Annotated in this window: 110 protein-coding genes (1 of these 110 only partly in view); 62 read left to right on the plus strand and 48 right to left on the minus strand. The window is 71.1% G+C overall.

Going from position 1 to position 111,450, the window contains the following annotated elements; genetic code table 11:
* Positions 1–92: biotin carboxylase N-terminal domain-containing protein (locus ACFYM2_RS28135; RefSeq protein ID WP_308427085.1), on the minus strand; the 92-nt coding region annotated here is incomplete at its 3' end.
* 423 nt (positions 93–515) lie between these two features.
* Between ACFYM2_RS28135 and ACFYM2_RS28140 the strand changes: the two genes are divergently transcribed.
* Positions 516–983, plus strand: coding sequence for a hypothetical protein (locus tag ACFYM2_RS28140; RefSeq protein WP_388840105.1), 468 nt, complete (start codon positions 516–518; stop codon positions 981–983).
* Positions 984–990: 7 nt separating this feature from the next.
* On the opposite strand, the gene ACFYM2_RS28145 is transcribed toward ACFYM2_RS28140, so the two are convergent.
* From ACFYM2_RS28145 to ACFYM2_RS28160, 4 genes are all read right to left on the minus strand, one after another.
* The gene (locus tag ACFYM2_RS28145; protein ID WP_388456708.1) at positions 991–1,602 is read right to left on the minus strand and encodes a Maf family protein; all 612 of its coding nucleotides are present in this window, start codon (positions 1,600–1,602) and stop codon (positions 991–993) included.
* A 64-nt stretch (positions 1,603–1,666) separates the two neighbouring features.
* A complete protein-coding gene (gene mmpB, locus ACFYM2_RS28150; protein WP_350232319.1) occupies positions 1,667–1,795 on the minus strand; it encodes a morphogenic membrane protein MmpB in 129 nt (42 codons plus the stop codon).
* A 545-nt stretch (positions 1,796–2,340) separates the two neighbouring features.
* Positions 2,341–2,547, minus strand: coding sequence for an acyl-CoA carboxylase epsilon subunit (locus tag ACFYM2_RS28155; protein WP_359003685.1), 207 nt, complete (start codon positions 2,545–2,547; stop codon positions 2,341–2,343).
* A gap of 64 nt (positions 2,548–2,611) precedes the next feature.
* Positions 2,612–4,219 carry an acyl-CoA carboxylase subunit beta gene (locus tag ACFYM2_RS28160; RefSeq protein ID WP_388840108.1) on the minus strand — a complete coding sequence of 536 codons (1,608 nt, stop codon included), beginning with the start codon at positions 4,217–4,219 and terminating at the stop codon, positions 2,612–2,614.
* 146 nt (positions 4,220–4,365) lie between these two features.
* On the opposite strand from ACFYM2_RS28160, the gene ACFYM2_RS28165 reads away from it, so the two are divergent.
* The 5 genes from ACFYM2_RS28165 (at position 4,366) to hutH (ending at position 10,593) form a co-directional block, all read left to right on the plus strand.
* A complete protein-coding gene (locus ACFYM2_RS28165) occupies positions 4,366–5,226 on the plus strand; it encodes a biotin--[acetyl-CoA-carboxylase] ligase (RefSeq protein WP_388456705.1) in 861 nt (286 codons plus the stop codon).
* A gap of 115 nt (positions 5,227–5,341) precedes the next feature.
* A complete protein-coding gene (locus ACFYM2_RS28170; RefSeq protein ID WP_359003693.1) occupies positions 5,342–6,565 on the plus strand; it encodes an adenylate/guanylate cyclase domain-containing protein in 1,224 nt (407 codons plus the stop codon).
* Positions 6,566–6,640: 75 nt separating this feature from the next.
* The gene (locus ACFYM2_RS28175; protein ID WP_388456701.1) at positions 6,641–7,429 is read left to right on the plus strand and encodes an enoyl-CoA hydratase/isomerase family protein; all 789 of its coding nucleotides are present in this window, start codon (positions 6,641–6,643) and stop codon (positions 7,427–7,429) included.
* 70 nt (positions 7,430–7,499) lie between these two features.
* A complete protein-coding gene (locus tag ACFYM2_RS28180) occupies positions 7,500–8,660 on the plus strand; it encodes a diguanylate cyclase domain-containing protein (RefSeq protein ID WP_388840112.1) in 1,161 nt (386 codons plus the stop codon).
* Positions 8,661–9,051: 391 nt separating this feature from the next.
* Positions 9,052–10,593, plus strand: coding sequence for a histidine ammonia-lyase (gene hutH, locus ACFYM2_RS28185; RefSeq protein ID WP_388456735.1), 1,542 nt, complete (start codon positions 9,052–9,054; stop codon positions 10,591–10,593).
* Between the two features lie 66 nt (positions 10,594–10,659).
* Here hutH and ACFYM2_RS28190 read toward each other — a convergent pair whose 3' ends face one another.
* Positions 10,660–10,977 carry an LPXTG cell wall anchor domain-containing protein gene (locus tag ACFYM2_RS28190; protein ID WP_359003702.1) on the minus strand — a complete coding sequence of 106 codons (318 nt, stop codon included), beginning with the start codon at positions 10,975–10,977 and terminating at the stop codon, positions 10,660–10,662.
* A gap of 108 nt (positions 10,978–11,085) precedes the next feature.
* Here ACFYM2_RS28190 and ACFYM2_RS28195 point away from each other — a divergent pair, with 108 nt between their 5' ends.
* Together ACFYM2_RS28195 and ACFYM2_RS28200 are read left to right on the plus strand one after the other, a co-directional pair.
* Positions 11,086–11,409: a hypothetical protein gene (locus tag ACFYM2_RS28195; RefSeq protein ID WP_359003705.1), complete on the plus strand. Its 324-nt coding sequence runs from the start codon at positions 11,086–11,088 to the stop codon at positions 11,407–11,409.
* A gap of 358 nt (positions 11,410–11,767) precedes the next feature.
* Complete coding sequence (locus ACFYM2_RS28200) at positions 11,768–13,036, plus strand: Ig-like domain-containing protein (RefSeq protein WP_359003891.1); 1,269 nt, start codon at positions 11,768–11,770, stop codon at positions 13,034–13,036.
* 102 nt (positions 13,037–13,138) lie between these two features.
* Here the strand turns inward: ACFYM2_RS28200 and ACFYM2_RS28205 are convergent, their stop codons facing one another.
* Positions 13,139–13,996: a helix-turn-helix domain-containing protein gene (locus ACFYM2_RS28205; protein ID WP_388840116.1), complete on the minus strand. Its 858-nt coding sequence runs from the start codon at positions 13,994–13,996 to the stop codon at positions 13,139–13,141.
* Between the two features lie 160 nt (positions 13,997–14,156).
* Between ACFYM2_RS28205 and ACFYM2_RS28210 the strand changes: the two genes are divergently transcribed.
* The gene (locus tag ACFYM2_RS28210; RefSeq protein ID WP_359003711.1) at positions 14,157–15,194 is read left to right on the plus strand and encodes an NAD(P)-dependent alcohol dehydrogenase; all 1,038 of its coding nucleotides are present in this window, start codon (positions 14,157–14,159) and stop codon (positions 15,192–15,194) included.
* 441 nt (positions 15,195–15,635) lie between these two features.
* Here the strand turns inward: ACFYM2_RS28210 and msrA are convergent, their stop codons facing one another.
* The gene (gene msrA / locus ACFYM2_RS28215) at positions 15,636–16,346 is read right to left on the minus strand and encodes a peptide-methionine (S)-S-oxide reductase MsrA (protein WP_359003714.1); all 711 of its coding nucleotides are present in this window, start codon (positions 16,344–16,346) and stop codon (positions 15,636–15,638) included.
* Positions 16,347–16,428: 82 nt separating this feature from the next.
* A complete protein-coding gene (locus ACFYM2_RS28220; RefSeq protein WP_388456694.1) occupies positions 16,429–17,541 on the minus strand; it encodes a hypothetical protein in 1,113 nt (370 codons plus the stop codon).
* 70 nt (positions 17,542–17,611) lie between these two features.
* Here ACFYM2_RS28220 and ACFYM2_RS28225 point away from each other — a divergent pair, with 70 nt between their 5' ends.
* Positions 17,612–18,766 carry a cystathionine gamma-synthase gene (locus ACFYM2_RS28225; protein ID WP_350232340.1) on the plus strand — a complete coding sequence of 385 codons (1,155 nt, stop codon included), beginning with the start codon at positions 17,612–17,614 and terminating at the stop codon, positions 18,764–18,766.
* A gap of 57 nt (positions 18,767–18,823) precedes the next feature.
* On the opposite strand, the gene ACFYM2_RS28230 is transcribed toward ACFYM2_RS28225, so the two are convergent.
* The 3 genes from ACFYM2_RS28230 to ACFYM2_RS28240 are packed head-to-tail and all read right to left on the minus strand — an operon-like array spanning position 18,824 to position 20,135.
* The gene (locus ACFYM2_RS28230; RefSeq protein ID WP_359003720.1) at positions 18,824–19,075 is read right to left on the minus strand and encodes a hypothetical protein; all 252 of its coding nucleotides are present in this window, start codon (positions 19,073–19,075) and stop codon (positions 18,824–18,826) included.
* A 34-nt stretch (positions 19,076–19,109) separates the two neighbouring features.
* Positions 19,110–19,598 carry a sigma factor-like helix-turn-helix DNA-binding protein gene (locus ACFYM2_RS28235; RefSeq protein WP_388456692.1) on the minus strand — a complete coding sequence of 163 codons (489 nt, stop codon included), beginning with the start codon at positions 19,596–19,598 and terminating at the stop codon, positions 19,110–19,112.
* Between the two features lie 33 nt (positions 19,599–19,631).
* Positions 19,632–20,135, minus strand: coding sequence for a MarR family transcriptional regulator (locus tag ACFYM2_RS28240; protein WP_350232344.1), 504 nt, complete (start codon positions 20,133–20,135; stop codon positions 19,632–19,634).
* Positions 20,136–20,289: 154 nt separating this feature from the next.
* Between ACFYM2_RS28240 and ilvA the strand changes: the two genes are divergently transcribed.
* From ilvA to ACFYM2_RS28255, 3 genes are all read left to right on the plus strand, one after another.
* The gene (gene ilvA, locus ACFYM2_RS28245; protein WP_388840119.1) at positions 20,290–21,519 is read left to right on the plus strand and encodes a threonine ammonia-lyase; all 1,230 of its coding nucleotides are present in this window, start codon (positions 20,290–20,292) and stop codon (positions 21,517–21,519) included.
* 375 nt (positions 21,520–21,894) lie between these two features.
* Complete coding sequence (locus ACFYM2_RS28250) at positions 21,895–22,935, plus strand: ATP-binding cassette domain-containing protein (RefSeq protein ID WP_359003729.1); 1,041 nt, start codon at positions 21,895–21,897, stop codon at positions 22,933–22,935.
* Complete coding sequence (locus ACFYM2_RS28255) at positions 22,932–23,795, plus strand: ABC transporter permease (protein ID WP_359003732.1); 864 nt, start codon at positions 22,932–22,934, stop codon at positions 23,793–23,795. Before ACFYM2_RS28250 ends, ACFYM2_RS28255 begins: the two co-directional genes overlap by 4 nt.
* A gap of 117 nt (positions 23,796–23,912) precedes the next feature.
* Here ACFYM2_RS28255 and ACFYM2_RS28260 read toward each other — a convergent pair whose 3' ends face one another.
* Complete coding sequence (locus ACFYM2_RS28260) at positions 23,913–24,206, minus strand: DUF6087 family protein (protein WP_388840122.1); 294 nt, start codon at positions 24,204–24,206, stop codon at positions 23,913–23,915.
* 1,131 nt (positions 24,207–25,337) lie between these two features.
* On the opposite strand from ACFYM2_RS28260, the gene ACFYM2_RS28265 reads away from it, so the two are divergent.
* Entirely contained in the window at positions 25,338–26,033 is a 696-nt protein-coding gene (locus ACFYM2_RS28265; RefSeq protein ID WP_388840125.1) for a hypothetical protein, read from the plus strand.
* On the opposite strand, the gene ACFYM2_RS28270 is transcribed toward ACFYM2_RS28265, so the two are convergent.
* Positions 26,030–27,043, minus strand: coding sequence for an NAD-dependent epimerase/dehydratase family protein (locus ACFYM2_RS28270; RefSeq protein ID WP_388840128.1), 1,014 nt, complete (start codon positions 27,041–27,043; stop codon positions 26,030–26,032). The two genes, ACFYM2_RS28265 and ACFYM2_RS28270, sit on opposite strands and share 4 nt — an antisense overlap.
* Positions 27,044–27,219: 176 nt before the next feature.
* Between ACFYM2_RS28270 and ACFYM2_RS28275 the strand changes: the two genes are divergently transcribed.
* The 3 genes from ACFYM2_RS28275 to ACFYM2_RS28285 are packed head-to-tail and all read left to right on the plus strand — an operon-like array spanning position 27,220 to position 28,349.
* On the plus strand, positions 27,220–27,546 hold the full coding sequence (locus tag ACFYM2_RS28275) for a hypothetical protein (protein ID WP_359003747.1): 327 nt from the start codon (positions 27,220–27,222) through the stop codon (positions 27,544–27,546).
* Positions 27,506–28,027, plus strand: a complete 522-nt coding sequence (locus ACFYM2_RS28280; protein WP_388840132.1) for a DUF6879 family protein — start codon at positions 27,506–27,508, stop codon at positions 28,025–28,027. Before ACFYM2_RS28275 ends, ACFYM2_RS28280 begins: the two co-directional genes overlap by 41 nt.
* 7 nt (positions 28,028–28,034) lie before the next feature.
* Positions 28,035–28,349, plus strand: coding sequence for a helix-turn-helix domain-containing protein (locus ACFYM2_RS28285; protein ID WP_388840135.1), 315 nt, complete (start codon positions 28,035–28,037; stop codon positions 28,347–28,349).
* 84 nt (positions 28,350–28,433) lie between these two features.
* Here the strand turns inward: ACFYM2_RS28285 and ACFYM2_RS28290 are convergent, their stop codons facing one another.
* A complete protein-coding gene (locus ACFYM2_RS28290) occupies positions 28,434–28,622 on the minus strand; it encodes a DUF397 domain-containing protein (protein ID WP_359003755.1) in 189 nt (62 codons plus the stop codon).
* Entirely contained in the window at positions 28,619–29,452 is an 834-nt protein-coding gene (locus ACFYM2_RS28295; RefSeq protein WP_359003758.1) for a helix-turn-helix transcriptional regulator, read from the minus strand. Before ACFYM2_RS28295 ends, ACFYM2_RS28290 begins: the two co-directional genes overlap by 4 nt.
* Positions 29,453–29,560: 108 nt before the next feature.
* On the opposite strand from ACFYM2_RS28295, the gene ACFYM2_RS28300 reads away from it, so the two are divergent.
* The 3 genes from ACFYM2_RS28300 to ACFYM2_RS28310 all read left to right on the plus strand — a co-directional run bounded on the left by ACFYM2_RS28300 (position 29,561) and on the right by ACFYM2_RS28310 (position 30,468).
* Positions 29,561–29,836: a hypothetical protein gene (locus tag ACFYM2_RS28300; RefSeq protein ID WP_388840138.1), complete on the plus strand. Its 276-nt coding sequence runs from the start codon at positions 29,561–29,563 to the stop codon at positions 29,834–29,836.
* Positions 29,833–30,054 (plus strand): hypothetical protein, encoded by a 222-nt coding sequence (locus ACFYM2_RS28305; RefSeq protein ID WP_388840141.1) that lies wholly within the window; start codon positions 29,833–29,835, stop codon positions 30,052–30,054. The genes ACFYM2_RS28300 and ACFYM2_RS28305 overlap by 4 nt, the downstream gene beginning before the upstream one ends.
* Before the next feature lie 75 nt (positions 30,055–30,129).
* Complete coding sequence (locus ACFYM2_RS28310; RefSeq protein ID WP_359003767.1) at positions 30,130–30,468, plus strand: Lsr2 family protein; 339 nt, start codon at positions 30,130–30,132, stop codon at positions 30,466–30,468.
* Positions 30,469–30,735: 267 nt separating this feature from the next.
* Here ACFYM2_RS28310 and greA read toward each other — a convergent pair whose 3' ends face one another.
* Positions 30,736–31,233, minus strand: a complete 498-nt coding sequence (gene greA / locus ACFYM2_RS28315) for a transcription elongation factor GreA (RefSeq protein WP_100574820.1) — start codon at positions 31,231–31,233, stop codon at positions 30,736–30,738.
* Between the two features lie 203 nt (positions 31,234–31,436).
* Positions 31,437–31,838 carry a DUF4307 domain-containing protein gene (locus ACFYM2_RS28320; protein WP_359003771.1) on the minus strand — a complete coding sequence of 134 codons (402 nt, stop codon included), beginning with the start codon at positions 31,836–31,838 and terminating at the stop codon, positions 31,437–31,439.
* 126 nt (positions 31,839–31,964) lie between these two features.
* Here ACFYM2_RS28320 and mca point away from each other — a divergent pair, with 126 nt between their 5' ends.
* Both mca and ACFYM2_RS28330 read left to right on the plus strand, forming a co-directional pair.
* Positions 31,965–32,846, plus strand: a complete 882-nt coding sequence (gene mca / locus ACFYM2_RS28325; RefSeq protein ID WP_359003774.1) for a mycothiol conjugate amidase Mca — start codon at positions 31,965–31,967, stop codon at positions 32,844–32,846.
* The gene (locus tag ACFYM2_RS28330; RefSeq protein WP_388840144.1) at positions 32,839–33,099 is read left to right on the plus strand and encodes a hypothetical protein; all 261 of its coding nucleotides are present in this window, start codon (positions 32,839–32,841) and stop codon (positions 33,097–33,099) included. Before mca ends, ACFYM2_RS28330 begins: the two co-directional genes overlap by 8 nt.
* 236 nt (positions 33,100–33,335) lie before the next feature.
* On the opposite strand, the gene ACFYM2_RS28335 is transcribed toward ACFYM2_RS28330, so the two are convergent.
* The 4 genes from ACFYM2_RS28335 to ACFYM2_RS28350 form a co-directional block, all read right to left on the minus strand.
* Positions 33,336–36,614: a tetratricopeptide repeat protein gene (locus tag ACFYM2_RS28335; RefSeq protein ID WP_388840147.1), complete on the minus strand. Its 3,279-nt coding sequence runs from the start codon at positions 36,612–36,614 to the stop codon at positions 33,336–33,338.
* Between the two features lie 124 nt (positions 36,615–36,738).
* Positions 36,739–37,212 carry a redoxin domain-containing protein gene (locus tag ACFYM2_RS28340; protein ID WP_388840150.1) on the minus strand — a complete coding sequence of 158 codons (474 nt, stop codon included), beginning with the start codon at positions 37,210–37,212 and terminating at the stop codon, positions 36,739–36,741.
* A 292-nt stretch (positions 37,213–37,504) separates the two neighbouring features.
* Positions 37,505–37,912, minus strand: coding sequence for a PIN domain-containing protein (locus tag ACFYM2_RS28345; RefSeq protein WP_388840153.1), 408 nt, complete (start codon positions 37,910–37,912; stop codon positions 37,505–37,507).
* On the minus strand, positions 37,909–38,181 hold the full coding sequence (locus ACFYM2_RS28350) for a hypothetical protein (RefSeq protein ID WP_388840156.1): 273 nt from the start codon (positions 38,179–38,181) through the stop codon (positions 37,909–37,911). The genes ACFYM2_RS28345 and ACFYM2_RS28350 overlap by 4 nt, the downstream gene beginning before the upstream one ends.
* A 96-nt stretch (positions 38,182–38,277) precedes the next feature.
* On the opposite strand from ACFYM2_RS28350, the gene ACFYM2_RS28355 reads away from it, so the two are divergent.
* Positions 38,278–40,299 carry a thioredoxin domain-containing protein gene (locus tag ACFYM2_RS28355; protein ID WP_388840159.1) on the plus strand — a complete coding sequence of 674 codons (2,022 nt, stop codon included), beginning with the start codon at positions 38,278–38,280 and terminating at the stop codon, positions 40,297–40,299.
* A gap of 83 nt (positions 40,300–40,382) precedes the next feature.
* On the opposite strand, the gene ACFYM2_RS28360 is transcribed toward ACFYM2_RS28355, so the two are convergent.
* The 3 genes from ACFYM2_RS28360 to ACFYM2_RS28370 all read right to left on the minus strand — a co-directional run bounded on the left by ACFYM2_RS28360 (position 40,383) and on the right by ACFYM2_RS28370 (position 43,144).
* A complete protein-coding gene (locus tag ACFYM2_RS28360; protein WP_388840161.1) occupies positions 40,383–41,060 on the minus strand; it encodes a TetR/AcrR family transcriptional regulator in 678 nt (225 codons plus the stop codon).
* Complete coding sequence (locus ACFYM2_RS28365) at positions 41,057–42,259, minus strand: enoyl-[acyl-carrier-protein] reductase FabV (protein WP_359003797.1); 1,203 nt, start codon at positions 42,257–42,259, stop codon at positions 41,057–41,059. Before ACFYM2_RS28365 ends, ACFYM2_RS28360 begins: the two co-directional genes overlap by 4 nt.
* 204 nt (positions 42,260–42,463) lie before the next feature.
* Positions 42,464–43,144: a hemolysin III family protein gene (locus ACFYM2_RS28370; RefSeq protein ID WP_388456652.1), complete on the minus strand. Its 681-nt coding sequence runs from the start codon at positions 43,142–43,144 to the stop codon at positions 42,464–42,466.
* 298 nt (positions 43,145–43,442) lie between these two features.
* Here ACFYM2_RS28370 and ACFYM2_RS28375 point away from each other — a divergent pair, with 298 nt between their 5' ends.
* Complete coding sequence (locus tag ACFYM2_RS28375) at positions 43,443–45,266, plus strand: phosphoenolpyruvate carboxykinase (GTP) (RefSeq protein ID WP_388840165.1); 1,824 nt, start codon at positions 43,443–43,445, stop codon at positions 45,264–45,266.
* A 339-nt stretch (positions 45,267–45,605) separates the two neighbouring features.
* Here ACFYM2_RS28375 and ACFYM2_RS28380 read toward each other — a convergent pair whose 3' ends face one another.
* The 3 genes from ACFYM2_RS28380 to ACFYM2_RS28390 form a co-directional block, all read right to left on the minus strand.
* A complete protein-coding gene (locus ACFYM2_RS28380; protein ID WP_388456650.1) occupies positions 45,606–45,992 on the minus strand; it encodes a hypothetical protein in 387 nt (128 codons plus the stop codon).
* An 88-nt stretch (positions 45,993–46,080) separates the two neighbouring features.
* Entirely contained in the window at positions 46,081–47,292 is a 1,212-nt protein-coding gene (locus ACFYM2_RS28385; RefSeq protein ID WP_350232370.1) for a pyridoxal phosphate-dependent aminotransferase, read from the minus strand.
* A 659-nt stretch (positions 47,293–47,951) separates the two neighbouring features.
* Positions 47,952–48,515 carry a hypothetical protein gene (locus ACFYM2_RS28390; protein WP_388840169.1) on the minus strand — a complete coding sequence of 188 codons (564 nt, stop codon included), beginning with the start codon at positions 48,513–48,515 and terminating at the stop codon, positions 47,952–47,954.
* Positions 48,516–48,623: 108 nt separating this feature from the next.
* On the opposite strand from ACFYM2_RS28390, the gene ACFYM2_RS28395 reads away from it, so the two are divergent.
* The gene (locus ACFYM2_RS28395; protein WP_388840172.1) at positions 48,624–50,072 is read left to right on the plus strand and encodes a cellulase family glycosylhydrolase; all 1,449 of its coding nucleotides are present in this window, start codon (positions 48,624–48,626) and stop codon (positions 50,070–50,072) included.
* Positions 50,073–50,207: 135 nt separating this feature from the next.
* Positions 50,208–50,549, plus strand: a complete 342-nt coding sequence (locus ACFYM2_RS28400; protein WP_350232373.1) for an alkyl sulfatase dimerization domain-containing protein — start codon at positions 50,208–50,210, stop codon at positions 50,547–50,549.
* On the opposite strand, the gene ACFYM2_RS28405 is transcribed toward ACFYM2_RS28400, so the two are convergent.
* Positions 50,482–52,083: an amidohydrolase family protein gene (locus tag ACFYM2_RS28405; RefSeq protein ID WP_388840175.1), complete on the minus strand. Its 1,602-nt coding sequence runs from the start codon at positions 52,081–52,083 to the stop codon at positions 50,482–50,484. The genes ACFYM2_RS28400 and ACFYM2_RS28405 overlap by 68 nt on opposite strands.
* 375 nt (positions 52,084–52,458) lie before the next feature.
* Positions 52,459–53,778, minus strand: a complete 1,320-nt coding sequence (locus ACFYM2_RS28410) for an amino acid deaminase (RefSeq protein WP_388840283.1) — start codon at positions 53,776–53,778, stop codon at positions 52,459–52,461.
* A gap of 144 nt (positions 53,779–53,922) precedes the next feature.
* Here ACFYM2_RS28410 and ACFYM2_RS28415 point away from each other — a divergent pair, with 144 nt between their 5' ends.
* The 5 genes from ACFYM2_RS28415 to ACFYM2_RS28435 all read left to right on the plus strand — a co-directional run bounded on the left by ACFYM2_RS28415 (position 53,923) and on the right by ACFYM2_RS28435 (position 59,151).
* Positions 53,923–55,017: a sugar kinase gene (locus ACFYM2_RS28415; protein ID WP_359003821.1), complete on the plus strand. Its 1,095-nt coding sequence runs from the start codon at positions 53,923–53,925 to the stop codon at positions 55,015–55,017.
* A complete protein-coding gene (locus tag ACFYM2_RS28420) occupies positions 55,014–55,817 on the plus strand; it encodes an IclR family transcriptional regulator (protein ID WP_388840178.1) in 804 nt (267 codons plus the stop codon). Before ACFYM2_RS28415 ends, ACFYM2_RS28420 begins: the two co-directional genes overlap by 4 nt.
* A gap of 9 nt (positions 55,818–55,826) precedes the next feature.
* Complete coding sequence (locus tag ACFYM2_RS28425; RefSeq protein WP_388456638.1) at positions 55,827–56,240, plus strand: RidA family protein; 414 nt, start codon at positions 55,827–55,829, stop codon at positions 56,238–56,240.
* Positions 56,241–57,076: 836 nt separating this feature from the next.
* Complete coding sequence (locus ACFYM2_RS28430; protein ID WP_388840181.1) at positions 57,077–58,000, plus strand: hypothetical protein; 924 nt, start codon at positions 57,077–57,079, stop codon at positions 57,998–58,000.
* A gap of 296 nt (positions 58,001–58,296) precedes the next feature.
* Positions 58,297–59,151: a serine protease gene (locus ACFYM2_RS28435; protein WP_388840184.1), complete on the plus strand. Its 855-nt coding sequence runs from the start codon at positions 58,297–58,299 to the stop codon at positions 59,149–59,151.
* A gap of 83 nt (positions 59,152–59,234) precedes the next feature.
* Here ACFYM2_RS28435 and ACFYM2_RS28440 read toward each other — a convergent pair whose 3' ends face one another.
* Positions 59,235–60,872 carry a chitinase gene (locus ACFYM2_RS28440; RefSeq protein ID WP_388840286.1) on the minus strand — a complete coding sequence of 546 codons (1,638 nt, stop codon included), beginning with the start codon at positions 60,870–60,872 and terminating at the stop codon, positions 59,235–59,237.
* 493 nt (positions 60,873–61,365) lie between these two features.
* On the opposite strand from ACFYM2_RS28440, the gene ACFYM2_RS28445 reads away from it, so the two are divergent.
* The 16 genes from ACFYM2_RS28445 to ACFYM2_RS28520 all read left to right on the plus strand — a co-directional run bounded on the left by ACFYM2_RS28445 (position 61,366) and on the right by ACFYM2_RS28520 (position 74,530).
* A complete protein-coding gene (locus tag ACFYM2_RS28445) occupies positions 61,366–62,292 on the plus strand; it encodes a hypothetical protein (protein WP_388456633.1) in 927 nt (308 codons plus the stop codon).
* Between the two features lie 72 nt (positions 62,293–62,364).
* Positions 62,365–63,072: a Flp pilus assembly protein CpaB gene (gene cpaB / locus ACFYM2_RS28450; RefSeq protein ID WP_359003838.1), complete on the plus strand. Its 708-nt coding sequence runs from the start codon at positions 62,365–62,367 to the stop codon at positions 63,070–63,072.
* Positions 63,073–63,079: 7 nt separating this feature from the next.
* A complete protein-coding gene (locus ACFYM2_RS28455; RefSeq protein ID WP_388840186.1) occupies positions 63,080–64,318 on the plus strand; it encodes a CpaE family protein in 1,239 nt (412 codons plus the stop codon).
* Positions 64,318–64,734 carry a TadE/TadG family type IV pilus assembly protein gene (locus tag ACFYM2_RS28460; RefSeq protein ID WP_388840189.1) on the plus strand — a complete coding sequence of 139 codons (417 nt, stop codon included), beginning with the start codon at positions 64,318–64,320 and terminating at the stop codon, positions 64,732–64,734. The genes ACFYM2_RS28455 and ACFYM2_RS28460 overlap by 1 nt, the downstream gene beginning before the upstream one ends.
* A gap of 3 nt (positions 64,735–64,737) precedes the next feature.
* Positions 64,738–65,133, plus strand: a complete 396-nt coding sequence (locus ACFYM2_RS28465) for a hypothetical protein (RefSeq protein ID WP_359003847.1) — start codon at positions 64,738–64,740, stop codon at positions 65,131–65,133.
* A 25-nt stretch (positions 65,134–65,158) separates the two neighbouring features.
* Positions 65,159–66,496, plus strand: a complete 1,338-nt coding sequence (locus tag ACFYM2_RS28470; protein ID WP_350232387.1) for a CpaF family protein — start codon at positions 65,159–65,161, stop codon at positions 66,494–66,496.
* Between the two features lie 60 nt (positions 66,497–66,556).
* On the plus strand, positions 66,557–67,492 hold the full coding sequence (locus tag ACFYM2_RS28475; protein WP_359003850.1) for a type II secretion system F family protein: 936 nt from the start codon (positions 66,557–66,559) through the stop codon (positions 67,490–67,492).
* 76 nt (positions 67,493–67,568) lie between these two features.
* Positions 67,569–68,462 (plus strand): DUF5936 domain-containing protein, encoded by an 894-nt coding sequence (locus ACFYM2_RS28480; RefSeq protein WP_359003853.1) that lies wholly within the window; start codon positions 67,569–67,571, stop codon positions 68,460–68,462.
* Between the two features lie 35 nt (positions 68,463–68,497).
* Complete coding sequence (locus ACFYM2_RS28485) at positions 68,498–69,793, plus strand: sensor histidine kinase (protein ID WP_388840192.1); 1,296 nt, start codon at positions 68,498–68,500, stop codon at positions 69,791–69,793.
* Positions 69,794–69,897: 104 nt separating this feature from the next.
* A complete protein-coding gene (locus ACFYM2_RS28490; RefSeq protein ID WP_388840290.1) occupies positions 69,898–70,692 on the plus strand; it encodes a response regulator in 795 nt (264 codons plus the stop codon).
* A 71-nt stretch (positions 70,693–70,763) separates the two neighbouring features.
* On the plus strand, positions 70,764–71,063 hold the full coding sequence (locus ACFYM2_RS28495; protein WP_359003859.1) for a hypothetical protein: 300 nt from the start codon (positions 70,764–70,766) through the stop codon (positions 71,061–71,063).
* An 8-nt stretch (positions 71,064–71,071) separates the two neighbouring features.
* Positions 71,072–71,722, plus strand: coding sequence for a pilus assembly protein TadG-related protein (locus ACFYM2_RS28500; protein ID WP_359003899.1), 651 nt, complete (start codon positions 71,072–71,074; stop codon positions 71,720–71,722).
* A gap of 30 nt (positions 71,723–71,752) precedes the next feature.
* Positions 71,753–72,346: a hypothetical protein gene (locus ACFYM2_RS28505; RefSeq protein ID WP_359003862.1), complete on the plus strand. Its 594-nt coding sequence runs from the start codon at positions 71,753–71,755 to the stop codon at positions 72,344–72,346.
* Positions 72,347–72,353: 7 nt separating this feature from the next.
* Entirely contained in the window at positions 72,354–72,974 is a 621-nt protein-coding gene (locus tag ACFYM2_RS28510) for an OmpA family protein (protein WP_359003864.1), read from the plus strand.
* A gap of 235 nt (positions 72,975–73,209) precedes the next feature.
* The gene (locus ACFYM2_RS28515) at positions 73,210–73,332 is read left to right on the plus strand and encodes a hypothetical protein (RefSeq protein ID WP_359003867.1); all 123 of its coding nucleotides are present in this window, start codon (positions 73,210–73,212) and stop codon (positions 73,330–73,332) included.
* 442 nt (positions 73,333–73,774) lie between these two features.
* Positions 73,775–74,530 carry a hypothetical protein gene (locus tag ACFYM2_RS28520; RefSeq protein ID WP_388840197.1) on the plus strand — a complete coding sequence of 252 codons (756 nt, stop codon included), beginning with the start codon at positions 73,775–73,777 and terminating at the stop codon, positions 74,528–74,530.
* On the opposite strand, the gene ACFYM2_RS28525 is transcribed toward ACFYM2_RS28520, so the two are convergent.
* A complete protein-coding gene (locus ACFYM2_RS28525; RefSeq protein WP_359003873.1) occupies positions 74,520–74,912 on the minus strand; it encodes a DUF192 domain-containing protein in 393 nt (130 codons plus the stop codon). The genes ACFYM2_RS28520 and ACFYM2_RS28525 overlap by 11 nt on opposite strands.
* A gap of 46 nt (positions 74,913–74,958) precedes the next feature.
* Between ACFYM2_RS28525 and ACFYM2_RS28530 the strand changes: the two genes are divergently transcribed.
* On the plus strand, positions 74,959–75,762 hold the full coding sequence (locus ACFYM2_RS28530) for a class I SAM-dependent methyltransferase (RefSeq protein WP_350232399.1): 804 nt from the start codon (positions 74,959–74,961) through the stop codon (positions 75,760–75,762).
* Positions 75,763–75,773: 11 nt separating this feature from the next.
* On the plus strand, positions 75,774–77,303 hold the full coding sequence (locus tag ACFYM2_RS28535; RefSeq protein WP_388840200.1) for a DUF2079 domain-containing protein: 1,530 nt from the start codon (positions 75,774–75,776) through the stop codon (positions 77,301–77,303).
* A 367-nt stretch (positions 77,304–77,670) separates the two neighbouring features.
* On the opposite strand, the gene mgrA is transcribed toward ACFYM2_RS28535, so the two are convergent.
* Positions 77,671–78,708, minus strand: a complete 1,038-nt coding sequence (gene mgrA / locus ACFYM2_RS28540) for an L-glyceraldehyde 3-phosphate reductase (RefSeq protein ID WP_388456615.1) — start codon at positions 78,706–78,708, stop codon at positions 77,671–77,673.
* A gap of 136 nt (positions 78,709–78,844) precedes the next feature.
* Between mgrA and ACFYM2_RS28545 the strand changes: the two genes are divergently transcribed.
* From ACFYM2_RS28545 to ACFYM2_RS28570, 6 genes are all read left to right on the plus strand, one after another.
* On the plus strand, positions 78,845–79,606 hold the full coding sequence (locus tag ACFYM2_RS28545; RefSeq protein WP_350232402.1) for an isoprenyl transferase: 762 nt from the start codon (positions 78,845–78,847) through the stop codon (positions 79,604–79,606).
* 628 nt (positions 79,607–80,234) lie between these two features.
* Entirely contained in the window at positions 80,235–81,557 is a 1,323-nt protein-coding gene (locus ACFYM2_RS28550) for a PhoH family protein (protein WP_359003882.1), read from the plus strand.
* A 385-nt stretch (positions 81,558–81,942) separates the two neighbouring features.
* Positions 81,943–82,653: a transglycosylase SLT domain-containing protein gene (locus ACFYM2_RS28555; RefSeq protein ID WP_388456611.1), complete on the plus strand. Its 711-nt coding sequence runs from the start codon at positions 81,943–81,945 to the stop codon at positions 82,651–82,653.
* A gap of 354 nt (positions 82,654–83,007) precedes the next feature.
* On the plus strand, positions 83,008–84,531 hold the full coding sequence (locus tag ACFYM2_RS28560) for an AI-2E family transporter (protein ID WP_388840204.1): 1,524 nt from the start codon (positions 83,008–83,010) through the stop codon (positions 84,529–84,531).
* Positions 84,532–85,015: 484 nt separating this feature from the next.
* Positions 85,016–85,405: a hypothetical protein gene (locus ACFYM2_RS28565; RefSeq protein ID WP_388456609.1), complete on the plus strand. Its 390-nt coding sequence runs from the start codon at positions 85,016–85,018 to the stop codon at positions 85,403–85,405.
* 300 nt (positions 85,406–85,705) lie between these two features.
* Positions 85,706–85,927 (plus strand): hypothetical protein, encoded by a 222-nt coding sequence (locus tag ACFYM2_RS28570; protein WP_359004978.1) that lies wholly within the window; start codon positions 85,706–85,708, stop codon positions 85,925–85,927.
* 309 nt (positions 85,928–86,236) lie between these two features.
* Here the strand turns inward: ACFYM2_RS28570 and ACFYM2_RS28575 are convergent, their stop codons facing one another.
* Positions 86,237–86,770, minus strand: a complete 534-nt coding sequence (locus ACFYM2_RS28575) for an alkyl hydroperoxide reductase (RefSeq protein WP_350232406.1) — start codon at positions 86,768–86,770, stop codon at positions 86,237–86,239.
* 3 nt (positions 86,771–86,773) lie between these two features.
* The gene (locus ACFYM2_RS28580; protein ID WP_261712501.1) at positions 86,774–87,328 is read right to left on the minus strand and encodes a peroxiredoxin; all 555 of its coding nucleotides are present in this window, start codon (positions 87,326–87,328) and stop codon (positions 86,774–86,776) included.
* 174 nt (positions 87,329–87,502) lie between these two features.
* Between ACFYM2_RS28580 and ACFYM2_RS28585 the strand changes: the two genes are divergently transcribed.
* Positions 87,503–88,447, plus strand: coding sequence for a LysR substrate-binding domain-containing protein (locus ACFYM2_RS28585; protein ID WP_359004972.1), 945 nt, complete (start codon positions 87,503–87,505; stop codon positions 88,445–88,447).
* A gap of 52 nt (positions 88,448–88,499) precedes the next feature.
* Here ACFYM2_RS28585 and ACFYM2_RS28590 read toward each other — a convergent pair whose 3' ends face one another.
* Genes ACFYM2_RS28590 through ACFYM2_RS28600 form a run of 3 tightly spaced genes read right to left on the minus strand, consistent with a single transcriptional unit; the run spans position 88,500 to position 92,040 of the window.
* Positions 88,500–90,830: an FtsX-like permease family protein gene (locus ACFYM2_RS28590; protein WP_388840207.1), complete on the minus strand. Its 2,331-nt coding sequence runs from the start codon at positions 90,828–90,830 to the stop codon at positions 88,500–88,502.
* Positions 90,827–91,519 (minus strand): ABC transporter ATP-binding protein, encoded by a 693-nt coding sequence (locus tag ACFYM2_RS28595; RefSeq protein WP_388840210.1) that lies wholly within the window; start codon positions 91,517–91,519, stop codon positions 90,827–90,829. Before ACFYM2_RS28595 ends, ACFYM2_RS28590 begins: the two co-directional genes overlap by 4 nt.
* A complete protein-coding gene (locus ACFYM2_RS28600; protein WP_350232410.1) occupies positions 91,516–92,040 on the minus strand; it encodes a PadR family transcriptional regulator in 525 nt (174 codons plus the stop codon). The genes ACFYM2_RS28595 and ACFYM2_RS28600 overlap by 4 nt, the downstream gene beginning before the upstream one ends.
* Before the next feature lie 343 nt (positions 92,041–92,383).
* On the opposite strand from ACFYM2_RS28600, the gene ACFYM2_RS28605 reads away from it, so the two are divergent.
* Positions 92,384–94,666: a transglycosylase domain-containing protein gene (locus ACFYM2_RS28605; RefSeq protein WP_388456603.1), complete on the plus strand. Its 2,283-nt coding sequence runs from the start codon at positions 92,384–92,386 to the stop codon at positions 94,664–94,666.
* Positions 94,667–94,750: 84 nt separating this feature from the next.
* Here ACFYM2_RS28605 and ACFYM2_RS28610 read toward each other — a convergent pair whose 3' ends face one another.
* The 3 genes from ACFYM2_RS28610 to ACFYM2_RS28620 form a co-directional block, all read right to left on the minus strand.
* Positions 94,751–96,862 (minus strand): SpoIIE family protein phosphatase, encoded by a 2,112-nt coding sequence (locus ACFYM2_RS28610; RefSeq protein WP_388840213.1) that lies wholly within the window; start codon positions 96,860–96,862, stop codon positions 94,751–94,753.
* 291 nt (positions 96,863–97,153) lie between these two features.
* Positions 97,154–97,831 (minus strand): DUF402 domain-containing protein, encoded by a 678-nt coding sequence (locus tag ACFYM2_RS28615; RefSeq protein ID WP_388840216.1) that lies wholly within the window; start codon positions 97,829–97,831, stop codon positions 97,154–97,156.
* Between the two features lie 98 nt (positions 97,832–97,929).
* Positions 97,930–99,321: a class II fumarate hydratase gene (locus ACFYM2_RS28620; RefSeq protein ID WP_388456599.1), complete on the minus strand. Its 1,392-nt coding sequence runs from the start codon at positions 99,319–99,321 to the stop codon at positions 97,930–97,932.
* Positions 99,322–99,459: 138 nt separating this feature from the next.
* Here ACFYM2_RS28620 and ACFYM2_RS28625 point away from each other — a divergent pair, with 138 nt between their 5' ends.
* Positions 99,460–100,983 carry a ricin-type beta-trefoil lectin domain protein gene (locus tag ACFYM2_RS28625; protein ID WP_388840219.1) on the plus strand — a complete coding sequence of 508 codons (1,524 nt, stop codon included), beginning with the start codon at positions 99,460–99,462 and terminating at the stop codon, positions 100,981–100,983.
* 22 nt (positions 100,984–101,005) lie between these two features.
* Here ACFYM2_RS28625 and ACFYM2_RS28630 read toward each other — a convergent pair whose 3' ends face one another.
* Positions 101,006–101,317, minus strand: a complete 312-nt coding sequence (locus tag ACFYM2_RS28630) for a hypothetical protein (protein WP_388456597.1) — start codon at positions 101,315–101,317, stop codon at positions 101,006–101,008.
* A 185-nt stretch (positions 101,318–101,502) separates the two neighbouring features.
* Positions 101,503–103,173, minus strand: a complete 1,671-nt coding sequence (locus ACFYM2_RS28635) for a fumarate hydratase (protein ID WP_359004948.1) — start codon at positions 103,171–103,173, stop codon at positions 101,503–101,505.
* Between the two features lie 168 nt (positions 103,174–103,341).
* Here ACFYM2_RS28635 and ACFYM2_RS28640 point away from each other — a divergent pair, with 168 nt between their 5' ends.
* Both ACFYM2_RS28640 and ACFYM2_RS28645 read left to right on the plus strand, forming a co-directional pair.
* Entirely contained in the window at positions 103,342–104,040 is a 699-nt protein-coding gene (locus tag ACFYM2_RS28640) for a DUF1707 domain-containing protein (RefSeq protein ID WP_388456595.1), read from the plus strand.
* A gap of 150 nt (positions 104,041–104,190) precedes the next feature.
* Entirely contained in the window at positions 104,191–104,544 is a 354-nt protein-coding gene (locus ACFYM2_RS28645; RefSeq protein ID WP_350232417.1) for a WhiB family transcriptional regulator, read from the plus strand.
* A gap of 120 nt (positions 104,545–104,664) precedes the next feature.
* Here the strand turns inward: ACFYM2_RS28645 and glpX are convergent, their stop codons facing one another.
* Positions 104,665–105,696, minus strand: a complete 1,032-nt coding sequence (gene glpX, locus ACFYM2_RS28650; RefSeq protein ID WP_350232418.1) for a class II fructose-bisphosphatase — start codon at positions 105,694–105,696, stop codon at positions 104,665–104,667.
* Positions 105,697–105,822: 126 nt separating this feature from the next.
* On the opposite strand from glpX, the gene ACFYM2_RS28655 reads away from it, so the two are divergent.
* Positions 105,823–106,362, plus strand: coding sequence for a DUF4245 domain-containing protein (locus ACFYM2_RS28655; protein ID WP_388840222.1), 540 nt, complete (start codon positions 105,823–105,825; stop codon positions 106,360–106,362).
* A 109-nt stretch (positions 106,363–106,471) separates the two neighbouring features.
* Here ACFYM2_RS28655 and ACFYM2_RS28660 read toward each other — a convergent pair whose 3' ends face one another.
* The 4 genes from ACFYM2_RS28660 to ACFYM2_RS28675 all read right to left on the minus strand — a co-directional run bounded on the left by ACFYM2_RS28660 (position 106,472) and on the right by ACFYM2_RS28675 (position 110,457).
* Positions 106,472–107,062, minus strand: a complete 591-nt coding sequence (locus ACFYM2_RS28660; protein WP_359004990.1) for a malonic semialdehyde reductase — start codon at positions 107,060–107,062, stop codon at positions 106,472–106,474.
* Positions 107,063–107,489: 427 nt separating this feature from the next.
* Positions 107,490–107,723 (minus strand): exodeoxyribonuclease VII small subunit, encoded by a 234-nt coding sequence (locus ACFYM2_RS28665; protein WP_350232421.1) that lies wholly within the window; start codon positions 107,721–107,723, stop codon positions 107,490–107,492.
* Positions 107,724–107,733: 10 nt separating this feature from the next.
* Positions 107,734–108,948, minus strand: coding sequence for an exodeoxyribonuclease VII large subunit (xseA, locus tag ACFYM2_RS28670; RefSeq protein WP_388840225.1), 1,215 nt, complete (start codon positions 108,946–108,948; stop codon positions 107,734–107,736).
* Between the two features lie 9 nt (positions 108,949–108,957).
* Positions 108,958–110,457: an APC family permease gene (locus ACFYM2_RS28675; protein ID WP_388840228.1), complete on the minus strand. Its 1,500-nt coding sequence runs from the start codon at positions 110,455–110,457 to the stop codon at positions 108,958–108,960.
* Between the two features lie 126 nt (positions 110,458–110,583).
* On the opposite strand from ACFYM2_RS28675, the gene ACFYM2_RS28680 reads away from it, so the two are divergent.
* Positions 110,584–111,450: the 5' portion of a 4-hydroxy-3-methylbut-2-enyl diphosphate reductase gene (locus tag ACFYM2_RS28680; protein ID WP_388456590.1), read on the plus strand. Its footprint extends 162 nt past the window's final position; 867 of the gene's 1,029 nt are visible here — the first part of the coding sequence; it begins with the start codon at positions 110,584–110,586; its stop codon lies off the right edge, out of view.

Below are 111,450 nucleotides of genomic sequence, written 5' to 3' on the forward strand. Positions count from 1 at the left end.
TAAACGGCAACGCTCGCGATCCCGGCATCCCGGCAGGCCCGGGCAACACGGACAGCGATTTCGCCTCGGTTGGCGATGAGCACCTTGCGCACGATGGCTCCCTCCTTGAAACAAGCTGAGTTTAGGGAAGCCGCACACTGGCATACGACCCGTCCCCAATGGTGAGCTTGCCCACACGGAGTGTGATCCGAGGCGCGCTCAAGTCGCGAAATCCCTTGTCGCACCACGGTACGCCGGGCTCCCGTACCGCACAGTAGCGGTGAGGTGTGGTCAAGGTCTCTGTCTCGGGCCCCAGCAGGTCCGTGCGTTTCTTTGTCGAGTCCCTACGAACGACCGCGTACGCCCACCAAGATTCTTTCCGGCCGGAACGCCGCGTCGTGAGGCGCTTTCCCCCGCGTCCGGCCGGATTCCGGTACCGGCGTCGTCCCTTGATCCATCCAGGACCCTTGTACGAACCGTTACTCGTTAGTAGCGTGCGCGCCACAGCCGTACTACGGGTAACAGGGGGTCGTGCCATGCTGCGACGACTGATCGCCATCGTGGCCGCGCTCGTCCTCGTCGCCGAGGCCGCCGCCGTCGTGCTCGTGAACTACGTGCTGGGCAGGGTGGCGGCCAACCAGCACATGTCCCTCGCCGGCCTCGATCCCCACGCGATCGCCACCGGGGCGTGGGGCGCGGGCGCCGTGCTCGGGGTGTTCCTCGTGGTGTGCGCGGTCCTTCTGCTGGTCGTCGCCGTCCGCGACCGCGCGCCCGGCCGGGTCGCGCGCATCACCCTGATCGGCTGCGCGGTGGTGCACGCGGTGCTCGGGGCGTTCCTGGTGGGCCTGGTCGGGTGGGCGGCGTTCGCGGTCCTCATGGTCGTGCTCGCGCTGCTCGTCTTCGTACTCCTCGCGTACGTGACGGAGCGGCCCGCGCCCGGTCCGCAGGACGAGGCCCCGGACGAGCCCGGCGCGCCCGGCCACGGGGCCCCGGCGGCCGCCTGAGCCGGGGTCACGCCCAGAGGTCGGTGACTGAGAGCCCGAGTTCGGCCAGGAGCTTCCGCAGCAGGGGCAGCGAGAGCCCGATGACGTTCCCGTGGTCGCCCTCGATGGAGTCGACGAACGGCGCCGAGCGGCCGTCGAGCGTGAACGCGCCTGCCACGTACAGGGGTTCACCGCTCGCCACGTACGCCGCGATCTCCGCGTCGGTGGGCTCGCCGAACCGTACGACCGTCGATGCGGTGCGGGCGGTGCGCTCGCCCGTCGCGGTGTCGATCACGCAGTGGCCGGTCTGGAGGATGCCCGCGCGGCCGCGCATCGACTTCCAGCGGGCCGTGGCGTCCTCGGCGTCGGCGGGCTTGCCGAGGGCGCGGCCGTCCAGTTCGAGCACCGAGTCGCAGCCGATGACCAGGGCGCCGGCGGCCTCGGGGCGGCCGGCCACGGCGTCGGCCTTCGCCTCGGCGAGTACGAGGGCGAGCTCGGCGGGGCTCGGGGCGGTCAGGGCGTCCTCGTCGACGCCGCTGACGATCACCTCGGGCGCGAAGCCGGCCTGGCGGAGCAGGCCGAGCCGGGCGGGGGATTGGGAGGCGAGGACGAGCCGGCGCTGAGCAGTCATGCGTGCCATCGTAGGCGCCCGCCCCTGGCCCCCTCCCTGCCCGGGCCCGGCCCGGACCGCTGGCGCGGGGTCGTCAGCGCAGGCCGACCGCGAGCATCGCCACGATCATGGCGAGGGCGAGGAAGAGCCCCGCCCGGCGCATCATGGCCTGGGCGTCGCGCAGTTCCTTGGGGGGCTCGTCCTTGGGGTCTGACCACAGCATGGGTTCGATAGTGCGGCGGGCGTCGGCGCGGCGCCTGAGTACGCATACTCACCCAACCCCGGCCGGGCTAGGTACGCCTGGCTGGGCCCCTCGTCCTCAAACGCCGGACGGGCTGAGGATGCCCATACAGGCCCGCACCAGATGCCCAGCGGCACGGGCTGAGGTTGCCCATGCGGGCCAGCACCGACCCTGCCAGGGGCGCGGGGAACTGCGCGAGAAGCGACCACGGCCCGCAGCCAAGCTCCCTGGGGCTCCGCCCCAGACCCCGTTCGCGCCTGAAGGGCGCTCGTCCTCAATCTCCCCCAAGGCCTTAAGGGCCAGGGGGGACCCCCATGACGGGCTGAGGATGCCCATGCAGGCCCGCACCAGATGCTCAACGGCACGGGGCCAGGCTGAAGTTGCCGGTCCGGGCCAGGGCCGAGTAGTCAGGGGCGCGGGGAACTGCGCGAGAAGCGGCCACGGCCCGCACCTGAAAGCCGGCCGGGAAGGCGCCCGTGGGCAACCCCGCCCGCATTCGACGCGGCCGGGGTCGCAAGGGGGCACCCCTAGCCGGGCCAGTACGTGCGGGCCCACGTTCGGGTGCCCGGCCTTGGCAGAGCCCCGCGGGCGATGCGCGCGGGATCGGACCAGCCCGCACGCGGGCGGGGCGCGCCGGTACCGGCCGACGCCGTCGCCGCGGCGCGCGCCTGAACCACCGCCAGCGCGGCGGCCAGCTCCTCCGGGGTCGGGTTGCCCCGAACTACCTTGATCACAGCGGCTCCTGGATCGACGACCGACTCGTGGACTAGAGGACTCGTGGACTAGAGGGCTAGAGGGCTAGAGAGGGATGTTGCCGTGCTTCTTCGGCGGCAACGACTCCCGCTTCGTACGCAGCTGCCGCAACCCCTTCACCACGTGCGCCCGCGTCTCCGACGGCATGATCACCGCGTCCACGTACCCCCGCTCCGCCGCGATATAGGGGTTGAGGAGCGTGTCCTCGTAGTCGGAGATCAGTCCGGCCCGCACCCCCTCCTGCTCCTCGGCGGCCGCCGCCGCGATCGTGCGCCGGTGCAGGATGTTGACGGCGCCCTGCGCGCCCATCACCGCGATCTGCGCCGTCGGCCACGCCAGGTTGAGGTCCGCGCCCAGGTGCTTGGAGCCCATGACGTCGTACGCCCCGCCGAACGCCTTGCGCGTGATGACGGTGATCAGCGGAACCGTCGCCTCGGCGTACGCGTAGATCAGCTTGGCGCCGCGCCGGATGATGCCGCCGTACTCCTGGTCGACACCGGGAAGGAAGCCCGGCACGTCCACGAAGGTCAGCACCGGGACGTTGAACGCGTCGCAGGTCCGCACGAACCGCGCCGCCTTCTCCGACGCGTCGATGTCGAGGCAACCGGCGAACTGCATCGGCTGGTTGGCCACGATGCCGACCGGGTAACCCTCCACGCGGCCGAAGCCCGTGATGATGTTCGGCGCGAACAGGGTCTGGGTCTCCAGGAATTCACCGTCGTCCAGGACGTGCTCGATCGCCGTGTGCATGTCGTACGGCTGGTTCGCGGAGTCCGGGATGAGGGTGTCGAGCTCGCGGTCCTCGTCCGAGGTCTCCAGGTCGGCCTCCTCGGGGAAGGCCGGCGGCTCGCTCAGGTTGTTCGACGGCAGGTACGACAACAGGGACTTGACGTATTCGATCGCGTCCTTCTCGTCGCCCGCCATGTGGTGCGCCACGCCCGACGTGGTGTTGTGGGTGCGGGCGCCGCCCAGCTCCTCGAAACCCACGTCCTCACCGGTGACGGTCTTGATGACGTCGGGCCCGGTGATGAACATGTGCGAGGTCTGGTCGACCATCACCGTGAAGTCGGTGATCGCGGGCGAGTACACCGCGCCGCCCGCGCAGGGGCCCACGATCAGGGAGATCTGCGGGACGACGCCCGACGCGTGGACATTGCGGCGGAAGATCTCGGCGAACAGGCCGAGCGCGACCACGCCCTCCTGGATGCGGGCGCCACCGCCGTCGTTGATGCCGATGACCGGACAGCCGGTCTTCAGGGCGAAGTCCATGACCTTGACGATCTTCTCGCCGTACACCTCGCCGAGCGAGCCGCCGAAGATCGTGAAGTCCTGCGAGTAGACGCACACCGGGCGGCCGTCGACGGTCCCGTAACCCGTGACCACACCGTCTCCGTACGGGCGGTTCTTCTCGATCCCGAAGTTGGTCGAGCGGTGCCGGGCGAACTCGTCCAGTTCGACGAACGAGCCCTCGTCCAGGAGGAGTTCGACCCGCTCACGAGCCGTCAGCTTGCCCTTGGCGTGCTGCTTCTCGATCGCCCGCGCGGAGCCGGCGTGGGTCGCCTCGTCGATCCGGCGCTGAAGATCCGCGAGCTTTCCCGCGGTGGTGTGGAGGTCGACGGTGGCGTCGCTCTGGGCGTTTTCCGGCTCGGACATCGGGATGCGGCTCCCTGCCTGGTCACGGGGTGGCTACGGACTCGTAGGCTGGCTACTGACTCGTAGGGTAGTGGTGCGGATACGGTTCGGCAGTGCGGCGTTGGCCACACCCGAAGACCCTTGCCATCGCGGCCTAACCTGGCTGCATGACACCCCAGGACGCCCCCGACAGCCGCTGGTCCGACCTCGACCGGCCGCCCCTGAACGCCACCGCGCTGCGCCGCGCCCTGCTGCGGCCGGACGCCCTGTGGACCGCCCTGGACGTGGTCACCGCCACCGGCTCCACCAACTCCGACCTCGCCGCGAAGGCGGACGCGCTCGGCGAGGGGGCCGTCCTGATCGCCGAGGAGCAGACCGCGGGACGCGGGCGCCTGGACCGGCGCTGGTCGGCGCCCGCCCGCTCGGGCCTGTTCTTCTCCGTCCTGCTCAAGCCGGGCGAGACGGTGCCCATGGAACGGTGGGGCTGGCTGCCGCTGCTCACCGGCGTCGCCGTGGCGACCGGGCTCGCCCGGGCCGCGGGCGTCGACACCGCCCTGAAGTGGCCCAATGACCTCCTGGTCACGGTGGAGGGCCAGGAGCGCAAGGCCGGCGGCATCCTCGCCGAGCGGGCCGGCGCGGACGGGGTCGTCGTCGGCATCGGCCTCAATGTGACGCTGCGCGCCGATGAGCTGCCCGTGCCGGGTGCGGGCTCCCTCGCGCTGGCCGGCGCCGTCTCCACCGACCGCGACACCCTGCTGCGGGCGGTGCTGCGCTCCCTGGAGCAGTGGTACGGAACCTGGCGCGCGGCGGCGGGCGACCCGGCGGACTCCGGGCTCCAGGAGGCGTACGCGGCGGGCTGCGCGACCCTGGGGCGCTCCGTGCGCGCGGAGCTGCCCGGAGGGCGGGCGCTGACGGGCGAGGCGGTCGCGGTGGACGGGGACGGGCGTCTGGTGCTGGCCACGGCGGAGGGCGTCCAGCGGCCCGTGGCGGCCGGCGACATCGTCCACCTGCGGCCGGCCGCGCCGTAGGCAGCGCCGGGACACGCTCCCGCGACGTGAGCTACGGCACACCTGCCGTATCGTGGAGCCCGATCCAGCGACAGATCGGCAGGGCAGTGCGCAGGCAACGGGCAGGAGGCGGCCGGTGACCGTCGACGAGACACGGTCCGGTGCGGAGTCCGGTGACGGCACCGGCGGCGGCCCCGGCGCCGGTGCGGGCGGCTCCGGCGCCCACGGCCAGGCGCCCGTCTCCGCGTATCCGACGCCGCACCACGCCGTCGACCACACCGCCGAGCCCACCGACGACCCGCTCGCCATCCGCCTGGAACAGCTGATCCTCGGCGCCGACCGCCGCTACACGCCCTTCCAGGCGGCCCGTACGGCGGGCGTCTCGATGGAGCTCGCGTCCCGGTTCTGGCGGGCGATGGGGTTCGCGGACATCGGGCAGGCCAAGGCGCTCACCGAGGCCGACGTGCTCGCCCTGCGCCGGCTCGCCGGTCTGGTGGAGGCGGGGCTGCTCAGCGAGCCGATGGCGGTGCAGGTCGCCCGCTCCACCGGGCAGACCACCGCCCGGCTGGCCGAATGGCAGATCGATTCTTTTCTGGAGGGCCTGACCGAGCCGCCCGAGCCCGGCATGACCCGCACCGAGGTCACCTACCCCCTGGTCGAGCTGCTGCTGCCCGAGCTGGAGGAGTTCCTGGTCTATGTGTGGCGGCGCCAGCTCGCCGCCGCGACCGGGCGCGTGGTGCAGGCCGCCGACGACGAGGAGATGGTGGACCGCCGCCTCGCGGTCGGTTTCGCCGACCTCGTCGGGTTCACCCGGCTCACCCGGCGCCTTGAGGAGGAGGAGCTGGGCGAGCTGGTGGAGGCCTTCGAGACCACCGCCGCCGACCTGGTCGCGGCGCACGGCGGGCGGCTCATCAAGACCCTGGGCGACGAGGTCCTGTTCGCCGCCGACGACGCGGGCACGGCCGCCGAGATCTCGCTGCGGCTCATCGAGACGATGGCCGGCGACGAGACCATGCCGGCCCTGCGCGTGGGCATCGCCTTCGGCACCGTCACCACGCGCATGGGCGACGTGTTCGGCACCACCGTGAACCTCGCGAGCCGCCTCACCTCGATAGCCCCCAAGGACGCCGTCCTGGTGGACGGCGCGTTCGCGGAGGAGCTGGCCCGCACCGGCGACGCCCCCGTCTCCGAGGCGCAGGCCGCGCAAGACGCGCTGGCCGCCGAGAAGGAGGGCGCGGAGCCCGTGCCCGCGACGAAGTACCGCTTCGCGCTCCAGCCCATGTGGCAGCGCCCGGTGCGCGGCCTCGGCGTGGTGGAGCCCTGGCTCCTGCACCGCCGCGAGGCCAAGAACCTGTCCTAGAGGCCGAGGGTCTGAGGGCGTGGTTCACGGCCTAGGATCACCCCCGACGTAACGTTCGTTAACGGAGGGGTTGCCATGGCCGAGCAGCGGTTCGGGGAGTTCGTCGTCGTGCGGCGCGAGGGGTACGTCGCCGAGCTGGTGCTCGACCGGCCGAAGGCCATGAACGCGGTGTCGACGGACATGGCCCGCTCCATCGCCGCCGCCTGCGACGCGCTGGCCGCCGACGCCGACGCCCGGGTCACCGTGGTGACCTCGTCCAACGAGCGGGCGTTCTGCGTCGGCGCGGACCTCAAGGAGCGCAACTCCCTGAGCGACGCCGAACTCGTACGCCAGCGGCCCACCGCGCGCGCCGCGTACACCGGCGTGCTCGACCTGCCCATGCCCACCGTCGCCGCCGTGCACGGGTTCGCGCTCGGCGGCGGCTTCGAGCTCGCGCTCGCCTGCGACGTGATCGTGGGCGACGCGAGCACCGTGGTGGGCCTGCCCGAGGTGTCGGTCGGCGTGATCCCCGGCGGTGGCGGTACGCAGCTCCTGCCGCGCCGGGTGGGCGCCGCCCGCGCCGCCGAGCTGGTCTTCACCGCGCGTCGCGTCGAGGCCGTGGAGGCACGGGAGTTGGGGCTCGTGGACGTGCTGGCCGAGGACGCGCGCGCCGAGGCGATGGCGCTCGGTGGGCGCATGGCGGCCAACTCGCCCGTCGGGCTGCGCGCGGCGAAGCGGGCGCTGCGGCTCGGCCACGGGCTCGACCTGCGGGCCGGCCTGGAGGTCGAGGACGCGGCCTGGCGCTCGGTGGCGTTCTCGGGAGACCGCGCGGAGGGTGTGGCCGCGTTCAACGAGAAGCGCGAGCCGGTGTGGCCCGGGCAGTGACCGCGCCCCGGGCGGCCTGTCCCGCGCCCCCGCCGGGTCAAAACGCGCAAAACCTCCCTAAGCTGGAGGAATGGGTGGAGAGGATGCCCGGCTGCGGGCCGTGGTTTCGCTGGCGCAGGCCATGGCCGCGGCGCACACGCCGCGTGAGTCCTGGGCCGCCGCCGCGCTCGGCGCGTGCGAAGCGCTCGGCGGGAACTTCGCCGCGCTCTCGGTGTGGGAGCGCGAACTCGGGCTCCTGAGGGTCCTGGTGAACGAGGGCGAACGGGCCCTTGGGGAGCAGGAGTTCCCCGAAGGCGAGACCTATCCCGTGCACCAGTTCCCGGAGATCACCGAGTTCCTGCACGAGCGCTGGGCCGGCGGCGGGGAGCCCAACGCCTGGGTCGAGACGGCCGCCGCGCCCCCCGGGGGCGCCGCGGGCCAGGCCCATGTGGGGGCGCCGCCCAGCGGCAGCTGGGGGAGGGTGGCCGCGCTGCGCCGCCGCGGGCGGGGCTGCTGCGTGGTCGCCCCGATCGTGCTGCACGGCCGGGCGTGGGGCGAGCTGTACGTGGCCCGGCCGGTCGGCGCCCCGGTCTTCGACGCGTCCGACGCCGACTTCGCCACGGTCCTCGCCTCCGTCGTGGCGGCCGGCATCGCCCAGACCGAACGCCTCGAAGAGGTACGCCGCCTCGCCTTCACCGATCCGCTCACCGGCCTCGCCAACCGGCGCGCGGTCGACATGCGCCTGGACGAGGCCGTGGAGCGTCACCGCGCCGACGGCTCGGTCGTCAGCCTCGTCGTGTGCGACCTGAACGGGCTCAAGGGCGTCAACGACACGCTCGGGCACGCGGTGGGGGACCGGCTGCTGGAACGCTTCGGCTCGGTGCTTTCGCTGTGCGGCGCGATGCTGCCGGGTGCGCTGGCCGCGCGGCTCGGCGGGGACGAGTTCTGTCTGCTCTCGGTGGGCCCGAGCGCCGACGACGTCGTACGGGTCGGTGAACAACTCTGCTCGCGGGCCGGGGAGTTGGAGCTCGGGGAGGGAGTGGCCTGCGGCATCGCCTCCACGGGCGACCCCATCGGCGAGGTGCGCTCGGCGCGGCGCCTGTTCCGGCTCGCGGACGCGGCGCAGTACCGCGCGAAGGCGGCGAGGTCGGCGAAGCCGGTGGTGGCGGGGCGGGACGGGGAGGTCCTGGCCCTCGCCGAGAACCCGCCGACTCCGCCGCATGATCGCCGCCGCTTCAGGGGCCAAAGGTAGGTTCCCCGGCACGGGCCGGTGGATGGCCGTCCGCGCAGTTCCCCGCGCCCCTGAGCATCCGACGCTGGCCCGGGCCGGCAACTTCAGCCTGTCATGGGGGTCCCCCCTGGCCCTTAAGGCCTTGGGGGAGATTGAGGACGAGGCCGTTCAGGCCGATCGGGGTCTGGGGCGGAGCCCCAGGGAGTTCGGCTGCGGGTCGTGGGCGCTTCTCGCGCAGTTCCCCGCGCCCCTGGCGGGACCGGTGCTGGCCCGCACGCGCATGGTCAGCCCGTCCGGCATTTGAGGACGAGCGCCCTTTAGGCGCGAACGGGGTTTGGGGCGGAGCCCCAAGGGGTTGCCGCAGCACCTAGTGACATGACCGGATTCAATCCGTAGGGTGCTGAATATGGATATGCACACTGTCGTGGTGGGGACCTCCGGGACCACCCCCGAGGACGTCATCGCCGTGGCCAGGCACAACGCGAAGGTCGAGCTCTCCGCCGCCGCCCTCGCCGCCCTCGCCCGGGCCCGCGAGATCGTCGACGCCCTGGCCGCCAAGCCGGAGCCGGTGTACGGCGTCTCCACCGGCTTCGGCGCCCTCGCCTCCCGCCACATCAGCCCCGACCTGCGCGCCCAGCTCCAGCGCAACATCGTCCGCTCGCACGCCGCCGGCATGGGCCCCCGCGTGGAGCGCGAGGTCGTGCGCGCCCTGATGTTCCTGCGCCTGAAGACCGTGGCCTCCGGCCACACCGGCGTACGCCCCTCCGTCGCGCAGACCATGGCCGACGTACTGAACGCCGGCATCACCCCCGTCGTCCACGAGTACGGCTCCCTCGGCTGCTCCGGCGACCTCGCGCCGCTGTCGCACTGCGCCCTGACCCTGATGGGCGAGGGCGACGCGGAGGGCCCCGACGGCGTCGTGAAGCCCGCGGGCGACCTGCTCGCCGCCGCCGGCATCGAACCCGTCGAGCTGCGCGAAAAGGAGGGCCTTGCCCTCCTCAACGGCACCGACGGCATGCTCGGCATGCTGTGCATGGCCATCGCCGACCTGAAGAAGCTCTACACCTCCGCCGACATCACCGCGGCCCTCACCCTCGAAGCGCTGCTCGGCACCGAGAAGGTGCTCGCCCCCGAACTGCACGCCATCCGCCCGCACCCCGGCCAGGGCGCGTCCGCCGCCAACATGCTCGCCGTCCTGGAGGGTTCGGGCCTAACCGGCCACTTCCAGGAGGAAGAGGCGCCGCGCGTGCAGGACGCGTACTCGGTGCGCTGCGCCCCCCAGGTCAACGGCGCCGGACGCGACACCATCGCGTACGCCCTGACCGTCGCCGAGCGCGAACTGGCCGCCGCCGTCGACAATCCGGTCGTGCTGCCCGATGGGCGCGTCGAGTCCAACGGCAACTTCCACGGCGCCCCGGTCGCCTACGTCCTGGACTTCCTCGCCATCGCCGCCGCCGACCTCGGCTCGATCACCGAGCGCCGCACCGACCGCCTCCTGGACAAGAACCGCAGCCACGGCCTGCCGCCGTTCCTCGCCGACGACGCCGGCGTGGACTCGGGCCTGATGATCGCCCAGTACACCCAGGCCGCCCTGGTCAGCGAGATGAAGCGGCTCGCGGTGCCGGCCTCCGCCGACTCCATCCCGTCCTCCGCGATGCAGGAGGACCACGTCTCCATGGGCTGGTCGGCCGCGCGCAAGCTGCGTACGGCCGTCGACAACCTGACCCGGATCATCGCCGTCGAGCTGTACGCGGCGACCCGCGGCATCGAGCTGCGCAAGGGCCTCACCCCGGCGCCCGCCTCGCAGGCCGCCATCGCCGCGGTCCGCGCGGCCGGCGTCCAGGGCCCGGGCCCCGACCGCTTCCTCGCCCCCGACCTGGCCGCCGCGGACGCCTTCGTACGCGAAGGAAAGCTGGTCGCCGCGGTCGAGCCGGTGACGGGCCGCCTCGCCTGATCCACCGTACCGAAAAGGGCCGCCCGGGATGTCGCATCCCGGGCGGCCCTTTCGCGTACGCCGAGGTCAGCAGGGCTGTGACCGGCGGACCGAATACATCACGAACCCCGCCCCGAGGCCCAGGAACAGCGTGCCGCCGACCAGGTAGGGGGAGGTGTTCGCGCCTCCGGTGTCGGCGAGGGCGACCGGACCGTCGGTGCCGACGGCACCGTCAGCCCCGGCAGCGCCGTCAAGGGGGACGGGGACGGCCCGGTAGGGGGAGTGCGGGGCGGGGGTCGAAGGGCGGTGCTCGTCCGTGGCGTTGGCGGACGGTACGAACCAGAGGGCGCAGAGCAGGGTGCCCGCCGCGGTGGCGGTGAGCAGGGGACGACGAGCGACGGACAAGTGAGCTATTCCCTTGCGAGTACGTCGAATTGGCGGGATGCGCTGATGCTAGTGAAAGCAGCGGGTCGCGGGAAAGTCGCGGCCGGGTCGAGCCCTACGCTCCCTGGCATGAGCGAAGAAGAGACATCACGGTATGTACGGCTGCGCGTCGATTTGGTCCTGGAGATCGCGGACGCGGGCCAGTTGGCGGCGGCGGCCCTGACCCGCATCGCCGACGACGAGACGATGCGGCCAGAGGAACGCGCGCATGCCGAGGGGGCGGTGCGGGAAGACGGAGCGGAGGCCCTGGCCTACCTCGTGGACCCGGTCGGTCTCGTGGAGGCACTGCCCGGCGTGGAGCTGGCCCAGGCCTCCTGGAGCAGCGAGCGCGTCGGTTACGACCCGGACGACGAGGAGTGGGACCTCGACGAAGACATCGACGACGAGGACTGACGACGAGGACTGACGACGAGGGGTGGCGACGGCCGACGAGGACTGACCCGATCGACGAGGACTGACCCGACCGACGAGGACTGACCCGACCGACGAAGCGGGCGGCTTACGGTTGACGGCTGGCAGATGACCGATGACAGATGGCAACTGACGACTGACAGCTGTCGGCTGCCGGGCGGTGACGGCGCGGCCGGGGCGGGACGGCACGGGAACCGGCTTTTGGTGATCTTGTACCGTCCCGCCCCGTCCCGCCCCACCCCGTCCGCCGACGCGTGGTGTGCCCCACATTCACCCCCCGCCGAGGAACGGGAACGGGCAGTCTGATGTTCTAGACGTGATGACGTGGGTGACGGCGACGATGGAGAAGCGTGTGAAGACGGAGAGTAAGCGGCGCAAGCAGGGTCTCGCGGCGGCGTGCGCGGTGCTCGGCGGCGTACTGGTCCTTTCTGCCTGCAACGGCGGCGGCGACAAGGGTGCCAAGGCCGACAGCTCGTCCTCGGCACAGGCGGCGGCGGACAAGGCCGCCGCGAAGGACACGTCGGACGCCAAGATCACCATCACGCCGAAGAACGGCGCCGACAACGTCGGCATCAACAGCGACACCAAGGTCACCGTCGCCGACGGCAAGCTGACCGATGTGACGCTGACCTCCACCGACGGCGCCAAGGTCGAGGGCAAGATATCCGCGGACGGCCTGAGCTGGGCGCCCGCGACGCCCCTGAAGCGCTCGGCCACGTACAAGATCACCGCGACGGCGGCGGACGCCAAGGGGCGCCAGGCGCACGAGAACGCGTCCTTCACCACCGTCTCGCCCAAGAACAGCTTCATAGGCAACTTCACGCCCGAGGACGGCTCCACCGTCGGTGTCGGCATGCCGGTGTCGGTCAACTTCGACAAGGCGATCACCAACAAGAAGGACGTGCAGGCCAAGATCACCGTCTCCTCCAGCAGCGGTCAGGAGGTCGTGGGGCACTGGTTCGGTTCGCAGCGCCTCGACTTCCGGCCGCAGGAGTACTGGAAGGAGGACTCGACCGTCACCATGAAGATGGACCTGGACGGCGTCCAGGGTGCCAACGGCATCACCGGCGTCCAGGAGAAGACGGTCACCTTCAAGATCGGCCGCAACCAGGTCTCCACGGTGGACGCGAACACCCACACCATGACCGTCACCCAGGACGGCAAAACCGTGAAGACCATCCCGATCTCCGCGGGCTCCCCCGAGCACCCGACGTACAACGGGCAGATGGTGATCTCCGAGAAGTACAAGGAGACCCGCATGAACGGTGCGACGGTCGGTTTCACCGATGATGACGGCAAGGGCGAGTACGACATCAAGGACGTGCCGCACGCCATGCGCCTGTCCGCGTCCGGCACCTTCATCCACGGCAACTACTGGGGCGCCAAGTCCATCTTCGGCAGCGCCAACACCAGCCACGGGTGCGTCGGTCTGTCCGACACCAAGGGCGCGGGCGACGACAGCACCCAGGCCGCCTGGTTCTACGACCACTCCATCACCGGCGACGTCGTGATCGTGAAGAACTCGCACGACAAGACGGTCCAGCCCGACAACGGCCTCAACGGATGGAACATGAGCTGGGACCAGTGGAAGGCCGGCTCCGCCGTCTGACCGTCTGACCGTCTGACCGCGCGGCCGTCTGACCGCGCGGCCGCCGAGGGGCCCTTCGGGGCCCCTTTCGCGTGAGCCCCGCTCAGCCCGCGTGGGCCCCGCTCAGCCCGTCCGCACCGGCTGGTCCGCGCTCCAGCTGCCGAGCAGGCGCAGCGACTCCTCCGACGCCGAGCCCGGCTCCGCGTGGAAGGTCACCAGCGACAGGTCGTGCTCGTCGGGCAGCTTCAGCGTCTCGTACGCCAGCGTCAGCTCACCCACCACCGGATGGCGCAGCCGCCGGACGCCGTGGCCCTTCTCGGCGACGGTGTGCGCCGCCCACATGGTGCGGAACTCCTCGCTCTTGACCGACAACTCGCCCACCAGCGCCGTCAGTTGGGGATCGTTGGGATAGCAGCCCGCGCACAGGCGCAGAATGCTCACCACGTCGATCGCCTTGCCGTGCCAGTCCACGTACAGCGAGCGGGAGGCCGGGTCGAGGAAGACGTGCCGGGCCAGGTTCCGCTCCTGCGGCGGGAGCTGGGACATGTCGCCGAGCAGCGCCGCCGCCATCCGGTTCCAGCCGAGGATGTCGAGGCGGCGGCCGATGAGATGGGCGGGCACGTGGTCCATCGAGTCCATCAGTTGCTGGAGCGCCGGGCGCACCTGCTGGGGCCGGCAGGCCGCCGCGCGCTTCTTCTTCGCCTTGCCCTTGGCGAGATGGGTGAGGTGGTCCTGCTCGATGTCGTTGAGGCGAAGCGCCCGCCCGATGGCGTCCAGGACCTCCACCGACACGTTCTGCGCGTTGCCCTGCTCCAGGCGCGTGTAGTACGCCACCGACACCCCGGCCAGCTGTGCCAGCTCCTCCCGGCGCAGGCCCGGCACCCGGCGGTGGCGCCCGTGGTCGCGCAGTCCCACGTCCTCGGGCTTCAGCCGGGCGCGGCGGGAGCGGAGGAATTCGCTGAGTTCGGAGCGCTGGTCCATGACTCCCCAGTATCCGTCCTCATCGTCATGGGCGTACGACCAGGAGCCTGACCCTGCCAGTGGTACGCACGCTGGTCGTAGGCAGAGCAGGGGCCTGGGTGACGGGCGGGATCTCGGGCAGGCTCGACGGCATACCCCACAGATCTGAGGAGAACGGCACATGACCACCGTCGCCGCGTACGCAGCCCCCGCCGCCAAGGCTCCGCTGGAGCGCACCACCATTGAGCGCCGCCCGGTGGGCCCCAACGACGTACTCATCGAGATCAAGTACGCCGGGATCTGCCACTCCGACATCCACCAGGTGAACGAGGGCTGGGGCGAGGCCATCTTCCCGATGGTGCCGGGCCACGAGATCGCCGGCGTGATCACCGAGGTCGGCTCGGACGTCACCGCCTTCCAGGTCGGCGACCACGCGGGGGTCGGCTGCTTCGTCGACTCCTGCGGCAAGTGCGAGGCCTGCCAGTCCGGGCAGAACCAGTTCTGCTCGGACGGTGTCTCGACGTACAACGCGATCGGCCGGGACGGCACGCCCGCCTACGGCGGTTACTCCACGCACATCGTCGTGGACGCCGACCACACCCTGCGCATCCCCGACGGTGTCGCTCTCGACGTCGCGGCGCCGCTGCTCTGCGCCGGCATCACTCTGTACTCGCCGCTCAAGCGGTGGCAGGCGGGCCCCGGCAAGAAGGTGGCCATCCTCGGGCTCGGCGGGCTCGGGCACATGGGCGTGAAGATCGCGCACGCGATGGGCGCCGAGGTGACCGTGCTCAGCCAGTCGCTGCGCAAGCAGGAGGACGGGCTCAGGCTGGGCGCCGACCACTACTTCGCGACCAGTGACGAGGAGACGTTCACCAAGCTCGCCGGGACCTTCGACCTCATCGTCTCCACGGTGTCCGCGCCGCTGGACCTGGGCGCGTACCTCGGGCTGCTCAAGACCGGGGGCGCGTTCGTGAACGTGGGCGCGCCCGAGGAGCCGAACTCGCTCAACATGTTCGGCCTCATCGGCGGCAACAAGATCCTCGCCGGGTCGATGATCGGTTCCATCGCCGAGACCCAGGAGATGCTGGACTTCTGTGCGGAGCACGGGCTGGGTGCGGAGATCGAGTTGATCCGCGGGGATCAGATCAACGAGGCGTACGAGCGGGTGCTGGCCAGCGATGTGCGCTACCGCTTCGTGATAGACACGTCCACCATCTGACCCGGCCAGCACCGGATGCCGGGGGTTCCTGGGGCTCCGCCCCAGACCCCGTTCGGCCTGAACGGCCTCGTCCTCAATCGCCGGACGGGCTGAGGTTGCCGGTCCGGGCCAGCACCAGCCCTGCCAGGGGCGCGGGGAACTGCGCGCTCAACCACCCACGGTCCGCAGCCGGGGTCCCTGGGGCTCCGCCCCAGACCCCGTTCGCGCTGAAGGCGCTCGTCCTCAAACGCCGGACGGGCTGAAGTTGCCGGCCCGGGCCAGCGTCGGATGCCCAGGGGCGCGGGGAACTGCGCGCTCAGCCACGCACGGTCCGCAGCCGGGGCCCCTGGGGCTCCGCCCCGGACCGGGCGGGGGTAGGTCCGTGCGGGCCAGAGCCGCGTGGTCAGGGGCGCGGGGAACTGCGCGGCCAGCCACGCGCGGCCAGCGCGTGAAGGGCGGGGTTTACTCCGGCGGGTTCGGTGCTGCCGTGAGCCCCGTGGGGCAAGTCGCACCCCAATTCGTCTCGAACGGCGCCCCCAGCGTGACACCCGTGCCGCCGATGCCGCAGTACCCCGCCGGGTTCTTGTCCAGGTACTGCTGGTGGTACGGCTCAGCCGGGTAGAACGGGCGACCCTCCGCAGGCAGCAGCTCCGTCGTGATCGTCCCGTGGCCCGAGGCCGTCAGGACCTCCTGATAGGCCTCGCGCGAGGCCCGCGCCGCGGCCTCCTGCTCAGGAGTGTGGGTGTAGATCGCCGAGCGGTACTGCGTCCCCACGTCGTTGCCCTGCCGGAAGCCCTGCGTCGGGTCGTGGTTCTCCCAGAACACCTTCAGGAGCCGCGCGTAGGAGACGACGGCGGGGTCGTACACCACCCGGACCGCCTCGGTGTGCCCGGTCAGGCCCGAGCAGACCTCCTCGTACGCCGGGTTCACCGTGCTGCCGCCCTGGTAGCCGACCAGCGTCGTCCAGACACCCGGCGTCTGCCAGAACTTGCGCTCGGCTCCCCAGAAACAGCCCATGCCGAAGTCCGCGACCTCAAGCCCCTCGGGGTAGGGCCCCGCCAGCGGGTTGCCGAGGACCGTGTGCCGGGAGGGCAGGGTGAATTCGGGCTCCGGGCGGCCCTTGAGGGCCTGCTCGGGGGTGGGCAGCTCGGGCGGGCGACGGCCGAAGATCATCGTGGGCTCCTCAACGAGGCGGGGGTGCGTAGAGGGAACGTACGGCCGGCCCCGTAGATTCCGCCCGCCCACACCCCGCCCCCTACGGCCGCCGCAGCGTCGCCGGGCTGCCCCCGTTCGCCTCGTACCCCGCCACCGCCAGCGCCCGGTACAGGGCGTACTCCGCCGCCGGGTCCTCGCTGAGCGTCCACGGCAGGGCGCCCACGTGGCCGTCCAGGGCGACGAACTGGTCCATCGCCTCCGCCCAGCGTTCGGCCCGTACCAGGAAGGACGCCAGGAGGTGGCGGACCTGGGGCAGCGCCGGGTCGTCGGGCCTGGCCCGGTGCACGGCGTGCAGCGCGCCCTCCATCGCCCGGCTCACCACCGCCGTGCGGTAGAAGTCGTTGACGAGGACGACGTCGGGGATGTGCTCGTGCAGCGCGAACAGGGGCAGCGCCGACAGCAGGGAGCCCTGCGGGGCGCGCGCCGCCGCCGACGTCGCGAACTCCTCGGCCTCGGCGCGCGAGCCGTGCCACTTCTCGCAGTGGTAGTGCAGGGCCGCGAGGTGGGCGCCCATGTGCCCGGGGGCGCGGTCCATGACCTTCGCCCACAGCTGGTCGAACTCCGGGCGGGGCCTGCCCAGTCCACGGGCCACGGCGAGTTCCACGATGTAGGGGACCGGGTCGCCCGGAGCGAGCAGCGCGGCCTCGCCGCACACCGTGTGCGCCTCCTCCAGGATGATCCGGAAGTCGTCCTGGCCCACCGAGGAGGTCCGCCACGCCTGCTGGACCAGGAACTCCGCGTGCACCTGCGCCGCGCCCGCGTCCTTGGGCGCCTGTGAGCGCCACGCGCGCAGCCAGGCGCCGCCGACGCCCGGACGCTCGGCCAGCTCCAAGGAGGCCGCGCCCGCGAAGGCCTGGACGCGCTGCCAGCGCCGCTCGCCGTCCTTGGGCGTCTCGGCCAGCAGGCGCTGGGCGGGCTTCCAGTTCTGGGTGCCCTGGACCACCGCGAGCACGTCGAGGAGATCCTGGTCGGGACCCGGCAGGCGTACGTCAAGGTCCTCCTGGCGTACGAAGTCGTACGCCGCCGGGTCCGCGGCGTCCGGCGCTCCGGGCCGGGACAGCTGGATGCCGGGGCCGCCGCCGCGCCGCAGCGCGAACCGGCCGAGGATCGCGACGACCACGCACAGCGCGATCAGGGTCCACAGAATCTCCATGGTCCCCAGCGAACCAGACGTCCGCCGGATATGACGAACTCGGTGAGCCGACGAACTAGGCTCTGGAGCCATGAGCCACGAGCACTCTGACAAGAGCTTCGAGACCATCGCGATCCATGCCGGCAACACCGCGGATCCGTTGACCGGTGCGGTCGTTCCCCCGATCTACCAGGTCTCCACGTACAAACAGGACGGCGTCGGCGGGCTGCGCGGCGGCTATGAGTACAGCCGCAGCGCGAATCCGACCAGGACCGCCCTCGAGGAGAACCTGGCGGCCCTCGAAGGCGGCAGCCGAGGCCTCGCCTTCGCCTCGGGTCTAGCCGCCGAGGACTGCCTGCTGCGTACGCTGCTGACGCCCGGCGACCACGTGGTGATCCCCAACGACGCGTACGGCGGCACGTTCCGCCTGTTCGCCAAGGTCGTCTCGCGCTGGGGCGTGGAGTGGTCGGTCGCCGACACCTCCGACCCCGCTGCCGTGCGGGCCGCCGTCACCAACCGAACCAAGGTCATCTGGGTCGAGACGCCCTCCAACCCGCTGCTCGGCATCACCGACATCGCGGCCGTGGCGCAGGTGGCCGCGGACACCGGCGCCCGGCTCGTCGTGGACAACACCTTCGCCAGCCCCTACCTCCAGCAGCCCCTCTCGCTGGGCGCCGACATCGTGGTGCACTCGCTGACCAAGTACATGGGTGGTCACTCCGACGTCGTGGGCGGCGCCCTGGTCGCCGCGTCGGCGGAGATCGGCGAGGAGCTTGCCTACCACCAGAACGCGATGGGCGCGGTCGCCGGCCCCTTCGACTCGTGGCTGGTGCTGCGCGGCATCAAGACGCTTCCGGTCCGCATGGACCGGCACAGCGAGAACGCGGGCCGGGTCGCCGAGATGCTGTCGCGGCACGCCAAGGTCACCAAGGTCCTCTACCCGGGCCTGCCCGAGCACCCCGGCCACGAGGTGGCCGCCAAGCAGATGCGTGCCTTCGGCGGCATGGTCTCCTTCCGGGTCGAGGGCGGCGAGGAGGCGGCGGTCGAGGTCTGCAACCGTACGAAGCTGTTCACGCTCGGTGAGTCCCTGGGCGGCGTCGAGTCGCTGATCGAGCACCCGGGCCGGATGACGCACGCGAGCGTGGCCGGCTCGGCCCTGGAGGTCCCGGCGGACCTGGTGCGCGTCTCGGTGGGCATCGAGAACGCGGACGACCTGCTGGCCGACCTCCAGCAGGCGCTCGGCTAGCTCCCGGCCGCCAGCAGACGCTGGGCCGGATCCCTGGATCCCTGGATCCTTGGATCCCTAGATCCCGACGGGTGGCGTCACCGTGGACGGCGGCGCCACCCAGGGATGGGCGAAAGAGGCCCAGAGCGCGAAGGCGAGCACCGCCGCCGTGGCCAGGAGCCACAGCAGCCGCCGCGCCACGCGCCGTCTGCGCAGCACGCGCAGCCCCAACTCGGCGGCGCGGGAAGCGAGTTCGGCGGGCAGGACCGGATGGGCACCGCCTTCGAGGAGCCGGCGGACCTCGGCGCTCTTGCGGTCGGGCATGCTCATCCGCACCTCCGCCCGCCGTGACCGTCCCGCCGCTTCACGACGCGGCCTTGGGGGTCGCGGGCGTGCTGCGCATCGCGGCGATCGCCCGGGTGCAGATGGCGCGGACCCGGTCCACCGGCAGGCCCGTCATCGCGGCCGTCTGCTCCTCGGCGACGCCCTCGTAAAGCCGCAGCACGAGAATGAGCCGTTCCTGCGGGGTCAGCCGCGCCAGCAGCCCGGTTACCGGGCGGGGCCTTGGCAGGCCGGGGAGCGCCGGGCGGCGCCCGCGCCAGGCGGTGCGGGCGAAACGGGCGGCGAGTTCCTGACGGGTCCGGTCGTAGGGATCCTCACCGCGCAGCCGCTGCCAGCGGGCGTACGTCTGGGCGAGCGCGGCCTCCAACAGGCGCAGGGCGCGCGGGTTGGCGTCGGGCGGCTCGGCGGTGAGGAGGGTGGCGGCATGCAGCAACCGGCCGCCCGCGCCCGCCACGAATGCCTCGAACTCCCGGGTGCGGCGGCGGTGTTGGGCAGAGTGCCGCTCGCGCATGAGCCTCATATGAGGGCAGGCGCGAGCCCCGGGTCAAGAGGTCGGCGCCGCCGGCTCCTGCGGGGCCGACTGGCGGGCGGAGAGCGCGGTGTTGAAGCGGGTCAGGAGCGCGCAGAACGACTCGCGCTCCTCGTCCGTCCAGCCGTCGGTGACCTGCGCCATGAGCTCGCGCCGCGAGGAGCGCACCTCTTCGAGCCGCGACTGGCCGCGCGGCGACAGCTGGAGCACCACGGCCCGGCCGTCCTCGGGGTGCGAGGTGCGCTTGACCAGGCCGGTGTCGACGAGCGGTGCGACCTGACGGGTCACCGTCGAGGAGTCGATCCCCATGCCCGACGCGAGCGCCTTGACGCCCATCGGGCCTTCCAGGTCAAGCCGGTTGAGCAGCAGGTAGGCGGCCCGGTCCATCGAGTTGCGGACCTGTCCGACCCCGCCGAGCCTGGTCTGCTCTGCGCGGCGGGCGAACACGGCCACCTGGTGCTGGAGGGCATCGAGGAGGCCGGGGTCGAGCGGGGGAGTCATGTCCTGAACTGGGGGCATGGCCGGGGCTCTCTCGTGCGGGTTTCGGTGTGGTGGGGGACAGAGTACGCGGCCCGCTCGGCATACGTACCGGCGGTGCGCAAACCTGTGGACAACTGCTTTCGTGATCGAAATCCGGACAGTTCCGAACGGGGCGAGCTGCGAGACTTGAAGCATGAGCTTTGGTACGTCCCGTCCCGCACACCCGCTGATCCTCGACGATGTCCGCGGCGCGCAGAAGATGCTGTCGGGAGTGGCCCGCACCACCGCGATGGAAGGCTCCCGCCACCTCTCGTCCCTGGTGGGCGCGCCCGTCCACCTCAAGTGCGAGAACCTGCAACGCACCGGCTCGTTCAAGCTGCGCGGCGCGTATGTGCGGATCGCGGGACTGCGGCCCGAGGAGCGGGCGGCCGGGGTGGTCGCGGCGAGCGCCGGCAACCACGCGCAGGGCGTGGCCCTCGCCTCCTCGCTGCTCGGGGTGCACGCCACGGTGTTCATGCCGATGGGCGCCCCGCTGCCGAAGGTGGCGGCCACCCGGCAGTACGGCGCGGAGGTGATCCTGCGCGGCACGGTCGTCGACGAGACGCTGGCCGCGGCGCAGGCGTACGCGCACGAACGGGGCGCGGTGTTCATCCACCCCTTCGACCACCCGGACATCATCGCGGGCCAGGGCACGGTGGGTCTGGAGATCCTGGAGCAGTGCCCCGAGGTGCGCACCATCGTCGTCGGTATCGGCGGCGGCGGGCTCGCGGCCGGGATCGCGCTCGCGGTCAAGGCGCTGCGGCCCGACGTGCGGATCGTGGGGGTGCAGGCGGCGGCCGCCGCCTCCTATCCGCCCTCACTGGCCGCGGGGCGCCCGCTCGCCATCGACGCGGCCCCGACGATGGCCGACGGGATCAAGGTGGGCCGGCCCGGAGACCTGCCGTTCGCGCTGGTCAGCGAGTTGGTGGACGAGGTGCGTACGGTCACCGAGGACGAGCTCGCGGCGGCCCTGCTGCTCTGCCTGGAGCGGGCCAAGCTGGTCGTGGAGCCGGCCGGGGCGAGCCCGGTGGCGGCGCTGCTCAGCGAGCCCGCGGCGTTTCGCGGGCCCGTGGTGGCGGTGCTCTCCGGCGGCAATGTGGACCCGCTGGTGATGCAGCGCATACTGCGGCACGGGATGGCGGCGGCGGGCCGTTACCTGTCGGTGCGGCTGCGCCTGAAGGACCGCCCGGGGGCGCTGGCGGCGCTGCTGGGGGAGCTGTCGGTGCTCGATGCGAACGTCCTGGACGTGGGCCATGTACGGACCGATCCCCGGCTCGGGCTCGCCGAGGTGGAGGTCGAGCTGCACCTGGAGACGAAGGGGCCCGAGCACTGCGGGGAGGTGACGGCGGCGCTGGAGGAGGCGGGGTACGTGGTCATCGGCTGAGCCGGCGCCGGTCGGCCGTCCGGCCGGGGGTCGCCTGTGTTTGCCCGCGCGGCCGCCCGGGTCGGGACCGCGCCCGGGGCGGGACCGCGCCCGGGTCGGGACCGCGCCCGGGGCGGGAGCGGTTCGTTGCGCCGGAGCGGTTCGTTGTGCCGCCATCGGTTCGTCGCGCCGGGATCGGCCGAACCCCTGACGAGACGCGATGTATCGCGTTAGGGTCTGCCTTGACGCGGCCCGCCGGGGTGTCCCGGCCGGGCTCATCGGGCGATGGCTGCCCGGAAATTCTAGGATTTGTCCAGAAAGCAGCAAGTCACACCAGTCTTAATCCACCACAGCCTTAATCCACCACAGTCTTCATCCATCATTGGGGGTACTCGCATGCCAGGCGCCATCTACGCCGAAGGCCTGGTGAAGACTTTCGGCGACGTCACGGCTCTGGACGGGGTGGACCTCGACGTCCCCGAAGGCACCGTCCTCGGCCTGCTCGGCCCCAACGGCGCCGGCAAGACCACCACCGTGCGCGTTCTGACCACCCTGCTCAAGCCCGACCGGGGCACGGCGGTCGTCGCGGGCATCGACGTGCTCAAGCATCCCACCGAGGTCCGCCGCTCGATCGGCCTGTCCGGCCAGTTCGCGGCCATCGACGAATACCTCACCGGCCGCGAGAACCTGCGCATGGTCGGCCGGCTCTACCAGATGAGCGGCAAGGCCGCGAAGGTGCGCGCGGGCGAACTGCTCGACCGCTTCAACCTCGCCGACGCCGCCGACCGGCCCGCCAAGACGTACTCCGGCGGCATGCGCCGCCGCCTCGACCTCGCGGCCGCCCTCGTGGTCTCGCCGCCGGTCATGTTCATGGACGAGCCGACCACCGGCCTCGACCCGCGCAACCGGCAGCAACTGTGGGAAGTCATCCAGGAGTTGGTGGCCGGCGGCACCACGCTGCTGCTCACCACGCAGTATCTGGAGGAGGCCGACCGCCTGGCCCACGACATCTGCGTCGTCGACCACGGCAAGGTCATCGCCCGGGGCAGCTCCGACCAGCTCAAGGCCCGCACCGGCGGCGAGCGCGTCGAGGTCGTCGTCCACCAGGGCGACCAGATAACGCCGGCCCGCGACGTACTCGCGACGTTCGGCAAGGGCGAGGTCAAGGTGGAGGAGCACACCCGCCGCCTCACCGTCCCCGTCACCGGCGGCGCCAAGCTGCTCGCCGAGGTCATCCGGGACCTCGACGCGCGGGGCGTGGAGATCGACGACATCGGCCTGCGCCGCCCCACCCTGGACGACGTCTTCATCTCGCTCACCGGCCACGCGGCCGAGAGCGCCCCGGAAGAGGGCGAGGCGGCCACCACGACGGACGGCGCGGCGGGCCGGGGGCCCGGAGCGCAGGCAGCGGACAAGGCGAAGGGGCGCGACAAGTGAGCACCGTGAGCGAAACGGTTACGTCCGGGGCGCCGGCCCCGCGCGGCGGCATCGCCGGGTCCGTACGGGACTCGCTGGTCATCGCCCAGCGCAACATCATCCGTATGGCCAGAATCCCGGAGATCGTCCTCTTCGGCCTGATCCAGCCCATCATGTTCGTGGTGCTGTTCACGTACGTCTTCGGCGGCTCCATCAGCGTGGGCGGCTCCACCGACCCGGGCCTCTACAAGGAGTTCCTGATGGCCGGGATCTTCGCGCAGACCGTCACCTTCGCGACGGCGGGCGCGGGCGCGGGCATCGCGGACGACATGCACAAGGGCCTCATCGACCGCTTCCGTTCGCTGCCCATGGCGCGCGGCGCGGTCCTCACCGGCCGCACCCTGGCCGACCTGGTGCAGACCGCCCTCACCCTCGTGGTGCTGGCCGGCGTCGCGCTGCTCGTCGGGTGGCGCAGCCACGAGAACATCGGCAAGGTGATCTGCGGCTTCCTGCTGCTGCTCCTGCTCGGGTACGCGTTCTCCTGGATCGGCGCGCTGATCGGCCTGACGGTACGCACCCCGGAGGCGGCCACGTCCGGCGGCCTGATCTGGCTGTTCCCGCTGACGTTCATCTCGAACGCCTTCGTGCCGGTCACCGGCATGCCGTCGTTCCTCCAGCACATCGCGGAGTGGAACCCCTTCAGCGCGACGGTGGCGGGGGCGCGTCAGCTGTTCGGCAACACGATGCCGAACGTGCCGAAGTCGATCACCGGTGCCTGGCCGATGGAGCACCCGGTGCTGGCGTCGGTGATCTGGTCCGTCCTGATCATCACCGTCTTCCGCACCCTGGCAGTCCGCAAGTACCGCCGCGCGGCGAGCTGATTCCGTACGCCGACGCGAAGCCCCCGGACGCCTACGAGGCGACCGGGGGCCCGCCCTGAACGGGGGAGCCCCGCCCCATTCTCTTCGGGAGGGGAACGAGCCGGGGCCGTGAGATGTCTACGGCTTTCGGTGTCTGCCCCTGCCAGGGGCGAGCGGCTGCCCCGCGAGGCCGGCCGAGCCGGCGGCGGGAGTATGGGCCTCGGGGAACAGGAGGCGCCTGGTCTCGGCGAGGCTTGCGGCGAATCCGTACGGCTCCCAGGCGTGCCCGTTCCACCGCTCGATGGCGCGCGGCGCGTCAGGGCTCACGTGCGAACCCCTGGGGCTGTCGCCCGAGACGATCGGGACGGCCCGCAGCCGGCCGATCTTCGCGTCCCGGCGCTCTGCCCACTCCGACAGAGGTTCCTCGTCCATGCGCCAACCCTAGCGGCGCTTTCAGGGGCTCAGTAAGCGGCGTTGAGGCGATGCTCCCAGCGCAGTTCCGGGTGATCGCCGATCCAGTACGACGTCCGGTCCGCCTCCTCGAGGGTGGCGAGGTCGTCGCATGAATTTCTAGCCATGAATTCTCTGCTCCTTGCGAGCGATGGATTCTTATCGAGGGCTATTTTGCGGCTAGACTCTGAAGCCCCGGACCTTTCCGAAGAATGTGCGAACGTCACCACCGTCTGCACCTCCGTGGTCACTTGCCGTGTTGGCGTGACGTAAAGCATCGGAGTACGCGAGTGACTTCGCCACGACTTGTAAACGCCACCTGCGACGCCGTCATTGACTCCGAAGTCGTCGGCAGGACTTCGGGCAGACTTCGCTCCGTCTCCTGCTTGAACGACCCGTGATTTTGCTGGAGTTGGTGATACTTCAGAAGGAAAGCTCGACACGGAACGGGAGAGCCGGCATGGCGGAAGAACAGGAAACTCTCCTGCGCAAGCTCGCACGAGATGAGCGCATCGAGTCGTACGCCCTGTTCCACCCGAGATACGAGCAGACAGCACGCCGACTGGGCGAACGAAACCAAGATCCCAAACTGAGCCGTGAAAGCGTCGGGTCACGATAGTGGACCCGGTGGCTCGGAGGGGGTATCACCCCGCAGCCGTACGCGTGTCTCATCCTGGAGGAGATCTTCGGTCAGCCGGTAGAACGGCTGATGGCTCCGGTGGGTACGCGGCAGGGGGAAAGAACATCCTCCCTGTCGGTAGTGCAGCATCCCCACATAACGGAAGAAGACCTGCTCATGACTGCACACGACGCCGCCTCGCCCGCCGGCGACGCCGCTTCCATGTCCCTGACCCCCGAAACGATCCAGCTACTCCGCACTCAACTCCGCGGCGTGGCTCGCTGCTACCACCAGAGGCCGGCTGCCGAAGTGTTCGTCCAAGCCAGGGCGATTCGGGACACGATCGAACGGCGAATGCCTCTGACCCACCGACCTGGCCAGTCCTCGGAGCTGTACCTTCTCGCGGGACAGGCGTGTGCGCTCCTCGCGTCAGCAGCATTCGACCTCGGCTCGCAGCAGGCTGCGGAGACTTTGACCATGGCTGCCCTCGCTACGTGAGGCCCATTGACCACGCCCCACTGGCCGCCTGGTGCGGCGGCAACTTGGCGCTCCTCGCGTACTGGGACGGCCGGCCGACCGAAGCTCTGGAGCACGTCAAAGCCGCCCAAGCCCTCGCTACCTCCGGCACGGCGAAGCTCCGGCTTCATAGTGTGGCAGCGCGCACCTACGCGCACCTTGGGATGCCCGAACAGGTCCGCTACGAGCTGGAAGCCGCCCAGCAGGTGGACCGAGACATCCGTGATGACCATCACGACGACATGGGCGGGGAGTTCGGTTTCTCTCCGGAGCGCGCCGCCATGTCGGCGGGGAGCTCCTGGCTCCTGGTGCGCGATGGAGGAAGGGCTGTCGATGCGTCATCCCAGGCCTTGAACCTCGTCAGGGCCAGGCCGACAACAGAGAAGTCGGTGAAGGTGGAGATGGAGGCCACTGCGGATCTCGCTTTGGCGCAACTTCTGAACGGAGACCTCGAATCCGCAGTCACGACGCTGGGCCCCGTGTTCCAACTGCTGCCAGAGCAGCGGGTAGACGGGCTTCTGGCGCGACTCCGGGGCGTTCGTACCCAGCTCACTGTCCCAGCCCTTCAAAGGCGCCGAGAAGCGTCAGAGCTGGGTCATTACATCGAGAGTTTCAGCCGGGACTCCGCCAGGTCCACCCTGCCCGGAGTCCCGGGCCTCGAAATCGAGAACTAGCGAGCGTCCCAAGCGGCGAGCAAGGCGGCCTCTTTCTCCCGGGCCAGGCCGATATGAGCTGCCCGCTCGCTGTCGACGGCATCTTCCCCAGAAACGACCCAGGACCAAGTGTCGGCAACGGTTTCCGAGAGCGGACGACATACGAAACCAGCGTCCTGCGCGCGCACCCCCGACACTGACCACGTGCCCGGGTACGTCCGCCACAGCGGCAGCTCGGTCCACTGTTTCGCACCATGGTGCAGGAGGAAGTCTGCCTCCACCCACTCCAAGTTGGCGTCAGAGCCCGTGACGTCGATGCAGGTCTTGAGCAAACTCTCCATGGTCGCGTGATTCTTCGGGGCCGTCAGGTTGAAGATCTCAGCCTCACGCCCCACCTGCGCTCGATCGCAGGCGAAGACGGCGACATCCCGGGAGTCCACGGGTGCAATCGTTTGATCGGAGTTGCCGGGAGCCAGCACTCGACCACCCCGCTCCACTCGGCGCAACCACCACGGGAGTCGGCCCACGTACTCCTCCGGGCCAAGGATCACGCCAGGCCGCAGGATCGTCAGTGCGCGCCCTAGGTTTGTCTGGGCAGCCTTTTCCGCGGCGGCCTTGTCCACCCCGTACGACACGACTACGTCCCCCGGCATCTGTGAGGCTGGTTCAGCCTCCGCGAGGGTAGGAAGATCCTCCGTGAGAGGCAACAAGGGCCACCCCGCGTAGACGGAGACCGTGGACACGTAGACGTACCTGCGTGCTGCCTCAGACAGGGCCTGAGTCGCCAGGTCTACGACGTTTGCGGACATCCCAGAGGTGTCGATAACCGCGTCCCAAGGCCCGATGCCGGCCAGCCGTACCAAGTCCTTCTGGTTGGTGCGGTCGCCCTGGACGGCGTGGACTCCGTCAGGGTTTCTGCCTGTCTTGCCTCGGTTGAACACGGTTACGGACCACCCACGACGCAGCGCTTCAACCGCTACGGTACGTCCGAGGAAGTGCGAGCCACCCATGACCAGAACGGAAGTCGTCATGGTGCGTGATCCTGCCTTGGCGGCAAGCACGGCGCCAGTAGCTGTCGTGTCAGCACTGGCCGGCGTTTGCGCGGCTGCCAGGACATACAGCACGGCGCTCATGACGGCAGAGCCAAGGAGCCGAGTCTGCCCACGTCTCGGGGCCTCCACCTCGCCACTCGAACAGTGAGTCGTCCGTGAAGTCGGCGCTCTCACTGCGGGTGAAGCTCGACATCCCCGAAGGCGTGACCGCTGTCGAGGTCCCCACCGAGCTGTTCGCGCACCTGGAGAAGGACGGTCTCCCCTCTGGAGAGTTCAAGCGCCTTGAGGGCCCGGTCATGGTCCTCACACCGGGTGGTACGTACGTTGTGCAGGGCCGGGAAGTGACTGATCCCGAGGCTCTTTCCCAGATGTCGATTCCGGACTACGAGACCGTGGTCGAGGTCCCCAAGGCCGCGATCACAGCCCTACTGGAGGAACCACGTGGAGCTGATCTCCGGCGCCGAGCGCAACCGGCTCATTGAGACTGTCGCGCAAGATGCCTTCCACCTGGAACTGAGGGACGACTACTCGGTGCCTTTGGAGGACGGGCCGTACGAGAAGTGGCTCGCGGGAGTGGTCGACAACGACTTCATGGACTCGTGGCTGTCGATGGTTCGACGGCTCACCCAGGATGGCAAGGTGGTTCGGCGGGTCCGCGTCGTGAGTGAGCCGCACACCCCGTACATCCGCTGGGAGTATGAGGGAACTCCGCTCAACGAGGAGGCCGGCGAGCAGATCCGATGGCTGCCGCGCCACAGGGTGCCCGAGGGCCTGGTATTTCCCGTCGACGGCAACGACTGGTGGCTCTTTGATGACAAGCTCCTGGCTGTCGGGCACTTCGACGAGAGTGGCAGGGTTCTCGGTTCACAAGTCGTCGACGATCCCGAGACGGTCGCCGAATGCGTTCGTGTCCGGGACCTGCTCTGGGACTCAGCGATCCAGCACTCCGAGTACAAGTTCTGACCGAGCAGTGAACAACCGTGCACAGGAGACCCGCGAGGCGTTGGGCGCCCGGCTGCGTGGATACCGCAAGGACGCGGGATTCACCAGCGGCCGGGCCTTCGCTGCTATCACAGGTTGGCAGGAGTCCAAGGTCTCTCGCATCGAGAACGGCAAGCAGAACGCAAGCGAGGACGACATCCGGGTCTGGTGTGAGACCACTGGCTACTCGGCCGAAATCCCGGACCTGGTCGCCACAGTCCGACACATGGACGAGCTGTGGATGCCCGTGGCGACATGCGTGGCCCCCTCTCCGTCGAACCTACAGAGGGGGCCACGACGCTGACTCCGAGCCGCGCGCTGCCGCCCGGTCGCGGTTGGCGGATCCGCCGTCGTTCCGCCAACCGCCGGTCGGCCGACCGGCGTTGCGCTAGCCGCCGATTCGCTTGGCGTAGCCGACGAAGGACTGCCAGGCAGCGCGGGAAGGGGTCAGGATGCCCATGCTGTGGTCCTTCGTGTCGCGAACCAGGACGCGGGGCTGGTTGTCCGCGATCTCGACGCAGTCGTTGGTGTTACCGCCGGAGTACGAAGACTTGTGCCAGTTCGGTGCTTCGCTCACTTGAACCTCTCCATCGCCTCGTAGATCAGGGCCGTGGACGCCTCGGCTGTCAGCGCGCTGGCGGTCAGCCGATCATAGACCCTCTGGTACGTCATCACTTCGGCGAATTCCTCGGTGTAGTTGCCGGTCGAAAACCCCTCGGTGTACGCGCCCCGGACCCCGTTGGCCAGGGTGACGAGCGTGAACGAACCGGCGATGACGTGTGGTGATCGGAGCGGGAGTATCCGGATGCTGGTGGTCCGGACTTCCTGGGCTTCCAGCAGCACCTTGAGCTGCGCGGCCATGACGGAGCTGGAACCGGTGCCTCGGAGGAGGACCGCCTCGTCCACGATGGCCGCGAACCACGGCGGGTCGTCCTGCTCGAGGATCCGCTGGCGCTCCATGCGTTGCTCGACGTACGTGTCGATCGCCCTGGGATCCGCGTCGCCGGTGACCAGTAGGGCGCGCGCGTAGTCGCCGGTCTGGAGGAGTGCCGGGATGGTCAGCCTGAACTCGTGGATCAACCGGGCCTCCTCCTGTCGGCGCACGAAGGGTTTGGCGTAGTCGCGGACGTTCTCCCGCTCCAGCAGCTTGACCAGGTCGACCAACGATCCCGGTCGCATGTTGAGCGTCCGCTCGATCTTCTCGGCCAGGCTCCGGTCCGGCGGGACCTCGCCCAGCTCGACTTCGGAGATCCGGGTCTGGCTCACGAACACCCGCTCGGCGAGGTGCGCCTGGGTCCAGAGCTTCCTGCCTTCGGACTGGTCCATGGCGGCGCGAGCTTCCCGGACAAGGTTCCCGAGGTACTGCTCAAGGCTGTCGCCCGGCTCCAGTTCACGCGTTCTTGGCATATGCCTTTTACCTCTGTCGGACTCCGGTATTCAGCTACTGGCGAGCGTACCTGTGAAGCGGAACTCTCTTAACCAGCAACGGAGTTGAGCCCCAGGAAGGACGAATACATGTTCGCCAGCAACATGCCCATGCCGACAAGAAAAACCCCCTTCATTCCGGAGACCAGGGCCGAAGTCGTGGACGAGGTCTTTCTGGATCTGCGGGCGGCGTTGGAGGGGGCCGGGGTGGACGTGGGGGAGGTCACGTTGGAATGCACGAGGACCTGGGACCCCGTCGCCGGGCGCCACGTCGACCTCCACACCATCCGGTTCGGGCGGATCTCGATCGACGGGGCCAGGAAGCTGACGGACCTCTGCCGGGCCGCGCGGAGGCGGGCCCGATGAGGTACGCGAAGGGCGAGGTCGTCGTGGACATGGCTCGGAATCTGGCCGGCCAGGTCATGGAGGTGAACGGAAACGCGCTGATCCTGGCCCGCTCGGAGGGGCGGGGCATGTGGGAGCAGGAGGTCGACCAGTGCAGGCCCGCCAGCCACGTGGAGGCCGCGTCTCTCACCCCCGGCGGAGCCATCCGCGTCATCTCGTCCTCGCGGTGGCGGCCCTGATCCTCACGGCCCCGGCCGTCGGCGGCGTCGCCATGGGGGGACGGGCGGGGCCGGAAACGCCCCTACACTCCCCTCATGGCACAGAAGATCGTCACCATCTACACCGATGACCTCACGGGTGAAGAAACCACTGAGGCGGCCACGCACCAGATCGTCATTGACGGCGTGGCTTATGAGATCGACCTCGCTCCGGAGAGCTACGACAAGTTCCTTGAGGCCGTCGCGCCCTTCACCAAGGCCGGCCGGCGGGTCCGCGCGGGCAAGGGGAAGGCGGCGGCCCCGGCCAAGTCGGCGGGCGGCAGCGGCGACACCGCGGCCATCAGGGCCTGGGCCAAGGAGAACGGCCACCACGTGAACGACCGAGGCCGCGTCCCGGCCGAGATCCGCGAGGCGTACGAGAAGGCCACGAAGTAGCGGACGTACCTGCGCGCACGTAGCCACGCGGACACGTAACCCCGCGTACGTACCCACGCGGGCGTACCCCCCGAGCGGCGTACCCATGAAGCTGCGTACGCGGAAGGTGACGTACGTGCGAGGTGGCGCCCTTCCTCCGGCGCCCCGGTCCGCGCCACACCCGTACGGTCACGGCCGCGCCTCCCGGGCCGGTGAGGACCACGCCCTGACAACGAAGCCCCGGCCGCCTCTGAGGCGGCCGGGGCTTCGGCGTGGGGCTCGGCTGCGTCAGCCGTTGAACGGGACCGCCGCCAGGATCTTCACCGAGGCCTTCTTGCCGTTCGGCAGCTCGTACTCCGCGTCCTCGCCGACCTTCTTGCCGTTCACGCCGGAGCCGAGCGGCGACTGCGGCGAGTACGTCTCGATCTCCGTCGAAGCGTACTCACGCGAGGCCATCAGGAACTCCAGCGTGTCGTCCGGGTCGCCGTCGAAGGCGATCGTGACGAGCATGCCGGGGGCCACGACGCCGTCCGCCGCCGGAGCCTCGCCCACCTTGGCGTGCTCGAGGAGCTGGGTCAGCTGGCGCACCCGGAGCTCCATCTTGCCCTGCTCCTCCTTGGCCGCGTGGTACCCGCCGTTCTCCCGGAGGTCACCCTCCTCACGGGCCGCCGCGATCTTTACGGCGATCTCCGTGCGCGCGGGACCAGACAGGTACTCCAGCTCGGCCTTGAGCTGGTTGTACGCCTCCTGGGTCAGCCAGGTGACGTTGTCGCTGGTCTGGGTCACAGGTGCTCCTCGTCGGTACTGGATATACAAAGCACATACAAAGCACGCCCTACCCTCAAGCATGTTCCTTGACGGGTGGGCGAAACCACGAGCCTAACAATTCAGGCGCCGTAGGGGGAGGACATACACCGCTGGGATTGCATCAACGCAGGTCAGACCGGGTTGAGCCGGTCGGGCCGGTTGGGCCGGGCGAGCGCCGGCGCTCAGTCGGACTGGCAGCTGACCAGGGAGGCGGCCGTCGCCCGCGACGTCGTGGTGATCGTGAGGACCTTGTCGACCTGGGTGACCGGCTCGTCGAACCGGAAGTCCGCCCGGCCCACGTCGTCACCGCTGGTCTGCTGGGCGCGCAGGGTGCAGGTGCCCTTGGCCTTCTTGTCCTTGGTCACTTCGAGGTGCACCTCGACCCTGGTGTCCGAGACGACCTTGAACTTGATCACCTGCGCGGAGAGCGACTGCCCGCCCACGTAGTCGAAGCCGATCCAGGCGACCACGCCGAGCAGCGCGGCGCCGAGCACCGCACCGACGATCTTCAGCTTGCGGTCCGCGCGCTGGTCCGCCGAGCGCCCGTAGCGCCCCTGGGGAAGCTGCTCGCGCACAGCGGCCATGATCGTCCTCCTGCTGGTGGGGGTCCAGGAATTTTCCGTCCCCCGATTCGGTCACTATAGAAGCCGCCCATTGCGTCGATCACAGAGGGCGCCCCATTCACTTACTGAGTCACCGAGGATCGAGTCTTGACTGAGCAGCTGCGACTGATGGCCGTGCACGCCCACCCCGACGACGAGTCGAGCAAGGGCGCGGCCACCATGGCGAAGTATGTGTCCGAGGGGGTGGACGTGCTGGTCGTGACCTGCACGGGAGGCGAGCGCGGCTCCATCCTCAACCCGAAGCTCCAGGGCGACAAGTACATCGAGGAGCACATCCACGAGGTCCGCAAGAGGGAGATGGACGAGGCGCGCGAGATCCTTGGCGTCCGTCAGGAATGGCTCGGTTTCGTGGACTCGGGTCTCCCCGAGGGCGACCCGCTGCCGCCGCTGCCCGAGGGCTGCTTCGCCCTGGAGGACGTGGACGAGGCGGCCGGGCGCCTGGTGCGTTCCATCCGAAACTTCCGTCCGCAGGTCATCACGACCTACGACGAGAACGGCGGCTACCCGCACCCCGACCACATCATGACCCACAAGATCTCGATGGTCGCCTTCGACGGCGCGGGGGACGCGGAGAAGTTCCCCGAGGCCGAATTCGGGCCGGTGTTTCAGCCGCGGAAGCTGTACTACAACCAGGGCTTCAACAAGCCGCGCACCGTCGCGCTGCACGAGGCGCTGATCGCCCGCGGCATGGACTCCCCCTACGGCGAGTGGCTGGAGCGGTGGAAGGAGTTCGGCCGCGCCGAACGCACGCTGACCACGCATGTTCCCTGCGCTGAGTTCTTCGAGATCCGGGACAAGGCGCTGATCGCGCACGCCACGCAGATCGACCCCGACGGCGGCTGGTTCCGCGTTCCGCTCGACCTTCAGAAGGACGTCTGGCCGACCGAGGAGTACGAGCTGGCGAAGTCGCTCGTGGACACTTCCCTCCCCGAGGACGACCTCTTCGCGGGCGTACGCGACAATGCCTGATATGAGCGCAAGCCTCGCAATGACGCACTTGGTCCCGCTGGCCGACGAAATCAACAACGACAAGGTGACGCCCGGTGTCCTCGGGTTCATCGTCTTCGCGGCACTCGCCCTCGGCGTGTGGCTCCTGATGAAGTCGATGAACCGGCACATGGGGAAGGTCGACTTCGAGGAGGCCCCGGAGCCGGACGCCGCGGCGTCGGCGTCTGCCCCTGCGGCCAAGGACACGGCCAAGAGCGCGGCCAAGAGCGCCTAGCCGGCAAGCCGCGCCGCCCGGGCCGGTGAGGGCCGGGCTCTGACAACGAAGCCCCGGCCGCTCACTTGCGGCGGGGCTTCGACGCCTGGGCCGCCGCGCCGCGCTGCCCGGGTCCGCGCCTGGTTCGCCCCGCGTCGCGTCGGTCAGGGCCTGGGGGTGGGTTCGTCCGGTCCCGGGGCCACTTCGGCGGCCCGAGGCACGAGCGAGGCGCGAGGCCGGCCGCCCGGGCCCTGGGGCTACGGGGTCGCCGCGCCGCTCGGGGGCGATGCGGCGTCCGCCGAAGCCGGTACGCCCATGACCTCCCGGGCGTGCCGGTCCGGGACCATGCCGAGCTGCCACGCCTGCCAGCCCGCCTCCAGGGAGACACCGCGCTCCAGCATGAGCGCCAAGGCCTCCACGCAGTCCTCCAGCTTGCTGTCGCGGGCGTCGTGCCCGGCGCGCAGCAGCTCGGCCAGCTCCTCCTGCGCGACCGCCGTGCCCACCTCCACGCCGCCCGCGCCCGCGTACGGCAGCAGCGTGCAGCGCAGGAAGCGGGCCCAGTCGCCGCCGCGCCGGTCGTCGTAGGAGGCGAAGAGCGCGGTCGCCTCGTCGCACAGGGCGAGCGCCGGGCCGGGCCGGTTGTTGCCCGCGTCGATCAACGCCAGCTCAAGGCAGGTCCAGGCCTCGCCGTGCGCCACCCCGATACGGTGGAAGTCGGCGCGCGCGTCGACCAGGAGCTGCCGGGCGAAGCCGGAATTGCGTAGATTGCCGGTCTGGGCGGCCCGCTGGTCGCGGGTGACCCGGCCCGAGTGGTGGCGGGCGCACGCGAGCCCGTACACGTCCCGCATGCGCGAGAACATCGTGCGGGCCCGCTCCAGGTCGCGTACCGCCTCATCGCGGTCGCCGCGCTCCTCCAGGGCCTGGCCCAGGTAGTACAGCGTCCAGGCTTCGCCGCGCGCGTCCTCCTGCTCGCGGTGGCGCGCAAGCGCCTGGCGCAGCCCGTCGATCGCGGGCCCCGCGTCGCCCTCGACGAGCCGGGCCCGGGCCAGCTGGGTCAGCGCCCAGGCCTCGCCGCGCCCGTCGCGGGTGTGCCCGTACAGATCGAGCGCGGTACGCAACTCGGCCTCGGCGCGCGGCACTTCGCCGGTCCGCAGATGGAGCTGGCCGAGCTGGAAGTGGGTCCAGGCCTCGCCGTGCAGGGACTCGTTCTCGCGGTGCAGGGCCAGCGCGGTGGCGAGCAGGGTCCGCGCGCTGGACAGGTTCGCGCGGTCGCGCTCGACCGCCGCGAGCGCGTGCAGCGACCAGGCGCGGTCGCCGGACAGCTCCTCGCCGCCCTGGAGGGCGATCGCCTCGCGCAGCCGGGCTGACGCCTCGGCCAGGTTGCCCTGGTGGTGCAGGGTGATGCCGAGCGAACACAGGGCCAGCGCCTGGCCCGCGTCGTGCTGGGCCTCGCGGTAGAGGTCGACCACCGAGGACAGCGTCGTACGCGCGGTGTCCAGCTCGCCGAGCTGACGGGCCGCGATGCCGGTGCGCCACTGCACCGACCGCACCAGGAGCCCCTGGTCGACGGCCTGCGTCAGCTCGCTGATCTCGCCCAGGCGGTAGAGGTCGCCGCGCAGCAGGCAGTAGTCGCACAGCGCGCCGAGCAGGCTGAGGACGGCCTCCTGGTCGACGCCCTCGGCCTGGCGAAGGGCCGCCGTGATGAAGCTCGACTCGTCGTCGAGCCAGCGCAGCGCCGCGTCGAGCGAGGGGAAGCCGTGCCCGCCGAACTGGCCGGCCCTGGTCGACATCTTGCCGTCGACCATCCGCCCCACCGCGTCGGCGAGCTCCGCGTAGTTGCGGATCAGGCGTTCCTGGGCCGCCACCCGTTCGTCGGGGTCCTCCTCGTCGGCCAGGCGCGCCAGGGCGAAGGAGCGTACGACGTCGTGCAGGCGGTAACGGCTGCCCCGCACATGGTCGATGAGGCCCGCCGCCGCGAGCGCGGTGAGCTGGCGCTGCGCCTCCTGTTCGTCGGCGGCGAGCAGGGCCGCCGCGGCGGCCGCGCCCAGCGAGGCCCGGCCCGCGAGCGCGAGGCGGCGCAGCAGGCGGCGGGCCGGCTCGCACTGGTCGGTGTAGCGCAGCCACAGGGCCCGCTCGGTGGGCGCGACCGGACCGTACGCCGACAGGTCCGACGCGAGCGCGCGCGGTGACCGCGGCCCCAGCGAGGACCCGGCGACGCGCAGCGCCAACGGCAGTCCGCCGCACAACTGCCGTACCAGCTCGGCCGATTCGGCGTCGTAGGGGCCGCTGTCCTTCTCTTCGGCGGCCTCGCGCAGCAGCTCCTCCGTGCCCGCCGCGTCCAGCGGTTCCACCGGCAGCTGGTGCACCCACGCCGGGAAGTCGGCGGGCAGCTCCAGCGGCTTGGACGAGGTGACAAGGACCAGGCCCTCGGAGCGCTGAGGCACCAGGGTGCACACCTGCTCGGGGTCGTCGGTGTCGTCCAGGACGACGGTGACCGCGAGGCCCGTCAGATGCTGGTGGTAGAGCTCGGCCAAGCGGCGCACCTGCTGCTCGGGCGACGACCTTCCCCACGCTTTGGACTCCGCCCGGTCAGGGGTGGCCCCGTTGCGGAAGAGCAGCTGCTCGCGGGGGGCGCCGAGCCGGTTGAGGAGATGGAGCAGCGCGTCCCTGGTGGGCAGGGGGTTCTCGCCCGCGGGGCCGCCGCCGCGCATGTCGACCAGGCACGCGCCCCGGAACTGGTCGCGCAGGGCGTGCGCCGCCCGCAGCGCGAGGGTGCTGCGGCCCGAGCCGGGCGCGCCGTGCAGGACCACGACGACGGGGCGGGTCTCGGTGGAGGCGCGGGCCGCCTGCACCCACTGGCCGATCCGGGCCAGCTCTGCCCGCCGGCCCGCGAACGGGCCCTGCGGATCGGGCAGATGGCCGAACGACTGCTCAAGGACCGACCTGCGTCGCGCGGCCGCGCTCTTGTCGGTGCCGCGCAGCTGCGTCGGCACCTTCTTCTTCTGCTGCGGCTGGGGGCTCACGACCCGTTGCTGGTCGAGGAACGGCCGGATGCCGCGCACCTCAAGGGCGGTCAGCCACTGCAACCGCAGCTGTTCGAGGCCGCCCGGCTGGCTGAGCGCCCCGGCCCTGTGGTGGGCGGCCGGCAGATGCGAGAGCGTCACCTTGGCGACCGTCGCGGCGGCGCCGGCCACCAGGACGGCCGCCCCCGCCCCCACCGCGCCGCCCGCGCCGAACCCGAGCGCCCCGTCGACCACGATCGCGGCGGCCGCGCCAACTCCCGTCGCCAGCAGGCCTGTTGGGCCGCCGTCGCGTCCGAAGCGCTCCTTGAAGGAGAGCTGTCCGGCCGCCGCCTCGTCCAGGGCGTGGGTGTACGCCGCGTACTCCTCGGCCGCGCTCCGCGCCAGCGCGTCGAGCGCGCCCCGGCCCCGGGAGAGCAGCGCGTTGCCGTCGGACCGCCCGCCGGAGCGCCGTACCTCTTCCTCCACGGCGCGTACCAACAGCCGTTCGGCCTCGGCCCGATGGCTGTCCCGCATCTGCGTCCCCCTTAGAGAGCCGGTCCCGCCTGCGCCTCCCAGTGTCGTGGGTGACGGGCGTCCGCGCGAGGGAGTCGGGGGATCATCTCCCGTGCGGGGGCGGGTGCGTGGGCGTGCCGGGGGGTCAGGCGCTGTCGGGCTTCGCCGCCGTGAGCTCGTCGAGCTTGTCGAGGACCAGCGCCGCGTGGCGAGCCGGGTCCGGCACGGGGTGCAGCAGCGCCCGCACCTCACCCGTGCGGTCGAGGATGACCGCCGCCCGGGCGAACAGCGTCCGCCCTCGCGCCGTCACCTCGGGAACGCCGAGCTCCCGGCCGAGCGTCAAGTCGCCGTCGCCCACCAGCGGGTAACCCAGGTCGCGGGTACGGGCGAACTCCGCCAAGTGCCCCGGCGCGTGCGCGCTGACGCCGAGAACACGGACGCCGGCCCGGGCGAACCGCGCGGCGTCGTCGCGCACGGAGCACAACCCCGTGGTGCAGCCGCCCAGTTCGGGCAGAACCTCCCCGATGCCGGGCTCGGTGATGAAGAACAGCGCGGTCCAGCGATGCTCGGCGGACGGGATGCCGACTGGGCCTTCGGTGCTCTCGACGGTGACGTGCATGGTGGTTCCTCGCGGGGTGGGGGTGGGTGCGGGCGCCAAGGGGGCGGATGCCGTGGAATCCCGGTGCCGCCCGCCGGCTCACACGGCCCGCGGGTCGCACCTTGTCTTCGACGCCCGCTCACCGTAGCGGCCGGCATCGCCGCCATCGCTTGACGGGGGTGGTGTTCGCGCGGGCGGTTAGGGGACGGCCGACCGACCGTCGTGTCCGCCGATACCCCGGTGCTTCGCCCGGAGAGCGGGATGGGCCCTGAGCGCGCAAGCCCCGTCGGCCAGCCCCAGTAGGCGGCGGCGCTCACACCGCTCTGATGATCACGCGGTTCCCGCAGAGCTTCGACCAGCCATCGCGGTCGGAAGTCAGGACGATCGTGGGGGCCGGGACCCGGAGCGCGAGCGCGGCGACGAGGGCGTCGACGGCGTACTTGTGCCCGTGCAGCCCGCCTGCGTCCTGAAGCAGCTCCACGGCGGTCAAGGAGTCCTCCTGGGTGACCGTTTCCACCCGCAGCCGGGAGAGCACCCACTTCAAACGCGCCAGATCGGTCTTCCCGTGGACGGCTTCCACAATGGTCAGCACGGACACGAGGACGGGAATCCCGGCCTGCCGGGATGACTCGATGCGAGCCGCCATACCGCGGTCGTTGCGCAGCAGCAGGGAGAGCGCCTCGGAGTCGAGCACCAGCGAGCGGGCCGGCCGCTCCTTCACGCGGCGCCCCGTTCGGCGTCCCCGGCCTTCTCGTCTCCGAAGAGCTCGCGACGAGCGGCTTCGATCTCCTGCTCCGTGAGCGCGCCGTGCTCTTCCTCGTGGGCCGCGACGATCTCGGCGAGCCCATCCATGGCGAGCTGATGCCTCACGGCCTCGGTGATGTAGCCGGACAGGCCTCGGCGCCCGGTTCTTGAGCGGAGCTCACTCACCAGCTCGGCGGGCATGGATACGGAGATGTTCTCGGTGGTCCCGGCTCGGGTCGGCTTCATGCCACCTACTGTAATAGACCTTCTATTACAAGGGGGAGGATTTCCTTTCCCGTGCCTCTTACGTGGTCGGACACGCAGACGTGGGAGAGTGGCGGCATGAACCGACTGGCCCACTCCCAGTCCCCGTACCTCCTCCAGCACGCCGCCAACCCGGTGGACTGGTGGCCCTGGGGAGACGAAGCGTTCGCGGACGCGCGGCGGCGGGGGGTGCCGGTGTTTTTGAGTGTCGGGTACAGCTCCTGTCACTGGTGTCATGTCATGGCGCACGAGTCCTTCGAGGACGAGGCCACCGCGGCCTACATGAACGAGCACTTCGTCAGCGTCAAGGTGGACCGTGAGGAGCGGCCCGACGTCGACGCCGTCTACATGGAGGCGGTGCAGGCGGCGACCGGGCGGGGCGGGTGGCCCATGTCCGTGTTCATGACCCCGGACGGCGAGCCCTTCTACTTCGGTACGTACTTCCCGCCCGAGCCCCGGCACGGCATGCCCTCCTTCCGGCAGGTGCTCGAAGGCGTCCAGAGCGCGTGGGCGGGCCGGCGTGCGGAGGTGACCGAGGTCGCCGGGAAGATCACCCGCGATCTGGCCTCCCGCGAACTCGACCACGGCGCGGGCGGGCTGCCCGGCGAGGAGGAGCTGGCGCAGGCGCTGCTCGGGATCACCCGCGAGTACGACCCGGCCAGCGGCTGGCTCGGCGGGGGTGACACCAAGTTCCCGCCGGGCATGGTGATCGAGTTCCTGCTGCGCCACCACGCGCGGACCGGCTCGGAGGCGGCCCTCGAAATGGCCGAGGGCATGTGCGAGACCATGGCCCGCTCCAGCCTCTACGACCAGATCGGCGGCGGCTTCCACCGCTATGTGCTGCGCCCCCGCCCGCACGCCACGCTGGTGCCGCACTTCGAGAAGATGCTTTACGACAACGCCCTGCTGTGCCGGGTGTACGCACACCTGTGGCGGGTCACCGGCTCGGACCTGGCGCGCCGCGTCGCCCTGGAGACCGCCGACTTCATGGTCCGCGAGCTGCGCACCAACGAGGGCGGGTACGCCTCCGCGCTCGACGCCGACAGCGACGACGGCGGCGGACACCATGTGGAGGGCGCGTTCTATGTGTGGACGCCCGCACAGCTCACCGAGGTGCTGGGCGAGCGGGACGGTGAGGCGGCGGCGCGGCACTTCGAGGTGACGCCGGAAGGCACCTTCGAGGAGGGCGCCTCCGTTCTTCAACTGCACGCTGAGGGAGGCGAGTTGCCTGGCTCCGCGCGTGACCGGCTCCTCGCGGCGCGGGAGCTGCGGCCGCGGCCCGGGCGGGACGACAAGCTCGTCGCGGCCTGGAACGGTCTGGCCATCGCCGCGCTCGCCGAGACCGGCGCGCTCCTGGACCGCCCGGACCTGGTCGAGCGCGCGACCGAGGCGGCGGACGTTCTCGTACGGGTCCACCTGGACGACCACGCGCGGCTCGCCCGTACCTCCAAGGACGGCCAAGTCGGCGCGAACAGCGGGGTGTTGGAGGACTACGCCGACGTCGCCGAGGGCTTCCTCGCGCTGGCCGGGGTGACCGGCGAGGGAGTCTGGCTGGAATTCGCCGGGTTCCTGCTCGACATCGTGCTCGACCAGTTCGCAGGTGAGCAGGGCGTCCTGTACGACACCGCGCACGACGCGGAGCGGCTGATCCGGCGCCCGCAGGACCCGACGGACAACGCCACGCCCTCGGGGTGGACGGCGGCGGCCTCGGCCCTGCTCTCCTACGCGGCGCACACCGGCTCCTCCGCGCACCGGGAGGCGGCGGAGGGGGCGCTCGGGGTGGTGCGGGCGCTCGGGCCGCGGGCGCCCCGGTTCATCGGGTGGGGGCTCGCGGCGGCCGAGGCGGCGCTGGACGGGCCCCGCGAGGTCGCGGTGGTGGGGGCGCCCACGGATCCCCGGACGGGAGCGCTGCACCGTACGGCGCTGCTTTCGGCCGCGCCGGGAGCGGTGGTGGCGGTGGGGGCGCCGGGGGACGCGGAGTTTCCGCTGCTCGCGGGGCGGCCGTTGGTGGACGGCGCGCCGGCGGCGTACGTGTGCCGGCGCTTCACGTGCGACGCCCCGGTGACGACCCCGGACGCCTTGGCGGACGCGCTGTCCTGAGTCCGCCGGGCTGTCCTGGCCCCGCCGGGCTGACCTGACCCCGCGCGTGCGGGCCGGCGCCGGGTGGCCGGGGGCGCGGAGCGCTACGTCGGGGGCAGGCCGCTGGACAGGACGGTCATCGTGCGGGCGACGAGGTCCAGGAGGTCGTCCTCGTGGTCCCGCTCCGCCCAGTACACGGACGCCTCGTGCAACGCCCCCAGCACCGCCATCGCGAACACCCGGACCTCCAGGTCCGCCTCCGCCCGCCCCGCCCGCTCGGCCAGCACCCCGCACAGCAGTCGGCCCGTCCGCGCCACCGACTCCATCACCCGGGCCCGCAACGCCGGCACCTGGGCGATCAGCCGCGTACGCTGCACCGTCTCCTCGCGGGCGTGCAGCAGCGCGATGCGGGCCGCCTCCGTGATCACGTACCGCAGGGAGTCGAGGGGAGCCTCCTCGGCCGGCCGGGCGCGCAGCTCCCGCAGCAGGACCTGGTCGAACTCGTCGGTCAGGACGATGTCCTCCTTGGCCGGGAAGTAGCGGAACACCGTCGAGGGCGACACCTCCGCCTCCTGCGCGATCTGCTCGACGGTCGTGGCCTCGTACCCGTGCGCCGCGATCAGCCGGTACGTGGCGCGGCGGATCCCGGCGCGGGTCTTGAGCTTCTTGCGCTCCCGCAGGCTCAGTTGGGGCTGAACGCGGCTCTCCGCGACCGGGGCGGCGGACCCGGCCCGGTCGGCGGCGGGGGAGCGGGGGCGGGAGGTGGCGGCCATGACGGTCATTGTCCGCCAAGGGCCAGGGGCCAGGGGGCCGTGGTCTCGGCCGGGGCCGCGTAGTCGACGCCCGGCACGCCCCACCCGTACAGCTCGCGGATCCGGCCCATGAACCACTCGGCGCCGGCGGTCGCGCGCGTGAGGCCCGTCCGGGGGTCGGACCACAGGGCGCGGACCCGGTCCTGGACGCGCTCGTCGAGTTCCCAGCCGTCGAGGCGGACGCGTCCCTCGCCGTCCGTGACCAGCGGGGCCGACCCGGTGAGCCGGCCCCAGAGGTCCTGGGCCTGCTCGGTGGTGGTACGGAAGTCCTCGCCCAGGACGGCGCGCAGGAACGTGGTGTAGAGGGCGATGGAGGGGATGGCGCTCGACGCCTGAGTGACGGCGGCGCCCGCGACGACGGTGAACGCCCGGCCCCGGCCCGCCAGAACGCCCGAGGTGAGCTCGCCCGCCGTGCGCTCCAGGTGCTCCTTCGCCGCGCCGATGGTGCCCTGGCGGTAGATGGGGGCGGTCAGTTCGGAGCCGATGTAGGTGAACGCCGCAGTGGTGAAACCGTCGGCCAGCAGGGCGCGTTCGGCCAGCGCCTCGACCCACAGGCGCCAGTCCGCGCCGCCCATGACCTGCTCGGTCGCGTGCCGTTCGGCGGGCGTCGCGGGTTCGAGGCGGACGCTGCTCACGCGCGGCGTGGCCTCGGAGAAGTCGAGCGCGGGGGCTTCGTAGGGACGGCCGATGGGCTTGATCACCGAGTGGTGGACGGTGCCGGTGGCCGGGTCGGTGCGCCGGGGCGCGGCCAGGCTGTAGATGAGGTGGTCGACCGGACCGTACCGCTTCTCCACCAGGTCGAGGACCTGCGCCTTGCCCTGCTCGGAGAAGGCGTCGGCGTTGACGAACACGAAGTCGTGGCCGCCCTCCTGGACGAGGCGGGCCGCGGCGGCGGTGCGGTACCAGCCGGCGCTCGCGGTGCGCCGCTCGGTCTCCGGCGCCTCGAATGCCACGCCGACGCCCCGGATGCCGTGCCCGCGCAGCCCCGTCAGGAGCGTGGCCAGGCCGTAGCCCGCACTGTGCCCGAGCAGCAGCACCACGGGACTCGTGCCGTCGGTGCGGGCCGGGATCCGCTGCCACATGCGGGTGACCGTCTCGGCGGCCCCCACGGGGTGGGCGTTGACGATCAAAAGGCCGCGCTGCTTCGGGTCGATCTGGCGGAGGCTCACGAGATGAGGTCTTTCCTTGGAGGGCCGGGTGGCGAGAAGGTGACGTACACCCGCGCGCACACCGCCGGGCCCCGCTCCCGGCGGGCGCCTTCGTGATCGTAACGACGCCCGGGGGAGCGGCCGTGGCGAGCGCGGTACGGAGAAACCGCCCGCCACTTGTCGCCTTCTGGCATTGACGCCCGACGCCCCCCCCCTGCCGGAGCCTCAGCCGTGCTGGTACGCCACGATCGAGATGCCCACGTAGTGCACGGCGAACGCGGCCAGCGTCAGCGTGTGGAAGACCTCGTGGAAGCCGAAGAAGCGCGGTGAGGGGTTGGGGCGCTTGAGGCCGTAGATGACGCCGCCCGCGCTGTAGAGGAGGCCGCCGACGACGACCAGGACGAGCACCGCGACGCCGCCTGCCCGCATGAAGTCGGGCAGGAAGAAGACCGCGGCCCAGCCCATCGCGAGGTAGCAGGGCGTGTAGAGCCAGCGCGGGGCGCCGATCCAGAAGACCCGGAAGGCGATGCCCGCGAGGGCGGCCGCCCAGATCGACCACAGCAGGACCCGGCCGGTCGAGGCGGGCAGCAGGAGCAGCGTCAGCGGGGTGTAGGTGCCCGCGATGATGAGGAAGATGTTGGCGTGGTCCAGGCGGCGCAGGATCGCCTCGCCGCGTGGGCCCCAATTGCCCCGGTGGTAGAGACCGCTGACCCCGAAGAGCAGGCACGCGGTCAGGGCGAAGATCCCGCAGGCTATCCGGGCCTTGGTGGACCCCGCGCACGCGGTCAGCACCAGTCCCGCGATCAGCGCGGCCGGGAACATCCCGGCATGCAGCCAGCCGCGCATCTTCGGTTTCACCATCTGTGTCACCGGGTCGATCACATGGGCCGTCACCTGATCAGTCATGGTCCGCATGCTACCTACGCCCCCGTAAGTTACGGATAGGTACCGGCCGTCGCGGAGCGTCCTGGGGCCGACGGGTAAGTAAACGGCAAATGGCAGTTAAGAAGGCGGTAAGTGGTGATGCTCACGTGAGAGGCCCCCTGGACATATGGGCGAACGACGCGGAAGATCAGATGAGTGCGGTCGGCACCGGATGAGCGCCAAGAGGATCCACGGGGTCAAGCATCCGGGTCGCAGCCCCCACGGGGCGGCAATGAAGTAGTTCGTCAAACCCTCCCGAAGACCTCATCTAGGAGCGATCGTGGCGCGCGATATCGCGGCTCCCCTCTCTGTCCCCACCAAGCACCAGGAACTGATCTCGTGGGTCAACGAGATCGCGGAACTGACCCAGCCCGACGACGTGGTCTGGTGCGACGGATCCGAGGCCGAGTACGAGCGCCTGTGCGGGGAGCTCGTCGCCAAGGGCACGTTCAGGAAACTGGACGAGGCCAAGCGCCCCAACTCCTACTACGCCGCGTCCGACCCGCGTGACGTCGCCCGGGTCGAGGACCGCACCTTCATCTGCTCCGAGAAGGAGGAGGACGCGGGCCCGACCAACCACTGGAAGGCCCCCGCCGAGATGAAGGACATCTTCACCGGCGAGCAGGGCGTCTTCCGCGGTTCGATGCGCGGCCGCACGATGTACGTTGTGCCCTTCTGCATGGGCCCGGTCGGCTCGCCGCTGTCCGCGATCGGCGTCGAGATCACCGACTCCGCGTACGTCGCCGTGTCGATGCGCACCATGACCCGCATGGGACAGCGCGTCCTGGACGAGCTCGGCACCGACGGCTTCTTCGTGAAGGCCGTCCACACCCTGGGCGCCCCGCTGGCCGAGGGCGAGGCCGACGTGCCGTGGCCCTGCAACACCACCAAGTACATCTCGCACTTCCCCGAGTCACGCGAGATCTGGTCCTACGGCTCGGGCTACGGCGGCAACGCCCTGCTCGGCAAGAAGTGCTACGCGCTGCGCATCGCCTCCGTCATGGCGCGCGACGAGGGCTGGCTCGCCGAGCACATGCTCGTCCTCAAGCTGACCCCGCCGAACGGCGAGGCCAAGTACGTCGCCGCCGCGTTCCCGAGCGCCTGCGGCAAGACCAACCTGGCCATGCTGGAGCCGACGGTCCCGGGCTGGAAGGTCGAGACCATCGGTGACGACATCGCCTGGATGCGCTTCGGCGAGGACGGCCAGCTGTACGCGATCAACCCCGAGGCCGGTTTCTTCGGCGTCGCGCCCGGCACCGGCGAGCACACCAACGCCAACGCCATGAAGACGCTGTGGGGCAACTCCGTCTTCACCAACGTCGCGCTCACCGACGACGGGGACGTCTGGTGGGAGGGCATGACCGAGACGGCGCCCGCGCACCTGACGGACTGGAAGGGCGACGACTGGACGCCCGCGTCCGACACCCCCGCCGCCCACCCCAACGCCCGCTTCACCGTGCCGGCCGGGCAGTGCCCGACCATCGCGCCGGAGTGGGAGGACCCCAAGGGCGTGCCGATCTCGGCCATCCTCTTCGGCGGCCGCCGCGCCTCCGCGGTGCCGCTGGTCACCGAGTCCTTCGACTGGAACCACGGCGTCTTCCTCGGCGCCAACGTCGCGTCCGAGAAGACCGCCGCCGCCGAGGGCAAGGTCGGCGAGCTGCGCCGCGACCCCTTCGCCATGCTGCCGTTCTGCGGCTACAACATGGGCGACTACATGGCCCACTGGGTCAAGGTCGGCGCGACGGCGGACGCCGCGAAGCTGCCGAAGATCTACTACGTCAACTGGTTCCGCAAGAACGACGCGGGCAAGTTCGTGTGGCCCGGCTTCGGCGAGAACAGCCGCGTCCTGAAGTGGATCGTGGAGCGTCTGGAAGGCAGGGCCGAGGGCGTCGAGAGCCCGATCGGCATCCTGCCGACGAAGGAATCCCTCGACACCGACGGGCTCGACCTGCCGGAGGCCGACCTGGAGTTCCTGCTGAAGGTCGACAAGGAGGTCTGGCGCGAGGAGGCGGCGCTGATCCCCGAGCACCTGGATACCTTCGGCGACCACGCGCCCAAGGAGTTGTGGGACGAGTACCGCGCGCTGGTCTCCCGCCTCGGCTGAACCGGCCCTTCCAAACCCCCTCCGGCCCTGGCCGGCCGCCTGTCCTGGCACGGCAGGGCCGGAGGTGTGAGCGGCGGGTCGGTTCGACTTCCGCCCTGACCTGTGGGGTCACACGTGACCCGCCGCGCATCGGCCGGCCCCCGGAGTCCCCTCACGGCTCCGGGGGCCGGCCGTTTTCGCGTGCGGTGACGGCTGGGGCGTACGTACGGTGACGCTCGCGGGCGTACGCGCGTGACGCTCGCGGGGTACGCGCGCGACGCTCGCGGGGTACGCCAGGTGTGAGAGGCGCCCGGTCCGCGTACCTGTGCGGCGCGCGGACCGGGGCCGATCGGGGGCCGCTCAGGAGGCGGCGGTGAGGGCGCGGGCCTCGGCGTGGGCGTCCATGCGCTCGGCGGCCAGGATCGCCGACGCGGTGTCGGCGCGCGAGGCGGCGACGACCAGGGCGCGGCCGGCGAGCGCGTGCGCGCGGGTGTGCAGGGCTTCGGCGTCGGCGCCGCTCAGGCCCGCGTGGCGCACCGGCGGCAGTCCGCCGCGCAGCCGGGCGACCTGCCGCGCGATCGCGTCCCCGGCCTCGGTGAGCCCGAGTTCGTCGGTGACGGCGAGCAGCGCGGAGAGGTGGCCGGCGAGCTGGATGTCCAGCTCCTCCTCGCGGGAGCGGTGCGGGACGCGCTCACTGTCGGCGGCCATCGTGCTGTGGACCGACTTGGTGCGGATCGGCTCGTACATGGGAATGGCCTCCTGAACGTTTCAGGAAGCCATCCTAGCTTAGATCCTGTCTAAAGTTGACCCGGGCCCAGATGCGGGGCAGGGCCGGTCACATCTGGCCGTAGCCCTCCAGGAACTTCCCGATCCGCGTCACCGCGTCCGCCAGGTCCTTGGCCGCCGGCAGCGTCACGATCCGGAAGTGATCGGGCTCCGGCCAGTTGAAGCCGCTCCCGTGGACGACCATGATCTTCTCGGCCCTGAGCAGGTCGAGGACCATCTGGCGGTCGTCCTTGATCTTGTAGACGTCCGGGTCGAGGCGCGGGAACAGATACAGCGCGCCCTTCGGCTTCACGCAGGTCACCCCGGGGATCTGGGTGAGCAGGTCGTACGCCGTGTCCCGCTGCTCCAGGAGGCGGCCGCCGGGCAGCACCAGCTGCTCGATGGACTGCCGGCCGCCGAGCGCGGTGGCCACCGCGTGCTGGGACGGCATGTTCGCGCACAGGCGCATGTTCGCCAGGATCGTCAGGCCCTCGATGTAGGAGGAGGCGTGGGCCTTCGGCCCGCACACCGCGAGCCAGCCCGAGCGGTAGCCGGCCACGCGGTAGTTCTTCGAGAGCCCGTTGAAGGTGAGCACCATCAGGTCGGGGGCGATCACGGCGGTCGGGGTGTGGGTGGCGCCGTCGAAGAGGATGCGGTCGTAGATCTCGTCCGAGCAGACGACCAGGTTGTGGCGGCGGGCGATCTCGGTCAGGCCGCGCAGCATCTCGTCGTCGTACACCGCGCCCGTGGGGTTGTTGGGGTTGATGATGACGATGGCCTTGGTGCGGTCGGTGACCTTGCGCTCGATGTCGGCGAGGTCCGGCATCCAGTCGGACTGCTCGTCGCAGCGGTAGTGCACCGCGGTGCCGCCGGCGAGCGAGACGGAGGCGGTCCACAGCGGGTAGTCCGGGGCGGGGACCAGCACCTCGTCGCCGTCGTCGAGCAGCGCCTGCATCGACATCTGGATGAGCTCGGAGACGCCGTTGCCGATGTAGACGTCCTCGACGTCCAGCTCGACGCCCTTGGTCTGGTAGTGCTGCATCACCGCGCGCCGCGCGGACAGCAGGCCCTTCGCGTCTCCGTAGCCGTGCGCGCCCGAAAGGTTGCGGAGGATGTCCTCCAGGATCTCCGGCGGGCACTCGAAACCGAACGCCGCGGGGTTGCCGGTGTTCAGCTTGAGGATGCGGTGGCCCTGCGCTTCGAGGCGCATGGCCTCTTCGAGCACCGGGCCCCGGATCTCGTAACAGACATTGGCGAGCTTCGTCGACTGGATCACCTGCATGACGGCCACCTTACGGGCGGGTTTCACGGGGTGCCTCGGGATTTGGGGCCGGGTGGGTGGGGGTGCGGGGGCGGTGGCTTCCATCGCAATGCGGGTGGGTGGGTGGCGCCGGGGAATGCACGCCGCGGGGCCCTGGCGGGGCTTGGATTACGAGAACTGAGACTTTCCCCACGCGGGCCCTGCCGGGGGCGCGGGCCAACTATGCCGATGCGGGCCAGCACCGCCCCTGCCAGGGGCGCGGGCCATATGCCGATGCGGGCCAGCACCGACCCTGTCAGGGGCGCGGGGAACTGCGCGCTCAGCCCAGCACGGTCGGCAGCCGGGCTCCCTGGGGCTCCGCCCCAGACCCCGTTCGCGCTGAAGGCGCTCGTCCTCAAACGCCGGACGGGCTGGGGGTGCAGGCGCGGGCCAGCATGGACCCTGCCAGGGGCGCGGGGAACTGCGCGCAGCCGGGGTTCCTGGGGCTCCGCCCCAGACCCCGTTCACGCTGAAGGCGCTCGTCCTCAATCTCCCCCAAGGCCTTAAGGGCCAGGGGGGACCCCCATGACGGGCTGGGTATGTCCCAGTGGACCAGCACGAGCCCTGCCAGGGGCGCGGGGAACTGCGCGTTCAGCCACGCATGGCTCGCAGGTCAACCCGCCGGGCCAGCACCGCCCCTGCTAGGGCCGCACCCGACCACGCCCGGTCCGCAAGCGGAAGGGGACCGGATTTCGCCGCGCGCACACGGTCGTGGCCAGGGCCGGGAGCCACCCCAGGGTGGTGGCCCAGGCCGCACCCGACACCGCCCCGGCCACCCCGTACAGAACCCACCCCAGGACCCCCGCGTCCACCAGCCGCGCGGCGACAAGACCCCGCCACACCCCGGACACCCCACCACCCACGACCAGCGCCGACCACCCCGCCAGCGCGCGGCGCGCCCACCCCGCCACCGGGCGCACCCGTACATGCCGGCGCATCCGCAGCGTCGCCACCGTCACCAGGACCAGCGCCGCGAAGTCCTCGCAGAGCAACTGGACCGGACCCGTACCCCCCAACGGCACCGCCCGTAACGGCGGCAGGGCCAGGGGCGCCCCGAGCGCGCTCGGCACCAGGGCAAGGCCCGCGTGCGCGGTGAGCGCGATCAGGACCGGGGTGAGCCCGAAAAGCAGCGTGAGCAGCAGGCAGACCCCGCCCACCGCGACCACCGCCGGAGCGGTTCTGGGCAGACGCATCGCCGGACGCATGGCCGGACCCTAGACCATGGGACGCCCGGTGAGAAGATGCTGAACAGTTCTCAACTAGGGCTGTGAGCAGGGGTGTTGGGCAGCACGCCGAGCCCCTAGAGTCCGGCCATGCGGCTACGGGTGACGCCACGGGCGACGAGATGGACGGCGGCGGCCACGGCGACGGCACTGGCCGTCGCCCTCCTGATGGCGGCCGGCCCGCCAAGCGCGGCCCCCGCGCACACGGCCACCGGCCACCGCTGGATCACCGACGACCAGGGCCGCGCGCTGGTCCTGACCGGGCTCAACACCGCGAGCAGCGCCAAGTCCCGCCCGGACGGCCTGCCGTGGATCACGGAGGCGGACGTGGGCCGCGAGGCGGACGAGCCCGGCTCCGACTTCGTGCGCCTGCTCATCCAGTGGCGCACCGTCGAGCCGAGCCCGGGCCGCTACGACGACGGCTATCTCGACCAGGTCGCCGAGCGCGTGCGCTGGTACGGGGCGCGCGGCTTCCACGTCATGCTCGATCTGCACCAGGACGTCTACGGCCCCGCCGTCAAGGGCAACGGCGCGCCCGCCTGGGCGACCGAGTCCGACGGGCTCCCGGTCGCCGCCCGCGACCCGTGGGAGCTCACCTACGTCGAGCCCGGCACCGTACGCGCCTTCGACCACTTCTGGGGCACCCGCCGGGCCGGCCGCGACCTGCGGGCGCACTACGCGGCGGCCTGGGCGCACGTCGCCGCGCGGTTCGCGAACGACCCGGCCGTGCTCGGCTACGACCTGATGAACGAGCCCTTCGGCGGCAGCGTGCAGGGCCCCGCCTTCGAGGCGGGACCGCTCGCCGCCCTCTACCGCCGGACCATCGCCGCCGTCCGCGCCGTCGACCACGACTCCTGGATCTTCGTGGAGCCCGAGGCGGTCAGCGCCAACTGGGGCCTGCCGAGCGCACTTCCCTACCTCCCCGACCCGCGCGGCCCCGGCGAGCGGGCCCGTATCGCGTACGCGCCGCACCTCTACCCCCTCCCCATGGACCTCGGCGGCGGCTACACCGGCGACGCCGAAAAGTGGGTGGACCGCACGCTCGCGTCCTGGCGCGAGCAGACCGAGAAGACCGCGAGACGGCTCGGCGCGCCCGTCCTCATCGGTGAGTACGGCCTCGACATCGCCCTGCCCGGCGCCCTGCGGTACGTGGAGAAGGTGCGGGCCCTGGCCGACGCCATGGGCGCGGGCACCGCGTACTGGTCCAACGACCCCGGATCCTGGGCCCCTTGGGACCAGAACCTGCGCCCCACTCCTCTTCTCCCGGTCCTCGACCGCCCGGAGCCCAGGGCGATCGCGGGAGACCCGGTCGCCTACGGCTGGGACGAGGCGAGCCGCACCCTGTCGCTGCGCTGGCGGCCCCTGCCCGGCGTGCGCGGCGACACCGAGGTCCATCTGCCGGCCCGGTTCTTCCCCGAGGGCGGCGAGGTCACGGGCGCCGAGCGGGGCCGGTGGGACCCGGACTCGCGTGTCCTGCACATCACTTCACCGCCCGGCGGCCGAGGGGAGGTCTCGGTGCGGATCCGTCCGGGCGCGTGAGGGCCGGGCGGGCGCGGGAACGGATTGAGCCACCCGGCCCCCGGCGGTGTTGTGCCGGGCGCGGGGCTGTTCCTAACGTCCGGTACGCGCCGGAACGTCCGCCGCACCCCGACCGAACGCGACAGGAGGCAGGCAGTGGACACGACCGTGCCCGAGCGGTCCCGTGGGCGGCCGCGCTGGCGGGGCCTGCTGGCCGCCGCCCAGCGGGAGTACGACGCGCCCGCGCCCCACTACGACAAGGTGATCGACCTGCTCGACCAGGTGGTCGGGTCCGCCGTGCCCGTCGCCGCGCTGCGCAGCGCGAAGGCGCTCCAGGCGCTGGCCCTCACCCAGCTCGCCTACGCGGCCGACTACGGCCCGCTGCGCACGGTCTACCTCACGGCGGCGCGCGAACTGGCGACGGACCCGCTCAGCGCGCCCCGGGCGTCCGCCGCACCGAGCGGCCCGCGAGCACATCGGTCCGCCTGCCGTCCTTGATGACGAACTCTCCGTCGATCAGGACGTACGGGATGCCGACGGGCAGCGTGCGGGGGGCGGCGAAGGTGGCGCCCGCCGCGACGGTGTCCGGGTCGAACAGGACGAGGTCGGCGCGGTAGCCCTCGCGCACCAGGCCGCGGTCGGGCAGGCGCAGACGGGCGGCCGGGCGCGCGGTGAGACGGGCGACGGTCTCCTCAAGGGTGAGGATGCCCAACTCCCGTGCGTAGTGCCCGAGATAGTGCGGAAAGGTGCCATAGGCGCGGGGGTGCGGTTTGTCGCCCTGGAGGATGCCGTCGCTGCCGCCGGTGTGCACCCGGTGGCGCATGATGGCCCGCACGTTCTCCTCGTGGCCGACGTGCTGAAGGATGGTGGGTCCGAGCTCGTCCTCGATGAGCAGCCGGCGCGCGGTGGCCCAGGGCGTCTCGCCCCGCCGCGCGCCGGCCCGGGCGACGCTCTGGCCGACGTATCCGGCGAGCGCGGGGTGGCTCACGCCCGAGATCTCGATGGTGTCCCAGTCGATGGGCACGCCGTGGCAGCCGTCCGCGCCGATGACCTCCATGTGGTGGCGGACGCGTTCGGCGGTGTCGTCGTCGCGCAGCCGGACGAGGATGGCCTCGGGGCCGCCCTCGCCCGCCCAACTGGGCAGCAGCGCCACGAGAGTTGTGCAGCCCGGGGTATATGGATAGGTGTCGAGCGAGATGTCGCCACCTCGCGCGAGCGCGTCGTCGAGCAGGGCGAGCAGGTCGGGCGCGCGGCCCTCGTTCACGCCGAAGTTCATCGTGGCGTGAGCGAGGTGGAGGGCGCACCCCGCGTCCTGGGTGAGCCGGATCATCTCCTCGTACGCGGCGAGGGCGCCGGCGCCGTAGGAACGGTGGTGGGGGCAGTAGTAGCCGTCGTAGCGGGCCACGACGCGGCAGAGTTCGGTGAGTTCGGCGTCACTGGCGTACATGCCGGGGGTGTAGGTGAGCCCCGAGGACATGCCGACCGCGCCCTGTTCGAGACCTTCCGCCACCAACTGCCGCATGTGGTCCAGCTGTTGGGGTGTGGCGGGCCGGTCGTCCCAGCCGACGGCGAGCATCCGTACGGCGCCCTGAGGGACGAGGTAGGCGGCGTTGACCGCGATGCCCCGGTCGAGGCGGTCGAGGTATTCGCCGACGCTGCGCCAGTCGAAGTCGATGTCGCTTCCGTCGCCGTTCCACCCGGTGATGGCCCGGCGGACCTCGCCGAGGGTGCGGTCGTCGACGGGCGCGTACGAGAGCCCGTCCTGGCCCAGCACCTCAAGGGTGACACCCTGGGCGGCCTTCGCGCTGTGGTCCGGGTCGCGCAGCAGGGCGAGGTCGGAGTGGGCGTGCATGTCGATGAACCCGGGGCAGAGGGTGAGGCCGTGGGCGTCGAGCGTGCGCGGTGCGGTGAGCGGGGGCTCACCCGGCTGTCTGATCTGGGCGATCCGGCCGTCGGTGAGGCGGAGGTCGGCGGGGTAGGAGGGGGTGGCGGTGCCGTCGATGACGCGGGCGTCGCGGATGACCAGGTCCATGGGGGCCTCTCGTGTGCGTGGGGTGCGTTGCCTTTCCTGGGCCGGCTGCGGACCGTGCGGGGTGCTCGCGCAGTTCCCCGCGCCCCTGAAGGGCTCGGTGTTCGGGTGCGGACCGTGGTCGCTTCTCGCGCAGTTCCCCGCGCCCCTTAATGGCTTCGGGCGTCGGGTGCGGACCGTGCTCGCTTTTCGCGCAGTTCCCCGCGCCCCTGGGCATCCGGTGCTGGCCTGCATGGGCATCCTCAGCCTGTCCGGCGATTGAGGACGAGGCCGTTCAGGCCGAACGGGGTCTGGGGCGGAGCCCCAGGGTCTTTCACCCCCGGCGGGGCCAGGAACCGGGGTCTGGGGCGGAGCCCCAGGGGTTGGTCGTGCCCCGGGTCAGAACAGCGTGCGGAGGTAATCCGCTACCACCCCGTCCTCCCCGGCCACGGGAATAAGCCCCCACTTGTCAAACACCGTGCACGGATGCGAAAGCCCCATCCCCACCCAGTCCCCGACGGACAACGAAACCCCCGCCTCCGTGCGAAGCCACCCGTGCTGGTCGGAGAGCCCGGTAACCGAGATCCCCGACCCGTCCCGCACCACCCCGCTCACCGCGTCCCGCACCACCCGCACCACCGGCAGACCCAGGTCGTACGCCGCGTCCCGCTTCCCCGCGTTGACGAAGGCCTGCTCGGGGGAGGGCCGGGAGACGACCTGCGCCCACAGCAGGAACGCGGGCCGCAGGGCCCCCTCGGCCGGCACCCGGTTGAAGGGCGTGAGCTCGCGGTAGTGCCCGTCGTCGTGCGAGACGTACGCACCGGAGCGCAGCAACTTCAGTACCGGAAGCGAGAGTTGGGGCACGGCCGCGAAGACGTCCGCGACCACGTCGAACCACGCGGAGCCGCCCGCGCTGAGCACGATCTCCGTCACGCCGAGCCCCGCGAACCGCCCCGCCGCGTCGAAACCGGCCGCCAGCGAGACGAGCCGGCCGAGATGGTCCCGCACCCGCTCGGGATCGGCGTCCGGCACCTCGCCCTCGTACCCGGCGACCCCCACGAGCCGCAGCGTGCCCGTGCCGGCCACCGCGTCGGCGACCCGCGCGCACTCGGCCTCCGTGCGCACCCCGGTCCGCGCGCTCTCACCCGCGGCCAGTTCCACCACCACGTCCACCCGCCGCGCGCACGCGCCCCGCAGCGCCTGGTCCATGAGGTCGACGCCGCGTACGGAATCGACGTAACAGATGAAGCGGAAGGCCGGGTCGCGCTCAAGCTCCCCGGCGATCCAGCGCAGCGCCGCCGCGTCCACCAGTTCGTTCGCGAGGAAGATCCGCTCAGTGCCGAACGCCCGTGCCACGCGCACCTGGTGGGGCACCGCCAGGGTGATCCCCCAGGCGCCGCGCTCCACCTGGCGGGCGAAGAGCTGGGGCGCCATCGAGGTCTTGCCGTGCGGCGCGAACGCCAGACCGTGGCGCCGCACGTACGTTTCGAGGAGGCCGAGATTGTGGTCGAGCGCTTCTGCCGACAGCGTCAGGACCGGCGTGGTGAAGCCGCCGGTGAACAGGGAGCGGTGCTGCGCGGCGAGTTCGGCGACGGTCATCCCCTCCGCGTCCGGCGGCAGCCCCTTGAAGCGGTGGTCGACGCGCTCGGCGCCCAGCTCCGCCAGCTTGTCCTCAGGCCCCTCGTCGCGCTGGTTGTCGCGCTTGTCGTCGCGGTGGATGGCTGCCACGGAAACCTCACCCTCCTCGGGAGGGGCGTTGCGTTATCTGCAACACCCATTGCGCATATCGCTTGCTGCTGTCTAACATCCGGGCCAGCGCCGGGTCAATGACCGGACCGGCCGTTCAGCAGTGAGGAGCCGGCAGTGACCCAGGGACCCCCAGCCGAGGCGGACGCCGTCGACGCCGCCGTCGATGTCGTCTGCCTCGGGGAGTCCATGGTCACCTTCCTTCCCCTCCGGCCGGGCCGCCTCGCCGACGTGCCCGCCTTCGAGCGGACGATCGGCGGCGCCGAGTCCAATGTGGCCTGCGCGCTGGCCGCCGCCGGGCACAGCACCCGATGGGTCAGCCGGGTCGGCGCGGACGGCTTCGGCGACCACCTGGTGGAGACCATCGGCGGCTACGGTGTCGACGTGCGCGCGGTGCGCCGCGACCCGCACCGGCCCACCGGTATCTACTTCCGCACCGCCGACGACCGCACCGCCGACGGCCACGAGGTCCTGTACTACCGCGCCGGGTCCGCGGCCTCCGCCATGTCACCGGCCACCGTGCCCCACCGCGACCTGTGGGCGGGCCGCGTCCTGCACCTGTCGGGCATCACCGCCGCGCTCTCCGACGACTGCCTCGCCCTGATGCGCGACCTCCTGGCGCGCCGGCCCGGCCGGCCATCGGTGTCCTTCGACATCAACTACCGGCCGGGGCTGTGGCGCGACGCGGCCGGGCCCCGGGTCCTGCTCGACCTGGCCAGGGGCGCGGACATCGTCTTCGTCGGCGCGGACGAGGCGGAGGCGGCGTGGGGGATGCGCGGACCGGCCGCCCTGCGTGAGGCGCTGCCCGAACCGGACGTGCTGGTGGTGAAGCAGGGCGCGGCCGGCGCGACGGTCTTCGCGCGGGGGAGCGGACGCGTGGCCGAGCGGGCGCCGCGCGTGGAGGTGGTCGCCCCCGCCGGCGCGGGCGACGCCTTCGCCGCCGGGTTCCTCGGCGCCACCCTGCGCGGCCTGCCCGTACGCGACCGCATCCGGCACGGGCACCTCATGGCCGCCGCCGTGCTCACCGTGCCCGGCGACCTCACCCGGCCGCCCGCCCCCAGCCCGGCCGCCGCCCCGCCCGGAGCCGGCCCCCGGCACACCTCTTGGACGGCACACGCCGACCGGCTCGTGGCCCTGGACGACACCGCCTGGGGGAGACTTCGTCTCGGCCCCGGGTGGACGGGGGACGACCAGGAGGTACGTACGTCATGAGCCAGACCGTCGACCGGGCGCTGAGCATCCTGCCGCTGCTCGCGCGGGGCCCCGCCGACCTCGGGCAGGTCGCCGACCGGCTCGGGGTGCACAAGTCCACCGCGCTGCGGCTCCTGCGCACCCTGCACGAGCACGGGCTCGTCTACCGCCAGGAGGACCAGCGCTACCGGCTCGGCGCCCGGCTCTTCGCCCTCGCGCAGGAAGCCGTCGAGAACCTGGACGTGCGCGAGATCGCCCACCCCCACCTCGTCGCCCTGAACGAGCGGATCGGCCACACCGTCCACCTCGCCGTGTACGAGGAGGGCGAAGTCCTCTACATCGACAAGGTCGAGAGCCGCTACCCGGTGCGGATGTACTCGCGCATCGGCAAGCCCGTCGCCATCACGGTGGCCGCCGTGGCCAAACTGCTCCTGGCCGATCTGCCGGAGACCGAGCGCCGCGCCGTCGCGGACAAGCTCGACTACCCCTCCTACACGCCCCGTTCGACGCCCAACGCGGCCGCGTTCCTCAAGGAGCTGGCGACGGTGCGCGAGCAGGGGTGGGCCACCGACCTCGGCGGCCACGAGGAGTCCATCAACTGCGTCGGGGCGCCCATCCACGGCGCGGACGGCCGCGTCGTCGCCGCCATGTCGGTCTCCGCGCCCAATGTCGTGGTCACCGCCGAAGAACTCCTCGCCCTGTTCCCGCAGGTGCGCCGCACGGCGCAGGACATCAGCCGGGAGTACTCCGGCACCGACCCCGACCCCAGTCCGGGCCCCGACCCCAGCCCCGACCTCGCCCCCAACACCCCATCCGTATAAGGGAGTTCCATGACCGAGAAGATCGCCCTCACCCCGGCCACGCACACCGCCCCGCCCGCCAGGTTCTCGCACGGGGTGAAGAAGGGGAACATCCTCCAGACCGCGGGCCAGGTCGGATACCTGCCGGCCGTCGAGGGGCAGGCGCCCACCCTGGCGGGCCCCACCCTGCGCGAGCAGACCCTCCAGACCTTCGCCAACGTCAAGGCGATCCTGGAGGAGGGCGGCGCGAGCTGGGACGACGTGCTGATGACGCGCGTCTACCTCACCGACGTGGCGCACTTCGCGGAGATGAACGAGATCTACAACGCCTACTTCGATGAGCAGGGCCTCAAGGCCCCCGCCGCCGCCCGCACGACGGTGTACGTGGGCCTGCCGCCCGGCCTCCTCATCGAGATCGACGCCCTCGCGGTCCTGGACGCCTGATCCCCTCAACTCCCTTGCCGCGCCCGGCCCCACCGCTCGACCCGCCGCACGGCGCGGCGCCCCGGACCGCCGGGGCGCCGTGCCGCGGTCCCGCTGCCGCAACGCCCGTGCCGCGCAACGGAGGTGGCCCGTCATCAGGGTCGGCCTCCCGCCCCTTGGCGGCGCTGCTCGCGGCCTCCGCAGCCGCCGGTGATCCAGCCGGACGGCCGCCGGCCCCTCTTTTTCTCGGCCCCTCTCTTTCTCGGCCCGTAACGTCTTGGCCGCATCGGTCGACGGCCTTTCCCCGTTCGAACGCCGGTGGCTGGAAATGTCGAAAATTGCCACATTGGGCAATCCTGGTCCAAGCGGCATGGGGAGGCCCGCTCGAAGCAATGGGCGTGACGGTCCGGATCTGCGGGATCCGGCGCTGTACCGGCGCACTTACGAACCCGAGGGCGCCCGGCGAGCGGAAATCCTTTCCGATTCCGCAAACTGATGGAAGCGGCAGGTCAGGGACGGTGACCACCCCAACGGGAAAAAGCGCCCCGGCGTAGGCGTCGCGCGCTGATGGCTGAAACACAGGTCGGACTCTCACCTGCCGGATGAGTTTTCGTACCACGGCTGGAGGACTGCCCCCGGGGATAAATGTCGGGCAAAATTAAGCCCGCCATTTTATTACGCATGCGGCGTGGTGCGCGTTCTATGGAAGTAGTCCGGGGATTCGCCGAACTTCCGGCAGCGTGCGGCGCGGAAAAAAAATGGGGTCAGGAATACGCCCTTTTCTGTTCCGCGACGCCGGCCCGCTTCAGCGTACCCGCCCCGGCCCCCGCTTCACCCGAGCCAGAGGAAACACCGTCGTGAACAGGAAACACACCCTCGCCATCCTCGCCCTCCCCGCTCTCTTCAGCAGCGCACTCCTCCTCGGCTCATCGGCCGGCGCCTCCCCCCTCGCCTGCACGGCCGGCACCGCCGGCGTAGCCGGCGCCAACGGCACCTCCGCTCACCCCAGCGGTTTCCCCGGCACCGCGGGCGGCCCCGCGACCGGTACCGGTGACTGCGCCGGTGGCGCGGGCGGTCCCGGCGGCAACGGGGTACTCGGCGGGGCCGGCGGTGCGGGCGGCAACGGCGGCACCGGCCTCGGCAGCGGTTCCGGCGGTGCGGGCGGCGCGGGCGGCGCCGCCGGCCCCAACGGCGGTGTGGGCGGCAACGGCGGCAACGGTGCGTCCGGTGGCCTCACCGGGGCCGGCGGTGCGGGCGGTTCGGGCGGCCCGGGCACCCGCGCCGGTGCGGGCGGCGTCGGCGGGGCCGGCGGCGACTCCGGTGCCAACGCGGGCGCGGGCGGTCAAGGCGGCATCGGCGGCGCCGGGGGATCCAACGGCGGTGCGGGTGGCGGCGCGGGCAAGGGCGGCACGGGCCATGGCGGTGGCGCGGGCGGCAACGGCGGCGCCGGGGGCGTCAACAGCTCCGGCAACGGCGGCAAGGGCGGCAACGCCGGCAATGGCGGCAACGGCAGCTCCGGCGGTGCCTACCCGGGCGGCGCCGCGGGCATCGGCGGGGCCGGCGGCCTGTCCTCGGGAGGCATCGCCAACTCCGGCGGCAACGGTGGCAACGGCGGCAACGGCGGCGCCAAGTCGGGCGCGAGCGCCGACGGCGCCTGCGGGATCGGCGGCGCCGGTGGCAACGCCACCGGGGGCTTGCTCTTCCACGGCGGTTCCGGAGGGGCGGGCGGGACCTTCGGCGCCGGCAGCCCCTGCGCGAGCGGCGCCCACGGGACACCGTGACCCGCGGCGGCAGGCGCCCCGCGCCATCCCATGGCGCGGGCACCCGGTGCCATCCCAAGGTGTGACGGCCACACCCTGAACACCCCCGTCACCGAGGGCCGGCCGGCCCCCGGTGACGTCGGCGTGCCCGGGGGTCGGCGATCCACGGTCTCACCGCTCGACCCCGGCCGTCCCCCCAGGGTGGCCACCCCCAAATCCACACGTCCACTTGCCGGTTGAGAGCGAACACCCAACAATGCACATGACAAATCTGCACTCCTTCATCATCCGAGCACCCCCACAAAGGGAACCCCCACATGAAGAAGTCATTCGTCGGCGCACTCGGCGCCGTCAGTGCCCTGCTGCTCGCGACCGCGGGCGCGGTGCCCGCCGCCGCCGCGCAGAACTCCGGCGGCACGGCCGCTCAGGCCCCGGTCAAGGCGGTCACCTTCGCCGGGACGGTGGCGCTGAGCAACTGCTCCGGCTCCGTGGTCCGTACGCCCAGCTCGCAGCCGAGCGACCCCGCGCTCGTGCTCTCCAACGGCCACTGCCTGGAAACCGGGTTCCCCGGCGCCGGAGAGGTCATCACCGACCAGCCCTCGTCCCGCTCGTTCTCCCTCCTGAACGCCTCGGGCTCCAAGGTCGCCACGCTGCGCGCCACCAAGGTCTCGTACGCCACGATGACCGACACGGACATCTCGATCTACCAGCTCAATACGTCCTACGCCAAGATCCAGAGCAGCTACGGGATCAGCGCGCTCACCCTCAATGACACCCACCCGGTCCAGGGCACGGCCATCAAGGTCGTCTCCGGGTATTGGAAGCGCACCTACAGCTGCAACGTGGACGGGTTCGTCTATCGCCTCAAGGAGGGCGACTGGACCTGGAAGGACTCGGTCCGCTACACCTCGTCCTGCAACACCATCGGCGGCACCTCGGGCTCCCCGGTGATCGACACGGCGACCGGCAAGGTCGTCGCCGTCAACAACACCGGCAACGAGGACGGCGAGCGCTGCACGGAGAACAACCCGTGCGAGGTCGACGAGAACGGCAACGTCACCGTCCGCCAGGGCATCAACTACGCCGAGGAGACATACCTCATCGTCCCGTGCATAGGCGCGGGCAGCGTGATCGACCTGAGCCGCGCGGGCTGCGCCCTGCCCAAGCCCTGACCCCCGGGCACGGCCTCGCTGAGCACGGCACGTGAAGCGGCGCCCTCCGGCACAGGGGGCGCCGCCGACGTGTGGGGTGGTGGTTACGGCAGGGCGTGGACGTGCGGCCCGACCGCGTTGGACCAGGCGTTGCCCGCGGTGGCGTCCCAGTTGGTGGACCAGGTCATCGCGCCGCGCAGGGAGGGGTAGGTCTTGGCCGGGTGGAAGGTGCCGCAGCTGGTGCCCTTGGTCAGGCAGTCGAGAGCCGCGTTCACCACGGACGGCGACACATAGCCGCTGCCCGCGCCGGACGTGGAGGCCGGGACCCCGAGACCGACCTGGGAGGGGTCGAGCCCGCCCTGGAGCTGGATGCAGGCCAGCGCGGTCAGGAAGTCGACCGTGCCCTGGGAGTAGACGTTGCCGTCGCAGCCGTTCATCGAACCACTGTTGTAATACTGCATGTTGACGACGGTCAGGATGTCCTTGATGTTGAGCGCCGTCTTGAAGTACTCGTTCGAGGGGGACTGCATGTCGATGGTCTGCGGCGCCATCGTGATGACGGTCTTCGCGCCGCCCTTCGCCGCGATCGCCTTCAACGCCTGTGTCATGTAGGTGGAGTTGAGCCCGTTCTCCAGATCGATGTCGACACCGTCGAAGCCGTACGTCTGCATCAGCGCGTAGACGGAGTTGGCGAAGTTGTTCGCCGAGGTGGAGTCGCCCACGGAGATCGTGCCGTTCTGGCCGCCGATGGAGATGACGACGGACTTGCCTGCGGCGTGCTTGGCGGCGATGTCGGCCTTGAACTGGTCGACCGTGTAGCCGCCGAGTCCGGCCGAGTCGAGGGTGAAACTGACCGCGCCCGGGGTGCTGGTGGCGTCCGCGAAGGCGACGGCGATGATGTCGTAGTTCGCCGGCACGTCGCTGAGCTTCTGCACGGTGGCGCCGTTGTTGAAGTTCTGCCAGTAGCCGGTCACCGCGTGCTTGGGCACGGCGCCGCCGCCGGGCGGAGTGCCGCCCGATGCCGAGGTCGTGGCGGTGACGGCGGCCGACTTGGGCGACTCGCCCGCGGCGTTGGTCGCACTCACCTGGAACTGGTACGAGGTGGACGCGCTCAGATTGGTCACGGTCGCCGAACTGCCCGTAACTGACTGCACCTTGGTGCCGCCCTGGTAGACGTTGTACCCGCTGGCGCCGGACACCGAGCCCCAGGACAGGTTCACCGACGAGGAGGTGACCGAGCCGACCGCGAGGCCGCCGGGCGCGGCCGGGACCGTGGGCGCCGGGTCGCCGCCACCGCCGCCGTCGGGCCCGTACACGGATATGTCGTCGGCGTAGTAGGCGGGCTGCCCGTACCAGCCGTGAGTGTAGATCTGCACCGAGGTGGTGGCGGCGCCGGTCTTGAACGTGGTGGTCAGCTGCCCGTACCCGGAGCCGGTGCCGGGCGTCCAGGTCGAGACGTCGGACGTGCCGGTGCCGGTGGCGCCGAGGTAGACGTAACTGCCCTGGACCCAGGCGCTCAGCGTGTACGTCGAGTTGGGCTGGACGGCGACGGTCTGGGCGCACTGGGCGGTGTCCGAGCCCGAGGGCGTGGCCTTGAGGGCGGCGGTCCCGGCGTGCACGGGCGAGGAGACGGTGGCGCCGCTGCCGGCCGAACAGCTCCAGCCACCGAGACCCGCCTCGAATCCGGCGTTTTTCACATTGTTGACGTCGGCCGCCTGAGCGGTGCCGGAGAGCCCGGCCATGGACAGAGCCCCGGCCGCGACCACGGCCAGAGCGAGCCTTGCTTGTCTCGCGCGGTTCACTTGCTGCCTCCGGGAGGGGAGTGGGGAGGACGGGAAAGCGGGACGCGTCCGAGAAGTGGGGGCGGGCGTCCTGGTCGCACAAGATGGTCCAGACCAATTGGGTTGTCAAGGGGGTGGGGAGGGGTCGGGGGTGGGAAAGCGGAAGCCCGCCGCCGGGGGCACCGCCGTGGCGGAGGGGCAGCCAAAGGGTTGCTTCCGGCCGCGACTTGGCCGACTTCGCGCGTATCTCCCGCCCCACCCGCCCCAAAGTCGGCCGCCGGAGCACACAGAAGGGAGAAGACGGTTCTCCCGCCGGTAGGTCGTGGATAAAGTGCTGATGCAGGTGGGAATCGCAGTGATCAGTTGCGGTCGTGAGGGCTCGCCCGGGCTCGCGCGGCCGAGGAGACGGGGGCCACCCGGTGGCGACCGCGATCAGTGAACGGGGGCCCGCGACGTGCCGACCGCGATAGCCGTCACCAGCCCCGATCTGGTGCTGGCGCCGACCGACCCGGGGACGCCGCTCGCGGCGCTGCTCCCGTCACCCGGCGCCCAGCCCCTCGACGCGGCGCTCGCCGACACGCACCGGCTCGTGGAGCAGCACGGATACGTCATCGCCCTGTATCCGGCCTCCCTCGACGCTGCCCATGAACACCGGCTGCACACCGTGCGGTCGCTGCTGGAGACCGACCGGATCGCGCTGATCAAATCCGGCCTGCCGCCTCTGGGACTCGCCGTTCTGGTACGGCAGTTGCGGCAGCTGTCGGCCTGCGACTTCAGCCCCGGCGTGCTCGCGTCGGCGGCCCGGCTGCTCTCGCACTACATCTACGCGGGCGCCGTCCTGAACTCGGTGACCCATGTCGACCGGATCCCGGTCGGCCTCACCGCGCACGCCAGATCCTGGGTGCCCGGCAGTCAGTTCGCCGTGCTCGCCAACCCCCGGCCCCAGCTGGTCAAGGTCGGCCCCGCGGCCACCCTCACCGGCCCCGACTTCGCCTCCGCGCTCCTGGTGGCCAGGGGCGCCGTCGGCGCCGACTGGGTCACCACCGCGCTCGCCCCGGCCTGGCGGGTGGGCGCCGTACAGGAAACGGGCCCGCCCGCCGACTCGGCCACCTGGTGGGGCACCGGCAGACTGACCGAGTTCGTGGCCCACCTGCCGGACCTCTCGGTCCTCTACCAGCTCGTCGCCTCCGTACGGCGCGAACAGTGCCGCTGGTGCGCCATGGAGCTGATCGGCGACCGCTGCGGGTTCTGCGCCTCACCCCAGCCGGCCGAGGACCGGCACACCGCCCCCGACGGCGCCACGCTCGCCCCCGCCCCCGCCCACCGGGCCCGCCCGCTCACCCGGGCCGAACGCCGCCGCGCCATCTCGCCGGGCCCCTGACCCCCCACCCCGCGCCAGCAGCCCGCCACTTGCCCGCTCTGCCCCACGTCAGCGAACGAGGTCGTACGGTCAATGAACTCCCGCCAGCGCCGCGGCATCATCCTTCTTCTCCTCTCGGTCCTGTGCGCCCTCGGCGCCTTCGCCGGGGTGCTCGCGGTGATCAGCGACGTGGACTCCAAGGTGGGACCCGAGGTGACGGCGTACAGACTCAAGGACGACATAGACGCCTACGCGCCCCTGACGGCCGCCCAGTTCGAGAAGACGAGCATGCCCAAGCGCTGGCTCTCCCGGGGCGCGGTGACCGACCTCTCCGACGTCGTGGGCAAGATGGCCGCCACCCACCTCACCAAGGGCTCGCTGCTCCAGGACGGCATGTTCACCGACCGGCCCCAACTCAAGCCCGGCGAACAGGAGATCGCCATCATGATCGACGCGTCGACCGGTGTCGCCGGAAAGATCAACGGGAACGACAGCGTCAACATCTTCGCCACCTTCGCCGCCACCAAGCAGGGCGACACCGCCGAGTCCAAGCTCATCGTGGCGAACGCCCGGGTCATTCAGGTGGGCGCGGTCCAGTCGCTCAGCCCCAACTCCTCCGACAAGAACCAGGCGACCCAGGCCGTCCCCATCACGTTCGCCCTCAGCACCCTGGACGCCCAGCGGGTCGCCTACGCCGAGTCGTTCGCCACCCATGTCCGCCTCGCGCTCGTCGGCCGCGGCAACGGCGACAGCGCGATCCCGCCCGGTGACCGTACGTACCGGCTCGAAAAGGACCAGTGAGGCGCGGATGACCACTCGTATCCTGCCGGCCGTCGCCGATGCCGAGGCCGCCCGATCCGTCACCACCCTGCTCAGCCAGCTCCCCGACGCCGAACCGTCGATGCCCGTCAGCGACTCCACGCAGCTGCTCGACACCCTGGCCAGGCTGGCGGGGGAGTCCCTGGACGAACTCCCCGAGGTCATCCTCGTCCATGAACGCATCGGACCGCTCCCGGCCCTGGAACTCGTGCGTGAGGTCGCCCTGCGCTTTCCCGCCGTCGGCGTCGTCCTGATCTCATCCGACGCGGGGCCCGCCGTCTTCTCGGCCGCCATGGACTGCGGGGCCCGCGGCCTGATCGCGCTGCCGCTGTCCTACGAAGAACTCGCCGCACGCGTCCAGGCGGCCGCCCAGTGGTCCGCCGGCGTACGCCGCCACCTCGGCGCGAACCTCGACGTGTTCACCGGTCCCGGCGGCACCGTCACCACCGTCACGGGGGCCAAGGGCGGCGTCGGGACCACCCTGGTCGCCGTCCAACTCGCCCTCGCCGCACGGGCGTCGGGCCGCACCACCGTCCTGGTCGACATGGACCTCCAGGCCGGTGACGTCGCCTCCTACCTCGACGTCCACTTCCGGCGCTCCATCGCCGACCTCGCCGCGATCACCGACATCTCGCCCCGCGTCCTGGCCGACGCCGTCTTCAACCACGAGAGCGGGCTCGCGCTGCTGCTCGCCCCCGGCGAGGGGGAGCGCGGCGAGGACGTCACCGAGCGGGCCGCCCGCCAGATCACCGGCGCGCTGCGCACCCGGTACGAGGCCGTCATCGTGGACTGCGGCAGCCAGCTGACCGCGGCGAACGCGGCCGTGGTGGAGATGGCCGACGTGGCGCTCCTCGTCACCACCCCCGACGTCGTGTCGGTGCGGGGCGCCAAACGCACCGTACGGATGTGGGACCGGCTCCAGATCCGCAAGGCCGAGGAGACCACCACCGTGGTCAACCGGCACACCCGTACCACCGAGATCCAGCCCCCGCTCGTCCAGAAGATCACCGGCACCAAGGTCGCCCAGACCGCCGTGCCGGCCCACTTCAAGGAGTTGCAGTCCGCCGTCGACGCGGGCCGCCTGCACGACCTCGACCACAAGAGCACCGTCAGACAGGCCCTGTGGGAGCTGGCCGGAGAGCTCGGGCTGCTCAAGGCCCCCGAGAGCAGGACCAAGGCGCGGGCCTCGCGCGGTGCCGGGCTCGTCCTGCGGCGCAGGGGCGGCTGATGCGTCCCGCGAGGCAGGCGTGGAGGGCGGGCCCCGCGCGGCGGTTACCGGTCCGTGCGGACGAGCGGGACGCGGGACAGACCCTCATCGAGTTCGTCGGCGTGCTTCCGCTGATCCTGCTGCTGCTCGTCGCGCTGTGGCAGTGCGCCCTGGTCGGCTACACCTTCGTGCTGGCGGGCAACGCGGCGGACGAGGGGGCACGGTCCGGGGCGGCGGCGACGGGCGACGCGGACGGCGCGTGCCGCACGGCGGCCCTGCGCGAGCTGCCCTCGTCCTTCGACGGCGCCCCCGACTGCCACGACGAAGGGACCGGCATGTACCGGGCCACCGTCACCCTGAGGATCCCCGTCCTCATCCCGGGCGTCCTCAACGGATTTCCCGTCGACGGCACCGCCGCCCATGTGAAGGAGCGCTGAGCCGTGCGCGTCCACACCCACCGAGCGCGCGCCGACCGGGGCCAAGTGGCCCTGGAATACATCGGGTTCGTGGCTATCGTGCTGCTCGTCGGCCTCGCCGCGATCCAGCTCGGCGTCGCCGCGTACGCCGCGAACCAGGCCGGCACGGGGGCGCGGGCGGCGGCGCGCGCGGCCAGCCTCGACGACCCGGCGCCGGGCGGGCCGCGCCTGGATCCCGTGGCCGCCGGGACGGCCGCGGTCAGCGGGTGGCTCAAGCCACGGGTCGCGCCCGCCGGTGGCGGCGGCGACGCGGTGGCCTACACCGTCACCCTCACCATTCCCAGCGTCATTCCCGGCATCGGCGACTTCGGCACCACCACCCGCACGTCCACCATGCCGAAGCTGCACGCCCACCCCTGACCCGAGACGACTGGAGACGAGGCACATGAGTCTGCGGGCACGCATCGCGGTCCCCGAGGAGTCCGGCGCCGGGCGGGAGGACGGCCATCTGGTCGCCTCCTACCGGTCCAAGCTCCTGGAGGAGATCGACCTCGCGGAGATGTCCGCGCTGGCCGCCGCCGAGCGCCGGGCCCGCCTTGAGCGGGTGCTCGGGCACATCATCAGCCGCGAGGGACCGGTCCTGTCCACCGCCGAGCGGGCCCAGCTGATCCGCCGGGTGGTCGACGAAGCGCTCGGCCTCGGCATCCTGGAGCCCCTTCTCGAAGACGCCTCCATCACCGAAATCATGGTCAACGGGCCCGACCAGGTCTTCGTGGAGCGCGGCGGCCGGGTGGAGCAACTGCCGCTGCGGTTCGCCTCGCACGAACAGCTGATGCAGACGATCGAGCGGATCGTGTCCACCGTGAACCGCCGCGTGGACGAGTCCAACCCGATGGTGGACGCCCGGCTCCCCTCGGGCGAACGCGTCAACGTGATCATCCCGCCGCTCTCGCTGACCGGAGCGACGCTCACCATCCGGCGCTTCCCGAGGTCGTTCACGCTCCAGGAGATGATCACCTTCGGCTCGCTCGACGAGCACATGCTGCTGCTGCTCGCCGGGCTCGTGCAGGCCCGGTTCAACATCATCGTGTCCGGCGCCACCGGCACCGGCAAGACCACCCTCCTCAACGCCCTCTCCGGCCTGATCCCGCCGCACGAGCGCATCATCACCATCGAGGACTCCGCCGAGCTCCAGCTCCAGCAGGCCCATGTGATCCGGCTGGAATCCCGGCCCCCGAACGTCGAGGGCAAGGGCCACATCTCCATCCGCGACCTCGTCCGCAACTCGCTGCGCATGCGCCCCGACCGCATCGTGGTCGGTGAGGTCCGCGGCGGTGAATCGCTCGACATGCTCCAGGCCATGTCCACCGGTCACGACGGCTCGCTCGCCACCGTCCACGCCAACAGCGCCGAGGACGCTCTCATGCGCCTCCAGACACTGGCCTCGATGTCGGAGGTCGAGGTCCCCTTCGAGGCCCTGCACGACCAGATCAACTCGGCCGTCGACGTCATCGTCCAGCTCACCCGGCACGCCGACGGCGCCCGCAAGATCACCGAGATCGCCCTCCTCGAATCGCACGGCCGCGACCCGTACCGCATCACCACCGTCTGCCGCTTCGACGCCCAGCCCATGGCCGCCGACGGCGTCATCCACGGCCGCTTCCGGTACTTCCCGCTGCCCCGCCGCGTCGCCGACCGCCTCTACCTCGCCAACCAGCCCGTCCCGCAGGCGTACGGAGTCGCCGCCGACGCCGAACAGCTCGCCGTCCGCCACGCCACCTGACCCCGCCCCCACTTCGCCGATCGAGCCGCCCGCCCACCCCGACCGACAGGGAACGCGCAGATGAACCTCTCCTTCCTCACGCTCGGCGTCACCATCATCGCCGGGGTGCTGGCGGTCCTGGGGCTGCGCTCCTACGGGGCGGGCCGCGCCCAGCGCCACGCCCTCATCGACCGGCTCAGCAACCCGGGCCCCCAGGCGGCGACCGGGCGCCACCGCCCGTTCCAAGGCGTGGACCGTCGGCTGCGCGGCACGAAGCTGGGCCACCGCCTCGACCGGAAACTGGCCGCGACCGGCCTCGACGTGACCCCTGGCGAGTTCTTCGTGTACATGCTGGCGGGGGTGGCCGCGCTGTGGCTGATCGCCGCGTCCGTCCTCGCCTCCTTCTTCGGCCCGCTCGCGGGCCTCGCCGCGCTGTGGGGCGCCAACTCCTTCCTCAACTGGCAGCGCCAGAAACGCATCGAGCGCTTCATCAACCAGCTGCCCGAGCTCTCCCGCATCCTGGCCAACGCCACCCAGGCCGGCCTCGCGCTGCGCACCGCCATCGCCATGGCGGCCGAGGAGATGGAGGCGCCGGCGGGCGAGGAGCTGGGCCGGGTCACCGACCGGCTCGCCGTCGGGGAGTCCCTGGACGACGCCCTCGGCGAGATCGCCGACAGACTGCCCTCGCGTGAACTGGTCGTCCTGGTGACGACGTTGGTGCTCGCCAACCGCGCGGGCGGCACCGTCGTCAGCTCGCTGCGCAACCTCACCACCACCCTGGAGGAGCGCAAGGAGACCCGGCGGGAGGTACGCACCACACTGGCCCAGGTGACGGTCACCGCGTACGCCGTACCCGGCTTCGGCATGGCCGCGCTGCTCATGCTGAACGCGGTGATGCCGGGCGCGCTCGACCGGATGACGGGGGCCTTCCTCGGGCAGGTGGCGGTCCTGGTCTCGATCGCCCTGTACGCCCTCGGATTCTTCGTGGTCCGCCGCCTGTCCCGCATCGACGTATGAGCCAGCACGATCCGCGATCCGCCTCACACAGATCCGCCGCACAGAGATCCGCCACACAGAGGGGAGTGAGCGACCCATGGGACTGCTCTTCGCGGCCCTGATGGGCCTGAGCGTGTACGGGATGTTCCACGGCATCCGCGTGTACCGGGCCGAGGTGAAGCTTCCGAGCGACCTCTCGGTGGCCCTTGAGGTCGGTGCGACCCGCACCACGGCCGTCGGCTCTGCCGTCGACCGCCTCGGCATGCGCTGGGCGCCGGCCGTGCTGCGGATGATGGGCCCCGAGCGGGTCGCGCGCAAGCGCCGCCGGATCGACCTCGCGGGCAACCCCGGCGGCCTGACCCTGGACCGGTACGCGGCCCGGCGGGCGGTGTACGGAGCGCTCGGTACGGCCGCCGCGCTGATCATGCTGCTCGAAGGGCACTGGATCATCGCCGTGCTGATGGTGGCCTTCGCCCTGTTCTGGGTGGAGGCGGGCATCTGGTCGGCGGTCCGGGTGCGCCGCGACCACATCGAGCGCACCCTGCCCGACTTCCTGGACGTACTCGCCGTCGTCGTCAGCGCAGGCCTCGGCTTCCGCCAGGCCCTCGACCGGGTCGCCGACAAGTACGAGGGGCCCTGGGCGGACGAATTGCGCATCACCCTGCGCCAGATGGACATGGGCGTCAGCCGCCGCCAGGCCTTCGAGGAGCTGCGCAAGCGCAACGACTCCGAGCAGGTCGCGATGTTCGTGACCGCGCTCCAGCAGGGCGAGGAACTGGGCGCGCCCATCGTCGAGACGCTGATAGCGATCGCCGCCGACATGCGCCGCACCGACGCGCAGAACGCCCGCCGCAAGGCGGCCCGCGCCGTCCCCAAGGCGACCTTCGCCGTGACGACGTTCCTGCTGCCCGGCACCCTGATCCTGCTCAGCGTGGGCTTCGTGTACGGCGCGAACCTGGACTTCGGGGGCTTCCTCGGAGGACCCAAGTGACCCTTCAACTGGCCGTTCCGGCAAGGGGGCTGAGCATGGCGAGTCCGCGCGCGACGGCTCCGGCCGTGCCGCCCCCCACCCTCGCCCTCCAGGTCAACGCGCTCCAGGCGATGTGCCGCCAGGTGTTCGGCTTCCGCCTGGCGATGATCGCCATCGGCGCCCCTTTCGCGCTGGCCGGCACCGCCAAGGGGGCGCCCGGGGTGCTGGTCGGCTCGGCGGTCCTGGTCACCTTCATGGGCTCGTACGTCCTGTTCCGCGACTGGGAGCGCTTCGGTCCGCTGCTCCTCCACCACCCGTGGCTGCTCGCCGTGGACGCGGTGTTCGGCGCGCTGCTCCTGATCACCGCGACCCCCGAGTCCCCCCTCGGGTACGTCACCATCTGCACGCCTCTGCTGGCCGGCCTGGTCTACGGCTGGCGCGGCGCGGGACTCTTCGCGGGCCTCCAGATGGCCATCTTGGCGTTGGTGTACGCGACGGGTCCTGGCCATCAACTCGCTGACACCTCAGCGCTGTTGCTGCCGGGGTTCTGCGTGATCGCGGGGGCGGTCGGCGTGACGATCCGCAACCTTCTGCTGCGTTTCGGCGCCGCGAGTCAGGCCCTCACGGAGACCCGGGCCCGCCTCGCCGTGCACGACGCGGTGGAGGAGGAACGGGCGCGGCTCGCCCGTGATCTGCACGACTCGGTGGCCAAGACCCTGCACGGACTCGCGCTGGCCGCCGACGGACTGGCCGCGTCGGCCGACCGCTCGGATCCGCGTACGATCCGCCGGCAGGCGGAACTGGTGGCGCGGGCCGCGCGCAGGGCGGCCGCGGAATCGCGGGAGCTTCTGGGCGACCTGCGGCGCGCGCCAGGTGACGTGGACATCCTGGCCGAACTGGCCTCGGCGGTAACGGACTTCACCCGCCGAACCGGAGTGCGAGCACGGTGGGCGGCGCACGGTGGCGGGCCGGCTCCGATGATCCCGGCGACGGTGGCCCACCAGCTCCTGGCGATCGCGAACGAGGCGATGGACAACGCGCACCGGCACGCGGACCCGAGCGACCTGGTGGTGGAGGCGGGCGTGTCGGACCCGCCGGGTCTCGAAGGCGCCGTGCTCCGCCTGAGCGTCAAGGACAACGGCAGGGGCCTGCCGCCCGGCACCACCCTGGACGCCTTGAAACGCACGGGCCACTTCGGTCTGGTGGGCATGGTGGAGCGGGCGGCGGCGATGGGCGCGCGCATCAGGGTGGGCCGGGGCGGCGCGGAGTCGGGAACGGAGGTGCGGGTAGAACTCCCGTTGCCCCCGAGGGCTTCGCGGGAGAACCCGCACGTGTCGCGGTGGGCGGGCTGAACCGGAACGGACTGCCCCGAAACGGGCTGAACCAGAACGGACTGAACGGGAACGGACTGAACCGGAACGGGCTGAACGGGAAGGGAGGCGCCGTGCAGGACGACATCGCGTACCGCACGGGTCGGCGGGGAACGGGCCCGGGCCGGGCGCGGGAGCCGGGCGCCCGCAGCGCGGCGCGGCCGCTGCGGATCGTCGTCGCGGACGACAATCCCGTCGTGCGGGCGGGGCTGGCCGCGCTGCTGCACGGGCGTCACGACATCGAGGTGGCCGCGGAGGCCGCCGACGGCCGTGAGGCGCACGAGGCCGCCGTGCGGCACCGCCCGGACGTGATCCTGCTCGACGTGCACATGCCCGGCACCGACGGCCTGACGGCGCTCCCGCACCTGGTGCGGCTGGCTCCCGTCCTGATGCTGACGTACAGCCGCGAGAGCGAGATCGTCCGGGCGGCGCTGCGGCTCGGCGCCGGGGGATATCTGGTCCATGGCGAGTTCACGGCGGACGAACTGGCCGCGTCGGTACGGGGGATGAGAGAGGGCCGGGCCGCCTTCACCGCCACGGCGGCGAACGCGCTCCTCGCCCATCTGCGCGAACAGCAGGACCCGGAGTCCGTAACCTCCATTTCCGCTCCATCCCTTTCGCAACTGCAATCGGTTGTGGCACAGTCTTCAACTGCGCGACGGGCGACGGGCGTGCGCAACAGGCAAGCGTTCAGGCTGAGTTCGCGGGAGGCCGAGGTGATGGAGTTGATCGCGGCGGGCATGAGCAATCAGCAAATCGCGGCCGCGTGCTTCATCAGTGAGAAGACGGTCAAGAACCACATCAACCGCATCTTCGCCAAGCTGCACAGCGCCACGCGCGGCGAGGCGATCGCGTGCTGGCTGGGGGTGTCGGGTGGGTAAGCACCGCACCTGGGCCCGGATTTGGGCCCCAGGGCCCTCGGCGCCCTCCGCGGCCCCGCCGTACGTTCCCGATGACGTACGACGTGACGCCGCAACCGGAGGAGAGCCGCGACATGCCGCAGGACACGCTGCTGAAGACCGCCGTCGCCGCGCAGCTGCGGGTGCGCGACTGGAGGGACACGGCCGTAGCCCGGGTCCAACGCCGTTACGTGTCCTCGGCGGGGCGCGATCGGGGGCAGACCTCGTTCGAGTACCTGGGGATCATCTTGGTGGTGGTGGCGATCATTGGGGGGATCATGGCGACCGGGATCGGGACGTCCATCACCAACAAGATCAAAGAGCAGATCGACAAGATCAAGGCCGGTGGCTGATCCCGTATCTGAGCCAGGACCGAGGGCAGGCCTTCCCCATCTACATCGTGATGGTGGCGGGTCTGCTCTTTCTCGCGTTCGCGTTCTTCGCGGTGGGCCAGGCGTCAGCCACGCGCAACGGTGCTCAGGGCGCCGCTGACGCGGCGGCTCTCGCGGCGGCCCAGCGAGCGCGTGAAGAGCTGGGTCCGAGGGTCCTGGCGGCGCTCATGTCGCCCGGTGGCCCCGCCGGCATCTTCAACGACGGCGCCGTCATCGCTGACGCGCATGACGAGGCCGTCGGCTTCGCCGCCAGGAACCACGCCGACCTGTCGGCTTTCTCCTCTCGCCCCTACGGTGCCGGGCGGTTTGCTTTCACCGTGAGCACCAGAACCCAGTACACCGTGGGGAAATCAGTGATCCCGGGCACCGAGGACGAGCACGGGACCGCCAGCGCGACGGCGGTGATCGAGCTGCGATGCAGCCTCCCGCCCGGTGGCGGGGCCGGCGGTGGTTCCGACAGCGGTCCCGCGCCGATGCCCGAGCCGACGCCCACGACCACGCCGGCTCCCGCGCCGTCTCCCACGCCGGCTCCCGTCACGATCACCTGTGGCGGCCAGGACATGCCCGCCGATCCCATGCCTGATCCGGAAAAGATCTTCACCGTGAAACTGGTCGACTGACAGCAAGCGACGAGCAGAGGAAAGACACCGATGAGCGTTGGGCATGCGGGCAGAGCCCGTAGGGGGGCGGTGGCAGCGGCGCTGGCGGTTGCGCTGGCGTTGGCTGTCGGTGGGTGCGGCGGCGACAGCAAGGATGGCAAGTCGGGCGCGACCGGTGGCGGCAACCAGTCGAACTCGGCCTCCTCGCAGAGTCGGCAACCGGCGTCGCCGCAGCCCGAGTCCACGGCCAAGCTCGCGGAGGCCACGGGCGGGGGCGGGATCGTCCTCACCATCAACAGCGTGACGCGCGACTCGGGCGGTTTCGTCACCGTGTCGGGCCAGCTGAAGAACCCGGGTTCGCAGAACTTCGTCGACACCTCCGGCTGGGTCGGCACGGAGAAGGACGTGCTGGCCAGCGGGGACTCCGTGGCGGGGGCGACGCTGGTCGACAAGGTCGGCAAGAAGCGTTACTACGTGCTGCGCGACACCGGCGGCAAGTGCCTCTGCACGATGGGCATCGTGGGGGTCAAGGCGGGCCAGAGCGTTCCCTTCTTCGCCCAGTTCCCCGCCCCCCCCAACGGCACCAAACAGGTCGACTTCCAACTCCCCACCTTCCCCACCATGACCGTTCCGGTCTCCGGGTGACCACGCCATGACCAGAACCCGGCACGCAGCCGTAGCGTTCGCCGCCGCGCTCGTCCTGACCGTCGGCGCCGGCGCCGCGTACGCCGATGAGACGCCCAGCAGCCCCCCGCTGCCCGGCACCGAGGCGACGAGCGATCCCTCGATGAAGGTCGACGCGACCTCGCCGAACCTGAAGCTCCCCGAGGGCGGCACGCTCGCCGCACCCAAGGTGCTGGACATCAAGTCGATCGTCGAGGACCAGGGCGGTGAGGAGCGCCGCTCGGACACCAACACGAGCGTGACGTTCGCGCTCCAGGCGGAGGTGCTGTTCGCGATGGACAGCGCGGCCCTGTCGTCCGACAGCAACGACCGCATCCAGGGCATCGCCGCGGAGATCAAGAAGCAGAAGGCGACCAGCGTGCGGGTCTTCGGCTTCACGGACAACCTCGGCACGCACGAACACGGCGTGATCCTCTCGAAGGAACGCGCGGACGCCGTGCAGAAGGCGCTCGCCCTCTCCCTCGGACCCGACGTCACCTTCGAGATCCGGGGCTACGCCGAGGACTACCCGATCTCCGACAATTCCACGGAGGACGGCCGCAAGAAGAACCGCCGCGTGGAGGTCAGTTTCACCCGGAGCAACGGCTAGTCGTTCGACGCCCTCTACGTGTGTCGCCATACGCGTGCCGGCGACCGGGCGTGAACTCGGGCCGCCGCCGCATTGCGACGTCCTGAGTACGGGTACTCAGACCGCTTGAGTGATCGCCCGGACGTCTTGGGCCGGCCTGCCCGGCTCACCTCCATGCCGCTGGCCTCAATGGGCGCCAACGCAACCGGGTGAAGCGCCTTCGAGGTCGCGCTTGACCGAGGGGGAGGAGCCACGCATGCCGTGGGACGAGTGGGAGCAGCTGAAGGCGCAAGCGGCCGAGGATTTGCCGCAGGCGCATTTCCTGGGCTTCGACACTCAGGGCATCGGCGGAAACACCAATCGGGCGGCCCCAAGCTGAACAAGAGCAAGGCGAAGACGCTCGAATTAACCGCTGATTCACTGACCGCTGATTCGACGAAGGACCGCTACTCGATCAACGCCGAACTGGTGGTGTCAAGCCCGGCGGCCGGTAAGGAATCCAACCCGCTCATCCTGGTGACCGTGACATCGGGCTGCTTCCGCGCTCCCGAGGGGACCAAGGGAGACCAGGAGTTCTGATCCGACGACTCCGTCGGAACGGTTCGACCCCCGGGCGCTCGGCTCCCCCTGGCCGGCCCGGCCGCAGCGCCACCGGCCTGTCCAGCCCAACCCGGCTCCGAAGTCGGCGTTGGTCGCGCTCCGGTCCGGGTATCCGGGACACATCGGGGGTCACCGGTTTTCGTCGAGCGGGACTGGGTCGAGCGGGACTGGGCGGGGCAGGACCCAGCCAATCCACAGGAGTCGTTGTTACGGTGCTGGGTATGAAGCCAAGGCTGCTACGGAGCCGTGCGGCGACGGTCGGGGTGTGTCTTGTCGCGCTCGCGGGTGCGGCCTCCTGTGGGCCCGGTGGGGCGGGGGCCGAGGGGGCGGGGGGCGCGGTGCGGGAGACCGGGGCCGCGCCGGGTACCAGTGCCACCCCGCGGACCGAGGCGGCCGCCGGGGCGCTCAGCGGGGATCAGCTGGCCGCGGCCGCGCTCGTGACCGGTGACGTGAAGGACTTCGCGGCCGAACCCCTCGAAGGCGGCGTCCCCACCGGCAGCTCCCGGACCTCGAAGCCCGCCTGCATGCCCTTCGTCTCCGTCATCAACGGCACCCCGCAGCCCGCGCCCTCCGCGACCGTCTTCCGGCGGCTGGTGAACACGAGCGAGGACGGCCAGGCCGACCAGACCGTCGTCACCGAGGTGCTGGGCGCCCACCCCTCCGGCGCGAGCGACGTGCTGCCCCGGCTGCGTTCCGCCATCCAGGCGTGCGCCGACGGGTTCACCACCAAGGGCGGCGACCTCGAACCGTCGGCGTTCACCGCGGTCAAGGAGCTGCCCACGCCCCAAGTGGGTGACGAAGCCATCGCCTACGAGCTGATGGGCGACGCCCAGGGCGACCCGGTGCCGATGGTCTTCCAGGTGGTGCGCAGCGGGACGACCGTGGTGACGTACTACGCCGTCGACGTCACCGGGGACGACACGCCCCAGATCCCCGCCCAGCTCGCCGTCGCGCAGGCGGCCAAGCTCAAGTCCTGAGATCCTGACCGGTTGCCTCCCGGCCGCCCGCCTCGATCACCAGCCGGACACCCGGCCGAAGCCCCCACCCCGCCATCTGCCCCGCCTCCGCCTCCAGGACGTGGCGCGCTCGCGGGCGCGGCAGGCCAAGGCGCCCGGGGCGCATGGTCGTCACGGCGATCACGCGCAGTTCGCGGTCCAGATGGGCCACGTCGATGGCGAAGCGCATCCGGAAGGTGTGCACGCTGCTCGCCGGGGTCAGCAGGAGCGCGCCCTGGACGCCGTCCCGCCCGAGCAGGCCCCGCGTACGGGTGCGGCAGGACGCCGCGATCTCCAGCGCGACCCCCACATCCGCGCCCCCCGCCACGCGCAACACGCCCGTCCCGTCCCTCCATCGGCCCATGGATAAACGGTAGTGGCTCGCGGGGCCGCCGCGTAGGGTCCGCGATATGGGCCGAAACATCAGGAACCACAACAACCGCCCCTTCGAGGAACTGATCGACGAGGCCGCGTCCGTCTCCGTCGACGGCTGGGACTTCTCCTGGCTCGACGGCCGGGCCACGGAAGAGCGGCCGTCCTGGGGATATGCCCGTGCGATGGCCGGGCGGATGGCCAAGGCCACCGCCGCCCTGGACATCCAGACCGGCGGCGGCGAAGTCCTCGCCGCCGTGCCCCAGCTGCCGCCGCTCGCCGTCGCGACGGAGGGCTGGCCGCCGAACGTCGCCCGCGCCACCGGCCTGCTCCACCCGCGCGGGGTGGCCGTCGTCGCCGACGAGGACAAGCCGCCGCTGCCGTTCGCCGACGGCGCCTTCGACCTCGTCGTCAGCCGCCACCCCGTCACCACCTGGTGGTCCGAGATCGCCCGCGTCCTCTCCCCGGGCGGCACGTACTTCTCCCAACAGGTGGGCCCGGCCAGCGTGTTCGAGCTCGTCGAGTACTTCCTGGGACCGCAGCCGCCCGAGGTGCGCGGCGGACGCGACCCCGGCAAGGCGCGCAAGGAGGCGGAGAGCGCGGGGCTCGAAGTCGTCGATCTGCGTCTGGAGAAGCTGCGTACGGAGTTCAACGACATCGGCGCCGTCGTCTACTTCCTGCGCAAGGTGATCTGGATGGTGCCGGGCTTCACCGTCGAGGAGTACCGCGACCAGCTGAAGGCGCTGGACGAGCAGATCCGTACCGAGGGCCCCTTCGTCGCCCACACGACACGGTTCCTCATCGAGGCACGGAAACCGCTGCGGCCCACACGCGCTGCCTAGCATCGGGCCATATGGGGACAATCGCCGATCAAAGAGTGGGGCGGGGCGCGCGACCACCGATCACGCCCGCACCCGTCATCTTCCGTATCGCGCGCGTACGCGCGGGCCGGCCCGCCCTCCTGTGGTGGGGGTGGGCCTGCGCCCTGTTCCCGCTGTACGCGACCGTCTCCGCGCGCCGCCAGGCCCTGGTCCGCACCACCGGTTACGACCTCGGCATCTTCGAGCAGGCCGTCCGCGCCTACGCCCATCTGGACGCGCCGGTCGCCCCCCTGCGCGGCGACGGCTTCAACCTCCTCGGCGACCACTTCCACCCCGTGCTCGCCGTCCTTGCCCCTCTCTACCGCCTGGCCCCCTCCCCGTACACGCTGCTCCTGGCCCAGGCCGCGCTGCTCGCGCTCGCCGTGGTGCCGCTCGCCCGGCAGGCCACCCGGGTCATCGGCCGGCGCGCCGCCCATGTCGTGGCCCTCGGGTACGGGCTGAGCTGGGGCATCGCGTCGGCGGTCGGCTTCGACTTCCACGAGGTGTGCTTCGCGGTCCCGCTGGTCTCCTGGGCGCTGGAGGCGCTGGCCCGCCGCAACTGGCGGCGCGCCCTCGCCTGGGCGGCGCCGCTGCTCCTGGTCAAGGAGGACCTGGGGCTGACGCTGGCCGCGATCGGGGCGTACGTGGCCTGGCGCGGACCGCGCAGGCTCGGCCTGGCCGCCCTCGCGCTGGGCCTGGTGGGCAGCGCGCTCACGTTCACCGTGGTGCTGCCGTTCTTCAACCCCTCCGGTGGCTACGCGCACGCCGCCAACCTCGCGCCCGCCCACCACGCGCCGCTCGTCACGCTGCTGCTCGCGCCGCTGGACGCGGTGCGCCCCGAGGTCAAGGCGACCACCCTCGTCCTGGTCTTCGCCCCCGCCGCGCTCATCGCCCTGCGCTCACCGCTGGCCCTGGTCGCCGTGCCCACGCTCGGCTGGCGGATGCTGTCCGCCAACGCCTTCCACTGGGGCACCGCCTTCCACTACTCCGCCGTCCTGATGCCCATCGTGTTCGCGGCGCTCATCGACGCGCTGCGGCCCTACGCCGCCGCAGGCGATCCGCTCGCTCGGCGTCATGTGCGGGCCTCGCTCGCGACGGTCGCCGCCGTCACGCTGGTGCTCGTACCGTCCTTCCCGCTCGCCCAGCTCGCCCACCGCTCCACCTGGCGCACCGACCCGCACGTGCTCGCGGTGCGCGACATCCTGCGGCGCGTACCGGACGGCGCGAGCGTCGCGGCCTCCAACCGCCTTGCCCCGCAACTGACTTCACGCGCCACGGTCGTCCTGTTCCCGACCTTCCCGGTCGAGGGGAAGCTGTACTCCACGGACCGCGCCATCCCGCGCCCCACCGCGCAGTGGATCGCCTACGACCGTCGGCCCCCGCGATCCTGGCCCTATCCGCCCGGCGCGTGGCCCTACCCGGCCGAGCGGCAGGAACGCGAGTACGCCCTCGCGCTCGCCCGATACGGGTATGTGCCGGTGGCACAGGCGGACGGTGTCTCGCTGCTGCGCCGGCGGACCTGAGCGCCCGCTGTGCACGCGCTGACGCCGTACGGTCACGGCGCGCGCTCCCAGGTGCGCCAGTGGGGTGAAGCACACCCGGCGGGTGATCGCGCCGCCTTCGCGCGTCCCTCAGCGGCTTCCCGCGCCCTCCGCGACCCCTCTGACCTGCACGGTCAAGCCCGAACCCGTGGGCTGGGTCACCCCTGCGGGGGACTGGAAAGGCGTACTGGCCCGGTTTCGGAGCGTAGTTCCGGAGCGCCGTGGCACACAGCAGCACTTACGAAGGGTTATGGTGGAAACCCCCCCTCGGGCCGGTCCGTATCCCCCCCACGGACCGGCCCGTTTTTTCTTCCGCCCGCCCGGCGGGACCTCCGGGAGCCGGGTGCCGTCAGCTCCGTCCGGCCCAGATGTTGGTGCCCTCGGTGTCCACGGCGAAGGTGTCGATCTCCTTCAACTCCCCTTCGGTGAGCGCCGGTCCGCCGAGCGCCGCCACGTTCTGCTCCAGCTGGCGCACGCTGGACGCGCCGATAAGGGCCGACGTCATGCGCGGGTCGCGCAGCACCCAGGTCAGCGCCAGCTGCGCGAGGGACTGGCCGCGCCGGGAGGCGATGTCGTTCAGGCCGCGCAGCCGGCGTACCACGTCGTCCGAGAGCAGGCCCGGGTCCAGGGACTTGCCCTGGCTGGCGCGGGAGCCCTCCGGAATGCCCTTGAGGTACTTGTCGGTGAGCAGCCCCTGGGCCAGCGGCGCGAAGGAGATGCAGCCCATGCCGGCCGCCTCCAGGGTGTCGAGCAGGCGGTCCTGCTCCGTCCAGCGGTTGATCATCGAGTACGACGGCTGGTGGATCAGGGCCGGCACGCCCATCTCGCGCAGCAGCCGCGCCGCCTGCCCGGTCTGCTCGCTGTTGTACGAGGAGACGCCCACGTACAGCGCCTTGCCCTGCTGGACGGCGGAGGCGAGCGCGCCCATCGTCTCCTCCAGCGGGGTGTGGGGGTCGAAGCGGTGCGAGTAGAAGATGTCGACGTAGTCCAGGCCCATGCGCTTGAGGGAGGCGTCGAGGGACGACATCAGGTACTTGCGTGAACCCCACTCGCCGTAGGGGCCGGGGTGCATCAGATAGCCGGCCTTGGTGGAGATGACGAGTTCGTCGCGGTACGGGGCGAAGTCCTGGCCGAAAATCTTGCCGAAGTTCAGCTCGGCGGAGCCGGCCGGCGGGCCGTAGTTGTTGGCCAGGTCGAAGTGGGTGACGCCCAGGTCGAAGGCGCGGCGCAGGATCGCGCGCTGGGACTCAAGAGCCCGGTCGTCGCCGAAGTTGTGCCACAGGCCGAGCGAGACGGCGGGGAGCTTGAGGCCGCTGCGGCCGGTGCGGCGGTACTCCATGGAGTCGTAACGGTGGGGGCCGGCGAGGAAGCGGAGGGATTCAGTCACGTTTCCCTGCTTATCACGGACTTGTGACAGACCGAGTTGGGCCGCCATGACCCCTGCGCAGTACTGTGCTTTGTCTGGGGCGGCCGGTGTGCGGGGCGGCGGCGGGCCCCCGGAAGGCAACGAGAGGGTGAAATCGGTGAGTTTGCGCGACCTGGTCTACAGGCTCTATGCGCGCCGGGTGGAAGGCCGCCTCGACCACGACCAGGTGCCCAAGCACATCGGCGTCATCCTGGACGGCAACCGGCGCTGGGCCAAGGCGTCGGCCCGCAGCCCCGAGCAGGGCCACCAGGCCGGGGCCAGCAAGATCCAGGAACTGCTCGGCTGGTGTGCCGAGACGGATGTCGAGGTCGTCACCCTCTGGCTGCTCTCCACCGACAACCTGGACCGCCCCGAGGACCAGTTGATCCCGCTGCTCGGCATCATCGAGGACGCGGTGCGGGACTTGGCGGCGGACGGGCGCTGGCGGGTGCATCACGTGGGCAACGCGGATCTGCTGCCCGGGCACACCCAGTCCGTGCTCAAGGAGGCCGAGCAGGCCACGCACGACATCGACGGGATACTGGTCAATGTCGCCGTCGGCTACGGCGGCCGCCAGGAGATCGCGGACGCGGTCCGCTCGCTCCTGCTGGAGCACGCGACGAAGGGGACGTCCTTCGAGGAGCTGGCGGAGATCGTCGACGTCGAGCACATCTCGGAGCACCTGTACACGCGGGGGCAGCCGGATCCCGACCTCGTGATCCGCACGAGTGGTGAGCAGCGGCTTTCCGGGTTCATGCTCTGGCAGTCCGCGCACTCCGAGTACTACTTCTGCGAAGTGTTCTGGCCGGCCTTCCGCAAGGTCGACTTCCTGCGGGCGCTGCGGGATTACGCGGCGCGGCATCGCAGGTATGGCACCTGAGCGCTGGCCGCGGTGTGTTGAGTGGGCGGGGTTGGTGCCGGCCCGCACCGGGTGCTCGCTTTCGGGTGCGGGCCCGTGGGCGGCTGGTCGCGCAGTTCCCCGCGCCCCTGTCAGGGTCTGTGCTGGCCGGCATCGGCAACCTCAGCCCGTCCGGCGTTTGAGGACGAGCGCCCTTTAGGCGCGATACGGGGTTTGGGGCGGAGCCCCAAGGGGTTGGGCTTTCGGGTGCGGGCCCGTGGGTGGCTGGTCGCGCAGTTCCCCGCGCCCCCAGGTAGGTTGCGCCCGGCCCACACCGGTATGTGACCGCGACCCCGGCCGGGCGGGGCCGAACGGGGTCCGGGGGCGGCCCCGGTGGGAACTCTGGGCATATGACGGGGCATGGCTTCGCTTGTTCGAGGGCATAACCACCCCAGGTCGACGTCCGGTCCACGGCCGTCGGATCTCAGTGGGCGGCGAACAACGCCACCCGCCCGGGAGGCCCTTTGCACCAGGACGACCGCGCACCGCAGGCGGGCGACGTGGAGGGCCGGAGCTCGGCCCGCGCAGCGCGGCCGAAGCCCGGTCCCCGTTTCCGCGACGCCGTCGCACCCCGACCTCATGCGCCTCTTACGAGGGGGTACGTCCTTCCGTGGTGACCAGCACAAAGCGCCGCATGCCCGACCGGCGCACCTACGTACTCGACACCAGCGTCCTGCTGGCCGATCCCAACGCGATGACCCGGTTCGAGGAGCACGAAGTGGTGCTCCCCATCGTCGTGGTCACGGAGCTGGAGGCCAAGAGGCACCATCCGGAGCTCGGTTACTTCGCCCGGCAGGCGCTGCGCCTGCTGGACGACTTCCGGGTCCGCTACGGACGCCTCGACGCCCCCATCCCGATGGGAGACCTCGGTGGGACCCTCCGCGTCGAGTTGAACCATTCCGATCCCGGCGTCCTGCCCGCCGGCTACAGGTTGGGGGACAACGACTCCCGGATCCTCGCCGTCGCCCGCAATCTCCAGGCGGAGGGCTACGACGTCACCGTCGTGTCCAAGGACCTGCCGCTGCGGATCAAGGCGTCGTCGGTGGGCCTGCTCGCCGAGGAGTACCGCGCGGAACTGGCCATCACCGACTCCGGCTGGAACGGCATGGCCGAACTGCCGCTCAGCGGCGAGCAGGTCGACCTCCTGTTCGAGGAGGAGACGCTGTACGTCCCGGAGGCGGCCGGGCTCCCCGTCCACACCGGGCTCGTGCTGCTCTCCGAGCGCGGCAAGGCGCTCGGACGGGTCACGCCGGACGGGAACGTGAAGCTGGTACGGGGCGATCGCGAGGCCTTCGGCATCCACGGCCGCAGCGCCGAGCAGCGCATCGCGCTCGATCTGCTCCTCGACCCCGAGATCGGGATCATCTCGATGGGCGGCAGGGCCGGCACGGGCAAGTCGGCGCTCGCACTCTGCGCGGGCCTCGAAGCCGTCCTTGAGCGCAGACAGCACAAGAAGGTGATGGTCTTCCGGCCGCTGTACGCGGTGGGCGGGCAGGAGCTCGGCTACCTGCCCGGCTCGGAGGCCGAGAAGATGGGCCCCTGGGCGCAGGCCGTCTTCGACACGCTGTCCGCCGTGACGAGCCGTGAGGTCATCGAGGAGGTCACCTCGCGCGGCATGCTCGAAGTCCTGCCGCTCACCCACATCCGGGGCCGCTCCCTGCACGACGCCTTTGTGATCGTGGACGAGGCGCAGTCACTGGAACGGAACGTCCTGCTGACCGTTCTGTCCCGGATCGGGGCCAATTCCCGTGTGGTGCTCACTCATGACGTGGCCCAGCGCGACAACTTGAGGGTCGGCCGGTACGACGGCGTCGTCGCGGTGGTCGAGAAGCTGAAGGGACACCCGCTGTTCGCCCACGTCACCCTCACCCGGTCCGAGCGCTCGCAGATCGCCGCCCTGGTGACCGAAATGCTGGAGGATGTTCAGCTCTGAGGCAGTACGCGCCAGTTGGCGCCGCCCGGCGAGCGCAGCAGCTTAGCCGGGCGGCGCCTTTTTCTGCGTCAGGTTGGTGAAATCAGGGGCGCCGAACGTGGTGTGACGTTTCCCACGCAACGGAGAATTGCTTCGCGGCGTCGCCTTCCGGCAGAGTCTTGGATCCGTCAGGCCCCGCATACGGCACCCCTGTATCCCGGGTACCCCGGTACCCACGCAACTCAATAGCCGAGCCGTATGCCGCCCGCGCATCACGCGGCGCTTCCCGCGAGGAAGTTGCCCATCGGGTCAGTTCCTCCCGTGACCCAGCAGTTGGGAGGAGAGAGCCAGGGGCACGATCGCGTCCGCGAGGTCACCCGTGCGGACGCCGCTGGAAGGAAACCGTGTGAGCCGGATCTCGGTCCGGGGATTCGCGGTGGCATCTGCCACTGCGGTCACCACCGTTGGCGCCGTAGTCGGCGTTGCCGCGGGCAGCCCCGCCGCCGCTTCGAACGACAACTTCGAGGCAACCGCGGCCGGCACGACGCTCCTCGCGGACCTCCCCGCCGGCCAGCAGGCCCAGGTGCAGACCGCTTCTCTGACGCAGCAGGCGGACGCGCAGGCCGCGCAGGCCAGCGCCACGGCGAAGAAGTCCGCCGAGGAGGCCGCGCGCGTCCAGGCCGCTCAGGACGCCAAGGCCAAGAAGGACGCCGCCGACAAGGAGAAGAAGGACAAGGCCGATCAGGAGGCCAAGGCCCGCGATCTGGAGACGCAGGCGGCCAGCCGCTCGGCGAGCCGGACCGACTTCGCGGTCAAGAGCTCCTACACGGTCGACGAGATCCAGGCGATCGCCCGCCAGATCGTCCCCTCCGGCCAGTTCCAGTGCTTCAGCCACATCGTGAACAACGAGTCGAGCTGGAACTACCAGGCCACCAACGCCGGTTCCGGTGCCTACGGTCTCGTCCAGGCGCTGCCCGGCAACAAGATGGCCTCGGTGGGCTCCGACTGGCAGACCAATCCGGCCACCCAGATCAAGTGGGGCCTGAACTACATGAACGAGCGCTACGGCAGCCCCTGCGGCGCCTGGTCGTACTGGCAGTCCCACAGCTGGTACTAGGGGGTGTCTGGTGGACCATGGCCGGGGGCGCGGCGTCTGGCACGGCACCTCGCGGCGTTGCCGAATCGCCCCGATAGCTCCGCTATCGAGACGCTCCGGCGCCTTGCGATGCACCGCACCAGACGCCGTGCCCTGACCGACCCTGATCCACCAGACACCCCCTAGTCCGGCCGGTTGGGCAGGTACTGGTCCGGCCGGTTGGGCGGTCCCGAGGGAAACCTCCAGGGCCACTCAACCTCGTGGAGCCCCGCACCGTCCTTCGGTGCGGGGCTTCGCCCGTGTACGGTCGGCTTCGGACAGCACGGGGGAGGCGCCGGGGAGAACCGGCGCCGGGGAAAAGGGAACGGCGGGATCATGTCGACAGTGCCCGGTTTGCTCGCACGGCTTGGCGCCGGCCTGACCCGGTGGGGAGAGCGCCTTGAGGAGCGCAGGGCCGAGACGGAGGCCGGGGCCGATGAGGAGGTCTCCGTCCCGGTCGCGGCCCACGCGCCGAAGGCGGCCCCGGCACGGGCCGTACGGGAAGCCGCAGCGGCCAGGTCCCGGGTGCCGGCGGACGCTTCGCAGGACCACGCCCCCGACCACGTGCCGCCGCCGCCCACGTACGCGCCGGCCGTGGCGGCCCGGCCCGATCCGGTGCACGCGGTGCCGTGGAGCATGCGGGTCGCGGCCGAGGTCGGCTGGCGGCTGCTCGTGCTGGCCGGGGCCATCTACGTACTGACGCAGATCATCAGCGCGGTCAGCCTGGTGGTCCTCGCGTTCGTCGCGGCTCTGCTGATCACCGCGCTGCTCCAGCCGACCGTCGCCCGGCTCAAGCGCAGGGGACTGCCGCGCGGGCTCGCCACCGCGATCACCGCGATCTCCGGGTTCGTCATCATGGGGCTCGTCGGCTGGTTCGTGGTGTGGCAGGTCATGGACAACCTCGACGACCTGTCCCACAAGGTGCAGGGCGGCATCGAGGAGCTGAAGAGCTGGGCCCTGAACAGCCCGTTCCATGTCACCGAGGACCAGATCAACCAGATCGCCAAGAACCTCAGCGACACCATCGGCGCCAACACCAACGAGATCACCACGGCCGGACTCCAGGGCGTGACCGTCCTGGTCGAAGTGCTCACCGGCATGCTCCTGGCGATGTTCTCGACGCTGTTCCTGCTCTATGACGGCCCGAAGATCTGGCAGTGGGTGCTCAAGCTGGTGCCGGCGGCGGCCCGGCCGGGGGTGGCGGGCGCGGGTCCGAAGGCCTGGCGCACGCTCACGGCGTATGTGCGCGGCACGGTGATAGTGGCTCTGATCGACGCGATCTGCATCGGCGTAGGGATCTACTTCCTCGGCGTGCCCATGGCGGTGCCGCTCGCCGTGTTCATCTTCCTGTTCGCCTTCATCCCGCTGGTGGGCGCGGTCGTCTCGGGCGCGCTCGCGGTCGTGGTCGCCCTGGTCACCCACGGCGTCTTCAACGCCCTGATGGTGCTGCTCGTGGTGCTCGCGGTGCAGCAGATCGAGGGGCACGTGCTCCAGCCGTTCATCCTGGGCCGCGCGGTGCGGGTGCACCCGCTCGCGGTGGTCCTCTCGGTGGCCGCCGGCGGTCTGGTGGCCGGCATCGGCGGCGCCGTCGTCGCGGTCCCGCTGGTCGCCGTCACCAACACGGTGGTCGGCTATCTGCGCCAGTACGCCCGCGACAACGCGATGCGCGCCGCGCAACCGGAGGGCGCGACGGCGTCCCCCGAGGAGCCGGGCCCGGGCGGAACGCTTCCCGACGCCACGCAGCCCGGCCACGGTGCGTCCGCGCCGACGCACGAGGAGAAGCCCTCCGATGCGGCCCCCGAAGCGCCGACGCACGACGAGACCCCGCCCCCCGGCCCACCCGCCGAAAAGCCCGAGTAACCCCCCGGGCGGGCAGCAAAAGGGGCCGCCCGGGTATCGAACGACGCCTCCGAAGGCCCCCGCCCGCGAACCCGAAGAGCCCGCCCCAGTCCCTGGAGGGTACGTTCTCGACGGTGCCGCCGCGCCGCCGGATACGAAGCCGACGATCCGCACGGCGACGGACAGGTTCGCGGGCGGCACGGAACGCGCGAGGGTCCTGCCTCGCCTTCTTCAGCTTTTCGGCTTCGTACTGACCTCGTTGAGCTTCATGCGCAATCGGGGTGCTGGTCATTCGTACCCGCAAAACCTGCGTGATGCCATCAGGCGGCAGGGGCCCGGATGAATATCCATTTGCTCAACCAGTCGGCTCGAGGTCGGTATAACTCTTGATCTTTTCTGCCCTCATGTGATACTTTACGCTAACTTTGCGATCTTGGCGTACCGTGGGGGTTTTGTGGGCGGGTGGATGTATCGAAACGCCGCATGGCTTTTATATGTGTTCGTCATGTCCCTGCCGCTCGCGATCTATGTCATTCCGTTCGGCGTGTACCCGCTGCTGGTGGAGCGTCGTCTCCGTAAGGCCGGGGTGACGGTTCCCGCCACATGTACCGGCGCGTCATGGGACGAGGGGCAAGTGGCGGAGTTCTTTCGATTCAGAACTCTGGACGGATACCGGTCCTCATACAGCAGCTCCCTCAGAAGCGGTCGTCTGGCGCATGACGGTGAAGAGGTTCGAATCATTTACGACCCCAAGGCGCCATATGGCAGAGCACGCACGGAAATGGAGCTGTTCGGTGGCAAATCTCAGGCTCGCCGCGATTTGAGGGGCGGACTGATGGTGCTGGTTGTCATGCACGTCATGCTCTTGCCGTTTGCCGCTCTGTACTTCATCTGACCGACCGTGGTGCGGTACCAAGCGATGCACGTCCGGGGGCCGTGCGGTTCACCCGAAGAAGCGGGCGAACCGACCGCTTGGGGGATCTGGAGATTGTCAAGTGACAACCACGGCCCTTTTCGGGGCTTTTTCTCTGGAGTGTTGGTGGGAATCTTTTTAGGAGGTGCGGCTTGGGTGGCCTGTGCCGTAGGGCTTGCGGTGGCGGACATCTTTGCTTATCGCAGAAGGGTCACGACATCCGCCCGGTGCATCCATGTGGAGAGCGAAGGGGGCGGGATCGCTCGGCATGTCCTTGAAAGGGTGCCGATCGCCGACGAGAGGAAGCTCGTCACTCTGCGGACCAAAGGGGAGGTCGTGCGTCCGCAAGGGGTGCTGAAAATCTCGTACGACCCCAAGAACGCTCACGAGGTCTTCGTGGCGACTGAGCATCCCCGAATATCCCGCCTACGCGGCGAAGTGTTCATCGCGGCGATAGGGTTGGCGCAGATTTTCTGTATCGTCATCTGGTGGGGCGTTTCCTGAACGTTGTGGTCCCGCCATCGGGCCACCGCCTGCGGCCTCAACTCGGCCGCAGAAGCGCGTACTGCTCCTGGACGGAGTGCGCGGATTTATCCGGAAGTGTTTCCGCTGCCGTGACAGGCCGCAGCGCCGCCTCCGGATATATCCAGCGGGTCCGCGTCAACTCCCCGAAGGCCCCCGCCGCGAGCTCGCCGGCAAACCCGACGCCCGCGCCCGCACCAGCCCCCTGGGCAGCACTTCGCCCCGCCGCATGACGACGGGGCGAAAGCGTGGGGCCCGGGCCGGGTGAGTTACCCGCGGCCCCCGGAGGGGTTACGCCGCGAGCGCGGCCTCGGAGTCGAGCGTGACGCCCACGGCCTGGATCACCGCGGCGATCTTGAAGGCCTCCTGGATCGTCTCGCGGTCGACGCCGGCCTTGCGCAGGACCTGCTCGTGCGAGTCCAGGCACTGGCCGCAGCCGTTCACCGCGGAGACGGCGAGCGACCACAGCTCGAAGTCGACCTTCTCCACGCCCGGGTTGCCGATGACGTTCATCCGCAGACCGGCCCGCAGCGTGCCGTACTCCGGGTCGGAGAGCAGGTGGCGGGTGCGGTAGAAGACGTTGTTCATCGCCATGACGGCGGCAGCCGACTTGGCGGCCGAGTACGCCTCGGGCGACAGGTTGGCCTTGGCCTCCGGCTCCAGCTCACGCAGCACGATCGGGCTGCGCGAGGCGATGGCGGTGGCGAGCACCGTGCCCCACAGCTGCTGGGCCGGCAGCTCGGAGTTGCCGATGACCGAGCCGAGGTTCAGCTTCAGGTCCTTGGCGTAGTCCGGGACGGCGGACTTCAGCGCGTCGAGGGACATGGATCACTCACCGGCCAGGAGCGCGACCGGGTCGAGGGTGTTCTCGCCCTTGGTCCAGTTGCACGGGCACAGCTCGTCGGTCTGGAGGGCGTCGAGGACCCGCAGGACCTCCTTGGGGTTACGGCCCACGGAACCGGCGGTCACCATCGTGAACTGGATCTCGTTGTTCGGGTCGACGATGAAGACGGCGCGCTGCGCGAAGCCGTCCTCGCCCTCGATGCCGAGGTCACGCATGAGCTCGTGCTTGGAGTCGGCCAGCATCGGGAAGGGCAGGTCGGTCAGGTCCGGGTGGTCCTTGCGCCAGGCGTGGTGCACGAACTCGGAGTCACCGGAGAAGCCGAGGACCTGGGCGTCACGGTCGGCGAACTCGTCGTTCAGCTTGCCGAAGGCGGCGATCTCGGTGGGGCAGACGAAGGTGAAGTCCTTGGGCCACGCGAAGACCACGCGCCACTTGCCCTCGTAGGTCTTGTGGTCGATCTGCTGGAACTCCTGGCCGCTCTCCAGCGACACACAGGCAGTCAGGTCGTACGTGGGGAACTGGTCACCAACAGTGAGCACGCGCTCTCCTAGCAAAACGAGGAAGTACCGATTCGAGCGGATTCGGAAGCTTCCTGGGGGGTTGGACGGATTACCGATCCTGGCACAGGAGGCATTGATCAGGGAAATAGCTAGACTGGGTCAGCCTGATCGGAGGTGCCTATCAGTGGGCCCAAGTAAGAGGAGCGTCGATCCGTGGCTCTGAGCAACCGGGGCAAGCAGCCCAGCCTGGCGCAGCTGCGCGCGTTCGCGGCGGTCGCGGAGCATCTGCACTTCCGTGACGCGGCCGCCGCGATCGGGATGAGCCAGCCCGCCCTGTCCGGCGCGGTCTCCTCGCTGGAGGACACCCTCGGCGTGCGGCTCCTGGAGCGCACCACCCGCAAGGTGCTGCTCTCGCCGGCGGGCGAACGGCTCGCGGCGCGGGCCAAGGCCGTGCTGGACGCGGTCGGCGAGCTGATGGAGGTGGCCGAGGCGGTACGGGCGCCCTTCACCGGGGTGCTCAGGCTCGGCGTCATCCCGACCGTGGCGCCCTATCTGCTGCCCGCCGTGCTGCGGCTCGTCCATGAGCGCTACCCCGACCTCGACCTCCAGGTCCACGAGGAGCAGACCTCCTCGCTGCTCGAAGGGCTCACGGCGGGACGGCTCGATCTGCTGCTGCTCGCCGTGCCGCTCGGGGTGCCCGGCGTCAGTGAACTCCCCTTGTTCGACGAGGACTTCGTACTCGTGACCCCGCACGACCACTGGCTCGGCGGACGCAGCGAGATCCCCCGCGAGGCGCTGCGCGAACTGCGGCTGCTGCTCCTCGACGAGGGGCACTGCCTGCGCGACCAGGCGCTCGACATCTGCCGCGAGGCCGGGCGCACCGACGGGGCGCCGGTGACGACGACCGCGGCCGGGCTCTCCACGCTGGTGCAGCTCGTGGCCGGCGGGCTCGGCGTGACGCTGCTGCCGCGCACCGCCGTCGAGATCGAGACGGGGCGCAACGACCGCCTGGTCACGGGGTACTTCGCCGAGCCCGCTCCCTCCCGCACGATCGCCCTGGCGATGCGGACGGGTGCCGCGCGCCAGGGCGAGTTCGAGGAGTTCGCCGCCGCCCTGCGCGGGGCGCTGCGCGACCTTCCGGTACGGGTCTCCAAGTAGGGCCGGAGCGCTCGAACTCCCTTGGGGTCCATGGCAGTTAGGGCGTTCGAGGCTACTCCGTGCGCAGTCCCTCCGGGCGCATGAGGCGCCACAGCGGTGGCAGCGAAAGGGCGGTGACGAGCAGCACCACGCCCGCGCCGATGCCCACCATCGACACCGCCGGGACCCAGTCGATCGTCACCGGGCGGCCCACCATCCGCAGCAGCACCGAGCCGAGCCCGAGCCCCACCGCCGCCGCCAGTGCGAGGCCGAGCGCCATCGGCACCGCGCTCTGCCACAGGACCGAGAGGCTGAGGGTGGTGCGCCGGGTGCCGAAGGCCACGAGCGCGGACAGCAGCTTCTTGCGCTCGCGCAGCTGCTCCAGCATCGACACGAGCAGGCTCGCGCCGATCAGCATCAGGACCGCCGCGGCCCCGATGTACAGGCCCTGGCGCACCCCCGCGAACCGGGCGTTGGTCCGCGTGCCGGTCAGTGCGTGCGCCGAGCTGAGCGGGTCGGCCTCGGCCGCCTGGGTCAGCACCCGCTCCTTGGCGAGGTCGTCACCGGGGGAGGTGGAGACGTACACCGTGGAGTGCACCGGGAGCTTGACACCGTGCGGCAGCGCGCCCGGGGTGACCAGGACGCCGGGGCGGCGCTGGCCGCCCGGGTCGGTGCGGGCCGCGACCTTGCGGGCGCTCGCCGGAACGGTCCAGCGGACCTCCGCGCCCTTGGTGGTGGAGCCGCCGTTGGTCGGGTCGAGGTAGAGCGTGCCGCCCGGCGCGGGAAGTCCCTCGGGCTGCCAGTCGCCGCCGGTCGCGAGGAACGCGTCGCCGTCCCGGCACGAGGGCAGGGCCGCGATCTGGCCCAGGTCCGCGCAGGTGGCGACCGTGACCGGGGTGAAGTGCTGGGGTTCCTTGGCCTTGTCGCCGCCGTCCAGCGAACCCAGCACCACCGTGGCCGTCACGCCTTCGGTGCCCTTGATGGCGCTGATCTCACGGGACTGGGCGTCGGGCGAGGCGTCGCCGAGCGGAACCACCAGCTGGGCCCGGCTCGTGTCCTCGCCGTTGGCCTTCACATAGTCGCCCTCGACGGCGCCGAACAGCATCTGAAGGGCGATCGCCCCGGCCACCGCGACCGCGATGCCGTTCACCATGCGGGCCGCCGAGCCGGACGTCAACTGGAGCCTGCGAACGGCGAGTTGCCAGCCGACCGGGCCGCCGCCGAGTCCGCGTACGACCGCCTCCACCAGCCAGGGCAGCAGCGCGGTCACGCCGATGAGCAGCAGCACCGTACCGCCGATCACCTGGGCCTGGTTGAACATGCCGTTGTCACGGCCCCGGCCCATCATCGGCAGCAGCAGGCCCGCGCCCGCGAGCGGCGGCAGCACCCGCCACCACAGGCGCCGCCTGCGCGCCACCGTGGTGCGCACCACGCCGAGGGGTTCCACGACCACCGAGCGCATCGCGAACAGGGTCACCGCCACCGCGGACGCCGGCACCGCGAGCACCACGCCCACCGCGAGCAGCGGGTTCGGGTCCATGTCGGAGGGGAAGACATTGAGCCCCGCCACCGTGACGTCGCCCACGTACTGGCGGCCGATCAGGAAGAACACGGCGCCGATGACCACGCCGACCGCCGCTCCGGCCAGCGCCTCGCCCGCCGCCATCCAGCGGGTCATGCGCCGGTCGGCGCCCGCCAGGCGCAGCGCCGCGAGCCTGCGGTCGCGCCGGTCGCCGCCGAAGCGCACGGCGGCCGCGATGAACACGGCGACCGGCATGAGCAGCACCACGAAGATGATGACGATGAGCAGCGCGAGGACCGGGTCCAGCTTCTCTTGGACGGCGTTGACGAATCCCTTGACCCGCACCACCTCGCCGCGATCGCTCACCTCGTCGTCGCGCTTCTTGAGGATGTCGCTGCCCGCGTAGTAGGCCAGCTCGTGCGGGCCCATCAAGCCCCGGTCGGCGATGGTCGCGGTCACCTTGTACGGGATGCGCCGGCGCAGCAGTTCGCCCTCGGGGGAGGCGAGCAGGTCGCGCAGGGCGGGCGAGGCGACCATGGTGCCGGGCGCGGGAAGGGTGGAGACACCGGGCGGCACCGGCGACTTGGGCCCCTCCGCCTGGAGCAGCCTGCCCCGTACGTCCGCGCCCTTGAACTGGGTGTCGGCGCGCCCGATCAGGAGGGTGTCCTGGCCGGGGCCTTCGTTGGTGGAGGCCCCGTAGTCGTTGCGGGCGTTGTCGCGGGCCTGGCGGGCGGTGAGCGCGCCGGGCAGCGCGGTGGTGCCAAGGAGCAGGGCGACGCCGAGACCCACGCCGACCGCCGTGAGCAGTGTGCGCGTCCAGCCCTCACGGCCGCCGGTGAGGGCGAACCTGGCGCCGAACGCGAGGTCGCGCAGCAGGCTCATACGGCGTGCTCCAGCATCATGTCGCGGGACTTGCCGTCGCGGACGACGATCTCGCGGTCCGAGTACGCCGCGACCCGCGCCTCGTGGGTGACCAGGACGACCGCGGCGTTGGTGGAGCGGGCCGCCTCGGTGAGCAACTGCATGACGCGTTCGCCGTTGAGCGAGTCGAGTGCGCCGGTGGGCTCGTCGGCGAAGACGACGCGCGGCTTGGTGACCAGGGAGCGGGCCACGGCCACCCGCTGGCCCTGGCCGCCGGAGACTTCGCCGGGACGCTTGGGCCCGAGGTCGGCGACCTCGAGGCGCTCCATCCACTCCAGGGACCTGCGCTCGGCCTCCTTGCGCTTGACGCCGGTCAGGCGCAGCGGCAGTGCCACGTTCTCCACGCAGGTCAACTCCGGTACCAGCTGGCCGAATTGGAAGACGAAGCCGAACTCGGTGCGGCGCAGGGCGCTGCGTTCGGCGTCCGGCATCGCGGACAGCTCGCGGCCGTCGTACGTGATTTTCCCGGAGTCCGGGGTGACGATCCCGGCGAGGCAGTGGAGCAGTGTCGACTTGCCGGAGCCGGAGGGGCCCATCACCGCGACGACCTCGCCGGGGTGGATGGAGAAGGCGGCGCCGTCGAGGGCGGGCGTCGGGCCGTAGGCCTTGTGCAGGTCCTGGGCGACGAGAAGGGAGCCGGCGGGCGTCATGCGCGTACCTCCGTGGCGAGCCGGCCGAGACGGGCGGCGGTCAGTTCGAGCCACCGCAGGTCGGCTTCCAGATGGAACAGGGCGTGGTCGCAGATCAGCTGGTCGGTGAGGTCGCCGTGGCGCTTGCGGTCGGTCAGTACGCGCATCAGGCGCAGGTGCTCGGCGCGCTGGGTGTCCAGCACGTCGCCCGCCTCGCGGCCAGTCAGCAGGGCGAGGACGACCTTGGTGTAGAGGGTCGACTGGAGGTAGGGCTCGGGCTTCTCCGGCTGCCTGAGCCATGTCTCGACATCGGTGACGCCGGCCTCGGTGATGGCGTACCGCTTGCGCTCGGGGCCGCCGCCGGCCTCGACGCCGTCGACCTCGACGAGGCCGTTCTTCAGGAGCCGGGACATCGTCGAGTAGACCTGCCCGTAGTGCAGCGGGCGGTCGTGGCCGAACTTCTCGTCGAAGGCGCGCTTGAGGTCGTACCCGTGGCGTGGGCCCGACTCCAGGAGTCCGAGCAGGGTGTGTCCGATGGACATGGCGTGTGCCTCGCTTCTCAACTGCCGCCGCCCGTGGGCGAAGGGATCACCCGCGGCGGAAGGCGTCGCTTGATGGAAGGCACTATACGCACTAGGTATACCTGCGGTGTATACCCGGCGTGAATAGTGGCTCGCGACCGGGGCATTGGAGGGCAAATCGGGGCGGTGTCGAGATCGCTCGCAACCCTTGGCACGATTCGCTCGTCGGTTCCCATGGGGCAGGTGCTGATTCTCACGTACGGAAAAGACGTGATCGGATCCGCTTTGTCCGTACGTGCGGTGTTAGTTTTCTGAGCTGATCTGGCGAGTCTGGTGAGTCATATGAAGGCGAGCGACTGAGGTTATGGGCCGAGCGGAAGAGCGGCGCGCCCGGCAGGGCGGGACGCGCCGAGCCAAACAGAAGGTGAAGAAGAAGGGCATACGCCGGTTCTTCACCTGGAAGAAGATGCTCGGCACGTTCTTCGGGCTCTGCCTTCTCGCGATGGGCGCGTTCTACGCCATCTACCTGATGGTGCCCATCCCCAGCGACAACGCCGAAGCCCACATGGAGAGCAACGTCTTCAAGCTCTCCAACGGCCAGGTGCTCGCCCGCACCGGAACGGTCAACCGCGAGACGGTCGGCCTCGACAAGGTCCCCGTGCCCATCCAGCACAGCTTCGTCGCGCTGGAGAACAAGACGTTCTACGAGGACAAGGGCGTCGACTTCAAGGGCACCACCCGAGGCATCCTGAAGACCCTGATGGGCAAGGGCGCCCAGGGCGGCTCGACGATCACCCAGCAGTACGTCAAGAACAACTACCTGACGCAGGAGCAGACGGTCACCCGCAAGCTGAAGGAGATCGTGATCTCCCTCAAGGTGGACCAGCGCTACAGCAAGAACGAAATCCTCGCCGGGTACATGAACACCAGCTACTACGGCCGGAACGCCTACGGCATCCAGGCGGCGGCGCAGGCGTACTACGGCAAGGACGTCTCCAAGCTGACGCTGGAGGAGGGCACCTACCTCGCGGCGCTGCTCCAGGCCCCCAGCCAGTACGACTGGCAGACGGCGGGCCCCGTCGGCAAGCAGCTGGTGGAGGGCCGCTGGAACAAGGCGCTCGACAACATGGTCGAGAAGAAGTGGCTGACGCCGGACGAGCGCAAGAACCTGAAGTTCGAGCCGCCCATGGACGCCAAGGTCGCGCCGGGCATGGAGGGCCAGACCGGATACCTGGTCGACGCCGCCAAGAGCGAGATGGCCGCCAACGGAGTCGATCCCGCCGTGCTGGCCCGGGGCGGCTGGACGGTCACGCTCAACATCGACCCCGCCAAGCAGAAGCTTCTGGAGAACGCGGTCAAGGAGAAGCTGACCAGCAAACTCGACCCGAAGAAGCGCAAGGTCGACGCCGACCTCCAGGCCGGCGCGGCCTCGGTCGACCCGAAGACCGGTTCCGTGGTCGCCCTCTACGGCGGCCAGGACTACATCAAGCACCAGCTCAGCAACGCGCAGAACACCACCTACCAGCCCGCGTCGACCTTCAAGCCGGTCATCCTCGCGGCGGCCCTCAACGAGGGCGCCGAGACGCAGGACGGCAAGCCGATCAAGGCGAACACGATCTACGACGGTGACAGCGGACGGCCGGTGAAGGGCAGCAAGGTCGCGTTCGACCCGCCGAACGAGGACCACCGCAACTACGGGCCTGTCAGCGTCCAGGTCGCCATGAACAAGTCGATCAACTCCGTCTTCGCGCAGATGGGCGTCGACGCCGACCTCACCAAGGTCCGTGACACCGCCGTGGAGATGGGCATGGACTCCATCAAGGGCAAAAATCCCCTGCCCTCCATGACGCTCGGCTCCTATGGATCGAGCCCGCTCCAGATGGCCGCGGTCTACGCCACGCTCGACAACCACGGCAAGAAGGTCACGCCGTCGATCGTGAAGTCGGCCGAGCACAAGGACCACAAGTACAACAAGCCCGACCCCATCGGCAGCCAGATCATCAGCAGGGGGGCGGCCGACGCCGTCACCTCGGTGCTCACCGGCGTGGTCGACGACGGTACGGCCCAGGACTCGGTGGCCGCCGCCGACAACCGCGACGGAAAGCAGGTCGCGGGCAAGACCGGTACCTCCGACGACAACAAGTCGGCCTGGTTCACCGCCTATACCCCGGATCTGGTCACTTCCGTCGGGATGTGGGGCGAGGCCGCCGATCCGCGCACGGTGAAGGTCGACGGCAAGGACGTCCACATCCCCAAGGGCGGCCAGGTCACCATGGTCAACGGCGCCGGTGAGGACGGCCGTGTCAACGGTGGCTCCATCCCGGCCCGCATATGGGCCGCGTACACCTTCGACGCGGTCAAGGGCGGCACCGCCAAGTTCGACCTGGACACCGATCAGGGCGCGGCCGTCGAGCCCGCCTACACGCCGCCGAAGTCGCCGAGCTCGACGCCCTCGAAGACGCCGAGCGCCCCGGCATCCAAGTCGCCGAGCGCCCCGCCGTCGATGACGACGAGCCCCACCCCGTCCAAGTCGGTGAGCAGCCCGCCGAGCGGGTCGCCCTCGCACCATCCCTCGAAGTCGGCGCCGCCCACGCCGTCGAACTCGGGCGGACCGAGCCTGCCGGACGATCCGTTCATCCCCAACTGAGCAACTGTGACGGCCGACGGCCCCCGTCCCGGAATCCCGGGACGGGGGCCGTCGGCGTGTGTGCCGTCCTGGCGGGGCCTTCCCTCAGGGGCGGGTGGGCAGCTCGAACCAGACCACCTTGCCGCCGGAGAGCCGGGTGGCGCCCCAGCGCCGGGCCAGGCGGTTGACCAGGAACAGGCCGCGCCCGCCCTCGTCGGTCTCGCGGGCCCGGCGCTGGCGGGGCAGCTGGGGCGAGTCGTCGCCGACCTCGCAGCGCAGGACGTCGGTCTTGAGCAGCCGCAGCGTGACCGGCCGCTCGGCGTAGCGCACCGCGTTGGTGACGACCTCGCTGACCAGCAGCTCCACGGAGTCGGTCAGCTCCTCCAGGCCCCACCGCTCCAGCGCCCTGCGCGCCAGGCGCCTGGCGCGGCCGGGGGCGGTCTCCTCCGGGTCGAGGAACCAGTACGCCACATCGCTCGGCGCGATCCCGTCGAAGCGGGCGGCGAGCAGCGCGATGTCGTCGTCGCGATCGCCCGGGCCGAGCATGTCGAGCACGTCGTCGCAGAGCGCTTCGAGCGGCGGCGAGTGGTCGGGCCCGGTCAACTGGGCGGTGGCGGCGAGCCGTTCACGCAGCTGCTCGATGCCGGTCCACACGTCGCGCAGGCGCGACTCGACCAGGCCGTCGGTGTACAGGAGCAGCGTGGCGCCCGCCGGAGCGTCCAGCTCGACCGCCTCGAAGTCGACGCCGCCGACCCCGATCGGGGCGCCCGAGGGCACCCGCAGCACCTCGGCACGGCCCCCGAGGTGGAGCAGCACCGGCGGCGGGTGTCCGGCGTTGGCGATGGTGATGCGGTGGGCGACCGGGTCGTACACCGCGTACAGGCAGGTCGCCATGCGGTCGGTGCCGAGCCGCTGGGCCTGCTCGTCCAGGTGGTGCAGGACCTCAGCGGGCGGCAGGTCGAGACCGGCCAACGTCTGTGCGGTGGTGCGCAGTTGGCCCATGATCGCGGCGGACGTCATCGAGTGGCCCATGACGTCGCCGACGACGAGCGCGACCCTGCTGCCGGGCAACGGGATCGCGTCGTACCAGTCGCCGCCGACCCGGGCCGTCTCGGCGGCCGGGAGGTAGCGCGAGGCGAGCCGCACTCCGGTGGGCTGGGGCAGGCTGTCGGGCAGCATGGTGCGCTGGAGCTCGTCGGCGATGTACGCCTCGCGTCCGTAGAGCACCGCCTTGTCGATGCCGAGCGCGGTGTGCGTGGCCAACTGGGCCGCCACGAGCAGGTCGTTGGCCTCGAACGCGGGCCGCTCGGGGCCGCGTACGAAGACGGCGGCGCCGATCACCCGGCGCCGGCCGCGCAGCGGCGCGAGGATCGCCCGGCGCCCTCCGGGCACGGTGCGGTCGGGGCCGAGCAGTTCGGCCAGGGCCGCGCGGGCGGCAGGGGACTCCGCGAAGACCGGGCGCACCCCGCGCAGGACCTCGTTCAGCTCGCCGCCGGTGCGCACCTCGCACAGTTCGGACGCGGGGGTGAGGTCGGGCCCGGGGCCGCCGAGCACGGTCAGGCCCTCGGCCTCCGCGCTCTCGCTCAGCGCCTCGTCGACTAAACGCAGCCGGTCGGTGCGGCGAAGACGCAGCACGAACGGGGTGGCCGGGCGCTCGTCGCCGACCGGGAGCGGGTCGCGCAGATGGACCAGAATGGCGTCGGAGAACGTCGGCACGGTGGCGCGGCACAGGCCGAGCACGATCTCGTCGAGGTCTATGCCCCGGGCGATCCTGCGGGTGGCGGCGCCCACGAAACGCAGCCGGTCGCCCTCGCGGCGGGCCACCGCCTCGGCGCCGTCGTCGCCGGCCGGCGTCCCGGGGCCGTCGCCCTCGGGCGCCACGCCCACGCCGGGCACGGCCGCCGCGGCCGCCGCGTCCCGGCCGCCGCGCCCGGGCTGGCCCGGCACGGAGGCGGTCACGCCGGCGCTCCGGCCGGCCGCGCGGGCGCCCGGCGGGGTGTGCCGGGAGGGGCTTCGGGCCGGGCCGCGCGCGGGGTCCTGCCCGTTGCCGGCGTGGGCGTGCCCGCCGGACGGCTCCGCACCCGTCCGCGCGGCGGGCGGCGTGTCGTCGGCATGGGGCCTCCCCTGCTCCTCAAGGGCGTGAGGGAGGGGCTGCTCGGTGGGCCGGCCGAGTTCCTTGTGCCGGCTCTCGTGCGAGGTGGGCTGGGGCTCCGTCACGCGTCGGGTTCCGTCCGTCCGGGATGAGACATCCGCCCTGCCGCGAGCGGCGGCAGTGGCAGCGACAGGGTAAGGATGCGTGCTGCGGTCGCACCACGCTGAATACCCTCCCCCAAGTCCTCGAGGTGGGGGGAGGCCTCGTCCGGGCGGCGTCGGCACCGGGCACGCTCCACCCCCCTGTGGTGACATACGGTCAATTCTTGCACCGGTACGGCCGATTGGCGCTGCCGGCTCCCGCGCGACCCGCGGAGGACGATCCTACGTTTGAACCCCGGGGGCGCATCAAGGGTCTCACGACGTCATGTGCGCCGGAGTGCGATCCCAGTCCGCCGGGAGCGCGGGAACGGGCCAGCGCGGATTCGGCCGCCAGTCCTCCCAGCCGTCCGCGAACGGGCTGCCCCACGCGGTGATCACCTCGACCGCGGACCGCCCGGCCGCCCTGACCCGCCGCGCCTGGCCGCCGTCCATCAGCCCCACCTGCTGGGCCTGCGCGAACTCGTCTTCGTCCAGCCACCGCCAACTGCGGTCCGGGTGGACGGCGATGTCGAGGAAGTGGTCGGTGGAGTCGATGCCCCGCGACCACCGCGCACGCGGCTCCTCCAGGTTCACGTACCAGTTCTTGAAACGCCAGCCCCGCTCCCAGAACAGCCACACCGACCAGGGCTCGCCCGGCCGCGCCAGCTTGAGCACCCCGCTGCCCGTCCACCGCGCGCGCTCGGTGGTGCGCGGGGCGGTGTAGCGGGTGGCCAGCGGCTCCTGGTGGATGGGGCGGCCGTCGGCGAGGACCGGGCGTACGCAGGGGGTGCCCGGCGCCATCCACACCGCGAGCAGGTCGTCGGTGTCCTGGACGACCGTGACCGGGCGGCAGATGTGGACCCGCCCCTTCGTCGCGGGAGCGTGGTCGAGATAGCGCCAGAGGATGTGGTCCCCCGGCGCCCAGTGCGGGGTGCCGTCTCCTGTGCCTGCCATGTGCAGATATTACGGAGTGCGGTCAAGACCGCGCCGCGAGGGGGATCGCGACGGGGGCGGCCGGGGGCCCGGGTGGCCGCTGACGTGTCAGGGGTGTGTCAGGGGCGGGTCATGCGCAGCACGTCGAGGGCTTCGTCGAGCTGCTGGACCGTCAGGTCGCCGCGCTCGACGTAGCCGGATTCGAGGACGACCTCGCGGATGGTCTTCCGTTCGGCCAGGGACTTCTTGGCGACCTTCGCGGCCTCCTCGTACCCGATGTACTTGTTGAGCGGCGTGACCACCGACGGCGAGGACTCGGCGTACTCGCGGGCCCGCTCCACGTGCGCGGTGATCCCGTCGACCGTGCGGTCGGCGAGCAGCCGCGCGACGTTGGCGAGCAGCCGGACCGACTCCAGGAGGTTCTTGGCCATCACCGGCAGCATCACGTTGAGCTCGAAGTTGCCGGCCGCGCCCGCCGTGGCCACCGTCGCGTCGTTGCCGATCACCTGGGCGGCGACCATGAGGACGGCCTCCGGAATGACCGGATTGACCTTTCCGGGCATGATCGAGGAGCCCGGCTGGAGGTCGGGAAGACTGATCTCGGCCAATCCCGTGCGCGGTCCCGACGCCATCCAGCGCAGGTCGTTGGAGATCTTCGTGAGCGACACCGCGACGGTCCGCAGCTGCCCGCTGGTCTCCACCAGGCCGTCGCGCGCGCCCTGCGCCTCGAAGTGGTCCCGCGCCTCGGTGAGCGGGAGCCCGGTGGTGCGCGCGACCTCGGCGATCACGGCCGCCGAGAAGCCGTGCGGGGTGTTGATGCCGGTGCCCACGGCCGTGCCGCCCAGGGGCAGTTCGGCCAGCCGGGGCAGGGCGGAGCGCAGCCGCTCGACGCCGTACCGCAGCTGCGCCGCGTAGCCGCCGAACTCCTGGCCCAGGGTGACGGGGGTGGCGTCCATCAGATGCGTACGCCCCGACTTGACCACGTCCGCGAACTCGGCCGACTTGCGTTCAAGAGCGGCCGCCAAGTGGTCGAGGGCCGGGATCAGATCGGCGGTGACGGCGGCCGTCGCGGCGATGTGGATGGAGGAGGGGAAGACGTCGTTGGAGGACTGCGAGGCGTTCACATGGTCGTTGGGGTGGACGTCGCGGCCCAGCTTCTCGGTGGCCAGCGTCGCCACCACCTCGTTCATGTTCATGTTCGAGGAGGTGCCGGATCCGGTCTGGAAGACGTCGACCGGGAAGTGCTCGTCCCAGCGGCCTTCGGCGACCTCGCCCGCCGCCTCCTCGATGGCGCCCGCGATGTCCTTCTCGACCACCCCGAGCTCGGCGTTGACCTTGGCGGCGGCCGCCTTGACGCGGGCCAGCGCCTCGATGTGGGCGCGCTCCAGACGCTGCCCCGAGACGGGGAAGTTCTCCACCGCCCGCTGTGTCTGCGCCCGCCACTTGGCGTGCGCGGGCACCCGCACCTCGCCCATCGAGTCGTGCTCGGTCCGGTACTCGCTGTCGTTCATGGTGATGAACCTCCGAAAAAGTTGAGCACTTGTCTTGTTCTACCTATTCCCAACACGCCCTACCGGCCAGTAAATACCGGTGGGCCGCATTCTCCCGGGAGACGACCCTCGTACCCCGCAGGCCCACCAGGAGGCGTCATGACGCGCACCAGGCACAGACTTCGCCGCACGCTCGCGGCCGCCGCGGCCGTGGCGGCCGCGTTCGGGGGCATGGCGGCGGGCGCGGCCACCGCGCAGGCCGCCGCCGCGCCGGCCGTCCAGTCCACCCCGCTCCCGCCCGACCTGGAGAAGATCCGGGCGGCAGAGGCCACCCAGCTCTACGGCGACCCCGCCGAGCGGCCCATGGCCGACCGGAAGACCGGCCTGATCTCGCTGGGGGACAGCGAGATCTCCGGCGAGGGCGTCGGCACCTACGAGGCCGGCACCAACGGGCCCGACAACTGGTGCCACCGCTCGCCCGACTCCGCGGTCCACCGCACCGGCATCCCGGCCGACGAGACGTACAACGTGGCCTGCTCGGGGGCGTACACCGGCAACATCAGGATCGGCGGGACCAAGCAGTACGCCGACGAACTCGTGCAGAGCGACAGCCTCGCCATCAAGGCCCGCAACACCCGGATCAAAATGGTGCTCTTGGTCGCGGGCGCCAACGACGACCTCCAGTTCGGCCCGGTCATGACCGACTGCGTCGAGCGCTATCTGCTGCTCCAGGGCCCGTGCCAGTCCAAGTACCAGCCCGGCTGGCAGGCCCGGGTCGACGCGCTGGTGCCCAAGGTCGAGGCGACCGTGAGCGACCTCAAGACCGTGATGCGCGACGCGGGGTACGCCGACGGCTCCTACAAGCTCGTCGTGATGGGCTACCCGAGCCCCATCGGCCCCGACTTCCACGACAACCCGTCCTTCCCCGGCAAGCTCGTCTGCGGCGGCCTTGGCTACGACTCCGACACCGTGTGGGGCCGCGACACGGCGGTGCCCGCCTTCGAGGTCGGCATGCGCAAGGCCGCCGAGGCCACCGGCGCGACCTACCTGGACGACTCGCGGCTCTTCAACGGCCACGAGGTCTGCATGGAGGACACCTGGGCCAGGGGCCTCTACATCGACGTCTCCAAGCCGGGCCTGCCGGACGCCAACTCCGTGCGCCAGTCCTTCCACCCCAACTACCGGGGCCACGGCGCCTTCGCCTCCTGCCTCACCCAGCTCTACAACTCCGGTGCCAAGGAAGGCGGTTGCGCCGACCCCGCCTCCACGGGCAGCCCCACCCTCTACCCGCTCGCCTGGGACGACGCCTACCGGCCGCTGAAGAACGAGGCCACCGGGAGCTGCGCCGACGTCACCGCCTCCAGCAGCGCCAACGGCACGGCCGTCATCGGCTGGGACTGCCACGGCGGACGCAACCAGGGCTGGTGGTACGACGACGGCCGCAAGTCGGTGCACACCCAGCTCACCCAGGACCGCTGCCTGGACGTGCCGGGGGCGAACTACACCGCCGGCGCCCAGCTGATCATCTGGAACTGCTCAGGGGCGGCCAACCAGGAGTGGGTGCGCGCCTCGGGCACCCTGCGCCCGGCCGCCGCCACCAGCCTGTGCGCCACCCTCGGCGCCGCCAAGGACCCGCTCACCCTGCGCCCCTGTGACGGCACCGCGAGCCAGCGCTTCGCCTGACCGGCAGGCCGGCCCGGCCCCGTCATGGACAGCCGTCCACGGCGGGGCCGAGGTGTGCCACCTCGATGGCGGAGGGCGAAAGGGCGGCCGCCACCCGCACGCGCGCGCCGAAGCCCAGCGGAGTGCGGGCCCGCGCCGCGTACTTCAGGGGCCGTCCGCGCACGCAGAACAGCACCTCGCCGTACCCGCCGCGCGGGATCGGCGTGACCACATGTCCCGCGGCGCCGACCATCGCGGCGGCCGTCGGTGACGTCTTCGCGCGCCGCAGCGGCCAAGTCCGGTCCAGCCCCGCCAGTAACCCGCCGGGCCCGCTGAACCACCCCAACTGCGCCACCCCTCCCGGTGATTGAAGCGCCCCGGCCGATGCGGCGGCCGGGGCGATTGCGGACACATGCCAGGATAGGCGGCCAATTCACCGGGCCCTTAGGGGCTTTGGACCCTATTCGCGCACGGGATTCCAAGGGGGGGCGGGGCCGGGGGGAGGCCTTCGGGCTCCACCTCCCGATGGAGCCGGAACGGTCAGGCCTGTCCTTCGCCCCGCACGGGGATGTTCAGGAACGTCGGCGGCTCGGCCGGCGCCTGGAAGAAGTCGTTGCCCTTGTCGTCCACGACGACGAACGCCGGGAAGTCCTCGACCTCGATCTTCCACACCGCTTCCATGCCGAGCTCTTCGTACTCGACGACCTCGACCTTCTTGATGCAGTCCTGCGCCAGGCGCGCCGCCGGGCCGCCGATCGAGCCGAGGTAGAAACCGCCGTGTGCGGCGCACGCGTCGGTGACCTGCTTGGACCGGTTGCCCTTGGCCAGCATCACCTTGGAGCCGCCGGCCGCCTGGAACTGCTCGACGTAGGAGTCCATCCGGCCGGCCGTGGTCGGGCCGAACGAGCCAGAGGCGTACCCCTCGGGCGTCTTCGCGGGACCCGCGTAGTACACCGGGTGGTCCTTGAGGTACTGCGGCATCTCCTCGCCCGCGTCAAGGCGCTCCTTGATCTTGGCGTGCGCGATGTCACGGGCCACGACCAGGGGGCCGGTCAGCGAGAGGCGGGTCTTGACCGGGTGCTTGGTGAGCTCCGCCAGGATCGCGTCCATCGGCTGGTTGAGGTCGACGCGTACGACGTTGTCGTCGCCCGCGTCCAGGTGCTCGTCGGTGGTGTCCGGCAGGAAGCGCGCCGGGTCGGTCTCCAGCTGCTCAAGGAAGACGCCCTCGGCGGTGATCTTGGCGACGGCCTGGCGGTCGGCCGAGCAGGAGACGGCGATCGCGACGGGCAGCGAGGCACCGTGGCGGGGCAGCCGCACCACGCGCACGTCGTGGCAGAAGTACTTGCCGCCGAACTGCGCGCCGATGCCGATCTTCTGGGTGAGCTCGAAGACCTTCTTCTCCAGCTCCTCGTCGCGGAAGCCGTGGCCGAGCTCCGAGCCCTCGGAGGGCAGCTCGTCCAGGTAGTGCGCGGAGGCGTACTTCGCGGTCTTCAAGGCGAACTCGGCGCTGGTGCCGCCCACCACGATCGCCAGGTGGTACGGCGGGCACGCGGCGGTGCCAAGCGAGCGGATCTTCTCCTCCAGGAACTTCATCATGGAGGCCTCGTTCAGGACGGCCTTCGTCTCCTGGTAGAGGAACGACTTGTTGGCCGAGCCGCCGCCCTTGGCCATGAAGAGGAACTTGTACGCGCCGCCGTCGGTCGCGTACAGCTCGATCTGCGCGGGCAGGTTCGAGCCGGTGTTCTTCTCGTCCCACATGGTCAGCGGCGCCATCTGCGAGTACCGCAGGTTCAGCTTGGTGTACGCGTCGTAGATGCCGCGGGAGAGCGCTTCCTCGTCGCCGCCCTCGGTCAGGACGTTCTGGCCGCGCTTGCCCATGACGATCGCGGTGCCGGTGTCCTGGCACATCGGGAGGACGCCCGCCGCGGCGATGTTGGCGTTCTTCAGGAGGTCGAGCGCGACGAACTTGTCGTTGCCCGAGGCCTCCGGGTCGTCGATGATCTTGCGCAGCTGGGCGAGGTGGGCCGGGCGGAGGTAGTGCTGAATGTCGTGGATCGCCTCGGCGGCGAGCGTGCGCAGCGCCTGGGGGTCGACCTTGAGGAACGTACGGCCGTCGGCCTCGAAGGTGGCGACACCCTCGGCGGTCACCAGGCGATACGGCGTGGTGTCCTCTCCCAGGGGGAGCAGATCGGAGTACTGAAACTCTGGCATGGGGCGGCCATTCCTCACTCGGCAGACAGCTGCTGGGCCTCCATTGGCACAGCACCCTCCAGCGTATGCCGCGCCCGGAGTGCCGTTTCTGTGAGGTAGGGCTCAGTTGCCGAGCCCGTGGCGCCCCGCGACTAGTCGCGATCTATCGCGTTTGGGTACGCTGCCTCCGTGGACCTCGAAAAGCACGCCAAGGCGGATCCCGCGCGGCCCGCGAAGGCCGACCCCATCCAGCACGCCGAGCCTTCGGCGCTGCGGGCGTCGGACGCCGACCGGGACAAGATCGCCGACATCCTGCGCGACGCGCTGGCCGAGGGGCGTCTCGACGCGGCCGAGCACTCCGAGCGCATCGACGCGGTCTACCGCGCCAAGACGGTCGGTGAACTGGAGCCCCTGGTCAAGGACTTGCCCGCGAGCGGCGCCCGCCCCCGGCCGGTGGCCGCGCCCGCACCGCGCGAGGTGGCGGAGAGCGCCGGGCCCGTCGCGGCGGAGAACCTGGTCGCGATCTTCTCCGCCTCCACCCGCAAGGGCCGCTGGCGGGTCGGCCGGCGCACCAATGTCTTCTCGCTGTTCGGCAGCGTCGACATCGACCTCACCGAGGCGCTGTTCGAGCAGCGCCTGACCGTCATCAACGCGACCGCGATTTTCGGCAATGTGGAAGTCCGGGTCCCGGAAAACCTGAGCCTGCGCGGGAGCGGCACCGGAATCTTCGGCAACTTCGAGGTGCACACGCTCGAGGCCGACGATCCGGAGGCTCCGGTGGTCGTCATCAATGGATACTCGGTCTTCGGCAGCATCGAGGCCAAGCCGAAACGGGGCAAGCTCATCGCCGACCTCCACCAGAGGCTGCGCAAGCGGCTGGACCCTTGACGGCCAACGCGCTTGCGGCGAGGGCGAGTTCAGGCCATGGGCCGACCGAGCGGAGCCGTGCCGGTCGGAACGCAGTGCATAGGCCCGCGCACAGCGGGTAGGGACTTTTCCATCGTCGCTCGCTCGCGAAGCCGTCGTCAGGAGTAGACCGTGCTGCATCCGCCGCATCATTCCCTGCAGGTCGCCGCCGTTCCGCCGCAGCGTGGTCCAGCCAGGGAGGATCAGGCGGGCCCGTGGCACGCGGAGGCGGTCTGCCGCCGGGACGAGGCGGGTCTGTTCTTCGCCCCGTCCAAGGAGCCGACGGCCGCCAGACTCTCCCGCGAGGAGGCCGCCAAGCGCGTCTGCGCCCGCTGTCCGGTCATGGTGGAGTGCCGCGAGCACGCCCTGCTCATGCCCGAGCCGTACGGTGTCTGGGGCGGCCTGACGGCGGCCGAGCGCCGGGTGGTCATCGCCCGCCGCCGCCGGCGCGAGGTCGAACTGAAGAAGTCCGCGTCCGCCGCGTAGGCTCCGCCCGGCATCGCGCAGCACCGCCCGGCTCCGCGTGCGTGAAGGGGCGCCCCCGCCGCACCACGGGGACGCCCCTTCATTCACGTACGAGGCATTCACATACGGAGCGCCGTGTCGTCACTTGGCCCGGTCGAAGTCGATCTGGCTGTACGCGCGCAGCTTGGAGAGCCGGTGCGTGGAGTCGATCTGGCGGATGGTGCCCGACTTCGAGCGCATCACGAGCGACTGCGTGGTCGCCGTCTCCGCGCGGTAGCGCACCCCGCGCAGCAGCTCGCCGTCGGTGATGCCGGTGGCGACGAAGAACACGTTGTCGCCGCTGACCAGGTCGTCCGTGGAGAGCGTACGGTCCAGGTCGTGCCCCGCGTCGAGTGCGCGCTGACGCTCGGCCTCGTCCTTGGGCCACAGCTTGCCCTGGATGACACCGCCCAGGCACTTGATCGCGCAGGCCGAGATGATCCCCTCGGGGGTGCCGCCGATGCCCATGAGCAGGTCGACGCCGGTGCCCTCGCGCACGGCCATGATCGAACCGGCGACGTCGCCGTCCGAGATGAACTTGATGCGCGCGCCGGTCTCCCGGATCTCCTTGACGATGCCCTCGTGGCGGGGGCGGTCCAGGATGACCACGGTGACGTCCTCGGGCGAGGAGTTCTTGGCCTTGGCGACCCGGCGGATGTTGACCGAGACCGGGGCGTTGATGTCGACGAAGTCGGCCGCCTCGGGGCCCGTCACCAGCTTGTCCATGTAGAAGACCGCGGACGGGTCGAACATGGCGCCGCGGTCGGCGGCGGCGAGCACGGCGATCGCGTTGGGCATGCCCTTGGCGTTCAGGGTGGTGCCGTCGATGGGGTCGACGGCGATGTCGACCTCGGCGCCGGTGCCGTCGCCGATGCGCTCCCCGTTGTAGAGCATGGGCGCTTCGTCCTTCTCGCCCTCACCGATGACGACGATGCCGTTCATCGAGACGGTGGAGACGAGGGTCCGCATGGCGTTGACCGCGGCGCCGTCCGCGCCGATCTTGTCCCCGCGGCCGACCCAGCGACCCGCGGCCATGGCGGCGGCCTCGGTGACCCGGACGAGCTCAAGGGCCAGGTTGCGGTCGGGGGCCTCGGGCGAGACCTCGAGTTCGGACGGCAGATGATGCTCGGTCATCGGAGCGCACCTTTCTGTACGGCGACGGCCGCAAGGTAAGAGGGTGCTAGGACTCTATCGGCACGTCGACAAATTGAGCAGAGGGGCCCACGTATGAGCGGCGGGATGACCTGAGAACATGGGGTCGTGGCAGGAACGCGCAGCAGCAAGCAGACAGTCCGGAACATGCTTCAGTCGCTGGCGGTGATCGGCATCGCGGCGGCTGTGATCTATGTGTTCATCCCGCACGACGAATCGGACGCACCCCCGCTCAAGACCGTGAACTACTCGGTCGAGCTCACGACCGTGCGCAGGGCGGCCCCGTACCCGGTGGCGGCCCCCGTCGGCCTGCCCGACCAGGACAAGTGGCGCGCGACCTCGGTGTCGTACGACGGCGCCAAGGACAATGCCTGGCACCTGGGCTTCCTCGACCCGCAGAACCAGTACGTCGCCGTCGAGCAGTCGACCGCGCCCACGGAGAAGTTCGTCACCGAGGTCAGCAGGCGGGCGACGAAGACCGAGAAGTCGCAGCAGATCGCGGGCGCGACCTGGACGTTCTGGGACGGCCCCAAGTACGACGCGCTGGTCCGCGAGGACCAGGGTTCCACCACGGTGGTCACGGGCACGGCGCCGTACGAGCAGCTGGTGGCGATGGCGGGGGCGCTGGAGTCGAAGAAGACGGCCTGAATCCTTCGGTGACGCGCCACGGGCGGTGTGCCCGGACACGGGCGGTGTGCCCGGACACGAAAGGGCCGCCGCACCGGGTGGGTGCGGCGGCCCTTCGCGCAGGCTGCGATCAGACCGTGGTGACGACGTCGTCGTACGCCAGGCGCGGGCTGCGCGGGTACCAGGCGTCGTCGCCGGGCTTGCCGATGTTGACGACCATCAGCGGGGTGTGGTCGTCGTCCAGGAACTCCTTCTGCACGCCGGCGGGGTCGAAGCCGGTCATCGGGCCCGCGGCCAGGCCGGCGGCGCGGACGCCGACGATGAAGTAGGCGGCCTGGAGCGCGGTGTTCAGCAGCGCGGCGCTCTCACGGACCGGGCGCTCGGAGAAGAAGGCGTCCTTGGCGGCCGGGAAGTGCGGGAAGAGGGCCGGCAGCTCCTCGTGGAACTCGTTGTCGGCGGAGAGGATCGCGACGAGCGGCGCGGCGGAGGTCTTGGGGCGGTTGCCCTCGGCCATGTGCTGGACAAGGCGCTCGCGGGCCTCGGGGGAGCGGACCAGGGTGATGCGCAGGGGCGACTGGTTGAAGGCGGTCGGGCCGTACTTGACCAGGTCGTAGATCGCCTGGACCTGCTCATCGGTCACCGGCTCGTCGGTGAACGTGTTGGCGGTGCGGGCCTCGCGGAAGAGGAGGTCCTGGGCGGCGGGGTCAAGAACGAGCGACATCTGCGTCATGCCTTCCGGAATGTTGATCAAGCGGGTGTCTCCGACGGTACGGCAGGGTTAGGTTAACTTTCAACTAAATCTGGGGGTGGGTGACGATGCTCACACGCCCGGGGGCCGGGGCCGGGGTGGTGGAGGCGGCGTGCCGGCCGCCGGGTGCCGGGGTGGCCACCGGCGCGTGCGTACTTGCGCAGTTCCCCGCGCCCCTTAACGGCTTCGGACGTGCGGTGCGGGTCGTGGTCGCTTCTCGCGCAGTTCCCCGCGCCCCTGGCGGGGTTGGTGCTGGCCCGCATCGGCAGCCTCAGCCCGTCCGGCGTTTGAGGACGAGCGCCTTCAGCGCGAACGGGGTCTGGGGCGGAGCCCCCAGGGTTTTTCGCCCCCGGAGGGTTTGGGGAAGGGGCGGGGAGGGGCCAGAACCCCAAGGGTGACCTCAGCCGGCCTCGGGCGAGTCGGCCAGGGCCGCGTCGAGGCGGGCCCGCGCCCCCTCGAGCCACCGCCGGCACACCTTGGCCAGCTCCTCCCCCCGCTCCCAGAGCGCCAGGGACTCCTCCAGCGTCGTACCCCCCGCCTCAAGCCGCCGCACGACATCGATCAGCTCGTCCCGCGCCTGCTCATACCCCAGCGCCGCGTCACCCGACACGGCCTCGTCCGTCGTCTTGGCCATGCGCTCCACCCTATGTCCGCGGTACGACAGTGACGCGCAGTTCGCCCTCGGCGACCCGGGCCCGCAGCTCCTCCCCGGACGCGACGTCCCCGGGAGCGCGGACCACCTCGCCGCCGGCCCGCTGGAGCACCGCGTACCCCCGCTCCAGCGTGGCCGCCGGCGAGAGCGCCACCACGCGCGCGTGGGTGTGCGAGAGCTCGGAGTCGGCCCGGTCCAGGTGGTGGCCGAGCACCCGGCGCGCACGGTGCAGGAGCGCGTCCACCTCCTCCGCGCGGTCGTCCACCATGCGCTGCGGCCGCTCCATCCAGGGCCGCCCGAGCACCCCCGCCAGACCCCGTTCCTCGCGGTCGACGACGCCGGTGACGTGGCGGCGTGCGCGGTCGCGCAGCATCCGTACCCGCTCCAGCTCCTCGCCGACGTCCGGCACGACCTTCTTCGCGGCGTCCGTCGGCGTGGAGGCCCGCAGATCGGCGACCAGGTCGAGCAGCGGCGCGTCCGGCTCGTGCCCGATCGCGGAGACGACCGGCGTACGGCACCGGCCGACCGCCCGGACCAGCTCCTCGTCCGAGAACGGCAGCAGGTCCTCCACGCTGCCGCCGCCCCGCGCCACGATGATCACGTCCACGTCGTCCAGCTCGTCGAGCTCCCGTACCGCCTGGACGACCTGCGGCACCGCGTGCACGCCCTGCACCGCCACATTGCGTACCTCGAAGCGCACCGCGGGCCAGCGCCGCCGCGCGTTCTCCAGGACGTCCCGCTCGGCTGCCGAGGCGCGTCCCACAACGAGGCCGACGAGCTGTGGCAGGAAGGGCAGCGGACGCTTGCGGTCCAGGGCGAAAAGGCCCTCCGACGCCAGGCTCCGCTTCAACTGCTCCAGTCTGGCGAGCAGTTCACCGATGCCGACCGGCTTTATCTCCACCGCGCGCAGCGAGAGCTGGCCGCGCGGCGCGTACCACTCGGGCTTCGCGTGCACCACGACGCGCGCGCCCTCGGACACCACGTCGGCCACCGCGTCGAAGACCTGGCGGTAGCACGTGACGCCCACGGAGATGTCGTGTGAGGGATCGCGCAGCGTCATGAAGACCACGCCCGCGCCGGGCCGCCGCGAGAGCTGGGTGATCTGCCCCTCCACCCAGACCGCCCCGAGACGGTTGATCCACCCCCCGATGAGGCGCGACACCTCGCCGACGGGGAGCGGCGCGTCCGCACTCGTATTCAGAGCCATGTACGCAGGCTAGCCCGCGCCACCGACAGTCCCGCCGGACCCCGGCGGCTCCGCGTCAGGGCCCGGCGGCTCCGCGTCGGGGCCCGGACGCCGGCCCCCCTGCATGGCGAGCACCACAAGACCCACCGCCAGCCACCCGAGCCCGACCAGCTGCGCGGTCGCCGTCGCCTCCCAGATCACCGCGACGATCACGGCCGCGCCGAGCGCCGGGACCACCACGTGGCTCAGCCAGTTGGGCGCGCCCTCCATGCGGCGTACCGCGTACCAGACGACGACGGAGACGTGCAGCAGGAAGAACGCGGTCAGCGCGCCCATGTCCACGACCGAGACGAGGTGGTCCATGCCGTCGTCGCGCCGGGCCGCCCACACCGCGGCGACCAGCGTGACCACCGCGGCGAGCAGCAGCGCGGGGCGCGGCACCCCGGCGCCGGTGCGCGACAGGGCGCGCGGCAGCCGGCGGTCGCGGGCCATCGCGAAGACGAGCCGGCCGGCCGCGGCCTGCCCGGCGAGCGCCGCGAACGCCGCCCCGATCGCCTTGCTGACCGCCACCAGGGTGTGCAGCCAGCCGCCCACCGACGCCTCCACCGTGTCGTAGAACGCCGAGCCCTGCTTGACCGGGTCGGCCGCGAGCCGCGCCGACGACAGGGGTTCGAGCAGCGCCGCCAGGTAGGACTGCACGATGAACAGGGACCCGGCGAGCACCAGGCAGAACAGCACCGCGCGCGCCACCTTGGCCGAACCCCCGGTCACCTCCTCGGCGAACGTCGCGATCGCGTCGAAGCCGAGGTAGGACAGGACCGCGACGGACACCGCGCCGAGGACCGCGCCCAGGGAGAACCCGGCGTCCCCGCTCAGCGGCGAGAGCCAGCCCCGGTGCGCCCCGTCCCGTACGAGCACCACCACCGCCGACACCACGAAGACGAGCAGCACCACGATCTCCAGGGCGAGCACCGCGAAGCCGACGCGGGCGGCGGCGCGTACGCCCCACAGGTTGAGCAGGGTGGTGATCACCACCGCCACCGCCGTCCACACCCACCGCGACACGGACGGGACCAGGGAGTTCATCGCGATGCCGGAGAAGAGGTAGGCGACGGCCGGGATGAGCAGGTAGTCGAGCATCGCCATCCACCCGGCGATGAAACCCGGCCCCTCGCCGAGCGCCTTGCGCGCGTAGGCGAACACCGACCCGGCCAGCGGCACGACCCGCACCATCTGGGCGTAGCTGAACGCGGTGAAGCCCATGGCGATCGTGGCCACCAGATAAACCAGCGCGACCGCGCCGTGCGACTTGGCGTCCAGGGTGCCGAAGATGCCGACGGGAGCCATGGGCGCGATGAAGAGGAGCCCGTAGACCACCAGGTCCCGGAAGCCCAGACTCCGCCGCAGCTGCCCGGCCCCCTCCGCCCCGGGACCCGGGTCGGCCCCGTACCCCGCGCGGCCCGGCGCGCCCGGCCCACCTTCTTCCCCGTGCCCTCCGTGCCGCTCGCGCTCCTCGTGTACGCCGCTCATGCGGCCAGTCTCACCGGACCCGCGGCCTTCGGCCCGCCGGGCGGCCCGGTCGAGCGGGCCGGTCGAGCGGGAGGGTGGGCGGCGGGTCCGGCCGGGCTGTCGGTGTGAGCCCCTACCATGGACGGCATGACTGCTACCGCCCACCCGTCGCCCGCCACCGCCCCCAGTGGAGGCGCCGCGCGCCACAGTGACAAGCGGGTCCTGCTCGCCGCTCCCCGTGGCTACTGCGCGGGCGTGGACCGTGCCGTGATCGCCGTGGAGAAGGCTCTGGAGCAGTACGGGGCGCCCATCTACGTCCGGCACGAGATCGTCCACAACAAGTACGTGGTGCAGACGCTGGAGAAGAAGGGCGCGATCTTCGTCGAGCGGACGGCGGAGGTGCCGGAGGGCTCCATCGTGATGTTCTCCGCCCACGGCGTGGCCCCGACCGTCCACGCGGAGGCCGCCGAGCGCAAGCTGGCGACCATCGACGCCACGTGCCCGCTGGTGACCAAGGTCCACAAGGAAGCCGTGCGGTACGCGAAGGAGGACTACGACATCCTCCTGATCGGCCACGAGGGCCACGAGGAGGTCATCGGCACCTCCGGCGAGGCCCCCGACCACATCACCCTGGTCGACGGCCCGGACGACGTGGCGAACGTCGAGGTGCGCGACGAGTCGAAGGTCGTGTGGCTCTCGCAGACCACGCTCTCCGTCGACGAGACGATGGAGACGGTCGGCGCCCTCAAGAACAAGTTCCCCAACCTGCTCTCGCCGCCCAGCGACGACATCTGCTACGCCACGCAGAACCGCCAGGTCGCGGTGAAGAAGCTCGCCGAGGACGCGGAGCTTGTCATCGTCGTCGGCTCCAAGAACTCCTCGAACTCGATCCGCATGGTCGAGGTCGCCCTCGACGCGGGCGCACCCGCCGCCCACCTGGTGGACTTCGCGGACGAGATCGACGAGGCGTGGCTGGAAGGCGTCACCACGGTCGGCCTGACCTCGGGCGCCTCC

The organism is Streptomyces sp. NPDC006711, assembly GCF_042869775.1.
Taxonomy (GTDB): domain Bacteria; phylum Actinomycetota; class Actinomycetes; order Streptomycetales; family Streptomycetaceae; genus Streptomyces.

Coding starts and splice junctions, on each gene's coding strand:
- ACFYM2_RS28140 (WP_388840105.1), top strand. CDS start 516: ATGCTGCGACGACTGATCGCCATCGTGGCCGCGCTCGTCCTCGTCGCC.
- ACFYM2_RS28145 (WP_388456708.1), bottom strand. CDS start 1,602: ATGGCACGCATGACTGCTCAGCGCCGGCTCGTCCTCGCCTCCCAATCC.
- mmpB (WP_350232319.1), bottom strand. CDS start 1,795: ATGCTGTGGTCAGACCCCAAGGACGAGCCCCCCAAGGAACTGCGCGAC.
- ACFYM2_RS28160 (WP_388840108.1), bottom strand. CDS start 4,219: ATGTCCGAGCCGGAAAACGCCCAGAGCGACGCCACCGTCGACCTCCAC.
- ACFYM2_RS28165 (WP_388456705.1), top strand. CDS start 4,366: ATGACACCCCAGGACGCCCCCGACAGCCGCTGGTCCGACCTCGACCGG.
- ACFYM2_RS28175 (WP_388456701.1), top strand. CDS start 6,641: ATGGCCGAGCAGCGGTTCGGGGAGTTCGTCGTCGTGCGGCGCGAGGGG.
- ACFYM2_RS28180 (WP_388840112.1), top strand. CDS start 7,500: ATGGGTGGAGAGGATGCCCGGCTGCGGGCCGTGGTTTCGCTGGCGCAG.
- hutH (WP_388456735.1), top strand. CDS start 9,052: ATGCACACTGTCGTGGTGGGGACCTCCGGGACCACCCCCGAGGACGTC.
- ACFYM2_RS28195 (WP_359003705.1), top strand. CDS start 11,086: ATGAGCGAAGAAGAGACATCACGGTATGTACGGCTGCGCGTCGATTTG.
- ACFYM2_RS28200 (WP_359003891.1), top strand. CDS start 11,768: ATGGAGAAGCGTGTGAAGACGGAGAGTAAGCGGCGCAAGCAGGGTCTC.
- ACFYM2_RS28205 (WP_388840116.1), bottom strand. CDS start 13,996: ATGGACCAGCGCTCCGAACTCAGCGAATTCCTCCGCTCCCGCCGCGCC.
- ACFYM2_RS28210 (WP_359003711.1), top strand. CDS start 14,157: ATGACCACCGTCGCCGCGTACGCAGCCCCCGCCGCCAAGGCTCCGCTG.
- msrA (WP_359003714.1), bottom strand. CDS start 16,346: ATGATCTTCGGCCGTCGCCCGCCCGAGCTGCCCACCCCCGAGCAGGCC.
- ACFYM2_RS28220 (WP_388456694.1), bottom strand. CDS start 17,541: ATGGAGATTCTGTGGACCCTGATCGCGCTGTGCGTGGTCGTCGCGATC.
- ACFYM2_RS28225 (WP_350232340.1), top strand. CDS start 17,612: ATGAGCCACGAGCACTCTGACAAGAGCTTCGAGACCATCGCGATCCAT.
- ACFYM2_RS28230 (WP_359003720.1), bottom strand. CDS start 19,075: ATGAGCATGCCCGACCGCAAGAGCGCCGAGGTCCGCCGGCTCCTCGAA.
- ACFYM2_RS28235 (WP_388456692.1), bottom strand. CDS start 19,598: ATGCGCGAGCGGCACTCTGCCCAACACCGCCGCCGCACCCGGGAGTTC.
- ACFYM2_RS28240 (WP_350232344.1), bottom strand. CDS start 20,135: ATGCCCCCAGTTCAGGACATGACTCCCCCGCTCGACCCCGGCCTCCTC.
- ilvA (WP_388840119.1), top strand. CDS start 20,290: ATGAGCTTTGGTACGTCCCGTCCCGCACACCCGCTGATCCTCGACGAT.
- ACFYM2_RS28250 (WP_359003729.1), top strand. CDS start 21,895: ATGCCAGGCGCCATCTACGCCGAAGGCCTGGTGAAGACTTTCGGCGAC.
- ACFYM2_RS28260 (WP_388840122.1), bottom strand. CDS start 24,206: ATGGACGAGGAACCTCTGTCGGAGTGGGCAGAGCGCCGGGACGCGAAG.
- ACFYM2_RS28270 (WP_388840128.1), bottom strand. CDS start 27,043: ATGACGACTTCCGTTCTGGTCATGGGTGGCTCGCACTTCCTCGGACGT.
- ACFYM2_RS28295 (WP_359003758.1), bottom strand. CDS start 29,452: ATGCCAAGAACGCGTGAACTGGAGCCGGGCGACAGCCTTGAGCAGTAC.
- ACFYM2_RS28300 (WP_388840138.1), top strand. CDS start 29,561: ATGTTCGCCAGCAACATGCCCATGCCGACAAGAAAAACCCCCTTCATT.
- ACFYM2_RS28305 (WP_388840141.1), top strand. CDS start 29,833: ATGAGGTACGCGAAGGGCGAGGTCGTCGTGGACATGGCTCGGAATCTG.
- ACFYM2_RS28310 (WP_359003767.1), top strand. CDS start 30,130: ATGGCACAGAAGATCGTCACCATCTACACCGATGACCTCACGGGTGAA.
- ACFYM2_RS28320 (WP_359003771.1), bottom strand. CDS start 31,838: ATGGCCGCTGTGCGCGAGCAGCTTCCCCAGGGGCGCTACGGGCGCTCG.
- ACFYM2_RS28330 (WP_388840144.1), top strand. CDS start 32,839: ATGCCTGATATGAGCGCAAGCCTCGCAATGACGCACTTGGTCCCGCTG.
- ACFYM2_RS28335 (WP_388840147.1), bottom strand. CDS start 36,614: ATGCGGGACAGCCATCGGGCCGAGGCCGAACGGCTGTTGGTACGCGCC.
- ACFYM2_RS28340 (WP_388840150.1), bottom strand. CDS start 37,212: ATGCACGTCACCGTCGAGAGCACCGAAGGCCCAGTCGGCATCCCGTCC.
- ACFYM2_RS28350 (WP_388840156.1), bottom strand. CDS start 38,181: ATGAAGCCGACCCGAGCCGGGACCACCGAGAACATCTCCGTATCCATG.
- ACFYM2_RS28355 (WP_388840159.1), top strand. CDS start 38,278: ATGAACCGACTGGCCCACTCCCAGTCCCCGTACCTCCTCCAGCACGCC.
- ACFYM2_RS28360 (WP_388840161.1), bottom strand. CDS start 41,060: ATGACCGTCATGGCCGCCACCTCCCGCCCCCGCTCCCCCGCCGCCGAC.
- ACFYM2_RS28370 (WP_388456652.1), bottom strand. CDS start 43,144: ATGACTGATCAGGTGACGGCCCATGTGATCGACCCGGTGACACAGATG.
- ACFYM2_RS28380 (WP_388456650.1), bottom strand. CDS start 45,992: ATGTACGAGCCGATCCGCACCAAGTCGGTCCACAGCACGATGGCCGCC.
- ACFYM2_RS28385 (WP_350232370.1), bottom strand. CDS start 47,292: ATGCAGGTGATCCAGTCGACGAAGCTCGCCAATGTCTGTTACGAGATC.
- ACFYM2_RS28390 (WP_388840169.1), bottom strand. CDS start 48,515: ATGCGTCCGGCGATGCGTCTGCCCAGAACCGCTCCGGCGGTGGTCGCG.
- ACFYM2_RS28395 (WP_388840172.1), top strand. CDS start 48,624: ATGCGGCTACGGGTGACGCCACGGGCGACGAGATGGACGGCGGCGGCC.
- ACFYM2_RS28405 (WP_388840175.1), bottom strand. CDS start 52,083: ATGGACCTGGTCATCCGCGACGCCCGCGTCATCGACGGCACCGCCACC.
- ACFYM2_RS28420 (WP_388840178.1), top strand. CDS start 55,014: ATGAGCCAGACCGTCGACCGGGCGCTGAGCATCCTGCCGCTGCTCGCG.
- ACFYM2_RS28425 (WP_388456638.1), top strand. CDS start 55,827: ATGACCGAGAAGATCGCCCTCACCCCGGCCACGCACACCGCCCCGCCC.
- ACFYM2_RS28435 (WP_388840184.1), top strand. CDS start 58,297: ATGAAGAAGTCATTCGTCGGCGCACTCGGCGCCGTCAGTGCCCTGCTG.
- ACFYM2_RS28440 (WP_388840286.1), bottom strand. CDS start 60,872: ATGGCCGGGCTCTCCGGCACCGCTCAGGCGGCCGACGTCAACAATGTG.
- cpaB (WP_359003838.1), top strand. CDS start 62,365: ATGAACTCCCGCCAGCGCCGCGGCATCATCCTTCTTCTCCTCTCGGTC.
- ACFYM2_RS28455 (WP_388840186.1), top strand. CDS start 63,080: ATGACCACTCGTATCCTGCCGGCCGTCGCCGATGCCGAGGCCGCCCGA.
- ACFYM2_RS28460 (WP_388840189.1), top strand. CDS start 64,318: ATGCGTCCCGCGAGGCAGGCGTGGAGGGCGGGCCCCGCGCGGCGGTTA.
- ACFYM2_RS28470 (WP_350232387.1), top strand. CDS start 65,159: ATGAGTCTGCGGGCACGCATCGCGGTCCCCGAGGAGTCCGGCGCCGGG.
- ACFYM2_RS28475 (WP_359003850.1), top strand. CDS start 66,557: ATGAACCTCTCCTTCCTCACGCTCGGCGTCACCATCATCGCCGGGGTG.
- ACFYM2_RS28480 (WP_359003853.1), top strand. CDS start 67,569: ATGGGACTGCTCTTCGCGGCCCTGATGGGCCTGAGCGTGTACGGGATG.
- ACFYM2_RS28485 (WP_388840192.1), top strand. CDS start 68,498: ATGGCGAGTCCGCGCGCGACGGCTCCGGCCGTGCCGCCCCCCACCCTC.
- ACFYM2_RS28495 (WP_359003859.1), top strand. CDS start 70,764: ATGACGTACGACGTGACGCCGCAACCGGAGGAGAGCCGCGACATGCCG.
- ACFYM2_RS28505 (WP_359003862.1), top strand. CDS start 71,753: ATGAGCGTTGGGCATGCGGGCAGAGCCCGTAGGGGGGCGGTGGCAGCG.
- ACFYM2_RS28510 (WP_359003864.1), top strand. CDS start 72,354: ATGACCAGAACCCGGCACGCAGCCGTAGCGTTCGCCGCCGCGCTCGTC.
- ACFYM2_RS28515 (WP_359003867.1), top strand. CDS start 73,210: ATGCCGTGGGACGAGTGGGAGCAGCTGAAGGCGCAAGCGGCCGAGGAT.
- ACFYM2_RS28520 (WP_388840197.1), top strand. CDS start 73,775: ATGAAGCCAAGGCTGCTACGGAGCCGTGCGGCGACGGTCGGGGTGTGT.
- ACFYM2_RS28525 (WP_359003873.1), bottom strand. CDS start 74,912: ATGGGCCGATGGAGGGACGGGACGGGCGTGTTGCGCGTGGCGGGGGGC.
- ACFYM2_RS28530 (WP_350232399.1), top strand. CDS start 74,959: ATGGGCCGAAACATCAGGAACCACAACAACCGCCCCTTCGAGGAACTG.
- ACFYM2_RS28535 (WP_388840200.1), top strand. CDS start 75,774: ATGGGGACAATCGCCGATCAAAGAGTGGGGCGGGGCGCGCGACCACCG.
- ACFYM2_RS28560 (WP_388840204.1), top strand. CDS start 83,008: ATGTCGACAGTGCCCGGTTTGCTCGCACGGCTTGGCGCCGGCCTGACC.
- ACFYM2_RS28565 (WP_388456609.1), top strand. CDS start 85,016: ATGTCCCTGCCGCTCGCGATCTATGTCATTCCGTTCGGCGTGTACCCG.
- ACFYM2_RS28575 (WP_350232406.1), bottom strand. CDS start 86,770: ATGTCCCTCGACGCGCTGAAGTCCGCCGTCCCGGACTACGCCAAGGAC.
- ACFYM2_RS28590 (WP_388840207.1), bottom strand. CDS start 90,830: ATGAGCCTGCTGCGCGACCTCGCGTTCGGCGCCAGGTTCGCCCTCACC.
- ACFYM2_RS28595 (WP_388840210.1), bottom strand. CDS start 91,519: ATGACGCCCGCCGGCTCCCTTCTCGTCGCCCAGGACCTGCACAAGGCC.
- ACFYM2_RS28600 (WP_350232410.1), bottom strand. CDS start 92,040: ATGTCCATCGGACACACCCTGCTCGGACTCCTGGAGTCGGGCCCACGC.
- ACFYM2_RS28605 (WP_388456603.1), top strand. CDS start 92,384: ATGGGCCGAGCGGAAGAGCGGCGCGCCCGGCAGGGCGGGACGCGCCGA.
- ACFYM2_RS28615 (WP_388840216.1), bottom strand. CDS start 97,831: ATGGCAGGCACAGGAGACGGCACCCCGCACTGGGCGCCGGGGGACCAC.
- ACFYM2_RS28620 (WP_388456599.1), bottom strand. CDS start 99,321: ATGAACGACAGCGAGTACCGGACCGAGCACGACTCGATGGGCGAGGTG.
- ACFYM2_RS28625 (WP_388840219.1), top strand. CDS start 99,460: ATGACGCGCACCAGGCACAGACTTCGCCGCACGCTCGCGGCCGCCGCG.
- ACFYM2_RS28635 (WP_359004948.1), bottom strand. CDS start 103,173: ATGCCAGAGTTTCAGTACTCCGATCTGCTCCCCCTGGGAGAGGACACC.
- glpX (WP_350232418.1), bottom strand. CDS start 105,696: ATGACCGAGCATCATCTGCCGTCCGAACTCGAGGTCTCGCCCGAGGCC.
- ACFYM2_RS28660 (WP_359004990.1), bottom strand. CDS start 107,062: ATGTCGCTCGTTCTTGACCCCGCCGCCCAGGACCTCCTCTTCCGCGAG.
- ACFYM2_RS28665 (WP_350232421.1), bottom strand. CDS start 107,723: ATGGCCAAGACGACGGACGAGGCCGTGTCGGGTGACGCGGCGCTGGGG.
- xseA (WP_388840225.1), bottom strand. CDS start 108,948: ATGGCTCTGAATACGAGTGCGGACGCGCCGCTCCCCGTCGGCGAGGTG.
- ACFYM2_RS28675 (WP_388840228.1), bottom strand. CDS start 110,457: ATGAGCGGCGTACACGAGGAGCGCGAGCGGCACGGAGGGCACGGGGAA.